This window comes from Caulobacter sp. CCUG 60055 (assembly GCF_022750545.1).
Taxonomy (GTDB): domain Bacteria; phylum Pseudomonadota; class Alphaproteobacteria; order Caulobacterales; family Caulobacteraceae; genus PUIC01.
Map to the genome: position 1 here is coordinate 1 of NZ_PUIC01000004.1, position 109949 is coordinate 109949.

Consider the following 109949-nt stretch of genomic DNA (forward strand, 5'->3'; position numbering starts at 1 on the left):
TTTTCCACGCCGATTCACACTCCTTTTCCTCGATGTTGCATGAAGCGCCGCCAACCGGCCGATCAGTCGAAGATGCGCGATCGCCGCTCGTTGCGCCGATAGTTGTCGTGACCATCGTCCCAAACGCGCCGACCTTCGAGACGAGCGGGCTCTCGGTTGGCGTGGCCGCTTCCGACGTCCGCTCCCGTTTGCGGGCCGGATCAGCGGCATCATCCTTCCGTGCGACCCCCAGCAGCTCTGCGAGCTGGCCGCGGTCGAGCCAGACGCCGCGGCACGGCATCAGAACTTGCCTTTCACGGCAGGGGCGGGATTGCGGGTCCGCCACAGCGAATAGACGATGCCGGCGGCGAGGATCGCGAAAGTGGCGCCGAGCGACCAGATGGCGGGAAATTTGTCGAGCCCGAGGAAATCGGCGACGAAGATCTTCGAGCCGATGAAGATCAGCAGCACGGCAAGCGCCTGCTTGAGGTAAGCGAAGCGGTGCAGAACGGCAGCAAGTGCAAAATAGAGCGCGCGAAGCCCCAGGATCGCGAAGATATTCGACGTGTACACAATGTAGGGATCGGTGGTGATCGCGAAGATCGCGGGCACTGAGTCCACCGCGAAAATCACGTCCGCGATCTCGATCAGGATCAGCGCGAGGAAGAGCGGCGTCATATAGCGCACCGGCCGCCCCGTCCTCGGGTCCGGCAGCTTCACCAGGAAGCGCTCACCGTGCAACTCCTCGGTCACGCGGAAGCGGCGGCGGATCAGCTTGAGGACCGGGTTCTTTGAGAGATCGGTCTCCTTGTCACCCAGCGCCAGCATCTTGATCCCGGTCAGGATAAGGAAGGCCGCAAAGACGTAGAGAACCCACGCAAACTCGGCGACCAGCGTGGCGCCGATGCCGATCATGATCGCGCGTAGAACGATGACGCCGAGAATGCCCCAGAACAGCACGCGATGCTGATACTGACGTGGTACCGCGAAGTAGCCGAAGATCAACGCGATCACAAAGACGTTGTCGAGCGCCAGGCTCTTTTCGACGACGAAGCCGGTGAGATACTGGATGCCCGCGGTTTCGCCCAGCTGCAACCAAACGAGGCCGGCGAAGGAGACTCCAAGCACGATGTAGCCTGCCGAGAGCACGAGGCTTTCGCGCACGCCAATCTCTTTCTGCTTGCGATGCAGGACACCGAGGTCCAGCGCGAGCAGCACACCGACGATCGACACAAAGCCCAGCCACATCCAAGCGGGGTTGCCGAGCCAATCGAGCAGTAGGAATTCCAAATGCCGCCTCCCTGTCATGGAGTGCGGCTCGATCGGGAGCGTAGGATCGGACCCGGGCATCGAGCGCACTCGATGCGGTCCGACATCACGACCATCATGGTCGCCAGAGGGGCCCGGCCCGCGACGGTCATATAGGAAGCGCCCAGACTAGCCACAAGGGAAGATGCTTCAAACGCAAAGATCAGATCGGCCTTACGGCCTGACCACGCTTGATCGGCAATCTCATCACTGGATCCGCGCGGTCATTCGGCTCATTTCTGCGCCGCGTTGCACGCTGTGCTGGAGTTGCTTGAAAAGCGGACCGTGGGCGACGATCGTCGACCACCCGACCGAACGAGCGCGGCCCGTCCGATTCTTATCCGTGGGTGTCCGCGGCCACTACCACCGCTTGTCCGCCCTTCCCGTCCGAAGGTGAAAGTCCCATTCGTAGCGGGCAACCGCATGCGCCAGCGTGCGGAAACCTGCCGGAACGTGTTCGCACCGCCTTGTGTGATCCTTGGCTAAAAGTGCGTCGGCGGGCGCCGCGAATGCGAGATGTGGAGCTAAGCATGGACCCTAGGAGATATCTCACTGCCGAAGAAGTCGCGGAGCGCTACCGTGGCAGCATCTCGATAGGCACTCTACGCAACTGGCGGGCTATGAGAATCGGGCCGACTTTCATCAAGATCGGCAAAGCCGTGCTGTATCCCGTTGACGAACTCGATGCCTGGGACGAGAAGAACCGCGTGACCTGCCGTGCATCAACGCGCCTCGGCATGAGGGGTCAGGATCAGGTGTGATGATCACCCAGGTGCACGATTTGCCGATCTCAGTTGCCGACCTCACCCAACTTACGCATCACCAATTTCTAGCGCAACTACAGCAGGTTAGTCGATCATAGCAGACTCCTCCATAACCATCCGTCCGGCGACCCGACGCCCTCGGCCGCCGACGTCGCCATGACCCGCCAGGTGGTCGAGGCCGGACGCAGCCTGAACATCACCGTGCACGACCATCTGGTCGTCGGCCGCGAAGGCGTGGCAAGCTTCAAGGCGCTGCGCCTGTTTTGAGTCCCGCCCACCGAACGAGACAAACCACTGCGGCTCGCAGCGGACGGGCTTTCGAAGTGGGGTGGATTGTGGCTGTCGAGGCTGGACAGGGATTTTTGATCATAATCCAATGAACTTGCGCCTCGCCCTTTTCGCCATCTGCTTCGCCGGTCAAGCTGCTGCGTCGCCACTAGCGAGCACCTCCTACCCTGCAGTCGCACTACCCGAGCGTGAATGCGTCGCGCGCGGCGGGCGTTGGGCCGGAAGTTGTTCGGGGCCGCTCAAGGGAGAGCCCTTGCCCCTAAGCCCAGAAATCGAAACCACGATAGTTCAAGCCCTGGCCAAGACGGACAGCCATCCCGTCAAGATTTTGGTCGCCACCAGGGAACGGCGCGAAGGCGAGGAAGTGGTGTGCGGTCTCTACTCAGATCGTGAGGCGGGCGCTCAAGACAGAGCGCGGCCCTTCAGTTGGAGCAACGGCAGACTGATCATGTCTCGGGGACCGGACTGGAATATCGGGACCGCTTGTCTAATCACAAACTACCATGCTCCCTTGCCGTAAGGACGCGACCGTGGTTGCCAAGTCCACCCGCACGCCTCAGGCAATAGCCTCCCTGATCAACGGCTTCCTGAATGGGACTGACGAATGGGCCTGGGATGACTTCGAGTCAGTCCCCCTCGCCGACCCGTCTCTAGAATCGATACGACAACGAGCGATCCCGATGGGGCCGCCCGATGCCGATGAAGCGGGAATCCGTGGCTTGCTCGCCGAGTTGACGGCGTGCTTCCCGGACATCGCTTGAGATAGACATTCGCCCGCCGCGCACGACCATCTGGTCGTCGGCCGCGAAGGCGTGGCAAGCTTCAAGGCCTTGCGGCTGTTCTGACGTCTGTTCGTTTTCGGGGGAACCATCATGCTTTTGCGCAACGCCGTCTCGGCCCTGGCCCTGGTCGCCGCCATCACCGCGCCCGCCCTGGCGGCCGCGCCGAAGCCCAAACCCCGACCCGCGGCCGCGTCCGAGCTGATCATGCTCGACACCCACCTCGACACGCCGGTCAATTTCGGCCGCGTCGACTGGGACATCATGGCCGACAACAGCGCCGATCCGTTCTCGCAGGTCGACTATCCGCGCATGGTCAGGGGCGGCCTGACCGGCGGCTTCTTCGCCATCTACATCGCCCAGGGCCCGCTGACGGCGGAAGGCTACGCCGCCGCCCGCGACGAGGCCCTGATGCGCGCCGTCTGGATCCGCGAGATGGTCGCCCGCCATTCCGACCGCTTCGCCCTGGCCTTCGCCGCCGACGACGCCGCGCGCATCGCCGCCCAGCACAAGCGCGTCGTCTTCCAGAGCATGGAGAACAGCTATCCCCTCGGCGAGGACCTGACGCTGCTGCGGACCTTCTACGACCTGGGCCTGCGGCTGGCCGGGCCGGTGCACTTCCGCAACAACCAGTTCGCCGACAGCGCCACCGACACGCCGCGCTGGCACGGCCTCAGCCCGCTGGGCAAGGCCTGGGTGGCCGAGGCCAACCGGCTGGGGATCATGATCGACGCCTCGCACGCCTCGGACGATGTCTTCGACCAGCTGCTGACCGTGTCGAAGACGCCCATCGTCCTGTCGCATTCCGGCTGCAAGGCGGTGTTCGACCACCCGCGCAACCTCGACGACGGGCGCCTGCGCAAGCTGGCGGCGGCCGGCGGCGTCATCCAGATCAACAGCGTCTATCTGAAGCCCAGGACCAAGCTCGATCCGGCCACCCGCGCCGACCAGGACCGCGTCGACGCGGATAAGGACCGCCTCTCGACCCTGAGCGCCGCCGAGATCGGCCGCCTCAAGGCCGAGCAGCGCCGGATCGACGCCAAGTATCCGCCGCCGGCCAGCTTCGACGACTTCATGGCCAACCTGCTGCACGCGCTCAAGGTCGCGGGCGTCGACCATGTCGGCGTCGGGGCCGACTGGGACGGCGGCGGCGGCGTCGTGGGCATGAAGGACGTCGCCGACCTGCCCAAGATCAACGCCCGCTTGCGGCAGGCCGGCTATTCCGAAGCCGATCTGCGCAAGATCTGGAGCGGCAACATCCTGCGGGTGATGCGTCAGGCCGAGGCCAACAAGGCGACGGCGGCCAAGGCCGCGACGCCGGCGGGCTAGGGCGCGCCGGCCCGGCCGGGGTTGTCGATCGCATAGAGGAGGTGCGGCCGCAAAGGATCGCCCGGCGGCACGGTGACGTCCTCGAAGGCGACGGTCGGGCGCATGCCGATCTTCTCCATCGCCCGCTGCGACGGCAGGTTGATCTTGGAGGTGTAGCCGATCACCCGGCCGAGCCTGAGAACGCTCCAGGCGAAATCCAGGCACGCCGCCGAGATTTCGGCGGCGTAGCCCTGCCGCCAGAAGGCCCGCCCCAGGATCCAGCCGAGCTCGATGCGGTCCTCGCCTGGGGCCTCGTCGCCGGCGACCGACAGGCCCGCGCCGCCGATCAGCACCCCGTCGGCCTTGCGGCGGACGGCCATGAAGCCGAAGCCGTCACGCGCGTGCTGGGCGATGGCCTCGTCGATCAAGGCGTCGGTCTCGGCCGCGTCGAGGACGCTGGGATAGTAATAGCGCCGCACCTCGGGGTCGGCGTTGATGGCGGCGAAGGGCGCGCGGTCGGCGTCGGTCCAGGCGCGCAGCAGCAGGCGCTCGGTCTCCAGCGCCATGGGGACGGCCGCGCCGGGTTTGCTCGACATGATCGTTCTCCGACCCCGTGGGCGGTCGACGCCCGGGCGCGCGATCCTGTAGCCGGGCTCCGACCGAATGCAACCTCGCGGGCTCCTGGCTGTTTCGCAAGGTGACGGCCGGAACGTCCGGCGACAGGAGCCCGAGCATGGTCCATCTGAAGCCCGGCCTTTTCACCCTTTGCGCCGCCGCCGTGGCGCTCGCCGCCGCCGGCGGCCCGAGCGAGGCCCGCTCGCCGCCGCGTCCCGAGCCGCAGCCCGACGCCCGGGACCTGCGCGCCTTCCCCGACGCCGCGCGCGGTCAGGTCCGGCGGGTGATCCGCCTGCCGCCGGCCCGGGACGAGGGCGCGCTCAAGGTGGAGCTGATCGTCGGCCGCACGGTCTTGGCCGACTGCAACCAGCGCGCCTTCGGCGGCAAGCTGGAACAGCGCACGGCCCAGGGCTGGGGCTACGACTACTATGTGCTGCGCGACCTGACGCCGGGCCCTTCGACCCTGATGGCCTGTCCGCGCGGCTCGGCCCAGCGCCGCTTCGTCGGCGTCGCCGACGAGACGCTGATCCGCTACAACAGCCGCCTGCCGCTGGTGGTCTACACGCCGCGAGACGTCGAACTCCGCTACCGGGTCTGGCAGGCGGGACCGGAACAGCAGGCGCCCTAGCCGCGCGCCGTCAGACGGCCGCTTCCCACGCCCTGAACTCGGGCGTCGCCAGCAGGGCCTCGCAATAAGCGCCGGCCGCGCCCGTGTCGCCGTGGTCGGACAGCTTCACGCCGTAGGTGCGGAAACGCGTCGCGACGGGCGTGTAGAAGGCGTCGGCGATCGACCAGCCGCCGAGCAGGAACGGCCCCTCGGCGCCGAACCGGGCGCGCAGGTCGCTCCACAGGGCGACGATGCGGCGGACGTCCTTGCGGGTCGCCTCCGACAGGTCGGCGTCGTGGCGGGCGTCGATCTCCATCGGGCACTCGCCGCGCAGCGAGGTGAAGCCCGAATGCATCTCGGCCGCCGCCGCGCGGCCCAGGGCGCGAGCCGCCGGGTCTTGCGGCCACAGCCGGGCGGCCGGGAACTTCTCGGCGAGGTATTCGCAGATCGCCAGGGAATCCCAGATCGTCAGGTCGCCGTCCTTGAGCACCGGCACCAGCCGTGACGGCGAGTGGGCCGAGATGGCGGTCTCGGAGGCCGTCGCCTGCCGCAGCTGAATCACCGTCTCGACGAAGGGCGCGCCGGTGCGCTTCAGCGCCAGCCACGGCCGCAGGGACCAGGACGACCAGTTCTTGGTGCCGATGACGATTTCCATGCCCGCTTCCTCCGCACGCCGCGCAAATGGCTGGCGCAGCCCTAGCTTGGGGTTAGAGTGGCGACAAGAATTAGAACAACTGTTTCACCGGGAAGGGAATGCGTACATGACCGACGCCGTCGCGCCGGCCGGCTTGACGTCTCGCGCCAAGCCGCTGTTTTCGGAAGGCTACAAGCGCTGGGTCCTCGGGTTGCTGCTCGTGGTCTACACCAGCAACTTCATCGACCGCACCATCATCGCTTATCTGGCTCCGGCCCTGCGCGCCGACCTCAAGCTGACGGCGACCCAGATCGGCCTGCTGCAGGGACCCGCCTTCGCCGTCCTCTACGCGCTGCTGGGCCTGCCCATCGCCCGGCTGGCCGAGCGCAAGAGCCGCGTCTCGATCATCGCCGTCTGCCTGGCGGCGTGGTCGGCCTTCACCGCCCTGTGCGGCGTGGCCCAAAACTTCCTGGTCCTGCTGCTGTTCCGCGTCGGCGTCGGCGTCGGCGAGGCCGGCTGCTCGCCCCCGGCCCATTCGCTGATCTCGGACTATTACGAACCGAAGAAGCGGGCGACGGCGCTGTCGATCTATTCGTTCGGCATTCCGCTCGGCACCATGATCGGTGCGGTGGCCGGCGGCTGGATCGCCCAGAACCTGAGCTGGCGCGCCGCCTTCCTGATCGTCGGCCTGCCGGGCCTCGTGCTGGCCCTGATCGTCAAGCTGGGGATCAAGGAGCCGCCGCGCGGCCATTCCGAAGCCGCCCCCGTCCCGGAGCTGCCCAGCGACGCCACGGTCGAGCCGCAGGCGGCGCCGCCCTCGCTGCTCCAGGTGTTCAAGGTGCTGTTCAGCCGCTGGTCGTGGATCCACCTGGCGCTGGGCGTGATGCTGGCCTCGTTCGCCGGCTACGGCGTCGGCGCGTTCGTGCCGCAATACTTCACCAGCACCTTCGGGTTGAACCTCGCCAAGGTCGGTCTGGTCTTCGGGCTGATCGGCGGCTTCTCGGCCGGGGCCGGCACGCTGCTCGGCGGCTTCCTGACCGACCGCCTCGGCCGCTCGGACGGCAAGTGGTACGCCCTGGTGCCGGCCATCGGCCTGCTGGTCGCCACGCCGGTCTACCTGCTGGCCTACAGCCGCGACGCCTGGACCACGGCGGCGCTGCTGCTGCTGATCCCAGGGATCTTCCACTACACCTATCTGGGCCCGACCTTCGCGGCCACGCACAACCTGGTCGAGCCGCGCATGCGGGCGACGGCGACGGCCATCCTGTTCCTGGTGCTGAACCTGATCGCCCTGGGGGCGGGGCCGGTGTTCACCGGCTGGCTGGCGGACCTGTTCAGCCAGCACGCCTTCGCCAGCCAGGGCCTGGGCGCCTTCCAGGCCGCCTGTCCCGGCGGCAAGGCCGTGGCCGGCGCCTCGGCCGAGGCGGCGGCGGCCTGCCGCGGCGCGGTCGGCCTGGGCGCGCGCCACGCCATCCTGGCCACGACGCTGATCTACGCCTGGGCCGGAGTGCACTACCTGCTGGCGGCGGTCAGCCTGGGCCGCGACCTCAAGGCCGCGGCGGCGAAGAGGGCCGCCTGAGCCGGCCTCCTCGCCGCCCCGACTCCCCAAGCCCCCGGGGAGCCCCGGGACCGGCCCGCCGCCGGACGGCGGGCCGGCCCAACTTCACTACGCGCCCGCCGGCAGCACCCCCAGCATGCGGGCGGTCTCGACGGTGAAGGCGCCTTCGGCCAGCCGCTGGGCGTGCTGGAAGCGGACGATGGCGGCGCGGGTCTGGCCGTTCAGCGTCCCGTCGGGCCGGCCGGCGTCGTAGCCCCAGGCGTTCAGCGTATTCTGGGCCCGGCGGATGACCTCGGGCGAGGCGTTGCGCTCGCACAGCACCTCGCGCCATTCCACCCCGGCGGGCCGTACGGCCCGCTCGCGCGTAGCCGGCTGGTAGACCGCCGGCACGACATAGCTCTCGGCGCGCTCGGGCCTGACCACCCGCTCGACCCGCTCGGTGCGGATCACCGGCGGCACGGTGCGTTCGACGGTGCGGGCCGGCTGGTCGACCACCTGCCGGGCGACCTGACGGGTGACGGCCGGGATCGGCGTCTCGACCACCCGCTCGGGCGAGCGCAGCACGGGGCGCTGCACCGTGCGATAAGAGGCCGGCACCTCGACCAGGCAATAGATCTCGCCCGTCGCCGCCGGGCCGCCCGGATAGGACGGCGTCCAGCCCGCCCGCGTATAGCCGTCGGAGCGGCGCCATTCGGTGTGGGCCGGCGCGGCCAGCTCCTGGACGGACACGGTGTCGTACTGGGCCGGTATGACGTCGCGCCGCACCGTGGCGGGGCTGACCACCACCGTCTCCATCACCGTGCGATAGGTCGCCGGCACGACGATCCGCTCGACGCGGCCGGGGACGGCCACCACCGGCTGGTCGACCCATTCGCGGACGGCGGGGATGGTGCGCGTCTCGCGCCGTTCCGGCGTCACCAGCACCTGTTCGGTGTAGGTCTCGATCAGCGGGGCGATGTTGACCTGGGCGAAGCACTGGCCGGGCCGGGCGATGCCGGCCACGCTGTCGGGCGGGCAGACCACCCCGTCGAAGCCCAGCGGCAGGCCCGACGCCGGTCCGGCCGCCGGCAGGTCGGGGCGCATCGGCGGCGCGTCGGCCCGGGGCCCCGGCCCCTGCGCCGGCGGTCCGCCGGCCAGCTCCACATCGGCCTTGGCGGCGGCCTGGGAGGCGGTCATCAGGACGGCGCCGGCCGCCGCGAGGATCCAGATCGTTTTGCGCATGAGCTCGGCAAGTCCAGCAAGGTCTTCGACGTTCAGAGAACATTAACCCCCAGTCGAGCCGCCAGGGACAGGCTTTCTCCCCTCAGGCGAGCCGGCGGCTTGACAGGCGCGTCCCCGCCGCCCACTGACCCCGGCGAAATCCCATCCGTCACCGCAGTCGGAGCGCCCGTCATGATCCCCCGCTACGCCCGCCCCGAAGCCGCCGACATCTGGTCGCCCCAGACCAAGTACAAGATCTGGTTCGAGATCGAGGCCCACGCCGCCGACGCCATGGCCGAGATCGGGACCATCCCGAAGCTGGCCGCGCAAACCATTTGGGAGAAAGGCCGCGACGCGCTGTGGGACTCGGACCGCATCGACGAGATCGAGCGCGTCACCAAGCACGACGTCATCGCCTTCCTGACCCACGTCTCCGAGATCGTCGGCCCCGAGGCCCGCTTCCTGCACCAGGGCATGACCTCGTCCGACGTGCTCGACACCTGCCTGGCGGTGCAGCTGTCGCGGGCCACCGACCTGCTGCTCGACGACGTCGACCTGGTGCTGGCTGCGCTGAAACGCCGCGCCTTCGAGCACAAACTGACCCCGACCGTCGGCCGCAGCCACGGCATCCACGCCGAGCCGACCACCTTCGGCCTCAAGCTCGCCGGCCACTACGCCGAGTTCCAGCGCGCCAAGGAGCGCCTGGCCATGGCCCGGTTCGAGATCGCCACCTGCGCCATCTCCGGCGCCGTCGGCACCTTCGCCAATGTCGACCCGCGCGTCGAAAAGCACGTGGCCGAGAAGATGGGCCTGGCCGTCGAGCCGGTATCGACCCAGGTGATCCCGCGCGACCGCCACGCCGCCTATTTCGCCGCCCTGGCCGTGGTCGCCTCGTCGGTCGAGCGTCTGGCCGTCGAGATCCGCCACCTGCAGCGCACCGAGGTGCTGGAGGCCGAGGAGCCGTTCGATCCGGGCCAGAAGGGCTCGTCGGCCATGCCGCACAAGCGCAACCCGATCCTGACCGAGAACCTGACGGGCCTGGCCCGGCTGGTGCGCTCGGCGGTGGTGCCGGCCCTGGAGGACGTCGCCCTGTGGCACGAGCGCGACATCAGCCACTCGGCGGTCGAGCGCGGCATCGCCCCCGACGCCACCATCCACCTCGACTTCGCCCTGCGCCGCCTGGCCGGCGTGGTCGAGCGGCTGAACATCTATCCCGAGAACATGGCCAGGAACCTCGACCGCCTCGGCGGCCTGGTGTTCTCGCAGCGCGTCATGCTGGCCCTGACCCAGAAGAACGTCAGCCGCGAGGACGCCTATGCGGCGGTCCAGGGCAATGCGATGAAGGTCTGGCGCGGCGAAGGCCGCTTCATCGACTTCCTGAAGGCCGACCCGGTGGTCTCCAAGGCCCTGCCCGACGCCGAGCTCGAAGCCCTGTTCGACCTCGGCTACCACTTCAAGAACGTCGATGTGATCTTCGACCGGGTGTTCGGGGAAGGCTGATGACGGGCGGCGAAACGCAACTGGTCCTGCGGCTCAACCCCGCCCTCGATCCGGCGCGTTTCGCCAAGGCCTACGCCCGCGACGGCGTGGTGCAGATCCCGGGCCTGTTCGAGCCGGACGTCGCCGAGTTCCTGGCCCGGATGCTGGAGGGCTCGATGAGCTGGGACCTGGCCCTGTCCGACGCCGAGGGCCGTCACGACGTGCTGGACCAGGCCACGATGGCCCGGCTCGGCCGCGAGACCCTGGCCGCGCGGATCGGCGCGGCGGTCGGCCGGGCCCGCGAGGGCTTCGCCTACGTCTATCTCTGCTATCCGATGATCGAGGCCTATCTGGCCGGGCGCGACCCCGGCCATCCGGCCCACGTGCTGACCGAGTTCCTCAACAGCCCCGAATTCCTCGACTTCGGCCGGACCGTGATCGGCGCGAAGGCGTCGCTGACCAAGGCCGACGCCCAGGCCACCTTCTACCGGCCCAACGACTTCCTGAGCCTGCACGACGACCAGGGCGTCGGCGAGCGGCGGGCGGCCTACACCCTCGGCTTCACCCGCCGCTGGCGGCCGGACTGGGGCGGCCAGCTGCTGTTCCATGACGGCCAGGGCGAGATTGAGCGCGGCTTCATGCCGGCCTTCAACATGCTGACCCTGTTCAAGACCCCGCGCTGGCATTCGGTGGCGCCGGTGGCCGCCTACGCCGGCTCGCCTCGCCTGTCGGTGGTCGGCTGGCTGCGCGACGACCCGCCGGCCGGCAAGGGCGCCGCCTGAGGGGCAGCCGATGAAGAACGCCGACTACGAGACCCTGGTCCAGGCCTGCCGCGACGGCGACACCGACGCCTGGCGCGTGCTGGGCCTGCGGCTGATGAAGGGCGATCGCGCCCCGCTGCGGCCCCAGGACGGCGCCGACCTGCTGGCCAACGCCGCCGAGACCGGCGATCCCGAGGCCCTGCGCCATGTCGCCGTGCTGTCCGCCAAGGGCCTGCACCGCGAGCAGAACTGGGCCCTGGCGCTGGACTGCCTGCAGACCGCCGCCGAGAACGGCTCGGCCTCGGCCCGCCGCCAGCTGGCCCTGCTGACCGGCGAGCAGAAACTGGCGGCCCAGGCGTTCGGGACCATTCCGCCGACGCCGGACGTCTGGCGCCGCCTGCGCCGCGCCGTCGACATCGAGGCCTGGCTGAACCCGCCGCCCAAGCGGATCGTGCTGCAATCGCCGCGCGTTCGCGCCGTCGAGGGCTTCCTGCCGCGCCCCCTGTGCGACTGGATCGTCGCCCGCGCCAAGGGTCGCCTGCGGCCGGCGCGGGTCTACGGCCGCGAGGACGGCGCGGCCATGCTGGAGGAAGGCCGCACCAACAGCGAGTTCGCCTTCGAGCTGGAGGACTTCGATCTGGTCCTGGCCGTGGCCCAGGCGCGCATTGCCGCCGCCATGAGCCTGCCGGTCGCCCAGTTCGAGCCGCCCAACGCCCTGCACTACAAGCCGGGGCAGGCCTTCAGCCGCCACTTCGACTTCCTCGACCCGGCGGCGCCCGCCCTGGCGCGCGACATCGCCGCCAACGGCCAGCGGATCGCGACCTTCCTTCTGTACCTGAACGACGACTACGAGGGCGGCGAGACGCAGTTCCCGATGGTCGACCTGCGCCACCGGGGCGCGGCGGGGGATGCGTTGTACTTCGCCAATATCGACGCGTCCGGCGCGCCGGACCGCCTGACCCTGCACGAGGGCCTGCCGCCGACGCGCGGCGAGAAATGGCTGCTGTCCCAGTTCGTACGGGGACCGGCGGGCTGAGCCCGCATGGAACACCCGGCCGGCGGCCGGGCTTCCCCGGCTAGGCGCCGGCCTTGATCTGCTCGCGGGCGACGGCCAGCAGCTCGTCCATCTTGGAGCGCACCTCGCCCTCGGACACCTTCACGCCGGCGCCGGAAAGGTCCTGGCTGACCTTGCGCAGCACGTCCTCGTCGCCGGGCTGCTCGAAGTCGGACTTGACCACCGCCTTGGCGTATTCCTCGACGCTCTCCAGGCCCATCAGGCCGGCGGCCCATTGGCCGAGCAGCCGGTTGCGGCGCGCGACGGCCCGGAACTCGATGTCCTGATCGTGTGCGAACTTGTTTTCGAAAGCCTGTTCGCGGTCGTCGAAGGTGGTCATGTTCGTTCCAGAAACCTCAGCTCGCGCGGTCCATTATAGCGCGCCGGGCCGCCCCGCAATGCACAACAGGTTTCCGGGCGACGATCGGCCGCGTGACCATGACCGAAAAGCCGCTGTTTTCACGCGGGATTTCCATGATCGACACGCCGGGAGAAACGGCCGCCGCTTCCACTGGGGCCCAAACCGCGCTAGGTTCCGCCCGCTTATATCATGAGCGAGAGGTCCCGGTGGAACGCGCGCGCTAATCGATAGCTGCGCGCGATTTCGTTTTCGGGGTCCGGCTCGCGCCGAGGAAGGCTGACATGACCCGCCGCAAGAAGATCTACGAAGGCAAGGCCAAGATTCTGTACGAAGGGCCTGAGCCCGGCACCCTGATCCAGTACTTCAAGGACGACGCCACCGCTTTCAACGCCACCAAGAAGGCCGTGCTCGAAGGCAAGGGCGTCATCAACAACCGCATCAGCGAATATGTGATGACGCGCCTGAACGGCATCGGCGTGCAGAATCACTTCATCCGCCGCCTGAACCTGCGCGAGCAGCTGATCAAGGAAGTCGAGATCATCCCGCTGGAGGTGGTCTGCCGCAACGTAGTCGCCGGCTCGCTCTCCACCCGCCTGGGCCTGCCCGAAGGCCAGGCCCTGCCGCGCTCGATCATCGAGTTCTACTTCAAGGACGACAAGCTGGGCGACCCGCTGGTCACCGAGGAGCACATCACCGCGTTCAACTGGGCCCAGACCCAGGAGATCGACGACATGATGGCCATGACCCTGCGCGTGAACGACTATCTGAGCGGCATGTTCGGCGCCGTCGGCATCACCCTGGTCGACTTCAAGGTCGAGTTCGGCCGGGTGTGGGAAGGCGACTTCGCCCGCATCATCCTGGCCGACGAGATCAGCCCCGATTCCTGCCGCCTGTGGGATTCGCAGACCAACGAGAAGCTGGACAAGGACCGCTTCCGCCGCGATCTGGGCAATGTCATCGAAAGCTATACGGAAGTCGCCCGCCGGCTCGGCATCATGAACGAGATGCCGACCGTCATTCAGGGCGGCAAGGGTTAAGAGCTAAGCGTCAGGGTGATCATGAAAGCCAAAGTCCACGTGTTCCTGAAGCCCGGCGTCCTCGACGTCCAGGGCAAGGCCATCGAAGGCGCCCTGCACGGCCTCGGCTGGGGCGGCGTCGAGCATGTCCGCGTCGGCAAGACCATCGAGTTCGACCTCAAGGCCGCCGGCGCCGACGAGGCCCAGGCCGAGGTCAAGACCATGTGCGAGAAGCTGCTCGCCAACACCGTCATCGAAAGCTACCGGGTCGAAATCGTCGCCTGATCGACCCGCGATCCCTGGAATTTGGGAATCCCCCTCTCCATCTGCGATCCGCTCGACCAAAGAGAACGGGCGTTAGGGAGACGGGGATGGTTCCTCATCAGGCGCATGGCCGGCATCATCTCGCCCAGGTCAATGTCGGCAAGCTGGTCGCGCCGCTGGACGATCCCCGCATCGACGACTTCCGCGACAACCTGGAGCGGATCAACCTGCTGGCCGAAGCCCAGCCGGGGTTCGTGTGGCGCGCGGTGGGAACCGGCTTCGACGCCACCGACCTGCGCCCCTTCGAGGACCAGGACCTGCTGGTCAACGCCTCGGTGTGGGAAAGCCTCGAGGCCCTGGCCGCCTTCGCCTACCGCACGGACCACAAGGAGTTCGTGCGCCGCCGTCACGAGTGGTTCCAGCCCTCGGACCAGCCGACCCTGGTGATGTGGTGGCTGCCGGCGGGCCAGACCCCCGCCCTGGAAGACTGCGTCGCGCGCCTCGACCACCTGCGGGCGCACGGGCCGACCGCCCACGCCTTCGACTTCAAGACCCGCTTCCCCGCTCCCGCGGTGGCGGCCGCCGTCGGCTGATCCCCGTTTCGCGGCGCCGGCCGAGGTCCTAGAATGCCTTCGACAGCGGGAGGCTTCCGGATGAGAGCTGTTCTTGTCGCCGCCGCCGCCCTATGCGCCGCGGCGGCGCCCGCCGCCCGCGACACGGGCCTGCGCCTCGCCAGCGCCGACCTGCGGCCCGGCGAAAGCGTCCGCTCGGCCCAGGTCAACAGCGGCTACGGCTGTCACGGCGAGAACCGCTCGCCAGCCCTGGCCTGGGACGGCGCGCCCCCGGGGACGAAGAGCTTCGCGGTCAGCGTCTTCGACCCGGACGCCCCCAGCGGCGGATGGTGGCATTGGATCGCCTTCAACCTGCCGTCGACCGCCCGGGGCCTGCCGGCCGACGCCGGCGCCGCCTCCGGCAAGGGACTCCCGCCGCCAGCGGCGCAGGGCCGCAACGACTTCGGCCCGGCCGGCTATGGCGGCCCCTGCCCGCCGCTGGGCCAGAGCCACCGCTACGTCTTCACCGTCTACGCCCTGAAGACCGACAGGCTGGCCCTGGACGCCCGGACCGACGGTCCGGCCTTCGCCGCGGCCATCGACGGGCAGGTGCTGGCCAAGGCCACGCTCACGGCGACCTACGGACGCTGATCGGCGGCGCGGCGCGCTGGCGTTTTCGGCGGCCCGCTGCTACATGGCGCAGCCATGAAATCCGCCGTCATCGTCTTCCCAGGGTCCAATTGCGATCGCGATTGCGCCGTGGCCGTCGAACGCTCCACCGGCTCGGCCGTCGAGATGGTCTGGCACCAGGAAACCAAGCTGCCCGACGGCCTGGACCTGATCGTCCTGCCGGGCGGCTTCTCCTACGGCGACTATCTGCGCTGCGGGGCCATGGCCTCGCTGAGCCCGGTGATGCGCGAGGTGATCCAGGCCGCGACCAACGGCACGGCCGTGGTCGGCATCTGCAACGGCTTCCAGATCCTGTGCGAGGCGGGCCTGCTGCCTGGCGCCCTGCTGCGCAACGAGGGCCTGAAGTACGTCTGCAGGCCGATCGACCTGGAAGTGGTCAACGCCCAGACCCGCTTCACCGCCGGCTATCAGGGCCGCCGCGAGGTGACCATGACCATCGGCAACGGCGAGGGCAACTTCTTCGCCGACGAGGCGACCCTCGACCGGCTGGAGGGCGAGGGCCAGGTGGTGTTCCGCTACAAGGACAATCCCAACGGCTCGTCGCGCGGCATCGCCGGCGTCGTCAACCGCCAGGGCAACGTGCTGGGCCTGATGCCCCACCCCGACCGGGCGTTCGAGACCGAGCTCGGCTCGGCCGACGGCGCCATCCTGTTCCAGAGCGTCCTGGCCAGCGCCTGAGGCGCGGCCTGTCCGCCGGCTGACGCGCCCCGCGCGCCCCAGACGTACATTATAACAGCAAGGTTGCCCTGGCCGGCGCTTTGCGACACCTTTCCGCCTTCGGCGCCGGGGCGCCGCAGGGTCGAGGGGTCTTCATGCCAGGTCTTTTCCGCGCGGGCGTCGCGCTTTCCGCCGTCCTGGCCCTGGCGCCAGGCGCCTGGGCCCAGCCCAAGACCACCCCGCCGCTCACCCCCGACATTCCCGCCAAGTTCATGGCTCCGACCGCCGGCTACGACTACGTCAAGCGCGAGGTGATGATCCCGATGCGCGACGGGGTGAAGCTGCACACCGTCATCGTCATCCCCAAGGGGGCCAGGAACGCCCCGATCATCCTGACGCGCACGCCCTACGACGCCTCCAAGCGCGCCGAGCGCAACGCCTCGCCGCACATGATCGCCGTCCTGCCCCAGATGGACGAGGTGTTCGCCGGGGCCGGCTACATCCGCGTGTTCCAGGACGTGCGCGGCAAGTACGGCTCCGAGGGCGAGTACGTGATGACCCGCCCGGTGCGCGGCCTCCTCAACGCCAGCGCCGTCGACCACGTCACCGACGCCTGGGACACCATCGACTGGCTGGCCAAGAACCTGCCCGAGACCAACGGCAAGGTCGGGATGATCGGCTCGTCCTACGAGGGCTTCACGGTGGCCATGGCCCTGCTCGACCCGCATCCGGCCCTCAAGGCCGCCGTGCCCGAGAGCCCGATGATCGACGGCTGGATGGGCGACGACTGGTTCCACTACGGCGCCTTCCGGCAGGTCAACCTCGACTACTTCACCGAGCAGACCAGCGTGAAGGGCCAGGGCGAGCCGGTGGCGCGCGGCGCCCTCGACGACTACGAGACCTTCCGCCGGGCCGGCTCGGCCGGCGCCTACGCCAAGGCGGCCGGCTTCGACCAGCTGCCCTACTGGCGCAAGGTGTCGGAGCATCCGGCCTATGACGCCTTCTGGCAGGCCCAGGCCCTGGACAAGCTGCTGGCCGAACGGCCCACGAAGGTGCCGACCATCTGGCTGCAAGGCCTCTGGGACCAGGAGGACATGTGGGGGGCGGGCCACACCTACGCCGCCCTGGCCCCGAAGGACCCGGACGGGCTGAACCACCTGGTCATGGGCCCGTGGCGGCACAGCCAGGTCAATTATGACGGCTCCAGCCTGGGGGCCCTGAAGTTCGACGGCGACACCGCCCTGCAATTCCGCCGCGACGTGCTGAAGCCGTTCTTCGACCAGTATCTGAAGGACGGCCCCAAGGCCGAAACCCCGCGCGTGCTGATCTACAACACCGGCGAGAACCGCTGGGAGCGGTTCAAGAGCTGGCCGCAATCATGCGACAGCGGCTGCCCGGCCAAGTCGCGGCCGCTATATCTGTCCGCCGGCTCGGCCCTGTCGTTCTCGCCCCCCGCCGCCGCCGACGCGCCCTATGACGAATACGTCTCCGACCCGGCCAAGCCCGTCCCCTACCAGCCCCGCCCGGTCACCTTCGCCGACGACCTCGCCTGGAAGCGCTGGCTGGTCGCGGACCAGCGCTTCGCCGCTGACCGCACCGACGTCCTCGTCTACGTCACCGAGCCGCTGACCCAGCCCCTGCGCATCGCCGGCGCGCCGGTCGTCAACCTCTTCGCCTCCACCTCCGGCTCCGACGCCGACTGGGTGGTCAAGCTGATCGACGTCTATCCCGACGAGGTTCCCTCCGATCTGAAAATGGGCGGCTACCAGCTCGCCGTCGCCATGGACATCTTCCGCGGCCGATACCGCGAGAGCTTCGCCAAGCCCGTCGCGATCACCCCCGACAAGGCCCTGCCCTACCGCTTCGCCCTGCCCGCCGCCAACCATGTCTTCCTGCCCGGCCACCGGGTCATGGTCCAGGTCCAGTCGTCCCTGTTCCCCCTCTACGACCGCAACCCCCAGACCTTCGTCGACAACATCTTCTTCGCCAAACCCGACGACTACAAAAAGGCCGTCCAGCGCGTCTTCCACGCCAAGGACGCGCAGAGCTACATCGACCTGCCCGTCGTTCCAGGGAACTGAGCCCTGAAACGACGAAGGGGCCGGCTTTCGCCGGCCCCAGGGTCTCGATCCGGACGGACCCTCAGCGGTCGCGGCGCGGCTCGTGCTCGCGCGGTTCGCCTGGCTTGCCGCCCTGCTGATGCTGCTGGCCGGGTTGCTGGCGTTGGGGGTTCGACTGCTGCTGCTGCGGCTTCTTGGTGTCTGCGCCCATGGCGGGATCTCCTTGTCGCCTTTTGAGGGGGATGCCGTGACCGGCCCAGGTCAACCGGGCGCGGCCCCGATTGTTCCCTAGTTTTTCGATCGCCCGCCCGGCCGCCGCGCCGCCGAAGGTTCCGCAGCCCGGGAAAGCGCGCTAGAAGGCGCACCCATGACGCTCGCCTCCGCCTCCCCCGCGAAACCCATGGCCGAACTCGCCCGCGAATACGGGCTGAAGCCGGAAGAATACGACCTGATCCTGAAGCGCCTGAACCGCGAACCCAATGAGGTCGAGCTCGGCGTATTCAGCGTGATGTGGAGCGAGCACTGCTCCTACAAGTCCTCGCGCAAGCACCTGTCGAAGTTCCCGACCAAGGGCCCGAAGGTGATCTGCGGTCCCGGCGAGAACGCCGGCGTGATCGACATCGGCGACGGCCAGGCCTGCATCTTCAAGATGGAGAGCCACAACCACCCGTCCTACATCGAGCCCTACCAGGGCGCGGCGACGGGCGTCGGCGGCATCATGCGCGACGTGTTCACCATGGGCGCGCGGCCGGTGGCCCTGCTGAACGCCCTGCGCTTCGGCGATCCCAGCCATCCCAAGACCAAGCGCCTGCTGGCCGGCGTCGTCGCCGGCATCGGCGGCTACGGCAACTGCGTCGGCGTGCCGACGGTGGCCGGCGAGACCGAGTTCCACCCCGGCTACAACGGCAACATCCTGGTCAACGCCATGTGCGTGGGCCTGGCCGACGCCGACAAGATCTTCTACTCGGCCGCGCCGGCCGCCGGCCTGCCGGTGGTCTATTTCGGCTCCAAGACCGGCCGCGACGGCATCCACGGCGCGACCATGGCCTCGGCCGAGTTCGACGAGGATTCGGAAGAAAAGCGCCCCACCGTCCAGGTCGGCGACCCCTTCGCCGAAAAGCTGCTGATCGAGGCGACGCTCGAGCTGATGGCCACCGGCGCCGTCGCCGCCATCCAGGACATGGGCGCGGCCGGCCTGACCTCGTCGTCGGTCGAGATGGCCGGCAAGGGCGGCGTCGGCATCGAGCTCGACCTCGACGCCGTGCCCCAGCGCGAAGAGGGCATGAGCGCCTACGAGATGATGCTGTCGGAAAGCCAGGAGCGCATGCTGGCGATCCTGAAGCCCGGCCGCGAGGCCGAAGGCCAGCGCATCTTCGAAAAGTGGGGCCTGGACGCGGCCACCATCGGCATGACCACCGACACCGGCCGCATCGTGCTCAAGCACAAGGGCCAGGTGGTCTGCGACCTGCCGCTCAGCCCGCTGTCGGACGACGCGCCGCTCTATGACCGCCCGCACGTGGCCACGCCCAAGGCCCCGCGCCTGACCGTGCACGAGGTCCCGCCCCCGGCCGACTACGGCGCGGCGGTGCTCAAGCTGATGAGCACGCCGAACATGGCCTCCAAGCGGTGGATCTGGGAGCAGTACGACCGCCACGTCATGGCCGACACCCTGGACGACAGCTCGACCGGCGCCGACGCCGGCGTCGTGCGCGTGCATGGGTCGAAAAAGGCCCTGGCCGTCACCTCCGACTGCACCCCGCGCTATGTGTTCGCCGACCCGTACGAGGGCGGCAAGCAGGTGGTGGCCGAGGCCTGGCGCAACCTGACCGCCGTCGGCGCAGACCCGATCGCCATCACCGACAACCTCAACTTCGGCAATCCCGAGCGGCCCGAGATCATGGGCCAGATCGTCGGCGCCATCGAAGGCATGGCCGAGGCCTGCCGCACGCTCGACTTCCCGGTCGTGAGCGGCAACGTCTCGCTCTACAACGAGACCAACGGCGTCGCCATTCCGCCGACCCCGACCGTCGGCGCCGTCGGCCTGATCCCCGACTACGCGGTCCGCGCCGGCTTCTCCGGCATGAAGGACGGCGACGTGCTGGTGCTGATCGGCCAGAGCCACGGCGAACTGGGCGCCAGCCTCTATCTGCGCGACGTCCTCGGCCGCGAGGAGGGCGCCCCGCCGCCGGTGGACCTGGCGCTGGAAAAGAAGACCGGCGACCTGGTGCGCGGCCTGATCCGCTCCGGCGCGGTCCAGGTGGCGCACGACCTGTCGGACGGCGGCCTGGCCTGCGCCGCGGCCGACATGGCCCTGGCCAGCAATGTCGGCGTCGACCTCGCCCCCACCAGCCAGCTGCACGCCCACCTGTTCCTGTTCGGCGAGGACCAGGCCCGCTATCTGGTCGCCGTCGGCGATCCCAAGGCGGTGCTGGACGCGGCCCAGGCGGCGGGGGTTCACGCCTCGGTCGTCGGCAAGGCCGGCGGCGAGGACTTCCGCTCGCACGACCTGTTCAACATCCCCCTGGCCAAGCTGCGCGAAGCCAACGAGGGCTGGCTGCCGGGCTATATGGGCGAGACGGCCTGAGGCCCCGATCGGGCGCGCGGGGCCGCCCCGCACGCCCGATCCCCCCTCCATGGATTGCCAGTCCGCCCGCTCTTGGCGAGTATCGGCGCCGTGTCGCCATGGGGGCTGAAATGTTTGGTCGACCTGACGCCGAGCAGCCCGTGTCGGGACTTTCGCTTCCGCCCGAAGTGATCGTCGCCTCGCCGGTGAAGACGTTGCTTCTTTTCATCGGCTGCTTCGCCTTTTCGACCGCCGCCCTATTGATCCGGGCCACCCCCGACAATCGGGCCTGGCTCTGGCTGGGCGGCGTCTTCTTCGGCCTGGGCTGCCTGATCGCCGTCTGGATGCTGATCCGCCCCATGAGCCTGGTCCTGGACGGCGAGGGCTTCACCCTCAAGGGCGGCATGGTGCGGCGCGAGAACAGGATTCCCTGGCGGGACATCGAGAGCTTCTTCGTCTATCGCGGTCCGCGCGGCGTCCAGATGATCGGCTTTCGCTATCGGCCAAACCGACGGCCCAACCCCAGGATCGCAGCCGTCGTGCAGGCGATCGTCGGCGGCGCCGACGGCGCTCTGCCCAAGGGCTGGCCCCTCAATCCGCAAGCCATGGTCGACAAGCTCAACGCCTATCGCGAGCGCGCCCTGGCCGCCGCGCCCGCGTCGCTGCGGGCGACCTGACCGCGTCCGCCGGGGCCCTCGACCGGTTGACCTGGGCCGCCGCCGCGCGCCGTATGCCCCTTCTTAAGGTTTCTCGGCCATTCAATCGGATCAGGACGGAGATTTTTCAGTGCCCATGCCCGCCGACCAGTTGGAAGCCGAACTGCGCGAGGCCTTTCCCGACGCCGAAATCGTCATTGACGACCTGGCCGGCGATGGCGACCACTATCGCGCGCGCATCGTCTCCACCGCGTTCGCCGGCCTGACCCGCGTCAGGCAGCATCAGCTCGTCTACGCGGCCCTCAAGGGCAAGGTCGGCGGGGAACTGCACGCGCTGGCGCTGGAAACCCAGGCGCCGTCGGGAGGCTGAGCCGATGCGCTTTCGTCCGTTCGCCGCTTCTGGGACCGTGGTTTCGGCCGTCTCATTGGCCTTGACGGACGCGGGCGGCCGCCGCCGGCCCGCCGACTGGACGGCGCTGGTCTATCGAGCCCTCGAGAACGGCGTCAACTGCTTCGAGGTCCAGGGCGTCGACCCGGCCATCGCCGAGGGACTGGCCGAGGCGCTGCGGGCCGTGGACCGCCGGCTGGTGTTCATCGCCTGGCGGCTGGGCCGCAAGCTCGGCCCCAACGGCGGCCCGGTTCGCGACTTCAGCGCCGAGGCCCTGGCCCTGGCCGCGCAATCGGCCCTGGCCCGCACCGGCCTCGACTATCTCGACCTCGTCATGCTGGACGATCCGCGCGGGGACGAGCTCTCCACCTCGGCCATGGCCACCTTGAAGGCCCTGCGCGCCTCGGGCGGGACCCGGATGCTGGGCGTCGCTGGCGAGGGCGAGGCGATGGACTTCTACATCTCCTCGCGGCACTTCGACGTGCTGGCCATCCCCTACAACCTGATCTCGGGCTGGCGCGACCGGCATCGCCTGAAGGCGGCGGTGGAGCGGGACATGCCGGTGATCGGCTACGGCTACTATCCGCGCGCGTTCCACCAGCAGCAGCAACAGCAGGCCGCCCAGCCGGCGCCCCGGTCCGGCTTCTGGGGCGGACGGGCGCGGGTCGACCCGCTGGCCGGGGCCGGCACCTACGCCTTCCTCGACCGCACCGAAGGCTGGACGGCCGAGCGCATCTGCCTCGCCTACGCCCTCACCGAACCGGCGATCGCCACCGTGCAGATCGTCGCCGACCAGCTCGACGCCATCGACGCCCTGGCCATGACCGCCGACCGCGATCTGCCGCCCGGCGTCGCCGCCCAGATCGAGATGGCGCGGTTCGGCGGCAAGGCCGAGGACCAGGATCCGCGCCGCAGAGCTTGACCCGGGGCCTCGCGGTCCCTAGCTGAGGCTCGACATATCTCCTCAGGCCCAAGGCGGCTCCCGTGACCGAAGCGATCACCACCGACAACCCCGTCCACGACTTCATCGCCAACGCCGTGGCGGAACATCCCGTCGTGCTGTTCATGAAGGGCGTGCCGGACCAGCCGCAGTGCGGCTTCTCGGCCGTGGTGGTGCAGATTCTCGACCACCTCGGCGTCGAGTTCGTCGGCGTCGACATCCTGCAGAACGACGAGCTGCGCCAAGGCATCAAGACGTTCTCCGACTGGCCGACCATCCCGCAGCTCTATGTGAAGGGCGAGTTCGTCGGCGGCTCGGACATCGTCCGCGAGATGTTCCAGAAGGGCGAGCTCAAGACCTTCCTGACCGAACAGGGCGTGCTGGCGGCCTGACGGCCCGATGACGCCGTTCGAGCCGCCCGCCGGGCGGCAGGTCTTCTCGCTGGCCATCGCGCCGCGTCCCGACGACATCGACGTCAACGACCACGTCAACAACGTGGTCTATCTGCGCTGGGCCCAGGACATCGCCACGGCCCACTGGGAAAGCCGCCTCGACGAGGGCGAGCTGGCCGAGTGGGGCTGGGTCGCGCTGCGCCACGAGATCGACTATCGCCGCGCGCTGACGCTGGACGAGACCGCCATGGCCCGCACCTGGGTGGGCGAGCATCGCGGCCCGCGCTTCGTACGGCTGGTGCGGATCGACGGCCCGGACGGCGAGATGTGCGCCCAGGTCCGCTCCGAATGGTGCCTGCTGGACGCGCGCACGCGCCGGCCGGCCCGCGTTCCCCCCTGGATAGCCCAGCGTTTCGACTGAGCCGCCCCGTCAGCGGCCGTGGTCGGCCTCGGCCGCCGCCGGGCAGGTGTCGGCGATGCGGCGGGCGGTGGTGTCGGCCTTGCCGGAGATCGCCAGCCCGTAGAAGCTGGTCTGGATCTGGGCGTCGAGGTGGAAGCTGGTGGGCGTATAGTCGCCCTGTCCCTCGACGGCGATCTGCTGGCCGCCCTTGCTGACGCACTGCCCCTTGAGCTCGATGCGGCCGCCGCTGATCCGCCGGGTCGGATAGGTGCAGGTATAGTGCCGGTTGCTCGGCCCTTCCATGAACTTGGCCACGTCGGCCGGCAGGATGCAGCGGCGCTCGGTCGTGGTGCGGGCCACCGGCGCGGTGACGCGGTCGGTGCTCTCCCAGTAACCGGGCAGGATAGTGTCGGCGGCGATGGCCGGGCCGGCGGCGGCGACCGTGGCCGCCAGGACGAGGAACGCGGTTCGAGGCATGAGGTGATCCGAGGTTTCGCGTGTCAGTTTAGCGGCCAATCAGGCCAAAGCGGGGCGCGCCCGCTTCATTTGGGCGAAGCCTGCACCGGGTTCAACACGAACAGGGGCCGGTTCGGCTCGACGCCCAGCTCGGCGTAGGTGAAGGTCATCTCCGCCTGGGCCGGGGCGAAGCTGCGGCAGATGTCGACCCGGCGGCGGCCGAAGGCGATCGTGGTCTGGCCGAGCCTGCGCTCGACGTAGAAGGCGAAGTCCTCCTTGTGCGTGCAGCCGTTGGAGGCGACGCGAAGGGTCAGGCCCACGGGGTCCGCCGACACGGCGTAGAGCGGCTCCAGCTCCTGAGGCCCCGGCCCTGGTCCAGGCCCTGGTTTCGGCTCCGGCGCCGGCGCCTGGGCTGGGGAAGCCGGGCCGGCGGCCTGGGTCGCGCAGCCCGCCAGCAGCGAAAGTCCGGCGATCAGGAGCAGGCGTCGGTTCATCGGCGCACTCGGCCACAGATCGCCGCGAAAAGCAAAAGGGCCCCGGTCTCCCGGGGCCCTTCGCTGAACTTGGAATTCGGCTTCGCTTACGAAGCGTAGAATTCGACGACCAGGTTCGGCTCCATCTTCACCGGGTACGGCACTTCGGACAGTTCCGGGGCGCGGACGAAGGTGGCCGACAGGTGCTTGGCGTCGACGGTCAGATAGTCCGGGGTTTCACGCTCGGACGAAGCCACGGCTTCCAGCACCAGGGCCATGTTGCGCGAACGCTCGCGGACGCTGACCACGTCGCCGGCCTTCACGCGGTAGGAGGCGATGTTGACGCGCTTGCCGTTCACCAGCACGTGGCCGTGGTTGACGAACTGGCGGGCGGCGAACACGGTCGGCACGAACTTGGCGCGGTAGACCACCGCGTCCAGGCGCGATTCCAGCAGCGCGATCAGGTTTTCCGAGGTGTTGCCCTTGCGGCGGGCGGCCTCGTCATAGGTGCGCGCGAACTGCTTTTCGGTCAGGTTGCCGTAGTAGCCCTTCAGCTTCTGCTTGGCGCGGAGCTGCAGGCCGAAGTCGGAAACCTTGGACTTGCGGCGTTGGCCGTGCTGGCCGGGGCCGTAGGAGCGCTGGTTGACCGGCGACTTCGGCCGGCCCCAGATGTTTTCGCCCATACGGCGGTCGATCTTGTACTTGGCGCTGTGGCGCTTCGACATGCTCTAGCTCTTCATACTCGACACGGGCCGGCGGCTCCCCGAATGGAGCCGCGATCTCAACGGCGGCGCACGTATCACCCGTCATATGCTCTCCGCGCCGCAGGCATGGCCGGCGGCGGGAAAGCGGGGTGTATGACGGTGAAGAGCCTAAGAGTCAATGACTCGGCGGATCGGGCCTTCAGCCGATCGACCAGTCGGCCGGCAAGGTCAACACACGCTCATAGCCGGCGTCGCGGAGCTTGCGGATGGCGGCGAAGACATCCGCATAGCGCGCCTCCCGATCAGCCGTCACATAGACAGGCGTGTTGGCTGTCACGGCGCCGTGCGTCAATGCTCCGACCAGCTGCTCGACGGACTGGAGCGTGCGACGGTCAACGCGCGTATGGCCGTCGGCCTGGACATAGACAAAAAGAGGCTCGCCGGGAGGACCGCAATACAGACTCGTGGCCGGCGACATGCCGACCTTTACAGGCGCTTGCGTGGGGACCGAGACGGCGACGACGACGAATAGGGCGAGCAGAACCGGGACGAACGGCGTCAGATTGATTCCCGCCATCGGTCGCAGAACCGGCCGGTCCCAAGAGGTTCGCATTGGCGAGCTCCCACCCCGTCAGAGCGACACTGACACGAAAAGCCGATGTGGCAAGACTTCGCCGCCAAGCGATCAACAGAGCCGCTCGGCGTGGAAGGCCAGATGGTCGCCGATGAAGGTCGAGATGAAGAAGTAGGAGTGGTCGTAGCCCGGCCGCATCCTCAGACCGACCTTCTGGCCGGCCTTCTCGCAGGCCGCCGCGAACAGGTGCGGCTTCAACTGGCCTTCCAGGAAGCTGTCGGCCTCGCCCTGGTCGATCAGGATGTCGTCGAACCGGTTAAGGCCGACCCCGTCCTCGATCAGCGCCGTGGCGTCGTAGGCGCGCCAGGCGGCGCGGTCGGGACCGAGATAGGCGCTCAGCGCCTTGTGGCCCCAGGGACAGTTCAGCGGCGAGACGATCGGCGCGAAGGCCGAGACCGATTTGAACAGGTCCGGGTTCTTCAGCGCGATGGTCAAGGCGCCGTGGCCGCCCATCGAATGGCCGAATATCCCCCGCCGCGCGCCGTCCAGCGGGAAGGCGCGCTCGGCCGCCGCCAGCAGGTCGCCGACGACGTAGGAATACATGCGGAAATGCGGCGTCCACGGCGCTTGCGTCGCGTCGACATAGAAGCTCGCCCCCTGGCCAAGGTCGTAGGCCGCGTCGTCGGCGACGGCGCTTCCCTGCAGGTCGGGCCCGCGCGGGCTGGTGTCGGGCGCCACCACCGCCAGGCCCAGCTCGGCCGCCCTGGCGTAGGCGCCGGCCTTCACCGTGAAATTGTCCTCGGTGCAGGTCAAGCCCGACAGCCACACCACATAGGGATGCGGCCCCTCGCCCGGCGGCAGGAACGCCGTGAAGCGCATGGCGGTCCCGGTGGCGGCGCTGGCGTGGCGGCAATAGCGCAGCTCGCCGCCATGGACGCGGTGCTGGGCGAGGACTTCGACGGACGACATGCCGGCTCCTTGGACGCGGCCGCAGCGCGCGGCCGACCAAGGCCTATCAGCTGGCGGCGCCGCTGAGGAGACGGCCGGCGATGGCTTTCACCGCCGCCTTGCTTTCCGCCGTCGCGGTCATGTTGGTGAAGACGCCGACGCCGCGCCGCTTGGACGGGTCGAGATAGACGGCGGTGAAGACTCCGTCGTCCCCGCCCCAATGGTTCGGCCGGGTCGCGCCGTCGAGCGGCGAGGCCATCCAGCCCAGCCCCTGGCCGGTCAGCCAGGCCGGCAGGCCGGTTGGCGCCCGCATGTCCAGCATCTGCGCCATGCCGCTCTCGCTGAGGATGCGACGCCCCCTCGCCGCGCCGCCGTTCGCCGAGGCCGCCACGAACGGCATGAAGGCGGCGATCGACGACCGGATCATGCCCGCCGGCCAATCGGGAAAGCTCAAGGGTTCGACCGGCGCGGGGCCGGCGTCCGTCATGTCGTAGTTCTTCGTGCGCAGGGCCGCCGGCGCGGCGTTCGTCGTCCAGGAAATCGGCCCCGCCCCAAGCCTTGCGAAAATCTCCCGGTCGATGCGCCGGCGCAGGTCCACGCCCGCGATCCGCCCGCCCACATAGCCCAGCAGGCTGTAGCCGACGTTGCTGTAGTCGTAGGCCTCGCCGGGCGCCGCCTTGGAGAAGCAGGTCGCGTCGCGAAGCCGGCCGTTCGGCGCCAGATAGCCGCGCACGAGATCGTCCAGGGAAAGGGCCGCATCGCGCCCGCGTTCGCGAAAATCGATCCTGTAGAACGTCTCGTCCGAAATGCTGGAGACATGCGTCAGAAGATGCCGGAACGTGATCGCGGTCGCGGGATGCTCTGGATTGGCCAGGGGGAAATCGAGATAGGGCTGCACCGGCTCGTCCAGGCGCAGCCGTCCCTGATCGGCCAGCTGCATGATCGCCGTGGCGGTCACCGTCTTGGTCACCGACGCGATCGGGAACACGGTCTGGGTCGTGACCGGGCGGCGCCTATCAAGATCGGCGAAGCCGTAGCCCCGCGCCCAGCGCGTTTCGCCGCCCTCGGCCAGCCCGAGGGCCAGGCCGGGAATTCGCGCGCGCCGCATTTGATCGACGACGAACTCGTCGATCTTCGGCCCGCCGCCGCGCGGCGCCGCGCTGGCCGCCCCGCCGAACGCCAAGGCGGCTGCGCCAGTCAGGATGGTGCGCCGCGCCAGCGCCGCGTTTGAAACCGTCGTCTCCGTCATGGCCCTCGCCTCATGCGGCGCCGAGCCGCCAGAAGCGATATATGTAGGCACCTACTAATATGTCAATGAAGCGCCGCGCCGATCCGGTCGCTCCGGATCGCGGCGCGGCCGCTGGCTCAGAACACCACCACCGAGCGGATGCTTGTCCCGGCGTGCATCAGGTCGAAGGCCTCGTTGATGCGGTCCAGCGGCAGGACGTGGGTGATCATCGGGTCGATCTCGATCTTGCCGTCCATGTACCAGTCGACGATCTTCGGCACGTCGGTGCGGCCGCGCGCGCCGCCGAAGGCCGAGCCCTTCCACACCCGGCCGGTGACCAGCTGGAACGGCCGCGTCGAGATTTCCTTGCCGGCCTCGGCCACGCCGATGACGATGCTCTCGCCCCAGCCGCGATGGCAGGCCTCCAGCGCCGTGCGCATGACATTGGTGTTGCCGGTGCAGTCGAAGGTGTAGTCGGCGCCGCCGTCGGTCAGGGCCACCAGATGCGCGACCAGATCGCCCTCGACCTTGGTCGGGTTGACGAAGTGGGTCATGCCGAAGCGGCGGCCCCACTCCTCCTTGCCGTCGTTGATGTCGACGCCGACGATCCTGTCGGCCCCGACCATCTTCAGGCCCTGGATCACGTTGAGGCCGATGCCGCCCAGGCCGAAGACGATGCAGTTGGCGCCGGGCTCGACCTGGGCGGTGTTGACCACCGCGCCGACGCCGGTGGTGACGCCGCAGCCGATGTAGCAGGCCTTGTCGAACGGCGCGTCGGGCCGGATCTTGGCCACAGCGATCTCGGGCAGGACCGTATGGTTGGCGAAGGTCGAACAGCCCATGTAGTGGTGGATCGCCTGGCCCTTGTAGCTGAACCGGCTGGTGCCGTCGGGCATGACGCCCTTGCCCTGGGTGCCGCGGATCGAAGTGCAGAGGTTGGTCTTGCGCGACAGGCAGCTTTTGCACTGGCGGCATTCGGGCGTGTAGAGCGGGATCACGTGGTCGCCCGGCTTGACGCTGGTGACGCCCGGCCCGACCTCCAGCACCACGCCCGCGCCCTCATGCCCCAGGATCGAGGGGAACAGGCCCTCGGAATCCAGCCCGTCCAGGGTGTAGGCGTCGGTGTGGCAGACGCCGGTGGCCTTGATCTCGACCAGCACCTCGCCGGCCTTGGGGCCTTCCAGGTCGACCTCGACGATCTCCAGCGGCTTCTTGGCTTCGAAGGCGACGGCGGCGCGGGTCTTCATGTGAGGCTTCTCCAGAGCGAAACGGCGGGCGCACATTGCCGCCGCTTCGCCCGCCGGGACAAGCCGTCAAAAGCCCCGCCGCCCGGCCTCAGGCCTTGACCACCGCCGGGGCGCGCCAGCGGCCGTCGAGCAATTCGGGACGCGGCAGGTAACAGCGCAGGAACAGGCCGAACGGCCCGCCCTTGGGGGCCGGCAGCCAGTTGGCCGTCCGCTCGCCGCCCGGATCGCCCCGCCCGATCCACAGGTCGACCGAGCCGTCGGCGTTTCGCTTCAGCCCCTGGGTGCGGTCGCCGATGGCGTAGCGGTGCAGGGGGTTGTCGGTGAAGAAGAACTGGCCGTCGGCGGTGCGCTCGTACATCGACAGCGACCAGAACGCGTCCAGCGGCATGCGCGCCGGCAGCGACAGGCGATAGAGGCCGTCGCCGTTGAAGACGCCGGTGTCGTCGTCGCCGGCGGCGCGCAGGTACATCGCCTCGGCGCGCGGCAGGGCGCCCAGCCCGGCCAGGGCCACCGCCGCCCGGTAGATGTAGTCCTGGCCATAGTCGCCGAGATCGGCGCGCGGATAGCTCCAGCCCTGGATGAAGCCGGTCCGCGAGGTCAGCATGTCGAGCAGCGCCTTGGCGTCGGCGACGCCGGCGACGGCCTCGGCCGGCGGCGCGCCGGCGCCGGCGCCGAGCAGCGCGGCCGTGCGGCGCAGGACGGCCGCGTCGGTCGCCGGAGGCGGGTCGGCGGCGAGCAGCCGCCGCGCGCTGTCGAAATAGTCGGCCGGCGCGGCGTTGCGCTCGGCGAAGGCGGCGGGCGGCGTCCCGGCCGGCCCCTTCAGGACGAAGCCGTCCTGCAGGCGATGCACGGCGTCCAGGTCCTGCGGCCCGTCGACGACGATGCGGACCAGCAGCCAGGCGTGCGCCGTCGCCGCCCGCACCACCCCGGGGCCGCCGCCGGCCTGCCCCGGCCCGACGATGGTGAACCGCCCGCCCTGGCCGCCGATGGTGCGGCCGCCCAGCACGGCGTTGTTGTTGGTGTACATGTCCATCAGCGCCGCCGAGTAGTAGCGCTCGCCCATCGGCGGGATGGCCAGGGTCACGGGGCCGGCGGTCAGGTCCAGCCAGGCTATGGAATAGAGGGTGTCGTTGTTTGGCGTGGTCACGCCGACGCCATGATGGTCGATCAGGGCGCGGGCGTGGTTGAAGCGGTTCTGACCCTGGCCGCCGGACAGGTGGCGCTTGCGGGTGGTGGCCATCTCGATCAGCGGCAGGCTGTAGAGCCAGGCGTCGCGGGCCGCCGTGCGGGCGTCGGGCGCGGCTTGCACGCTCGCGGCGACGGCCGAGGCGAGCGGGGCGAGGCCCGACGCGGCCGCGACGCCGGCGCCGATCATGAGGCTTCTCCGGTTCATGTTCCCCTCCAGTAACATTCTGAAGGGAGCATGACCCGGCCCCGGCCTGGGATCAAGCCGGATCGTCGCCCTTGCGCTTGGCGGCCAGCTTTTCCAGCACCTTGCCCCGGCCGCGCGACAGGGCGGTGATCACCCCGCGGAAGGTGCGCGCCTCCTGGTCGGTGAAGCGGGCGCGGCTGAGGGCCACGCGCAGGTTGCGCACCATCGAGGCTTTCTTCTCCGGCGGATGGAAGAAGCCCGCCGCCTCCAGCTCGCCCTCCAGATGCTCGTAGAGGCCGATCATCATCGCCTGGTCGGCCGGCGGATCGCCCTCGCGGAACTTGGGCGGCGGGGCGTTGGTCACGGTCGTCCGCCACTCGTAGGCGGTCAGGGCCACCGCCTGGGCCAGGTTCAGCGAATGGAAGCGCGGATCGATGGGGATGGTGACGATGCCCTGGCTGAGGGCGATGTCATTGGTCTCCAGCCCGGCCCGCTCGCCGCCGTAAAGCAGGCCCGTGGCCAGGCCCTGGGCGGCGGCGGCGTTCAGTTCGGCCGCCGCCTCGCGCGGGGTCAGCACCGGCAGCTGGGTCTCGCGCGGCCGCGCCGTGGTCGCATAGAGCAGGCGCAGGTCGGCGACGGCGTCCTCCAGCCGCTCGAACACCTTGGCCCCGTCCAGCGGCCAGTTGGCGCCCGAGGCGCTGGCCCAGGCGCGGTCCTGCGGCCAACCGTCGCGCGGCCGCACCAGCCGCAGGTCGGCGAGGCCGAAATTGGCCATCACGCGGGCCACCGAGCCGATGTTCTCGGCCAGCTGCGGCTCGTTGAGGATGACGACGGGGGGCGCAAGTTCGGTCATTGCGGCGGTATAGGCCGTCCGCGCCACGGCGACAAAGGCTCAGCGACGGCCGGTCGAGCGGGCGCCCCTGCGGCCCGCGTCCGGCCGGCCGCGGATTTCACGGTTGACACAAGTTTGCAACTTCTTATGAGAAGCATTCTCAATTTGCCGAGAAAGACCATCCATGTCGCCGCGTTCGCTTCGCCGTCTCCTGTTCGCCGCCGCCGGCCTGATGGCGCTGGCGCCGGCCGCCGAAGCGCTCGCCGAGGAGTCCGGGCTGGTGTCCGAGCTGACGGTGACGGCCCGCCGCGACGGCTACGCGGCCGTCAACACCAGCGCCGCCAAGATCGACGCCCCCCTGCGCGACATCCCCCAGACCATCGACGTGGTCGGCGAGGCCCTGATCCGCGACCAGCGGGCGCTGTCGATCCAGGACGTCCTGAAGAACGTGCCCGGCGTCGGCTTCTCCACCGGCGACGGCCAGCGCGACCAGGTGTCGATCCGCGGCTTCTCGGCCATCGCCGACCAGTTCGTCGACGGCGTCCGCGACGACGCCCTCTATTTCCGCGACCTGTCCAACGTCGAGCGGATCGAAGTAATTAAGGGCCCGGCCTCGGTGCTGTTCGGGCGCGGCTCGTCCGGCGGCCTGATCAACCGCGTGACCAAGAAGCCGGGGCCGGACCTGACCGCCTTCGCCGTCAGCTATGGCGGCTGGTCGGACGGCCGCTTCGAGATGGACCTCGGCCGCGCCTTCGAGGCGCAGCACGCCGCCCTGCGGCTGACCGGAGCGATCGAGCGTTCGGACAGCTATCGCGACCAACAGTTCCTGCGGCGCGAGGCCCTGGCCCCCTCGGCCTCGTTCAGCCTGGGCGAGAACACCACCCTGCTGGTTCAGGCCGATTATCTGCGCGACAGGCGCGTCACCGACTTCGGCGTGCCCGCCTATCAGGGCCGGCCGGTCAAGGTCCCGGCCAGCGCCTATTACGGCGCCGCCAACGGCCGCTATGTCGACACCAGCGAAAGCCGGGTCTACTCGACCACCGCCACCCTGACGCACCGCTTCAGCGACACGCTCAGCTTCCGCAACGCCTTCCGCTACTACGACTACACCCTGGCGCGGTACAACACCCTGCCCGGGACGGTGAACGAGGCCGCCCTGACCGTCAGCCTCAACCGCTCCAACGTCGCGCGGGCCGAGCACGGCTGGTTCGACCAGGCCGAACTGACCCAGGAGCTGACCCTGGCCGGGGTCCGCAACACCATCCTCTACGGCGTCGAGGTCGGCCGCCAGTCCAAGGGCCTGATCAGCTATTCGCGCAACAACGTCGCCACCGTGGCCCTGTTCAATCCGGTGCTTCCGTTCCTGGACCGCGAGGTCGGCGGCCCGCGCAGCGCCGACAGCGTCAGCACCTTCGACACCGTGGGCGTCTACGCGCAGGACATGATCTCGCTGGGCGAGCACTGGAAGGCGCTGGTCGGCGTACGCTACGACCGCTTCGAACAGGACACCGACCAGCGCCTGCCCGGCCAGCCCAGCCTGTCGCGCACCGACCGCAACTGGAGCCCGCGCGTCGGCGGCGTCTGGCAGCCGACCGAGGGGCAGTCCTACTATGTCTCGTGGAGCCGCTCGTTCCAGCCGTCGGGCGAAGCCTTCGCCCTGGCCGCCAGCAACGCCGACATCGCCCCGGAAGAGACCACCAACACCGAGGCCGGCGGCAAGTTCAGCTTCCTCGGCGGCCGGGCCGGCGCGACCGTGTCGGTGTTCCGGCTGGAACGCACCGGCATGAAGATCACCGACCCGATCAGCCTGCGCGTCCTGCCCATCGGCACGCAACGCACCGACGGCGTCGAGCTGACCGGGAACCTCAACCTCGGGAACGGCTGGAACGCGGTGGCCGGCTACGCCTATCTCGACGCCACGGTGACCAAGTCCGTGGCCAAGGACGCCGGCCAGTTCGTGCAGGGCAAGCGCGCCACCATCACCCCCGAGCACAGCGCCAACGTCTGGCTGACCAAGGATTTCAGCGGCGACTTCGGCTTCGGCCTGGGCGCCAACTATGTCGGCGACCGCTTCGCCAACCCCGGGAACACCGTGACCCTGCCGGCCTATGCGACGGTCGACGCCATGGCCTGGCGCCGGTTCGGGCCGGTGGTGGCGCAGCTCAACCTCACCAACCTGTTCGACCGCGGCTATATCGTCTCCGGCCACGGTTCGAGCCCGAACCTCAACCTGCCCGGCGCGCCGCGCGCGGCGATGGTCACGCTGCGCTACGCCATGCCGTGACGCGGCGGGGAGCGGGGCGTTCGCCCGCCCCACCTTCCCCGTTCGCCCGCAACCGTCTATAGCCCTGCCGTCCGCGCGCCCGACGGCCCTGTGCGCCGCCGCGGCCTGCGCCCCTCAACGGGAGCCCCGTACAGCCTATGGCCAAGATCAAAGTCGCCAACCCCGTCGTCGACATGGACGGCGACGAAATGACCCGCATCATCTGGAAGCTCATCAAGGATAAGCTGATCTTCCCGTACCTCGACCTCGAGCTGGACTACTACGACCTCAGCATCGAGAACCGCGACGCCACCGACGACCAGGTGACCATCGACGCGGCCGAGGCGACCAAGAAGCACGGCGTCGCCGTCAAGTGCGCGACCATCACCCCCGACGAAGCGCGGGTGAAGGAATTCAGCCTGAAGAAGATGTGGAAGTCGCCGAACGGCACCATCCGCAACATCCTGGGCGGCGTCATCTTCCGCGAGCCGATCATCTGCCAGAACGTGCCGCGCCTGGTGCCGGGCTGGACCCAGCCGATCATCGTCGGCCGCCACGCCTTCGGCGACCAGTACCGCGCCACCGACTTCCTGTTCCCCGGCAAGGGAAAGCTGAGCATCAAGTTCGTCGGCGAGGACGGCCAGGTCATCGAGCACGAGGTCTACGACGCGCCGGGCTCGGGCGTGGCCATGGCCATGTACAACCTCGACGACTCGATCCGCGACTTCGCCCACGCCAGCTTCGCCTACGGCCTGGCCCGCAAGTACCCGGTGTACCTGTCGACCAAGAACACCATCCTCAAGGCCTATGACGGGCGCTTCAAGGACATCTTCCAGGAAATCTACGACGCCGAGTACAAGGCCAAGTTCGAGGAGCTGGGCCTGCACTACGAGCACCGCCTGATCGACGACATGGTCGCCTCGGCGCTGAAGTGGTCGGGCGGCTACGTCTGGGCCTGCAAGAACTACGACGGCGACGTGCAGTCGGACATCGTCGCCCAGGGCTTCGGCTCGCTGGGCCTGATGACCTCGGTGCTGATGACCCCGGACGGCAAGACCGTCGAGGCCGAGGCCGCCCACGGCACCGTCACCCGCCACTACCGCCAGCACCAGAAGGGCGAGAGCACCTCGACCAACTCGATCGCCTCGATCTTCGCCTGGACCCGTGGCCTCGCCCACCGCGCCAAGCTGGACGACAACGCCGAACTGGCCCAGTTCGCCGCCACCCTGGAGAAGGTCTGCATCGACACCGTCGAGGCCGGCTTCATGACCAAGGACCTGGCGCTGCTGGTCGGCGACAAGCAGGGCTGGCTGACCACCGAGGGCTTCCTCGACAAGGTCGACGAGAACCTGAAGAAGGCCATGGCTGCGGCCTGAGCCGCCGTCCGACCCGATTTCGCCGCAAGGACGTGATCGACAAATCCCCGCCGGGCGACCCCGGCGGGGATTTTTGCGTTTAGGACCTATGAAAACTTCGATCCGGCCCGGGCGGCCTGTCCTGCTCGCCGTCCTCGCCCTGGCCACCCCGGCCCTGACCGCCCTTCCCTTGGCCGCCCTTCCCTTGGCCGCCGGCTTCGACGCGCGCGCCGCCGAGCCGTCCGCCCAACCCGCCCAGGCGGCGTCGCCGGTCGAGATCCGTGACGGCCTGGTGTTCGTGCAAGCCTCGATCGGCGACGCCGGCCCCGCCCTCTTCCTGTTCGACACCGGCGCGGGCGCCAGCGTCGTCGACCCGGCCTACGCCCGTCGGGCCGGACTGGCGGCGGCCGGCTCCATCGGCGTCAACACCGGCGGCCGCCGCGAGGACCGCGCCGACCAGGCCGCCCCCGCCGACCTGACGCTGGGCGGCGTTAGGGCCAGGGTCGAGCCGGTGATCCTCAGCCTGGACGCCATCGGCCGCCAGCTCGGCCGGCCCCTGGCCGGGGTGGTCGGCGCCGACTTCATGCAGGGCTTCACCGTCACCATCGACTATCCGCGCGGACGCCTGACCCTGACGCGCGGCGGCCGGCTGTCGCCGCGCGACCCCGGCGTGGTTCCGGTGCGCATCGCCCCCTATCCCTTCGTCGAGGCCGAGGCGCGGCTGGGCGAGCGGCGGCTGTTCGGCGAGTTCCAGATCGACACCGGCTCGGACACCGCCGTCGAGATCCATCGCCCCCGCGCCGACGAGGCCTTCGGCCGCGCCGCCGGCCGGCCGAGCCTGGGCATGACCGTGGCCGGGGTGCATCCCCAGCGCCTGGGCCGGCTCGACGACCTCACGGTCGGCGCCGTCCGCCTCGGGACGCTGTCGGCCAACTTCGCCGCCGAGACCCGGCCCAACGGCGCGGGGGCCGGCTACGCCGGCCTCATCGGCGGCCCGGCCTTTAGGGGCCAGGTCCTGACCATCGACTTCCCCGACGGCCTGATGCGCCTGCGCCCGGCCGCGGTCGCGACCGCGACCGACTGACGCCCGCCACGCCGGTCGCCCGCGCGATAAAACTCGCGTGAATGGTCTAAAATTCCCGCTTAACGCGAATTTTAATGCTACATGCTGGCCGGGCGGCGACAGCCGCTCTCAACCATGGAGGGAACAATGTCCACTACGGTTACGTTGAACGTGTTCTCTGGTCGCCCCAACCCGACATTCCAACTGGACGACAAGCAATCGGACGAACTCGCGGAGCGCCTCAAGGGCCTTCAGAGCTTCACCGAGCAGCGGCCGTCCGGCGCGTTCGGCGGTTTGGGCTATCGGGGCTTTTCAGTGTCCCGTTCCCATACGCACCCCGAAGGCGCGCTGGACCTCAGGGTGCATGAGGGCATCGTCGAGCAGGGCCTCCACGCGGCCAACCTGACCGACGAGGCCGAGCTCGAGCACTGGCTGGCGCAGTTGGCCCAGCCGCATCTGACGCCCGAGGTCGCCGAGCATCTGAGCCAGGTCCTGCAGCCCGCCAACCGGCTGCGCTTCCCATTTCCGCCGCTGAAGCTGGCCTGCCCGGCCAACCACGCCCACGACGCCCCGGCCTACAATCCGGGCCTGTGGAACGTGCCGTCCGTCCAGCCGCACAACAACTGCTACAACTACGCGAACAACCAGATCACCAACACCTTCGCCCAGCCGGGCCGCGCCACCGGCCACCAGGCCACGGTGATGGCCTGCCCCAACGTCCAGGCCGGCGCCACGTCGGACGGCCTGCACGCCACGCCCAACTTCTCGGCGCCCCTGGCCGCCGGCCAGGGCTGGTACGTCGCCCTGGTGATCTGGCCGAACACCGACTACCACTGGTATCGCCAGGACAACGTCGGCTGCTGGTCGCACAAGCCGGGCCAGACGGCGGCGCGCAACGTCGACAACGCCGGCCACGCGATCTCGGACCCCAGGACCTGCAACCGCGGTCCCTACACCGTGTTCTGCACCTATATGGTCACCAAGAAGGGCGTCCACATCCGCTGACGCCCGCGGGAGGCGCCCATGACGCCGACGGTCGAGATCCATGTCGAGCTGGACCTGTTCTCCGGCCGTCCAAACCCGACCTGGGCGTTGCAAGGGCCGCCGGCGATCGAGTTGCTCCGGCGGCTCGACGCGGTCGGCGGTCCGTCCCCCGCCCCCGCCGAGGCCCCCGACCGGCTGGGCTATCGCGGCTTCGTCCTCAGCATCGAGGACAAGGGCGTCAAGCGCACGTGGCGGGTGGGCGACGGCGTGGTGCGGACCAGCGGCAAGGCCTACGCCGACCCGGGCGGTCGGATCGAGCAGGGCCTGATCGCCGCCACGCCGGCCGAGTTCCGCAAACTGATCCCTTGAGCGCCGTCCGTCCCCCGGTCGGGCGGCTCTTCTTTCCCTTTTCCGGCGGCCGGTCTAGCACAGGCGCATGGACGTCCTCAGCCGCATCGCGCCGTTCTTCCTGCTCATCGCCTGCGGCGTCGTCGCGGCCCGGGCCCGGGTGGTCGACGCCGGCGCGGCCAGGGCCCTGTCGACCTATGTGTTCTGGATCGCCTTTCCCGCCCTGCTGATCCACGGCCTGGAAAGCGCGCCCATCCCCGACGCGGCGACGGCCAAGGGGTTGGCCGCCTACGGCCTCGGCCAGTGCGCCGCCCTCGCCACGCCCCTGGTCGTCGGCCGCCTCCTCGGCTGGCCGAGGGCCGCCAGGGCCGGCGCGGCCATGGCGGCCGGGGTCGGCAACACCGCCTTTCTGGGCGCGCCCCTGGCCGTCTCGCTGCTCGGGCCGGCGGCGGGCGCGCCGGCGGCGGCGATGGTGGCCATCGACTTCACCGTCATCCTGGCCCTGGCCACCGCCGGCCTGCATGGGGCGGCCCACGACGCCGCCCATGACGCGACCCTGCCGCGGCGGATTCTGCGCACCCTGGCCAACCCGTTGGTCGGCGCGGCGGCGGTCGGCGTGGGGTTGAGCGCGCTGCGCCTCGCCCCGCCCGAGCCGATCGACCGCGCCCTGGGCCTGCTCGCCGCCACCGCCAGTCCGGTCGGGCTCGTCGCCCTGGGCGTGGTGGTCGGCGCCGAGTTCGGTCGTCCCCGAGGCGTCGAGGCGACGGCGGAAGGCCCGGCCGTGGCCCTGGTCATGGCCGTCCGCCTCGTCGCCGCGCCGGCGCTGATCTGGCTGCTCACCGGCCTGGCGGGCGCCGATCCCGGCTTCCGCGCCGTCGCCGTCCTGCTCGCCGCCTGCCCCACCGCCGTCAGCGTCTTCATCCAGACCCGCACGCTCGGGGTGTTCGCCCATGGCGGGGCCCTGGCGGTGATCGCCACCTCCATGGCCTCGGCGCTCACCCTGACCGGCCTCGCCTTCCTGCTCGCCCATCGCTGATAACGGCGTGATGATCGGCTTCCGCGCCCCGTCGCAGGCCGAGGTCCAGGCCGCCCACGCCGCGGCCCTGGCCAACGGCGGCTCGGACGAGGGCGCGCCCGGATTCCGGCCGGCGGACTCGACCGACTTCTACGGCGCCTATATGCGCGACCCGACCGGCAACAAGATCGCCGTCTATTGCCGCAACGGCGGCTGATCCGAGGATCAGCCCGCCAGCCCGGCCCGGACGGCGGCGACGCCGTCCTCGGCCTTGGCGGCGTCCGGAGCGCCGCCCTGGGCGAAGTCGGCGCGGCCGCCGGCGCCCTGGCCGCCCATGGCCTGCACGGCCGCGCGCGCCAGGGCGGCGGCGTCGAAGCGTCCGGTTAGGTCGGGCGTCACCGCCACCGTCACCGCCGCCTTGCCGTCGGCGACCCCGACCAGGGCCACCACGCCGGAACTGATCTGCTTCTTGAAGTCCTCGGCGATGGGGCGCAGCTCCTTGCCGCCGACGCCGTCGAGCACCCGGCCGATGAACTTGACGCCGCCGATCTCCTCGGGCGCCGCCGCGCCGCCGGAGCCGCCGCCCAGGGCCAGCTGTTTCTTGGCGTCGGCCAGGTCCTTCTCCAGCTTGCGGCGTTCGGCGATCAACGCGTCGACGCGCCCCTGGACCTCGGCGACCGGCGTCTTGAACTGGTCGGCCAGCGCCTTGGCCACGCCCGCCTGCTCCAGCAGGAAGCGCCGCGCCGGCTCGCCGGTCAGGGCCTCGACCCGACGCACGCCGGCCGCGACGCCTTGTTCCGAGACGATCTTGAACAGGGCGATGTCGCCGGTGCGGGCGACGTGGGTGCCGCCGCACAGCTCGACCGAATAGGCGCCGTCGCCTTGCAGCGCGCGGCCCAGGGTCAGGACGCGGACGCTATCGCCATACTTTTCGCCGAACAGCGCCACCGCGCCGGCTTCGATGGCCGCTTCCGGGGCCATCTCCTCGGTGCGCGCCGGGATGTTCTGACGGATCACCGCGTTGACCTCGGCCTCGATGCGGTCGAGCTCGTCGGCGGTCAGCGGGCCGGAATGGGCGAAGTCGAAACGCATGCGCTCGCCGTCGACCATCTGGCCCTTCTGCGCCACATGGGCGCCGAGGACGTTGCGCAGCGCCGCGTGCACCAGGTGGGCGGCCGAATGGTTGGCGCGGGTGCGGACACGACGCTCGGCGTCGACCGTCAGCCGCGCGCCGTCGCCAAGGCGCAACGCGCCGGCGACGATCTTCACGGTATGGACGTGCAGGTCGCCGGCCTGCTTCTGGGTGTCGAGCACCTCGCCCTCGCCGCCGTCCCAGGCCACCTGGCCCAGGTCCCCGGCCTGGCCGCCGCTTTCGGCGTAGAACGGGGTGCGGTCGAACACCGCCTGCACGGTCTGGCCGGCCTCGGCCGCATCGACCTCGGCGCCGTCGCGCACGATGGCCAACGCCTCGCCGGTCGCCTCGACGCCGTCGTAACCGGTGAAGACCGTCGGCCCGAGGCGGTCGCGGATGGCGAACCATTCGGCGGCCTGGGCCTGCTGGCCCGAGCCCGCCCAGTTTTCGCGGGCCATCTGGCGCTGGCGGTCCATGGCGGCGTCGAAGCCGTCGGTGTCGACGGTCAGGCCCTTGGCGCGCACCGCGTCCTGGGTCAGGTCGAGCGGGAAGCCGTAGGTGTCGTAGAGCTTGAACGCCGTCTCGCCGGGCAGCACGCCGCCCGAGGACAGGCCGGCGACGGCCTCGTCCAGCAGGGTCATGCCCCGGCCCAGGGTGCGACGGAAGCGCTCTTCCTCCTGACGCAGGGTCTCGACGATCAGCGCCTCGGCGCGGCGCAGTTCGGGATAGGCGCCGCCCATCTCGGCGACCAGGGTCGGCGCCAGGCGGTGCATCAAGGGCTCCTGCGCGCCCAGCAGATGGGCGTGGCGCATGGCGCGGCGCATGATCCGGCGCAGCACGTAGCCGCGCCCCTCGTTCGACGGGCCGACGCCGTCGGCGATCAGGAAGCAGCTCGAGCGCAGGTGGTCGGCGATCACCCGGTGCGAGGGCGTGCGCTCGCCCTCGGCCTTGACCCCGGTCAGCTCGACGCTGGCGGCGATCAGCGTCTTGAACAGGTCGATGTCGTAGTTGTCGTGCACGCCCTGCATCACGGCTGCGATGCGCTCCAGGCCCATGCCGGTGTCGATCGACGGCTTGGGCAGCGCCAGACGCGAGCCGTCCGGCTGCTGGTCGAACTGCATGAAGACCAGGTTCCAGATCTCGATGAACCGGTCGCCGTCCTCGTCCGGGCTGCCGGGCGGCCCGCCGGGAATGCCCTCGCCGTGGTCGTAGAAGATTTCCGAGCACGGGCCGCACGGGCCGGTGTCGCCCATCGACCAGAAATTGTCCGAGGTGCCGATGCGGATGATGCGGTCGTCGGCGAGGCCGGCGATCTTCCTCCACAGGCCATGGGCCTCGTCGTCGCTGGCATAGACCGTGACCAGCAGCTTGTCCTTCGGCAGGGCGAAGTCCTTGGTCAGCAGCGTCCAGGCCAGCTCGATCGCGCGCTCCTTGAAGTAGTCGCCGAACGAGAAGTTGCCGAGCATCTCGAAGAACGTGTGATGGCGGGCGGTGTAGCCGACGTTGTCGAGATCGTTGTGCTTGCCGCCGGCCCGCACGCACTTCTGCGACGAGGTCGCCCGTGGCCCCGGCGGCGTCTCGGCCCCGGTGAACACGTTCTTGAACGGCACCATGCCGGCGTTGACGAACAGCAGCGTCGGGTCGCTCTGCGGAACCAGGGGCGCGGACTGGACGACGGCGTGCTGGTTGTCGCCGAAATAGCCCAGGAAGGCGCTGCGGATTTCGTTCAGGCTGGGCATCGAGGCTCCGGCGGGGCGTGGGGAAACTTGGCGCTCATATAGAAAAGCCAAGCAGGTTTAGCCAAGCGACGTTTATCCGCGCCCGGGCCCCGCGCGAAGCCATAACGAAAAAGGACGCCCGAAGCCGATCGCTTCGGGCGTCCTTCCGTCACAACGGCCGTCAGGGCGGCGTGGGCGCGGTTCGGCGGGGTTGCGCCCGCGCCGACGGCCGTCGCTTCAGCTTATCCGGCCTATTCGTCGGCCTCCGAGCCGCCGACCAGCAGCTCCTCGACGATCATGCCGGCGTTCTTGCGCACGGCGGTCTCGATCTCGCGGGCGAGGTCCGGATTGTTCTTGAGGAACTCGCGGACGTTGTCGCGGCCCTGGCCGATGCGCTGGCTGTTGTAGGAGAACCACGAGCCCGACTTCTCGACCACGCCGGCCTTGACGCCCAGGTCGATGATCTCGCCCAGCTTGGAGATGCCCTCGCCGTACATGATGTCGAACTCGACCTCGCGGAACGGCGGGGCGACCTTGTTCTTGACCACCTTGACCCGGACGTTGTTGCCGACGATCTCGTCGCGCTGCTTGACCGAGCCGGTGCGGCGGATGTCCAGGCGCACCGAGGCGTAGAACTTCAGCGCGTTGCCGCCGGTGGTGGTCTCGGGGCTGCCGTACATCACCCCGATCTTCATGCGGATCTGGTTGATGAAGATGACGATGGTCTTGGCCTTGGAGATCGAGGCGGTCAGCTTGCGCAGCGCCTGGCTCATCAGCCGGGCCTGCAGGCCCGGCAGGCTGTCGCCCATCTCGCCCTCGATTTCGGCGCGCGGCGTCAGGGCCGCCACCGAGTCGATGACGATGACGTCCACCGCGCCCGAACGGACCAGGGTGTCGGTGATCTCCAGCGCCTGCTCGCCGGTGTCGGGCTGCGACACCAGCAGCTCGTCCAGATTGACGTGCAGCTTGTGGGCGTAGGACGGGTCGAGCGCGTGCTCGGCGTCGACGAAGGCGGCGGTGCCGCCGGCCTTCTGGACCTCGGCCACCACGTGCAGCGCCAGCGTCGTCTTGCCCGAGCTTTCCGGACCGTAGATCTCGATGATCCGCCCGCGCGGCAAGCCGCCGATGCCCAGGGCGAGGTCAAGGCCGAGCGAGCCGGTCGACACCGACTCGATCTCCACCGCCTTGCCCTTGTCGCCAAGCTTCATGACCGAGCCCTTGCCGAACGCCCGGTCGATCTGGGCCAGCGCGGCCTCGAGCGCGCGCTGCTTATCCCCTTCTTCTTTTCCCACGAGTCTCAACACCGATTGGCTCATCCGAAGGCGTCCTTATCCCACGATTCTGAAAACCGCGATCCGACGTCGCCCCGCCTTGGACGCCCCGCCGATCAACAGGACCGTACCTGCTTTGTTCCATGTTCGCAAGATGTTCTCGTCGCCATGACGGGTATCGCGACGCGACGCCCGCACAGCGTGTCCGATCGCGGCTTTTCAAGCCGGCGGGAGAAACGGCAGCTTAAACCTTCGCTCCGCAGAGTGGGCCGACCTTGGGGGATGTAAGCCTTGCCGCTCGACCCGCACCGCCTGCTGGGACTGGCCTTCGCCAGCGCCGACGCCCTGTTCGAGATCGACGCGGAGGGACGATTGTCCTTCGCCGTCGGCGCGACCGCCGCCCTGGCCCCGGGCGGCGAGACCGCCCTGATCGGCCGCCCCTGGCGCGACCTGATCGCCGAGGCCGACCGGCCGATGGCCGAGGCCCTGTTCGCCGGGCTGGGGGACGGCGGGCGGCGCGGCCCGGTCACGGTCGCCCTGGCCGGCCAGGGCGCGGCCCAGCTGTCGGCGTTCCGCCTGCCCCAGAACGGCGGGCGCACCTCCTGCGCCCTGACCTTCGCGCCGCACGCCGCGGCGGGACCGCCCGCGTCCCTGCCCGACCGCCGCGGCTTCGAGGATCTGGTCAAGACGGCGTTGGAGGCCGGGCAGGCCTCGCGACAGGATTTCGAGGTGGCCTTGGTCGAGATGGCCGGCCTCAGCCAGGCGGTTGGATCGCTGCCGGCCGAGGTCGGCGCGGCCCTGAGCCGGCGGCTGACCGGCGCGCTGCGCGCCGAGTCTCACGGCGGAGCCGGCGCCACCAAGCTGGGCGAGGACCGTTTCGCCCTGCTGCGGCCCAAGGGCGCCGAAGCCCCCGAAGGTCTGGCGGCGCGGCTCAGCCAGATGCTGTCGGCCGACGGCCGGCCGCTCGACGTCAAGGCCACCGCCCGGCTGGTGCCGCTGGAGGGCGAGGCCTCGCCGACGCGCGTGGTGCGGGCCATCCGCATGGTGCTGGACGACTTCATTCGCGACGGCGCCCAGCTCGGCGCGCCGCAGAGCCTGTCGGAGGTGCTGAACCAGTCGATCCGCCGCACCCTGGACAAGGCCGGCGCCCTGGGCGCGGCGGTGGCCCAGCGCCGGTTCCGCCTGGTCTATCAGCCGGTGGTCGAGCTGAAGTCGGGGGCGGTCCACCACTACGAGGCCCTGGTCCGTTTCACCGGCGACGAAAGCCCCTTCCCCCTGATCCGCATGGCCGAGGAGCTGGACCTGATCGAGGAGCTCGACCGGGCCGTGATCGAGCAGGCGGCCCGGCGGCTGGCCCAGGAGGCCGGCGGCGACCTGAAGATCGCCGTCAACGTGTCGGGCCGCACCATCACCAGCCCCGCCTTCATCGACGGCGTGCTCAAGCTGCTGGACCAGCCCGCCCCGACCGCCGGCCAGCTGATGATCGAGCTCACCGAAAGCTACGCCATCGACGACCTGCCTCAGGCCGACCGCCACCTGCGCGCCCTGCGCGACAAGGGCGTGCAGATCTGCCTCGACGACTTCGGGGCCGGGGCGGCCTCGCTGGACAGCCTGCGCCGCCTGGCCATCGACGTGGTCAAGATCGACGGCCGCTACGTGCGCGAGCTCCAGCACGGGGCCCGGGAATCCACCTTCGTCCGCCACCTCGCCCACATGTGCAACGAGCTGAAGGTCAAGAGCCTGGCCGAGATGGTCGAGACGCCGGAGGTCGAGGACGCCGTCCGCCGCGCCGGGATCGACTTCGCCCAGGGCTGGCTCTATGGCCAGCCTTCGGAACAGCCCACCCCGCCGGCTCCGCGCGGCGGCGCGCGTCCCGCCGCGCGACGGCAGGGCGCGGTGGAGACCTGGGGCTAGGCCTTTGCCGTTTCGCCAGGGAGGCTAGAAGTTCAGGTCGACGCCGGTGTAGTTCCGGATCACCGCCTTGACCACGCCGAACACCGCGTCGAGCACCTTCTGGCCGACGATGTAGGGCACGATCTTCGCCTCGAGCAGCACCGCGTTCAGATTGAGCTGGAGCAGGCTGATCGTATGGTCGGCTTCCTTCTCCGAGATGTCGTTCGCCGCCAGCTTCGCCTGGGTGGAGAGCGTCTGCTGCGCGATCAGCGTCAGGTGGGCGGTCACGTCGGCTTCCAGGGCGTTCCACGCCGCGCCCGCCGCGGCGATCGCCACGCTGGAGAGCCCCTTGAGCAACGCCTTCGCATCGGCCGGCTTGTAGTGCGCCAGGTCCGTGACGTCGTTGGTGTTCGCCGCGCCCGTCGGCATGACCGCCCCTACCTTTTCATCATGGCTTCGACGTTCCGCGCGACGGAACAGGTGTCCTTGACGGTCTTGATGTTGTCCGCCTCGTTCGAGGACTGACCGTTCGCCGCGTAGTAGGCCCGGTCCGTCTCGATCGCCGATTGGCAGAGCTCGATCATCTGGTTCAGCTCCTGCGTGGCGTTCTGGCTGCGCCTGCCCTTGGCGTAGAGCGCGGCGGCCTCGGTGATCTCCCGCGACTGCTGGATGTCGGCGAGCGCCGCGACGAAGTAGGGCTCGACCTTCGCGTAGTCGACCTTCCGGCCAGGGCTCGTCGACAGCTGCGCCTGCACCTTCGTCAGCTGCGAAGCGACGTCGGAGAGCTTGCCGTAAAGGTCCTCGCTGTAGTCCGGCGTGAACGACACGCACCCGGCGGCCAGGCCGCAGGACAACATCAGACACCAACGCCCGGGAAATCCCATCCGCCCCCCAAAGCCTGAGATGCAGCCGATCCCTCGGCATGCCGGCGACAACGCTAAGCCGCGTAACAACACTGCGATCTGGACTGGCGATCTGAACGCCGCTCGCGCCGGCCCGGCCGGACGGCGCCTTGGCGCTTAAAAGGCGTCGGATCGCATCGCCGCTCCCGACGACACAACCTGACGTGAACCTCGAGCATTTCTGCAATCCGGCCATTTCCTTGTCAATCCGGCGCCGGCGATCGGCCGTTGACGGCCGCCCGTCCCGCGTCCGAGGCTGGCGGCCGGCCGCCTTACCGGGTTTAAGTGGGGGTTCGGCCGGTCTTGGGTGGAGACCGCACAGGGGGCATGGCCATGCGCAAATCCTACAACCTGTTCGCAGGCGGCAGCCTGGAGCGGATCGCCGCCCTCAGCGACGGCCTGTTCGCCATCGCCATGACCCTGATCGTCCTGGAGATCCGGGTGCCGGCCCACACGCCGATCCATGGCGAGGCCCAGCTCTGGGGCGCGCTGGTCGGGCTCGCCCCCCGCTTCGTCACCTACCTGCTGAGCTTCCTGACCCTGGGCATATTCTGGGTCGGCCAGGGCCTGCATGCGCTCGCCGACGGTTCCCTGCGTCAGGCCCTGGGCCTTGAGCAGCGCGTCCATCCGCGACTCGATGGCCCGGTTCTGCTCCAGGCCCATCTTGTGGATGTCGTCGGCGTTCAGCGCGGTGGTGGTGCCGACCTTGAGCAGCCAGGCGTAATAGGCCTCGCCGTCCGGCAGCTTCCAGACGCCGGCGTCGTGCCTGGCCTTGGCCTGGGCGGCCTTGACCTCGGCGATCTGCCGGTCGAGGGCCGGGAAGACCTTGTCGGAAACCAGCGCCGCCGCCTGGCCCGCCCAGTCGCCGGCGATCCCCTTGGCCTTGGCGCGCTCGGCCAGGGACTTGACCAGGCCGGTCTCGGCGGCCTTCTGGCCGCGATACTCCGTCATCTGATCAAGCGTCGTCTTCAGGATGAAGTCCGGGGCCACGACCCCCGCGCCGGCGTCGCGCCGGACCCGGTCCGTCTCCTGGTCCAGCGCCTTGGCGAAGGCCTCGACCCGCGCCAGATAGGCGTCGCAGTCGGCGCGGGTCGCGATCTTGTGCTGCGAGTTCAGGAACTCGGGCAGGCTGGTGAACACGCCGGTCTGCTGGCTGACCACGTAGGGGGTCGTCCCCTCCGCCACCACCGTGTCGAAGGCGTTGTCGCCGAAGGCGAAGCGCGCGCCCTCGAGGCCCATCTGCAGGGCGTAGAGCATGGAGTCGTAATAGACGAGATCCTGGCCGCCGAGCCGCGACCGTTCCAGCGCCTTGAGCCGGCCCAGGCGGTCGGCGCAGGCCTGGGCGCCCTTCTCGACCGCCGCCCAGGACCGGTCGCTCAACCGGCTCTTCAGCGCCGCGCGGCGGCCATTGTCGAGGCCGAGGCTGGTGGCCGCTTCGGGGGCTTCGTCGAGGATTTCGTCGGCGAAGGCGTCCAGCAGGCGATGCAACGCCGGATCGCCCTTGGGGCCGGCCTTGGGACCAGCCTTCGTCCTGGCGGCGAGAGCCGGACCGGCGGCCAGGGCCGCGCCCGTGGCGGCGGCGCCCATGAGGAAATGTCTACGGTCGGCGCCCATCTGCCCTTCGCCCCTTTTATCGTTTCTCCCGGAACGAAGGGGTAGGACCGCACGGGCCGTCTAGCAAGCCGCTCTCCCCGACGACTGATTAAATCGCGGTAACATGCCCGCCGATCGCGTCTCGGCGGGCATTTCCTCTCGCGGTCAGGCGGCGCGCAGCTCCTGCTTGACCCGCTCGGCCAGGGTCTTGATGTCGATCGGCTTGGGCAGGAACGACACGCCGGTCTCCCCCTCCAGCAGGTCGGAGAACTCGGCCTCGGCGTAGCCGGAGATGAACATCACCGGCGCAGAACCCAGATAGCCGCGCGCCTTCTTGAGCAGGGTCGGCCCGTCGATGCCGGGCATGATCACGTCCGAGATCAGGAGGTCGATCTGGCCGGCGTGCTCCTCGGCCAGCAGCAGGGCCTCCTCGCCGTCGCAGGCCTCGATCACCTCGTAGCCGCGGGCGCGCAGCAGGCGGGCGGCGACGCCGCGCACGGCGTCCTCGTCCTCGACGAACAGGATGCGGCCGGCGCCGGACAGGTCGCGGGCGACGGGCCTGGCCTTGACCGGCTCGACCGCGGCCGGAGCGGCGGAGGCCGGCGGCGCGTAGACCGGCAGGAAGATGCGGAAGGCCGCGCCCTGGCCGGGCCGCGAGGAGACATGAATCCAGCCGTCGGCCTGCTTGACGATGCCGTAAACGGTGGCCAGCCCCAGGCCCGTGCCCTCGCCCACCGGCTTGGTGGTGAAGAACGGGTCGAAGATCTTGGTCATCACCTCGGGCGGGATGCCGGGACCGTTGTCGGCGACCTCGATCAGGGCGACGTCGCCCTTGGCCGCCTTTTCGTCGGCGTAGCCCAGGGCCGCGGCCTCGGCGTGGGTCAGCCGGCCGGTCCGGATCTTGACCACGCCGCCGCCTTCCGGCTGGCGCTCGGCCATGCGCACGGCGTCGCGGGCGTTGACGGCCAGGTTCATCACCGCCGTCTCGAGCTGGCTCTTGTCGGCCCGCACCAGCGGCAGGTTGCGGCCGTAGTCGGTCTCCAGCCGCACGTCCTCGCGCAGCAGACGGCGCAGCAGCACCTCGAATTCGCTGATCAGCTCGCCCAGCTCCAGCGTCTCGCGCTGGACGGTCTGCTTGCGCGAGAAGGCCAGAAGCTTGCGCACTAGGTCGGCGGCGCGGGTGGCGGTCTGGCGGATCTCGTTCAACCCCTCATAGGAGGGATCGCCGACCGGGTGGCGGTGCAGCAGTTCGTCCAGGCGCAGCTGGATGGCGGTGAGCAGGTTGTTGAAGTCGTGGGCGACGCCGCCGGCCAGCTGGCCGATGGCCTGCATCTTCTGCGACTGGGCCAGCTGCAGCTCGATCTGCTTCTGTTCGGAGACGTCGACCAGATAGGCGATGAAGCGGCCGTCGGCGCGGGTCAGGTAGAGGTGGGCGATGCGCGAGGGATCGGTCGCCAGCCGCACCTCGACGGGGCCCGCCCGGCCGGCGGCCAGCCGGTTGGCCGCCTCGATGCGCGAGGCCGGCTCGATCAGGTCGCCGAAGACCGCGCCTTCCTGCGCCGCCGGACCGGCGATGGCGGCGACGGCCGGATTGACCTGCACGATCGTGGCGGCGAACGGGTCGCCGCCTTCGAGCAGGGCCGCGCCGAAGGGCGCGGCGGCGGCGAAGGCGTCCAGGGTCAGGGGCTCGGCGGGCGTCGTTGCGGCCACGACGGGCGCGGGCGCCCCGACGCGCTCGGGTATGGTCAGCTCGGCGTCGAGGGCCGAGGTCAGCTGCAGCGGCGGCGCGGCGGTCGGCGTCAGGCGCACCAGATAGCGGCGACCGCCCAGCGGCGACACCGAAGCGGGCCGGTCGTGCTCGCCCGCCCGCAACACGGCGTCGGCGATCTGGCCCTTGCGGGCCGCGCCCAGGGCCGAGAACAGGCTGGCGGCGGACGGGCCGGACTTGGGCAGGCGGCCGCCCGCGCCGACCGCGTCGCGCCAGGCCGGATTGGCCCCCAGGATGCGGCCGTCGGCGGCGGCGATCGCCGCCGGCTCCGACAGGGCCTCGATCAGGGCGTCGCCGGCCGCCTCCGGCCCGGTCTCGGCGTCGCGCCCCTGGCCGAAGGCGTAGAGGCCCAGGAAGGCCACCGCCGCCAGCCCGGCCAGCAGCATCAGCCCGCCGGCCGTCGCCGCGCCGGCGCGCAGGGCGGGCCAGGCGGCGAAGGCGGTCGCCAGCACGAAAAAGCCGGCCGCCGCGATCATCAGCGGCTCGAACCGGCGCGTCCGGCCGGCCTGGATCTTGGGTTCAGTCATGGCGGCAGCTTTCCTTCGCCCGCGTCGGCGGGAGGCCATGCGAATCAGCCATTAAGAATACCTTTGCGCGCAAAATTCACGGAATCCGCCTGTCCGGGCCTATAGCGGACGGGCGGACGGCTTCGGCTTGGCCGCGTTGAGGATGAAGCCGATGATCTTGGCCACCGCCTGGAAGTGCTCGGCGGGGATGGTCTCGTCGATCTCGACGGCGGCGTAGAGCGCCCGCGCCAGGGGCGGGTCCTCGACCACCGTCACCCCGGCCTCCTCGGCCACGGCGCGGATCTTCAGGGCCAGGCTGTCCAGGCCCTTGGCGACGCAGACCGGCGCCGCCGTCTCGCCGGCTTCGTAACGCAGGGCGACGGCGTAGTGGGTCGGGTTCATCACCACCACCGTGGCCTTGGGCACGTTCTGCATCATCCGCCGGCGCGAGCGTTCGACGCGGAGCTGGCGCAACTTGGCCTTGATGTGCGGGTCGCCTTCCGACTGCTTGTGGTCTTCCTTCAGCTCTTCCTTGGTCATGCGCATGCGCTGCATGAAGCGCTGGCGCTGCCAGATCCAGTCGAGCAGCGCCCCGGCCCCGAGCAGGGCGAGAACGCCGAAGAACAGCGCCCGCACCACGTCGCCGGCGTAGGGCAGCATGGCCAGCGGGTCCATGGCGGCCAGACCGGCCAGCTCGCCGGCGTGCGGCTTCATCACCATCCAGGCCACCGCCGAGACCAGCACGATCTTGAGCAGCGACTTGATGAACTGGACGACGCCGTCCAGGCCGAACAGGCGCTTGAACCCTTCGAGCGGGTTGAGCTTCTTCAGCTCCGGCTTCATCCGGTCGGGCGACCACAGGAAACCGTGCTGGACGACGTTGCCGGCCGCGCCCGCCACGGCGGTGGCGGCCAGCACCGCGGCCATGACCGGCAGGGCGGCGTTCAGCGCCCGCTTCATCACCGCCACCCCGCCCGTCCCGCTGAGGTCGAAGGTCTCGGGATGGGCGACGAACGGCACGAGCTGGGCGACGAGGTCGCGGATCAGCCAGCCGCCGGCCACGGCGATCACGCCCCAGCTCGCCGCCAGCGCCGCCCAGGAGGGCAGGTCCTGGGACTTGGCGACCTCGCCCCGCCTTCGGGCTTCCTCAAGCTTTCGCGGTGTCGGCTCTTCTGTCTTGGAGGAGGCGTCGTTGTCGTCGGCCACGGCGCTCCCCTAGACGAACAGCTGCAGCAGGGCCTTGTAGCGATCGACCCAGACCATGCCGATCACCCCCAGGCTCAATGCGAAGATCGACAGGCCGAACAGCAGGCTGAGCGGCGTGGCGACGAAGAACACCTGGAACTGCGGCATGACCCGGCCGATCAGGCCGGTGGCGATGTTGAACACCAGGGCGAAGACGATCACCGGCGCGGCGAGCTGCACGCCGAGCGCGAACGACTTGCCCATGGTCTGCACCGCCAGGGCCCCGGCGTCGGCGATCGGCAGGGCCTTGCCCGGCGCGAACAGCGTGTACGAATGGGCGATGGCGGCGATGAACTCGCGATGCAGGCCGGTGGCGAACACCAGCGTCACGCCCAACAGCGACAGGAAGCTGGCGATGGTGGTGCCCGGCTGGGCCTGCAGGGGGTTGGCGGTCTGGGCGAAGGACAGCTGGGTCTGCAACGACACCAGCTCGCCCGCCACCGCCAGCGAGCCCAGGAACATGCGCAGGACCGTGCCGATGATCAGGCCGATCAGCGCCTCCTTGATGATCAGCCCGACCATTCCGCCGAGCCCCTCCGGAATGGCCGGCAAGGTCGGCGCGGCGATCGGCCCCAGGCACAGGGCCAGCAGCAGGGCGAAGGACAGCCGCACGCGCGCCGGCACCGAGGCCTCGCCCAGCCCGGGGATGACCATGACCAGCGCCCCGACGCGGGCGAACACCAGTCCGGCCGCGAAGACCTGCTGGGCGGTGGCGTAGCTCTCCATCGCTACATGCCGGCGATGCGGGCGGCGATCTGGCGCATGAAGCCGCCCATCAGGGCGCCCATCAGCGGCAGGAAGACCAGCAGGGCCAGGAAGATGGCCAGGATCTTGGGCGCATAGACCAGGGTCTGCTCCTGGATCTGGGTCAGGGCCTGGAACAGGCCGACGCCGACGCCGACCACCAGCCCCACCACCAGGATCGGCGTGCAGAGCTGCAGGGTCAGCCAGATGGCGTCCCGCCCCACGTCCAGAACCTCGGCGCCGCTCATGATGGCCCCTCACCCATACGCTTGAACCGCCTGCTCGGCAGGGCGGCAGAATCTGCCGGCTATGGTTAACGAACCGCTACGAAGGTTAACGCGCGCCTGTGGAAACCGCGCCGCGGACGGCGAAACCCCGCCGCATTTCCGCCGCAATCCGTGTGGTAGCGAACGACCATGAAATACCTCTTCCTCGCCATAGCCATCGTCGCCGAGGTCGCGGCGACCTCGTCGATGAAGCTGTCGGAAGGCTTCACCAGGCCGGGCTGGAGCATCGCCACCGCGGTCGGTTACGGCGTCGCCTTCTACTGCCTGTCGCTGACGCTCAAGACCGTGCCGACCGGCGTCGCCTACGCCATCTGGTCGGGCGTCGGCATCGTGCTCATCTCGCTGATCGCCTGGCTGTTCCAGGGACAGAAGCTGGACGCGCCGGCGATCCTCGGCATGGCGCTGATCGTCGCCGGCGTCGCCGTGATGAACCTCTTCTCCAAGGCCGGCGCGCACTAGGGCGCGACGCGTCCGGGGCGCGCCCTACCGGCCGCCCAGCCCGGCCTCCAGCGCCGCCGCCGCCTGGGCCGGCGCGACCTTGCCCTTGTCGCGGTCGACGCTGTAGTTGGCCCGTCGCATCGCCTCGACCGACACCCGGCCGACCAGCGGCCCGAGCGCGTCGATCAGCCGGCGGTCGCCCGCCCGCTGCGGCGAGATCAGGATCACCGCGTCGTAGGGCGGGATGGCCCCGCGCGGATCGGCCAGCACCACGAGGTCGTCGGCGGCGATGCGCCCGTCGCTGGAGAAGGCGGTGATCACGTCGACGTCGCCGCCGGCCAGGGCGCGGTACATGAAGGTCGGCTGGAACTGCCGCTGGGTCTTGAAACGCAGGCCGTAGGCGGCCTTCAGCGTCCGCCACTCCGGCCGCGACAGGAACTCGAGGTCGGCCCCCAGGGTCAGGGACGGGGCCTTGCGGGCGAGGTCGTCGAGGCTGGCGATCCCCAGCGCCCGCGCGCGGTCGCGGCGCATGGCCAGGGCGTAGGCGTTCTCGAAGCCGAGCGGCCCCAGCAGCCGCACGCCGTCCCGCTCGGCCAGGATCTCGCCCAGATGCTGGAGCAGCACCGCACGGGGCGGATGGTCGTCGCGGTTGAGCACGGTGGTCCACAGCGTGCCCGAATAGTCGACATAGGCGTCGATCTCGCCGCCGGCCAGGGCGCGATAGGCGATCACCGAGCCGAGGTCCTCCTTGCGCGCGACGCGGGCGCCGCCCCGTTCCAGCCGTCGGCTCATCAGTTCGGCCAGGATGTACTGCTCGGAGAAGTTCTTGGCCCCGACCACGTAGGGCCTGGGCTCGAGCGCCCGGACGGCCAGCGGGGCGACGGCGGCCGCCAGCGCCAGCGCCAGCCCGCCGGCCCCGGCCGCGATCCGTCGCCAGTCGCGTCGCGCCAGCCCCGCCTCCGCCAGCCCGAGCAGCTGATCGACGACCAGGGCCAGGGCGGCCGAGGCGGCGCAGCCGAACAGCACCGCCACCCAGTTCTCGGTCTGCAGCCCGGAGAAGATGTAGTTGCCGAGCGAGGTCTGGCCGACCGGCGTCGACAGGGTGGCCGCGCCGATGGTCCACACCGCCGCCGTGCGCACCCCGGCCATGATCACCGGCGCGGCCGTCGGCAGCTCCACCTCGAACAGCATCTGGCGGTCGGTCATGCCGACGCCGCGCGCCGCCTCGGTCAGGGCCGGGGCCACGCCGGCCAGGCCCGCCGAGGTGTTGCGCAGCATCGGCAGCATCGAATAGAGCGCCAGCGCCAGCAGCGACGGCAGGAAGCCCAGGGCCGAGAAGCCGACGCCGAACAGCGCCTTGGCCAGGTTCGACAGGGCCAGCAGCAACGGGAAGAACAGGGCCAGCAGCGCCAGGCTGGGCACGGTCTGGATCAGGCCGGCGCCGGCCAGCACGGGCCAGCGCAGCCGGGGATGGCGGCTGGCGGCGACGGCCAGCGGCAGGCTGACCAGGGCCCCGAGCGCCAGGGCGCTGGCGCTGAGCAGCACGTGCCAGCCGAGGAAGTCGGGCAGCTGCCGCCAGGCGGCGGCCAGACGCTCATCCATGCCCGGCCTCCGCCAACAGGGCCGACAGCCGCTCGGCCTGGCGTCGCGGGGCGTCCATCAGGGCCCGGACGGACGGCGTGCGGTCGGCCAGCATGGCCGCCGGCGGCCCGTCGGCGACCACGCGGCCTGCGCCCAGCACCACGATGCGGTCGGCCAGCAGCAGGGCTTCGGTCACGTCGTGGGTGACCATCACCGTGGTCAGACCGAGGCCGTCGTGCAGGCGGCGATAGTCGGCGCCCAGCGCGTCGCGGATCACCGGGTCCAGCGCCCCGAACGGCTCGTCCATCAGCATCAGCCGCGGCCGCGCGGCCAGGGCCCGCGCCACGCCCACCCTTTGCCTCTGGCCGCCGCTGAGCGCCGAGGGCGGGCGCGACGCGTGGTCCGCCGGCAGGGCGACCAGCGCCAGAAGCTCCTCGACGCGCGCGGCGATCTCCTCCCGGGTCCAGCCGAGCAGGCGCGGCGTGACGCCGATGTTCTCGGCCACCGTCATGTGCGGGAACAGGCCGACGTCCTGGAACACGTAGCCGATGCTGCGGCGCAGCTCGTGCCCCGGCGCGCCGGCCACCGGCCGGCCGTCGACCCGCGCCGCGCCGCGGTCGGGGACGATCAGGCCGTTGATGGTCTTGAGCAGGGTAGTCTTGCCGGCGCCCGAACCGCCGATCAGGGCGACGAACTGTCCGGACGCGACACGCAGGTCGACGCCGTCGAGGACCGCGCCCCCGCCGAAGTCCTTGCCGATCCCCTCCAGCTCGATCATCGCCTCGCCCATGCCGAGACCCTAGCCCGCCGTTCAGCGCCGATGGAACACCGGATCGCGCCGCTCGGCGAAAGCCGCGAGCGCCTCGGCGTGGTCGGCCGTCCGGACCAGGGCCTCGATCTCGCGCTCGGCCGCCGCGCGGGCCGCGTCCGCGTCGAGGTCGAGCGCCCGCCCGGCGACCCGCTTGGTCGCCTCCACCGACAGCGGCGCGCGGCCGGCGATGCGGACGGCGAGGTCCAGCGCGGCCTGGGCCAGGGCCTCGCCCGCATGGGTCGAGGCGGTCAGGCCGGCGCGCTCGGCCGCCGCCGCGTCGCAGGGCGATCCGGTCAACAGCATCGCCTTGGCCCGGGCGACGCCGATCAGGCGCGGCAGCCGCCAGGCCGAGGCCATCAGCCCGACATTGACCCCGGCGCAGGTGAAGCTGGCCTCCCGCGCGGCCAGCCTGACGTCGCAGCAAAGGGCCAGCTCCAGCCCGCCGCCGACGCAGTGGCCGTTGACCGCCGCCACGGTCGGGGCGCGGAACGCCTCCAGCCGGTCATGCAGGCGGGCGAAGTGGGCGACGCCCTCGGCCGCGCCCTCGCCGCGCCCGCGCGCCTCCTTGAGGTCGTCGCCGGCGCAGAACGCCCGGCCGCGCCCGGTGACGATCAGCGCCCGGACGTCGAGATCGGCCTCCAGCGCGTCGAGCGTCTCGAGGAACCGCTCGCGCAGGCCGCGCCCCAAGGCGTTCATCGGCGGCGCGTCGATCTCGATGCGCGCGACATGGGCCGCCGGCCGGCTGAGATGCAGGGTGTGGTCCGACACGCGTCCGCCGATCCGTCAGATCGGCATGCGCATGATTTCCTGGTAGGCCGAGATCACCTGGTCGCGGACGGCCATCACCGTCTCCAGGCTGGTCTCGGCTGAGGACACCGCCGTGACCACGTCGACCAGATCGGCCTTGCCCTGCACCTGGGCGGCCATCTGCTTTTCGGCGTTGCGCGAGGCGCCGACCGTGTCGGTCATCACCGACTTCAGGACGTCGGCGAAGCCGGACGTCGCCCCCTGGGCGCCGACCGGACCGGCCGCGCCGCCCATCGGCTGGCTGGCGGCCTGGACCGCCGCGTAGGCCTTGGCGGCGAGCATGGGAGCGACCATCGCCTAGCGCCTCACTTCTTCAAGATGTCGAGGGTGCGGCTTTCCATGCTGCGCGCCGTCTCGATCACGTTCAGGTTGGCCTCGTAGGCGCGCTGGGCCTCGCGCATGTCGAGCGCCTCGACCAGGGGGTCGACATTGGGCGTCTTCACATAGCCCTTGGCGTCGGCGGCCGGATGGCCGGGCTCGTACTCCAGGCGGAAGTCGCTGCGGTCCGGCTCGGCCCGGATCATCGCCACCCCGGCCCCGCCGTCGGCGACCCGCTGCTCGCGGAAGATCGGCACCTGCCGGCGGTAGGGATCGCCGCCGGGCGCGCGGGCGGTCGAATTGGCGTTGGCGATGTTCTCGGCGATCACCCGCATGCGCAGCTGCTGCGCGCGCAGGGCCGAAGAGGCGATGCCCATCGTCGCCTGGGACGGCGGTTTGACGTCGGCCACGGCTTAAGCCTCCCTCGCCTACTTGCCCGGCGCGCGCACGGCGGTGCGCAGCAGGCCGAGCGATTTCTGGTAGAAGCTGACCGCCGCGTCGTAGTTCATCCGCGCCTCGGTCATCTTGATCATCTGGTCCTCGAGGACGACCTTGTTGCCGTCCAGGGTCACCTCGGAATCGGGGCCGCCGGCGCCCTTCCACCCGCTCCTGGCCGGATGCGAGCCCGGCAGGTGCATCGGGTTGGTCTGCACCGGCTGCACCCCGGCGCCGGCGCCCTGGGCGGCCTTGAGCTGGGCGTCGAAGGTGAAGGGCTTGAGGTCCTTGGGCGTGAAGCCCGGCGTGTCGGAATTGGCGACGTTTTCCGCGATCAGCCGCTGGCGCTGGTTCAGATAGCCCAGCCGCCCCTTGATCATCGAAAGCAGAGGAATGTCGTCGATCGCCATCGCCGTCGAAAGGTGAACGAACAGGGTTAACCAGGCATTAAGACCACGGGTCCAAACGGTTAAGACGCCCCCGCCGGGGTGATTCCCGAACCGTCGAGCCCGCGCCCCCGATGCCTCTCGCCGAACTCGTCCGCACCATCGCGGCGTTGGCCGTCACGCTGGGCCTGATCGGCTTGGCCGCCGTCGCCGCGCGCCGGTTCGGCCCCGAGACCCTCAAGCGGCTCCAGGCGGCGCGGGGCCGCACCCGGCGCCTGGCGGTGGTCGAGAGCCTGATGCTCGACCCCCAGCGCCGGCTGGTCCTCGTCCGCGTCGACGACCGGGAACAACTGCTGCTGCTCGGCGAAGGCAGCCTGCTGACGCCGTCCACCGCCCCCGCCCGCGCCCCAACCCCAGCACCGGAGCCCGCCGCGTGATCCGCGCTGTCCTCAAGGCCCTTCGCGCCCCGCATCCCGACGACGCCCGGCGCGCGGCGCTGATCGCCCTGCTGACCACCCTGGCCAGCCTGGCCTTCCCGGCGCTGGCGGCGGCCCAGGCGGTCAACATCAACCTCGGCACCGGGGCGGGCCTGACCGAGCGCGTGGTCCAGCTGGTCGGGCTGATGACGGTGCTGTCGCTGGCGCCGTCGATCGTGATCATGACCACCTCGTTCATCCGCATCGTGGTGGTGCTCGGCCTTCTGCGCACCGCGCTCGGCCTGCAGCAGAGCCCGCCCAACGCGGTGATCATCAGCCTGTCGCTGTTCCTGTCGGCCATCGTCATGGCCCCGACCTTCCAGGCCTCCTACGACGCCGGGATCAAGCCGCTGCTCGACAAGAAGATGGAGCTGCCCCAGGCCTTCGACGCCTCGGCCGCGCCGGTGAAGAAGTTCATGCTCAGCCAGGTCAACCAGGACGACCTCGCCCTGTTCGTGCGCCTGTCCAGGATCGAAAAGCCCAAGCAGGCCCTGGACACGCCGCTGCGGGTGGTGACGCCGGCCTTCATGATCTCGGAGCTGAAGCGGGCCTTCGAGATCGGCTTCCTGCTGTTCGTGCCGTTCCTGGTCATCGACCTGGTGGTCGCCAGCGTGCTGATGAGCATGGGCATGATGATGCTGCCGCCGGTGGTGGTCAGCCTGCCGTTCAAGCTGATCTTCTTCGTGCTGGTCGACGGCTGGCGGCTGGTGGCCGGCTCGCTGGTCGAGAGCTTCCACCAGGTCCCGAAATAGCGGCCCCGGCCTAGGCCGCGACCGGTCCGTCGCCATAGAGGGCCCGCAGCGCCTCCTCGGCGAACTGGTCGAGCCGCTTCTGGGTCAGGTCGGTGTTGTTCAGCACCGTCAGCGTCCGCCGGCTGTCGAGGTCGCAGGCCAGCACCGCCTTGTAGCCGCCGGAATTGCCGGCCTCCCAGGCGAAGCGGCGCTCGCGCCCGTTCAGGGTCAGGGTCTTGACCCGGCCGCCGAGCGCATAGTGCTCGTCCGGGACCTCCACCGTGGTCAGCGCCTTGAGCGAGGCCGCCGTCAGCAGGCCGGGGCGGAACACCGCCTCGGCGGCGCGGGCGAGATCCGCCGCCGTGCTGTAGTAGCCGCCGCCGGCGACGGCGAAGGCCGGGGCGACCGACGGCTTGCGCACGGGCGGGGCGATGGTCCGGTAGGGGGCGGCCAGGCTGGGGCCGGCGGCGGCCAGGGGCGCGCCGGTGTCGGCCAGCCCCAGCGGCTTCAGCACCAGCCGCTCCATCGCCGTCTCGAACGGCTCGCCGGCGGCGCGCTCCACCGCCGCGCGGACCAGGATCCAGTTGGTCATCGAATAGTCGAAGCGCGCGCCCGGCTCGAAGGCGAGGTCGCCGGAGGCGTAGAGCCGCACGGCCTCGGCCGTGGTCGCGGCCTTGGACATCAGGCTCGCGTCGGCCCGCGCGGCGGTCAGGAAGCCGTTCGGCACGCCGCTGGTGTTGGACAGAAGGCGCCGCAGCGTGACCCGCCTGCCGGTGTCGGCGCGATAGTCGGCGAGGACGTCGGTGAGCGGCGCGTCGAGGGACAGCCGCCCCTGGTCGACCAGCCGCAGCACCAGGATCGACGAGAACCACTTGGAGACCGAAGCCACGCAGAACCGCGTGTCGACCTGCATCGGCGCGCCGGCCTCGATGTCGCGAAGGCCGAAGGCCCGGCTGCTCTCGATCCGCCCGGCCCGCCCGAACTGCACCACCCCGTAGAACGGCTCGGCCCGGGCGAAGGCGTCGACCACCCGTCCGGCGGCGGCCAGGTCGTAGGCCGGCTCGGCGGCGACGGCGCGTCCGGAAGCGGCCAGGGCGCCGCAGGCGGCCAGGCCGATGAAGCGTCGGCGATCGGGTCGTCGCATGGTTCCCCCTTCGAACATCGTCGCGCGACACAGAGCGCGAGACAGGGAACCAGGCCAAGTTAAGGTTCGGTCATCCGCGCAGGCGGACGGATCACAGCGCGCGTTCGTAGGTGCGGAAGCCGGTGTCGCGGGTCCAGCCGGCGGATTCGTACAACGCCTGGGCGGCGGCGTTGGTCTCGGCGGTCGACAGGGTCAGGCGGGCGGCGCCGGCGCTTCGCCCGAACGCCTCGGCCGCCGCCAGCAGCAGCCGGCCCGTCCCCAGGCCGCGGCCGTCTTCCGAGACGAACAGGTCGTTCAGCACATAGATGCGGGCCATGCGCACCGAGGAGAAGCTGGGATAGAGCTGGGTGAAGCCGAGGCCCCGCCCCGCCGCGTCGACGGCGATCAGGATGACGGAATCGCCGGTCGACAGCCGCTCGGCGACGAAGGCGCGGGCCCCGGCCAGATCGGCCGCCTGGCCGTAGAAGCGGCGATAGCCGTCGAACAGCGTGGTCAGGTCGTCCAGATCGGCCAGGACGGCGGCGCGCGCCTCGACGCTCATGCGGGTTCCTTGAGTTTGCGGGTTCAGCCCTGGGCGGGCGCGGCCGCCTGGGCGGTCTTCGACGGCGACGCGCCCTTGGGCGGCGGCGCGGCCTGTCCCTTGGCGCCTGGCGGCGTGGCCGGCCCCACCGGGGCGGGGCGGTCGCGGAAACGCTGCTTCATCTTGATCACCCAGCCGGCGAAGGCGTCGTTGGCGGTGGTGACCTTGGTGAAATCGCCCGGGGCGAGCTGGCTGCCGTCGGCGCCGGCCAGGGCCACGCGCAGGGCGTCGGGACTGCGCGCGCCGGCCACGAACCCCTGGTAGCGGTCGCGCATCCGGGTCAGGCCGGCGTCGTCGCCGGCCATGCTGTAGGCGACGCCGACCCGCAGCAGCTTGCTTTCGTCGTCGGGGGTCAGGGGGGCCGGACTGCGCCAGCGCTCGCCCAGGCTCTTCTCGAAGGTGGTCCCGGCCAGGGCCCAGTTGCGCATCTTCCACGCCACCTCGGCGCGGACGTCCAGGGCGTCCTGCGACTTGTCGCCGTCGATCAGCTCCAGGGCGGCGTCGTAGCGGCCGAGCTCCATCAGGGCGCGGGCGCTGATCAGGCGGCGCTCCAGGTTCAGGGGGCCCGGCAGGATGGTGGTGCGCGAGCCGTTGATGGCCCCCAGGGCGTCCTCGGGCTTGCGGTCCATCAGGTAGATCAGCGCCAGGTCGGTGGACACCTGGGCCTTGGGCACCCCGTCGAGGCGGTTGTCGGCCTGGTACTTCAGCAGCTCGGCCGCCTGGGTCAGCAGATCGACGTCGACCAGCCGCCGCGCCAGGCGACGGACCATCAGGTCGCCGTCGGCGCCGATGGGGGTCAGCTCCTTGAAGTCGTAGAACAGCGCCAGGGCCTGGATCGGCTCCAAGCCGTCGGCCTGGCCGTCGAGGAACAGGGTGCGGAAGGCGGCGTTGAGGTCGGCCTGGAGCTGCACCGCCTGGGGCAGGTCGGGCAGGCGCTGCCCGGCCGAACGCAGGGCCTCCAGCGCCTCGCGGTAGCGGCCGAGATTGAGATAGAGCTGGCCCAGGGCCCGGATGGTCTCCAGCTCGGTCGCGTCGCCGCGCCAGCGATAGCGCAGGCCGTCATAGAGCCCGGCCGCCTGCAACGGCGTCAGGTCGCCGCGGTCCAGCCGGATCTGAGTGGCCCTGAGCACCGCCGGCGACGACAGCGCCCCCAGCGGCGCGCGGGAGACGGCGTCGTAGACCCGCAGCGCCCGGTCCTTGTCGCCCTGGGCTTCGAACAGCCGCGCCTGGGTCAGGCGCACCGCCAGCTCCTCCAGCGGCTCGACCTTGGCGGCCAAGGCCGTGTCGATGGCGGTCCTGGCGCCGGCGAGGTCGCCGCCCTGCAACGCCGCTTCGGCCTCGGCCCGGGCGAACCGCGCCCGCCACTTGGGCGCGAACAGGCCGAGGGCGCGGGCGCCGTTGGCGAACTCGCCGCGGGCGTCGGCGTAGCGGCCGAGCTGGACGGCGATATAGCCGCGCCACAGCGCCGCCGACGGATCGCCGGTCAGCACCGGGCTGGCGAAATCCAGCTCCGCGTCGTTGTAGCGCCCGGCCATCGTCTTGGCCGCGCCGCGCAGGCCGCGGAACTCCGCATCGCCCATCATCTGCTGGTTGACCCGGCCGACGAGGTTCAGCGCGCCGATCGCCTCGTAGGACAGCTCCGAGCCGATCAGGAAACGGGCCAGGGCCATGCGCGCCGTCACCGGCGCGGCCTTGCCGCCCGCCGGCTTGGGCTGGGCCGTCTCGGTCGCGGCGGCGTCCTGCAAGGCGTCGTAGCGGGCCATGAAGCCGCCGGAACCGGTCTTGGACCAGCCGTCGAAATCGACCAGGGCCGGCATCGAGGTCGGCTGCGGCGCGCCGATGGCGGCGGACTCCTTCTTGGCCGCCGCCCAGGCCGGCGACAGGGCCAGTCCCTGCGGCCGCCCGATGCGCACCAGATCGCCGTCCGAGGCCACCGCCACGTCGGCGGCGTAGGGCTCGATGGCCAGCCCCTGCGCCGAGGACAACAGGGCCATCTCGACGAACTCGCGGCGCGACGGCAGCCCCTTGGACGGCGCCAGCGCGGTGACGGCGGCGATGCGGTCGCCGACCACCGGATCGTCCAGCCACACCACCTTGGTCGCGCCGGCCATGGCCGCCGACAGCGCCGCCGCCGTCTGCTCCTCGTCGCGCGAGATCTTCACCAGGTCGGGCGACGGCTGCGGCCCGGGGCCGAGCGCGATGGTCCAGGTCGCGCCCTCGCCGACAGCCTTGACCGCCGTCGACGCCGGGGCGGCGATGCGCAGGGCGGTGAAGTCCGCGCCCTCGACCGCGCGCATGCCGGTGAACTGGCGCATGCCGTGCGGCGCCTTGCTAATGTCCAGCTTCGCGCGGGCGTCGAACACCACCCAGATCGCCTCGCCCCGGCGGAAGACCGCCGCCCCCGGCGGGTTCTTCCAGGTGAAGCGCAGCAGCACCTGCTGGTCGGACAGCTCCGGCTCCATCCGCACCACGCCGCCGGCCGGCGTGGGATCGGGCCGCGCGGTGCGCGCCAGGGTGAGCGAGGGGGCGGGATCGGGCGGCGCTTCGGCCTTGGCGGCCTGCGGACGGGCGGGGTCGGCGCGTTTCTGGAACAGGTTGACGAAGGCCGCGCCGTCGGCCTGGCCGGCCTTGTAGTCCGCGTCGTCGGCCAGGGTCAGCACCACCTCGGCGCCGGCGGGCGTGCGGCGCAGCTCGGCCGACTTCAGCCATTTGGGCGGGAACACCCGCAACTGCGAAATGTCCGGCCCTGGACCGGCGAAGCGCAGCGTCAGGGTCTGGCCGTCGCGGCGGACGACCGGGGCGGCCCCGTGGAACTCCAGGCGCGAGAAGTCGGCGGCCTGGGCGATGCGGACCTGCGGCCCCGCCGCCTTGCGCGGCGCGGGTTCGCCCCCGGGGGCGCTCCACGCGGGCGCGGCCAGCCCGGCGATGCAGGCCGCGGCGACGCCCGACCGGAAGGCGGAGCGCAGGCCCATGGGCGCCTTAGCGCGCCTTGGCCTTGGCGGCGGCCGGCGAGGCGGCGGCCGGAGCCTGGGCCTGGGCCTGCGGCGAAGCCGCGGCGGGCGCAGCGGCGGCGACCGGCGCCAGGGCGGCCTTGGCCTGCAGCACCGACTGGGCCTTGCTGAGCCGGTGCGCCAGCTTCTCCGTCAGGTCGCGGGCGTCCTGCGGCGCCATCTGGGCCAGCACCCCCGAGAGGACCCGCTCCTTCATCTTGGCGGCGATCGGCAGGCGGACGCTGTCGTCCAGCAGCGACATGCGGGCGGCCGCGTCCTTGGGCTTCATCGCCGAATAGACGGTGACCAGCCGGTCGGCCTCGGCGTCGGCCTTGGCGTCGGCCTGGCCGAGCAGCCCCTGGATCTCGCCCTTGAGGCCGTTCATGGTCTTGATCTTGGCGTCCAGCTTGGCCTCGGCCGCGGCCAGCAGCTGCATCTGCAGGTCGATGTCCTTCTCGCGGCCGTCCAGCTCGTTGCGGCGGGCGCCGAGGCTTTGCAGCACGCGCAGCTCGGCCGGCGACAGGCCCGCCTCCTTGGCCAGCTCGGCGGCGGTCGGCGCGCAGACCGGGGCCGGCGGCTTGGCCGGCGCGACGGCAGCGACGGGCTTGGCGGCGTCGGCGGCCGAGGCCGCCTGCGGCTTGTCCTCCGGCTTGGCGGCGGGCTTCTGGGCGCCGACCGCGCCCTCGGCCCATGCCCGCGCGCCCGAGACCATGCCGGGCAGGGTCTTGGCGCCGCCCAGGGCGTTGATGGCCAGGACGCCGCCGGCGGCGACGCCGATCAGGGGCAGGATGCGGGGAATGCGGGTCATCGGCGACCTCCGCGGAGGGGGGTGAGGCGCAGCGCCGGCTCGGCCGGGCCGTCGAACAGGTCTTCGTCGACGGTCGCCGCCGGCGTCCGCGCGACGGGCGCGGCCGCCCGAGGCGCAGGCGGCGCGGGCGGCGCGGCGGCGGGGCGCGGGGCGATGTCGTCGCGCGTCAGGCGAAGCACCAGGGATTCGGCCAGGGCCTCGGCGTCGGCCTCGGGGCGATGCGGCGCAGCCTGGGGCGTTGCGGGCGGCGGGGCGGCGCGCGCCGACCCGGACGCCGGCGCCGCGGCGGGCTCGACCTTGACCCCGCTCCGCTCGGCCCGCGCGATCAGCTTTTCCAGCTTGTCGGTCAGGTCCCGGGCCACGGCCAGACGGCCGCCGAGGATGTCGGCCGCCTCGTCGGCCGTCCGCCGCAGTTCGGCGAGGCCGGTGGAGGCGCGCGCCGCCGCCGCGTCGAGGTCGGCCACCGCCTTGGCGAAGCCGGCGTGCCCCTCGCGCAGGGCCTTGAGCTTGCGGTCGAGCCGCCAGCCGAACGCCAGGGCCGCGATCAGCAGCCCGGCCAGGAGCAGGTTCATGCCGAGGGAGACGATGCTCATCGGAACCTCTGCAACGCCGCCTTGGCCGAGGGCGACAGCGGCGCCTCGACGCGGACGGCGATATGATGGTTGCGGCGGCCCATGCGCCCGCGGGTCAGCGGCACCGCCCCGGCGCGCAGCTCGACCAGGCTGTCGGGCGTGGCGTTGAGCATCAGGGTGTCGCCCACCTTCAGCTCCAGCACGCGCTGCAGGCTGATCTGCTGTTCGTCGAGCACGGCCCGCACCTCGGTCTGGGCGCCCCACAGCTCGGTGGCCAGGTGGCTTTCCCAGATGTTGTCGCGGCCGAACTTCTCGCCCATGAACTGCTGCAGCAGCATCTTGCGGATCGGCTCCAGCGTCGCATAGGGCAGCAGCAGCTCGATGCGCCCGCCGCGGTCCTCCATGTCGATGCGCAGCTTGACCAGGATGGCGGCGTTGGCCGGCCGGGCGATGGCGGCGAAGCGCGGATTGGTCTCCAGGCGGTCCAGGCGGAAGCTGACCGGGGTCAGCGGCTCGAACGCCTGCTTGGCGTCGGCCAGCACCACCTCGACCATCCGCTGCACCAGCACCCGCTCGATGGTGGTGTAGGGGCGGCCCTCGATGCGCATGGCCGCCGTGCCGCGACGCCCGCCCAGCAGCACGTCGACGATCGAATAGATCAGGTTGGAATCGACCGTCAGCAGGCCGTAGTTGTCCAGCTCCTCGGCGCGGAACACCGACAGGATGGCCGGCAGCGGGATCGAGTTGAGATAGTCGCCGAAGCGGATCGACGAGATGTTGTCGAGGCTGACCTCGACGTTGTCGCTGGTGAAGTTGCGCAGGCTCGTCGTCATCAACCGCACCAGGCGGTCGAAGACGATCTCCAGCATCGGCAGGCGCTCGTAGGAGACCAGGGCCGAATTGATGATCGCCCGCACGCCGGTGCGCTCGGCGGCGTCCTCCTCGGACAGGTCGAAGCCGAGCAGGCTGTCGATCTCGTCCTGATTGAGGATGCGCTCCGATCCGGGCGCGCCGGCGGGCGACGCGCCCGGATCGGCGTTCTCGGAGGCCCACTGGGCCATGGCCTGGTCGAAGTCTTCCGCCATGGGGTCATGCTCAACGACGGGCCGGGGCCCTAGTTGATCAGCATCTCCTCGATCAGGACCGTGTTCACCTTGGCCGGAGCGATCACCAGATCGACCCGGCGCTTGAGCTCCATGCGCAGCTGGTAGCTGCCCTGGCTGCCTTGCAGATCCTCGGGGCGCAGTTCGCGCAGGAAGGTCTGGAACATGTCCTGCAGCCGGGGCGCGTTGGGCTCCAGCACCTCCACCACCGAGGCGTCCGGCAGCTCGAAGGTCAGCTTCAGCTTGAGGAAGGTCGGCTTGCCGTCGGCAGTCTGCATGTTCACGACGATGTCCGGCAAGGTGTAGAACACCACGCCGTCGGGGCCCTCGCGGACCTGGCCGACGGTCTTGGCGTCGCCGCCCTTCTCGTCCTTCTTCTTCGGCTTGGGCTTGGCCTTCTCGGCGTGGGCCGCGTCGGGCTTGTGGCCCAGCAGCAGGAAGGCCGCCGCCCCGCCGCCGCCCAGCACGACGAGCGCGGCGACGCCGGCGATGATCAGCAGCTTGAGCGGGAGCTTCTTCTTGCCCTCGCCGCCTTCGCCGCCCTCAGCGCCGTCGCCCGCCTGGGCGTCCGCTTCGGCCTCGGTCTGCTTCGCCTTGCTCTTCGCCATCTCGCCCGCCGCGGGACCGCGCGCCAGCGCGCGGCGCCCCAGTTCGCCCACCTTCGTTCAATCGCTTCGAAATGGTTAAGGACCGGTTTTTAACACTCCTTAACCGCTGCAATTTTTGCCGGGCCGAGATCGCCCATCGGCAGGCCGTTAACCCTAGTATTCGTTGTTTTTGAAAAGAATTTCGGCTGGCCCGCCTTTTGCAGCCCCGCATGGGACGACGTTAACCATAGGACTGCGGCATCATGGACAATACGATGTACGTCGGCCTCTCGCGGCAGATGATCCTGCGCCGCGAGCTGGATGTCGTCGCCAACAACATCGCCAACGCCGACACCGTGGGCTTCAAGGTCGAGTCGCTGATGAGCCGGGTCGAGCCGCGCCGCCTGGTCGGCGACAGCCCGGTGGCCCAGCCGGTGAAGTTCGCGCTGGATTCCGGCGTCGCCCGCGATTTCGGCCAGGGAACCCTGCAGCAGACCAGCGCGCCGCTGGACGTCGCCATCGAGGGCCAGGGCTTCTTCAAGGTCCGGACGCCGGCCGGCGAGCGCTACACCCGCGACGGGCGCTTCTCGACCGATTCCACCGGACGCCTGGTGACCAAGGCCGGCCAGCCGGTCCTCGACGACAGCGGCTCGGAGATCGTGCTCGATCCCGAGAAGGGCGAGCCGACCATCAGCCGCGACGGCGTCATCAGCCAGGGAATCCTGCGGGTCGGCAAGCTGGGCGCCTATCGCTTCGACAGCCTGTCGGCGCTGGAGAAGACCGGCGACGGCCTCTTCCGCAACACCTCCAACCAGCAGCCTCAGGCCGCCACGGCCGCCCTCCTGCACCAGGGCATGACCGAGGCCTCGAACGTCCAGCCGATCCAGGAGATCACGCGGATGATCGAGGTGACGCGCGCCTATGAGAGCGTGAGCAACATGATGGACCAGACCGCGCAGCTCGACCGCAAGTCGATCCAGCGTCTGGGCCAGGTGAACTAGGAATCTAGCCGATGAGAGCTCTGCGCACCGCAACCACGGGCATGGCGGCCCAGCAGCTGAACGTCGAGGTCATCTCGAACAACATCGCCAACATGAACACGGTCGGCTTCAAGAAGCAGCGGGCCGAGTTCGAGGACCTGCTCTACCAGAACGTCGAGCGCATGGGCGCGGCCTCTTCGGATTCCGGCACGGTGGTGCCGACCGGCGTCCAGGTCGGCTCGGGCGTCAAGGCCGGCTCGGTCTACCGCATCACCGCCCAGGGCTCGCCCACCCAGACCCAGAACAAGTTCGACGTGGCCATCCAGGGGCGCGGCTACCTGCAGGTGCTGCTGCCCTCGGGCGAGACGGCCTACACCCGCGCCGGCAACCTCACGACCAACGACCAGGGCCAGCTGGTCACCAACGACGGCTATCTGGTGCAGCCGGGGATCACCGTCCCGCAAGACGCCACCGACGTGATGATCTCGCCGACGGGCCTGATGCAGGTGCTGCAGCCCAGCTCGCCGACGCCGCAGACCGTCGGCCAGCTGCAGCTGGCGACCTTCTTCAACGAGGCCGGCCTCGACGCGGTCGGCGAGAACCTGTTCCTGGAAAGCGGCGCGTCCGGCCAGGCCAGCGTCGCCAATCCCGGCGCGCCCGGCTACGGCAAGCTGCTGCAGGGCTATGTCGAGGCCTCGAACGTCGACCCGGTCAGCGAGATCACCGCCCTGATCGTGGCGCAGCGCGCCTACGAGATGAACTCCAAGGTGATCAACTCCGCCGACCAGATGCTCCAGACCACCTCGCAGCTGAAGTCGTAAGTCCATGACCCACGCCCTCGCCCGCGCGATCGCCCCCCTGGCCCTGGCCGCCGCCGCATGGCTGTCGGCCGGCGCGGCCCTGGCCGGCCAGCCGGTGTCGCTGAAGGTCGACGTCGAGGCCGGCGGCCCCGTCACCCTCGGCGACCTGTTCGACGACGCCGGCCGCGCGGCGGGGGTCGTCATCGGCCCCGCCCCGCAGCCGGGCGCCAACGCCGTGCTGGACGCGGCGGCGGTGCAGCGCGCCGCCCACCTGGCCGGCCTCGACTGGGACAACCCCTCGCGCCTGCGCCGCATCGTCGTCCGCCAGGGCGCCGCCCAGCCCGAGCCCGCCGCCGCCGTGGCGGCCACGCGGGCTGGCAAGCCGGGCGCGACGGTCGAGGCCCTGACCTACACCCGCAGCCTCGCCGCCGGCGAGGTCGTGGGCCCTCAGGACGTCGCCTGGACCAAGGTCGCCGCCTTCTCCGCCCCCAAGGACGCCCCCGGCGACGCCGAGCGGGTGATCGGCATGGCCGCCCGCAGGCCTCTGCGCGCCGGCGCCGCGGTGACCGGCCGCGACCTCGCCGCCGCCCAGGTGATCAAGCGCGACGACCTCGTCACCGTGACCTTCAGCGCCGACGGGGTCCGCCTGTCGCTGCAGGGCAAGGCCATGGCCGCCGCCGCCGCCGGAGACACGGTGGCGGTGATGAACGTCGCCTCCAAGAAGGTGTTCGAGGCCGTCGCCGCCGGCCCCGGCCAGGCGGTCGTCGGCCCCGAGGCCGACCGCCTGAAGGCCGCCGCCTTCCCCGCCGCCCAGTTCGCTTCGCTTCGCTAGGAGCCCGCCGCCATGCGCCGTCTTTCCGCCCTCGCCCTGGTCGCCGCCTCCGGCGCGACGCTGTGCGCCTGCTCGTCGGTGAACGAGGCCGTCAACGGCCCCAAGCTGACGCCGATGAACTATCCCGCCGCCCTGGCCCAGCCCATGCCGGCCTCGACGCCCGTGATCGGGGCCGCGCGCCAGCCGATCCCGCAGTCGGCCTCGGCCAATTCGCTGTGGCGGACGGGCGCGCGCGCCTTCTTCATCGACCAGCGGGCCAGCCGCGTCGGCGACATCCTGACTGTGCTGATCACCATCGACGACAGCGCCAAGACCACCAACGCCACCTCCAGCTCGCGCACCTCGTCGATGAAGGCCGGCATGCCGCACCTCCTGGGCCTGGAGCAAACGCTCGGCAGGATGCTGCCGGGCGCCTACGACCCGACCAACGCCCTGGCCACCAGCGGCGCCACCTCGAACCAGGGCGCCGGCGCGGTGAACCGCCAGGAAAAGATCAACCTGACCGTCGCCGCCGTGGTCACCCAGGTGCTGCCCAACGGCAACCTGATGATCCAGGGCTCGCAGGAGGTGCGCACCAACACCGAGATGCGCCAGCTCACCGTCCAGGGCGTGGTGCGTCCCGAGGACATCACCGCGACCAACACCATCAACCACAGCCAGATCGCCGAGGCGCGCATCAGCTATGGCGGACGCGGCGACATCAGCCGGGTCCAGAAGACCCCGGCCGGCCAGTCGCTGGTGGAGAAGTTCTCGCCGTTCTGAGCCCGGCGGCGCGCCTCAGGCCCGGCGGTTCGCCGCCGGCGCCCCGGCCACGCCCAGGGCGCGCAGCGCCGCCGCCACGATGCCGTCGGCGTCCAGCCCCGCCTCGGCGTACATCGCCTCGGGCTTGTCCTGGTCCTGGAAGACGTCGGGCAGGACCAGGGTGCGGACCCGAAGGCCGCGATCCAGGGCCCCGTGCTCGGCCAGGGCCTGGAGCACGAAGGCGCCGAAGCCGCCCATGGCCCCCTCCTCGACGGTGATCAGCGCCTCGTGCCCGCGGGCGAGGCGCAGGATCAGGTCGATGTCCAGCGGCTTGGCGAAACGGGCGTCGGCCACGGTGGCCGAAAGCCCCCGCGCGGCCAGGGCGTCGGCGGCCTTGAGGCTTTCCTGCAGGCGGGTGCCGAACGACAGGATGGCCACGGCCGAGCCTTCGCGGACGATGCGGCCCTTGCCAATCTCCAGCGGCTCGGCGAGGTCGGGGATGTCGACGCCGACGCCTTCGCCGCGCGGATAGCGGAAGGCGCTGGGCCGATCGTCGATCGCCACCGCCGTGGCGATCATCCGGGCCAGCTCGGCCTCGTCGGAGGCGGCCATCAGCACCATGCCGGGCAGCGCGCCCATGTAGCCGATGTCGAAGCTGCCGGCGTGGGTGGCCCCGTCGGCGCCCACCAGCCCGGCGCGGTCCATGGCGAAGCGCACCGGCAGGCTCTGGATGGCCACGTCGTGCACCACCTGGTCGTAGCCGCGCTGGAGGAAGGTCGAATAGAGGGCGCAGAACGGCTTCATGCCGTCGGCGGCCAGGCCGGCGGCGAAGGTCACCGCGTGCTGTTCGGCGATGCCGACGTCGAAGGTGCGGCTGGGGAAGGCCTGGCCGAACAGGTCGAGGCCGGTGCCCGAGGGCATGGCGGCGGTGATGGCGATGATCTTGTCGTCGCGCTCGGCCTGCTTGATCAGCTGCTGGGCGAACACCTTGGTGTAGCTGGGGGCGTTGGACGGCGACTTCGCCTGCTTGCCGGTGACGACGTCGAACTTGGCCACCGCGTGCAGCTTGTCGTCGGCGCCCTCGGCCGGGGCGTAGCCCTTGCCCTTCTGGGTGACGACGTGGACCAGCACCGGCTTGTCGGCGTGGTCGCGGATGTTCTTCAGCACCGGGACCAGGGCGTCGAGGTCGTGCCCGTCGATGGGCCCGACATAGTAGAAGCCCAGCTCCTCGAACAGCGTCCCGCCGGTGACCATGCCGCGGGCGTATTCCTCGGCCTTGCGCGCGGCCTGCTGCAAGGGCCGCGGCAGGGCGCCGGCCACCTGCTTGCCCAGCTTGCGCAGCGACTGGTAGCCGCCGCCCGAGACCAGGCGGGCCATGTAGGCGCTCATGCCGCCGACCGGCGGGGCGATCGACATGTCGTTGTCGTTGAGGATGACGATCAGCTGCTTGGTGGTCTCGACGGCGTTGTTCATCGCCTCGTAGGCCATGCCCGCGCTCATCGAGCCGTCGCCGATCACGGCGATGACCTTGTTATCGTCGCCGCGCTGGTCGCGGGCGGCCGCGAAGCCCAGCGCCGCCGAGATCGAGGTGGCCGCGTGCGCGGCGCCGAACGGGTCGTATTCGCTTTCCGAACGCTTGGTGAAGCCCGACAGGCCGCCGCCCTGGCGCAGGGTGCGGATGCGCTCGCGCCGGCCGGTGAGTATCTTGTGCGGATAGGCTTGGTGGCCGACGTCCCAGATGACGATGTCGCGCGGCGTGTCGAACACGTGGTGCAGCGCCACGGTCAGTTCGACCACGCCCAGGCCCGCGCCCAGGTGGCCGCCGGTGGTCGACACCACGTCGATGGTCTCGGCCCGCAGCTCGTCGGCGAGCTGGCGCAGCTGCGGAGAGGTGAATTCGCGCGTGTCGGTCGGCGAACGGACGGTGTCGAGCAGGGGGGTGACAGGCGGCATGCAGTGTTCCGGATCGCGGTCCGCGGACGGGCATGCCCGTCCGGCGATCGACTTAATTACGTCGATCTAGCACGAAGTCGACGCTATCGCGCAGGAATCTGGCGCGTTCGCCGAAGAGGTCGAGGCGCCCCTTGGCCTGGCCGGACAGATGGGCCACCCGTTCGCGCGCCTGATCGACGCCCAGCAGGGTGACGTAGTTGGCCTTGCCCTTGGCGGCGTCCTTGCCGCCGGCGGCCTTGCCCAGCAGGTCCTCGTCGCCCTCGACGTCGAGCAGGTCGTCGACGATCTGATAGGCCAGCCCCAGGTCCTGGGCGAAGGCGGTCAGGGCCTGGCGCTCGGCCTCGCCGGCGCGGGCCAGCACCAGCGGAATGTCGAAGGCGTAGACGATCAAGGCCCCGGTCTTCAGCCGCTGCATGCGGGCCACGGCGCCGAGGTCGTCGCGCACCCCCAGCAGGTCGATCATCTGGCCGCCGGCCATGCCCTTGGCGCCCGAAGCGACGGCCAGGCGGCGCACCAGCTCGGCCCGCACCTCGGCGTCCTCGTGGGTGTCGGGATGGGCCATGATCTCGAACGCGGCGGTCTGCAGCGCGTCGCCGGCCAGCACGGCCGTCGCCTCGTCATAGGCCTTGTGGACGGTCGGGCGGCCGCGGCGCATGTCGTCGTCGTCCATGCACGGCAGGTCGTCGTGCACGAGGCTGTAGGCGTGGATGCATTCCAGGGCGCAGGCGGCGCGCAGCACCGGCCGCTCCTCGACGTCGAACATCTTGGCCGTCTCGAGCGCGAAGAACGGCCGCAGCCGCTTGCCCGGCCCCAGGGCGGCGTAGCGCATCGCCTCGGTGAGGCGGCTTTCGGGCCCCTCGCCGCGCGGCAGGAGGGCGTCGAGCGCCACGGTGACCAGGTCGGCGGCCTCGGCCACCCTTTGGGCGAAGGCGGCGCGGTTCAAAACAGTCTCCCGCCGTCGGGCACGGCGCGATCGACGCCGACCAGCACCACGTGGCCGTCGGCGTCGGGGAAGCCCAGGCACAACACCTCGGACATGAACGGCCCGATCTGGCGCGGCGGAAAATTGACCACCGCCGCCACCTTGCGCCCGACCAGTTCGTCCAGGCCGTAGTGGTGGGTGATCTGGGCCGAGGACCGGCGCACGCCGATCTCCGGTCCGAAATCGACCGTCAGCTTGTAGGCCGGCTTGCGCGCCTCGGGGAACGGCTCGGCCTTCAGCACCGTGCCGACGCGGACGTCGACCTTGAGAAAGTCGTCGAAAGCGATGGTCTCGCGCACGGTGGAGCCGTCGGCCATACGCGCGCTCAGGAGAATTCGGCCGGCTCGGCGCCGGGGCCGCCCGGGGACATGACGATCTTCTCGACGCGCAGGCGGGCGGCTTCGAGCTTCTTCTCGCAGTGGGCCTTGAGGGCCGCGCCGCGCTCATAGACCTCGATCGAGCGTTCCAGCGGCGCCTGGCCCGATTCGAGTTCGGCCACGATCTTCTCCAGCTCGGCCAGGGCCTGCTCGAAGGACAGGGCTGAAATGTCGGGCGCGTCGGTCAAGGTCGTCTCCGGAGGAATTCCGCGGCAACTTAGGCGAGGCGCGTCCCGATGGGCAACGCCGCAGCCCCGGATTATTTTCGGCGGGCGTCCGCGTGACGTCGCCGGCGAACGCCCGGGCGCGAACTTTCGCGGACCGGCCTTGCGCGACCGCCCCGCCCGCCCATCTGAGGAAGACCACGGCTTCGGGGACTTCGCCATGTTCGACCACCTGTCCATCGGCGTGCGCGACCTGGCCGAGGCCCGGCGCTTCTACGACGCGCTGCTGGCCCCGCTGGGCCACGCCGCCTCGTCGGCCACCGACGCCGAACTGGCCTACGGCCCCGGCGGCATGAACGGGGCCTTCTTTCTCTATCCGGTCGAGGCCGGGCGGGTGGCGGGCCTTGGGACCCACATCGCCTTCGCCGCCGACGGCCGCGACGCGGTCGACGCCGCCTATGCGGCGGCCCTGACCGCCGGCGCGCGCAGCGTCCGCGCGGCGGGCGCGCACCCGGACATCGCCCCCGACTACTATGGCGCGGTGCTGTTCGATCCGGACGGCAACAAGCTGGAGATCGTCGCCGGAACCATGAACTAGGCGGCGCCGGGCGTCAGGCTAGACGCGCTCGAAGCTGCGCGCCGACCAGTACTTGAAGCCCTGGTCCTTCACGCAGCGCCAGCCCAGCTCCTTCAGTTCGATGCCGATCATGGTGTTGAAGAAGCCATGGGCGAGCACCAGCACGTCCTGGCCGTTCTCGGCCAGCCCGTCGAGAAGGCGGGCGGCCTCCTCGGCGCGGACCTGGGCCTCGGCGCGGCTTTCCTGGCCTTCGTTATGGTCGAAGAACCACCACCACAACCTGGCGATGACCCCCCAGGCGCGCGGCGAGAACTTGAACGCCGACGGCCACGAGGGCGGCGGCAGCGGGGCCTCGATGAACAGCGGGTCCTGGGAGAAGGCCCGGCCGCAGGCCACCGCCTGGGCGGTCTCGATCGAGCGCCGGCGGGTGGAGGCGACGATCACCCCCGCCGCCTCGGCCGTGGCCTGGAGATGGCGCGGAGGGATCTGGCCCTGCAGCAGTCCGCCTTCCTCGTAGAGCGCCCACCAGCGCCGATAGCCCGCGGCGTCCAGCTTGATCCGGCGCGACAACGCCGGCTCGCCGTGCCGCGCCAGGGTGATGACGCCGCGACGTCCGCCGTCGACGGCGGCCCTGGTCCCGGCGGGTGGGTCCTGAATCTTCAACGCTTCGCTCGCCATGCCATCCGGGCGCCGGTCGCCTTGCGGCGATATCCAAACTCCCTCACCCCTCCTGCAAGGCCCGCACATGCGCCGCCGCCGAACGGCCGAGCGCCTCTAGGTCGTAGCCGCCCTCGAGCGAGGACACAACCCGCCCTCGGCATCGCGCCTCGGCGACGGTGACGATGGCGCGGGTCGCCCAGGCGAAATCCTCGGCCTCCAGGGCCTGCGCCGCCAAGGGATCGCGGGCGTGGGCGTCGAACCCCGCCGACACCAGGATCAGGTCGGGCGCGAAGGCGTCGACCCGGTCCATCAGCCCGTCGAAGCCGGCTCGCCACGACTCGCGCGGAGCGTGCGGCGGCACCACGGCGTTGACCACGTTGCCGACGCCCCTTTCCGAAGGATCGCCGGTGCCCGGATAGAGCGGCCACTGATGGATCGAGGCGAAGAACAGGCTGGGGTCGTGTTCGAACGCCGCCTGGGTGCCGTTGCCGTGATGGACGTCGAAGTCGACCACGGCCACCCGCCGCAGGCCGGCGGCCTGGGCCGCGCGGGCCGCCACCGCGACGTTGGAGAACAGGCAGAACCCCATGGCCTCGCCCGGCTCGGCGTGATGGCCTGGCGGACGCACGGCGCAGAACGCCCGCGTGAAGTCGCCGGCCGCCACGCCCTCCACCGCCGCCGTCACGGCGCCGGCGGCGCGCAGGGCGGCGACCAGGCTGCCGCTCGACATGGCGGTGTCGTCGTCGATCCGCGCGCGGCCGGAGGCGGCCTGCGCCGCGGCGGCGAAGACGCGGTCGACATGGGCCTGCGGATGCACGGCAAGCAGGCTCTCGGGCCTGGCGCGGGGAGCCTCGCGCCGCTCCAGGTCGAGCCCCGACGCGTCGTCCAGGGCGTCGAGCACGGCCGTCAGCCGCTCGGGCCGCTCCGGATGATCCTCGCCCGGCCGGTGGTCCAGCATGTCGGGGTGGGTGAAGAGAGCGATCGCCATGGCGCCAGCCTATCGCGTCCGGCGGCCAAGACCATATAGTGGACCGATGATTTCGATCCGCCGCGCCACGCCCGCCGACGCCGACGCCCTGCACCGCATCGGCCGCGAGACCTTCGCCGAGACCTTCGGCCGCCTTTACCCCCAGGACGACCTCGACGCCTTCCTCGACGAGGCCTATGCGATCGACAAGTGCGCGGACGAACTGGCCGGGGCGGACGAGGCGGTCTGGCTGGCAGAGCGCGACGGCCAGGTCGTCGGCTACGCCCAGGCCGGGCGCTGCAAGCTGCCGCACGCCGAGGTCACGCCCGCTTGCGGCGAATTGAAGCGGCTCTATGTCCGGGCCGGCGAACAGGGCTCGGGCCTCGGCCGCCGCCTGCTCGCCGAGGCCCTGGCCTGGCTGGAGCGCCCCGGCCGCCGCCTGTGGATCGGGGTCTGGGCCGAGAACCACGGCGCCCAGCGCCTCTACGCCCGCCACGGCTTCGCCAAGGCCGGCGAGTACCAGTTCCCCGTCGGCCGCGTGCGCGACCGCGAGTTCATCCTGCTCCGGGAAGCGGAAGAGCCCGTCTCGGCCGCGTAATCCTCCGAAACGCTGCGCGGGAACCTTACGGACGGGCCGGCGCGCCGATCTCAAGCCGACACGCTCGGCGCGACATCGTCACGCGGCGGCGGAATCGGCGCGGGCGCTAAAATCGTTGGACTAAATTCCGCCCACCGCCCAATCTCACGGCAAACAGTCGTTCGATTTCACGAACCGCGTCCGCTCTAGAGAACCACGATGTTCATGCGCTTCTTCTCCGAGCTGCGTCAGGCCCGCGTGCCGGTGACGCTCAAGGAGTACCTGATGCTGATGGAGGCGCTGGACCGTGACGTCATCGACCGGTCGGTGGACGATTTCTACTATCTGTCGCGCGCGTCGCTGGTGAAGGACGAGAAGAACCTCGACAAGTTCGACCGGGTGTTCGGCCATGTGTTCAAGGGCCTGGAGCGGGTCGACGACGGCCTGACCGCCGAGATCCCGGCCGAATGGCTGAAGGCCCTGACCGAGAAGTTCCTCACCGACGAGGAGAAGGCGCAGATCGAGGCCCTCGGCGGCTTCGAGAAGCTGATGGAGACCCTGCAGGAGCGCCTGAAGGAGCAGAAGGAGCGCCACGAGGGCGGCTCCAAGTGGATCGGCACCGGCGGCACCTCTCCGTTCGGGGCCAACGGCTACAATCCCGAGGGCGTGCGCATCGGCCAGGACAAGGGCCGCCACGGCCGCGCCGTGAAGGTGTGGGACAAGCGCGAGTACAAGAACCTCGACGACTCGGTCGAGCTGGGCACGCGCAACATCAAGGTGGCGCTGCGCCGCCTGCGCAGGTTCGCCCGCCAGGGCCAGCCCGAGGAGCTGGACGTCGACGGCTCGATCAAGGAGACCGCCAACAAGGGCTATCTCGACCTGGTCCTGCGGCCGGAGCGGCGCAATACGATCAAGGTGCTGCTGTTCTTCGACATCGGCGGCTCGATGGACAGCCACATCAAGCTCTGCGAGGAGCTGTTCAGCGCGGCCAAGACCGAATTCAAGAACATGGAGTTCTTCTACTTCCACAACTGCCTCTATGAGGGGGTGTGGAAGGACAACCGCCGCCGGCACGCCGAGAAGATCAACACGTGGGATGTGCTTCACAAATTTCCCCACGACTATAAGGTGATCTTCGTCGGTGACGCGACCATGAGCCCGTATGAGATCACCTATCCGGGCGGCTCGGTCGAGCACTGGAACGAAGAGGCCGGCGCGGTGTGGATCGACCGCGTGACGCAGATCTACGACAGCGTGGTCTGGTTGAACCCGACGCCTGAGCGGCACTGGGATTATACCCAGTCGATCGGCGTGATGAGACAGTTGATGAACGACCGGATGTACCCCTTGACCCTTGAAGGCCTCGACAAGGCCATGCGCGAGCTCGTGCGCGGATGACCGGACAACAACGCGCGCGCGGCCTGAGCGGCGCGGTCGCCCCCGACAACGACCTGGAGACGGCGCCCGAGGCGCTGACGCCCGAACAGGAAGCCGCGACCAAGAACCAGGTGTTCCTGGCCGCCGAGCGGCTGTTCGCAGTGCACGGGTTCCAGAAGGTCTCGGTGCGCGACATCACCGCCGAGGCCAATGTCAACCTAGCCTCGGTGAACTACCATTTCGGCTCCAAGGACGCGCTGCTGTTCGACATCTTCCGCCGGCGGACCGCCGAGCTGAACCGGATGCGCGCGCGCCTGCTGCACGAGGCCAACGACGCCCACGGCGGGCGACCGCCCGTGCGCGCCATCCTGGAGGCCCTGATCGGCCCGCCCGTGCGCTGGCTCGACCCCAACGGCGACCGGCTGATCTCGGTGCAGTTCCTGATCCGCGCCCGCAGCGAGGGCACCGAGGCGATGCGCGACGTGCTGCGGACCGACGTCTCGCACCTGCGCCGCTTCGCCGACGCCCTGAGGGCGGCCCGGCCGGACCTGCCCGAGGTCGAGGTCTACTGGCGGCTGCACTTCGTGCTGGGCATGGTGCACAACAACCGCTTCGCCGAGTTCGACCGCCTGAACACCCTGTCGGAGGGGCTGACCCGCGAGGACGAGATCGAGCCGCTGATCCGGCGGATGGTCGATTTCGCCGAGGCCGGCTTCAGCCGCTAAGGCCGCATCCGGCCATGACCGCGCCGTCATCCCAGACCCCTCGCAGGGGCCCGGGTGGCGGCGGTCTCCCCTCCCCGATCACGCAGGGTTGAGGCGATCCCGCGGCCCGCCGGCCGCAAGATGGAACCGGCGAAGGCCCAACGGGGTTGCTGGATGCGCCCCGGAACGCGCCGAAGCTTAGCGTGCGGCCAGACAGGGAGGTCCGCGCATGACCACCGGTTTCCAGCAGCAGCAAGCCCCGGACTACGGCGTGCGCAAGACCTGCCCGCTGCCGCATCAGGTCGGCCGCAAGGCCGACGTCTCCGACGCCGAACCCGCCATCGACCCCGACCGGCCGGCCGAGGCCCGGTCGTTCCAGGTCGAGCGGCCGCCCAAGGAAGGCTGACTTCGGCCGCGGCGGGGAAACCGCCGGCCGAGGGCCTTCGCAGGGGGTGACACGACGCGCCGAGGGGCGCATATCCACGGCCGTGCCGTCGTCCGCCGACATCGTCGAGTCCGAGGCCGCCGAGACCGCGACGGCCGAGGCGCCGCCGTCGGCCTGGGCCTCGCGCCTCACCTCCATCGCCGTGGCCAGCGCCCTGTTCATGGAGTTCGTCGACTCCACGGCCCTGTCCACCGCCCTGCCCACCCTGGCGCGGGCGTTCGGCACGGACCCCATCCACCTGAAGCTGGCCCTGACCTCGTACATCGTCGCCCTGGCGGTGTTCGCCCCGGCCAGCGGCTGGATCGCCGACCGGTTCGGGGCCAAGCGCGTGTTCATGATCGCCATGACCATCTTCATGGCCGGGTCGATCCTGTGCGGCTTCGCCCACTCGCTGGGCGAGCTGGTCGCCTATCGCGTCATCCAGGGCATGGGCGGGGCGATGATGACGCCGGTCGGCCGCCTGATCATCGTCGGATCGGCCCCGCGCGAGCGGCTGGTGGCGGCGATGAGCTGGTTCACCATGCCCGCCCTGGTCGGCCCCCTGGTCGGCCCGCCCATCGCCGGGCTGATCCTCAGCGTCGCCGACTGGCCGTGGATCTTCTTCGTCAACGCGCCGGTCTGCCTGCTCGGCATGGCGGCGGTGGCCGCCCTGGTGCCCAAGCTGCGCCAGCCGCATCCCGGCCGGTTCGATTTCGCCGGCTTCGTCATGAGCGCCGTGGCCATTTCGGCCCTGGTCGGGGCGACCGAGACCATCGGTCTGAAGATCGTGCCGCCGGCCGTGCAGGTCGCCGCCGCGCTCCTGGCCGTCGGCGTCGGCGCGCTCTACGTCCGCCACGCCCTGCGCATCGAGCGCCCGGTGCTCGACCTTCGGCTGCTGCGCTACGCCACCTTCCGCGCCAGCCTGACCGGCGGAACCTTCGTGCGGCTGGGCATCGGGGCCGGACCGTTCTTGATGCCGCTGCTGCTTCAGGTCGGCCTGGGCTGGAGCCCGTTCCGCGCCGGCATGATCACCATCGGCCAGGGCCTCGGCGCGATGAGCGCCAAGTTCTTCGCCCCCGGCCTGCTGCGCCGCTTCGGTTTCCGCACCATCCTGACCGCCACGGTGATCGGCGCGGCGGTGATGACCGCCATTCCCGGCTTCTTCCGCGACTGGACGCCGGTATGGCTGATCATGGCGCTGCTGGTGGTCGCCGGCTTCATCCGCTCCAACCAGTTCACCGCCGCCAACACCGTCGCCTACGCCGACGTGCCGCAGGACAAGGTCAGCGCCGCCTCGACCCTGGCCACCGTCGCCCAACAGGTCGGCCTCAGCCTGGGCATCAGCTTCGGCGGCCTGATGCTGCACCTGGCCAAGGGGTCGGAGCCGGAGCGCCTGCTGACGCCCGACCGCTTCACCGCGCCGTTCATCGCCGTCGGGGTCGTCACCCTGCTGGCCCTGCCGGTCTATCTGCGCCTGCCGCGCAGCGCCGGCTCGGGCATCGGCGGCCGAAGCGCCTCGGCCTGAGCCGGGCCGGGCCGCCTCACCAGCCCTCGGCCTGACGCCGGGCCTCGTTGAGGGCGACGAAATCCTGAAGCTCGCGCCCGCGCTCGAACGGGAAGACCGGCCCCTGCTCCAGGATCGACATCCGGTCGATGCGGAAGGTGCGGAAATCCGCGCGCGCCTCGCACCAGGCGGCCACGGTCCACACCCCGCCCCAGAAATGCATGCCCAGGGGGCGGGCGGTGCGCCGCCCCTCCGCGCCGTCGGCGCGGCGGTAATCGAAACTCAGGCGCCGGCGCTCGCGCACGGCCTCGCGCACCCGGTCCAGCGCCGCCTTGACCTCGGGCGCGAGCTTGTGGTCGGGGGCGAACACCCGCACCGCCTCGGCCCGGCCCTTGAGCCCGCGCGGCAGCACGGCGTCGATCTTGAACAGGGCCTCCTCGGCCGAGCGGGCCAGTTCGGCGCCGCCCCAGGCCTGGGCCAGGCGGGCCCCGACGACCAGGGCCTCGATCTCGCCCAGGCTGAACATCAGCGGCGGCACCTGATAGCCGTCGCGCAGCACGTAGCCGACGCCGGCCGCCCCCTCGATCGGCACGCCCGAGGCCTGCAGGTCGACGATGTCGCGATAGACGGTGCGGATCGACACCTCCAGCCCCTCGGCCAGGGCGGCGGCCGTGACCAGACGACCGCCGCGCAGGCGCTGGATGATCTCGAACAGCCGATCGGCGCGACGCATCGCAAGGAACCTCCGCCACGGTCGAAGGCCCGTTCCTTCATCGTCGGCAGGAGCGGTCTAAACTAGTCCTGCCGACAGCATGCTGTCAGTAGCGATCAGCCTTGGGCGGCGGCGATGCGGGCCTTGGCGATCTCGGTGGCCACCTCGTGGGTGGGACGCTTCTCGACGGCGGCGTGTTCGAGCACCTCGTCCAGCGTCTGGGCCAGGCGGTCCAGCTTGGCCTCGACCCACTTGGGATCGAACGCCTCGCCGGCTTCGAGCGCGCGGATCTCGCCGGCGACATTGATGATGCCGCCGCCATTGATCACGTAGTCGGGCGCATAGAGCACGCCCTTCTCGAACAGCACCCGATCGACCTCGGCCGAGGCGAGCTGGTTGTTGGCCCCGCCGGCGACGACCTTGGCCTTGAGGCGCGGCAGGGTGTCCTCGTTGATGGCGCCGCCGAGGGCGCAGGGGGCGAACACGTCGCAGTCGACGTCGAAGATGGCGCCGGGGGCGACGATCTGGGCGCCGGTCCTGGCGGCGACCGCCTCCAGGGCCTGTTCGTTGACGTCGGTGATCACCAGCTTGGCGCCGGCGGCGTGCAACTTCTCGGCCAGATAGGCGCCGACATGGCCGACCCCCTGGATGGCGACGACCACGCCGTCGAGTTCGCGGCCGTAGCGGCGGCGCACGCACAGGCGCACGCCCCGGAACACGCCCTCGGCGGTGACCGGGCTGGGATCGCCCGAGGCCGCCGCGTGGCCTTCCAGGCCGGCGACGAAGCGGGTCTGCGTGCGGGCGCTGGCCAGGTCGGCCGGCGAGACGCCGACGTCCTCGGCGGTCCAGTAGCGGCCGCCCAGGGTCTCGACGGCGCGGCCGAAGGCCTCGAACAGGGCCGGCGACTTCTGGCTGCGGCTGTCGCCGATGATCACCGACTTGCCGCCGCCGAGGTCGAGGTCGGCCATGGCGTTCTTGTAGGACATCGCCCGCGACAGCTTCAGCGCGTCGTCCAGCGCCGCCTCGGCCGAGCCGTAGGGCCACATGCGGCAGCCGCCGGCGGCGGGGCCGCGGGCGGTGGAATGGACGGCGATAATCGATTTCAGGCCGGTCTTTTCATCGAAGAACGCATGCACGCCCTCGTGAGCCTCGAAAGCGGGAGAATCGAACAGGGTCATTGCGCCGAGCCGGTCTGTTGAGGGAATTATCGTGCGGGCAGCCCATACGCTGGACGCGGGCGGCTCACAAGCCCGAAGACGCGGCCGCCACGGTCCGCCCCCGGGCGTTGGAAGGGGTCGGCGCGTCGGGGATGGTGGCCACCTGCGAAACCAGCGGCGCGGCCGGGTCGCGGATGAAGCCCTCGACGTCCTTCCACACCCGCTCGGCCTGCTTGTCGACCAGCAGCAGGTGCCAGCCGTCGCGGTAGTAGCCCGACCGGTCGTCGGGCTTCAGCCGGCGGGCGGCCTCGAAGGTGGCGGTCTTGGGGATGACCTCGTCGTTGTAGCCGTAGAGATAGAGGGTCGGCGCCCGCACCTTGCCGATCGAACTCCAGGCTCGCTCCATCAGGCCGACAAGGCCGTAAAGGGTGTCCGACCGCGCGCCCCAGATCAGTTGCGGGTCGCGGCTCATGCGGATCAGCTCCTCGCGGTTGTCGGTGGCCTTGACCTTGGCGGTCACCCAGCTCGGCGGCTTGATGACGCTGCTGGGCGCCAGCCGGGCGGCGAACCAGAGGGCGGTCTTGTTCGGCAGCGGCTGGCTCGACCAGCCCCAGACGGCGGGCGCCAGCAGCACCAGCCGGTCGGCGGCCGGCGGCTGGTCCGAAGCGAAGGCCTCGATGGCCACCGCCCCGCCCATGCTCTCGCCGACCACGGCGAGGATCGCCTTGGGATAGCGGGCGCGCAGCAGCGCCGTCAGGGTGCGCAGGTCCTGGGTCATCAGGGCGTCGCCGCCCCAGATGCCCCGCTGGGGCGAGCGACCGAAGCCGCGCTGGTCGAAGGCGTAGGTGGCGACGCCGTCCTTGGCCCAGTACGGCCCCGCCAGGTGGAAGGCGCCGCCATAGTCGTTCATGCCGTGCAGGCCGACGATCACCGCCCACGGCTCGCCGGTCTCGACCTCCCAGCGGCTGAGGCCGAGCCGCGCGCCGTCGAAGCTGACGAAGGCGTCCTTCTCCAGGTGCGGGCCGACGAAGGCCGCGCCCGGCTTGTCGGGGCTCTGCACCGCGGGGGCGCAGGCGGCCAGTCCCAGGGCGGCGGCCATCAGAACGGCGAGCAGACGCGTCATGCCGCCAGGATAGCCGCCACCTTTTGGCGAAGGTAGGGCGCGACCTCGGCCTCGAACCAGGGATTGCGCCGCAACCACGCCGTGTTGCGCCAGGACGGGTGCGGCATGGGCAGGAGGCCGTCCGGCAGGTACTCGCGCCAAGCCGCCACCGTGGCGGTCATCGACGGCTTGGCCCGCTCGCGCAGCGCCCATTTCTGGGCGTAGCCGCCGACCAGCAGCGTCAATTCGACATCCTTCAGCTCGGCCAGCAGACGCGGCCGCCACAGCGCCGCGCAGCGCGGCGGCGGCGGATAGTCGCCGCCGCCGGGAGCGGTGCCCGGGTAGCAGAAGGCCATCGCCGCCACGCCGATGCGAGGGTCTGCGTAGAACCGCGCATAGTCGACCCCGAGCCAGTCGCGCAGGCGGTCGCCCGAAGGGTCGGTGAACGGCATGCCGCTCTCGTGCACCCGCCGGCCGGGGGCCTGGCCGCAGATCAGCAGGCGGGTCTGCGGCGCGACCTGGACGACCGGGCGCGGCGCGTGCGGCAGCTCGCCCGCGCAGGCCCGGCAGGCGCGGATCTCCGCCAGCAGCCGCTCCAGCGCCAAGGCCGTCAGGCGGCCATCATCGCCCGCTCCCTGACCAGCAGGGGCGCGAAGGACGGACGGGCCAGGATCGAGTCGGTCCAGGCCTTGGTCCTGGGCCAGCGCGACAGGTCGAACTTGAGATATTCGAGGTTGGCGAACGGGCTGGCGACGGACAGGTCGGCCAGGGTCAGCCGATCGCCGACCAGGAAGCCGCCGGCCTCGGGAACGATGGTCTCCAGATAGTCGAGCACGCGGGGCGTGTCCTCGGCCTCGCACTTGGCGGCGGCGGCTTCGTCGCCCGGCAGCCCCATGAAGCGCGGCTTGACGATGCGGTTGAGGAACATCGGCGTGGCGGCGGCGACCAGGATGGTGTCGGCGAACTCCTCGTACCACACCACCCGGGCCCGGTCCTTGGCCTCGGCCGGGATCATCGCCGGCTCGGGCTTGATCGCCTCGAAATAGGCGATGATGGCGCTGGAGTCGCAGATGCTGAAATCGCCGTCGACCATGGCCGGGATCTTGCGGAACGGGCTGGCCGCCAGGAAGGCCGGCTCGGGCTCGCGGCTGGCGCGGCTCTCGACCTCGATGCCCTTTTCGGCGGCCACGGCCAGGGTCTTGCGCACATAGGGCGACAGGGAAGAACCATAGACGATCATCGGCGTATCCTCCTTTGGTCGGTGTCAGTCCTGTCCGGCGAGGGGCAGGCGCAGGCGATAAACCCCCTTGATCGGGGCGGTCGGGTCGACGGGCTTGTTGTGGCGCAGCACGTCCAGCTTGCCGATGCGGGCCAGGCCCACGGCGGTGGCCTTCACCTGCGGCAGCAGCCGCCGCCAGCCCTCGGGGTCGAGCGACTTGGCGACGTTGGACGGGTCGATGCTCTTGCCGGCGGGAATCTCGGCCAGCATGGCGAAAATGGCGTCTTCGATCGGGGAGCTCATCATCCGCCCCGCTTAAGGGTTTCCCGCGCGATGATCACCTGCTGAATCTGGCTGGTGCCCTCGTAGATGCGGAAAATCCGCACGTCGCGGTACAGCCGCTCGACGCCGTAGTCGGCGACGTAGCCGGCGCCGCCGAAGATCTGCACCGCCCGGTCGGCGACGCGGCCGACCATCTCGGAGGCGTAGTACTTGGTCGCGGCGGCCTCCAGGGTGACGGTCTCGCCGGCGTCGCGCTTGCGGGCGGTCTCCAGCATCAGGGCGCGGGCGGCCAGGGCCTCGGTCTTGCTGTCGGCGATCATGCCCTGGATCAGCTGAAACTCGGCGATCGGCTTGCCGAACTGCTTGCGCTCGTTGGCGTAGGCCACGCAGTCGGCGATCAGGCGCTCGGCGACGCCGACGCAGACCGACGAGATGTGCAGGCGGCCGCGATCCAGCACCTGCATCGCCACCTTGAAGCCCTCGCCCTCGCCGCCCAGGCGGTTCTCGACCGGCACGCGGACGTTCTCGAAAATGACGTCGTGGATGTGGGCGCCCTGCTGGCCCATCTTCTTTTCCGACTTGCCCACCGTCAGCCCCGGCAGGTCGCGCGGCACCAGGAAGGCCGAGACGCCGGAGCCGCCCTTCACATCGGGATTGGTGCGGGCCATCACCGTGAACAGGTGCGCCTTGCCGGCGTTGGTGATGAAGCGCTTGGAACCGTTCAGCACATAGGCGTCGCCGTCGAGGACGGCGCGGGTCTGCACCGCCGCGCTGTCGGAGCCGGCCTCCGGCTCGGTCAGGGCGAAGGAGGTGATGATCTCGCCGGAGGCGACGCCGGGCAGCCACCTGGCCTTCTGCTCGTCCGTGCCGAACATCACCAGGCCCTGGCTGCCGATGCCGACATTGGTGCCGATCACCGAGCGGAAGGCCGGCGAGGTGCAGCCGAGCTCGACGCCGACCAGGCACTCCTCCTCCATGGAAAGGCCGAGGCCGCCGAATTCTTCCGGGATCGACAGGCCGAACAGGCCGAGGTCGCGCATCTCGGCGACGATCTCGTCGGGCACCAGATTGTCGTCGGCCGTCTGGGCCTCCATCGGGCGCAGCCGTTCGGCCACGAACCGGCGGATGGTCTCGATCAACTGGTTGCGGGTTTCGAGATCGAGCGCCATGACGTTTCCCTGAACAGTGTTTATGTGTGCGCCGCGACCTTAGGGCGTCGGATTGAGGGGAGCAACGAATGGACGGCGGCAACGAAGTCGAGGGCGGCCCGCGTCTTTGCCAGGAGGGCGAATTCGCCGGCTGGCGCACCTGGGACGGGGTCGACCCGTTCGAGGATCAGTCGGGCCCGTTCTATTTCCGCGAGGACGAGGCCGGCCGCGTCACCGCCGCCTTCCGCGCCGAGAAGAAGCACATGAACGGCGGCGGCTTCATGCACGGCGGCTGCATGATGACCTTCGCCGACTACTGCCTGTTCGCCATCGCCAACAAGGAGCTGAAGGACAGCCGCGCCGTCACCGTGTCGCTGAACGGCGAGTTCGTCGGCCCCGCCGCCGTCGGCGATCTGGTCGAGGCGACCGGCGAGGTGGTCAAGGCCGGCGGCTCGCTGCTGTTCGTCCGGGGCCTGATCTCGACCGGCGGACGGCCGATGCTGAACTTCTCCGGCGTGGTGAAGAAAATCCGCCCGCGCTAGGGCCCGCCCCCAGCCGCGCGATGCAGCTCGCCGCCATGATCGCCGCGGCCGCCGGGCCGCCCCGTCACACCCCGGCCTTGGCCGCGGGCCGGTCCATCATCTCGCCGTACCAGCGCCCGACATGGACCATCTCCTCAGGCGGCCGGAACCTGACCATGCGGGCGAAGTCGATGGCCGTGGCCGCCAGGATGTCGGCGATGGTGATCCGCTCGGCGCCGATGAACGGGCTGTCGGCCAGGCGGCGGTCGAACAGCTTGAGCGCGCTGACGGCGGTCTTGAGGTTGCTCTCGGCGATCACCGGCTGCTGGGTCTCGATCGCCGCCAGGGCCGGATGGCTGTGGCGCACGGCCAGCATCAGCGGCGTGGCCAGCATCATCTCCACGCGCCGGGTCCACATCTCGATCTCGGCGGCCTCGCGCGGGTCGCGGCCGAACAGGTTCGGCTCGGGGTGCAGGTGTTCGAGATAGCGGCAGATGGCCAGGGATTCGGTGATGGCCGAGCCGTCGTCGAACTCCAGCGCCGGCACCTGCGGCGTTCCGGCCCGGGCGCGGTATTCCGGCGTGCGATGCTCGCCCTTGAAGATGTCCACGTCGACGACCTCGATGTCGTCGATCGCCTTCTCGGCCATCACCCAGCGCACGCGGCGCGGATTGGGCGCGCGGCGGCTGTCGTAGAGCTTCATCGCCGTTCCTCCCGATCACTTGGCGGATCGTCGGGCGGAAGGTTAGGCGGCCGGTCGGGCGGACGCCACCGTGACCTCGCGTCAGGCGGCGCGATTTCCTACTTGGCGAACAGGGCGGCCGGCATGGCCCCGACCAGCGAGGCGGTCATGCAGGTGGCCAGGAAGCCGGCGATCATCGCCTTCCACACCAGGCCCAGCACCTCGGTCCGCCGCTGCGGCACTAGGACGCTGTAGCCGGCGACGTTCATGCCGACCGAGGCGACGTTGGCGAAGCCGCACAGGGCGTAGGTCATCAGCATGCGGCTGCGCTCGGACAGCTCGCCAGCCGGCAGCTTGCTGAGGTCGATGAAGGCCGAGAACTCGGTCAGCACCAGCTTGATGCCGAGGAGCGATCCCGCCGTGCGGGCCTCCGCCCACGGCACGCCGATGGCCCAGGCCAGCGGCGAGAACAAGAGGCCCAGGCCGCGTTCGATGCTCAGCGGCTGGCCGCCGACGGCGGGCAGCATCTTGAGGATCAGGTCGGCCATGGCCGCCAGGGCCACGAACACGATCAGCGCCGCCCCGACGTTCAGGGCGATGGTCAGGCCGTCGGAGGTGCCCTTGATCACCGCGTCGACCGAGCTGTCGTAGGATTTCTCGGCGCCCAGGTCGAGGTCGCCGCCGGTCTCGGCCGCGTCGGGCGGCACGATCACCCGCGCCAGCAGCACGCCGGCCGGCGCCGAGATGATCGAGGCGGTCAGCACGTGCGCGGCGGCGTTGGGCAGGACGTCCTTGAGGATGGTCGCATAGGCCACCATGGTCGAGCCGGACACGCAGGCCATGCCCACCGAGACCAGCATGAACAGCTCCGAGCGGGTCAGCTTGTCCAGATAGGCGCGGATGAAGATCGGCCCCTCGACCTGGCCCATGAAGATGGTGGCGGCGGTGGCCAGGGCCGGCGGGCCGCGCAAGCCCAGCGTCTTCTGGAACACGAAGCCGAAGGCCTTGGTCGCCCATTTGAGGACGCGCCAGTGCCAAAGCAGCGCCGACAGGGCGCAGACCACCAGGATCACCGGCAGCACCCGGAAGGCGAAGATGAACAGGGCCCCGGACTGGGTCAGCGGATAGGGCTGGGCCCCGCCCGCGAGGAAGCCGAACACGAACTGGGTGCCCGCCTGGGTCGACAGGCCCAGGCCCTCGACCGCGCCGTTGACGCCCTTCAGCATGTTCTGCGCCGCCGGCACGCCGAACAGCAGCACCACCAGGCCGATCTGGACGGCGATGGCGCCGATGGCCAGCTTCCAGGGAAAGCGCGTCCGTCCTTCGGACAGCAGCCAACAGACGAGAAGGGTTAGCGCAAGCCCAACCAGGCTCTGCGCGTTCTGCGCGCCGAACATCTATCCAAAGACCCCACGAGGCGGCCCCCCGGCCGCAAAGAGGCACTTTGACTATGAACAGGGGATCGGACGCAAGTGCGGCGCGTCGTCCGGGCGCGGGAGAGGGCCTCGGCGCCCCAGGGAGGATCTTCCCGAACCGTCGCCCAGGATCGGCGGCGGAGACGGGCCGGAGTTTCGTCGTCCGGCCCGCCGACGCGTCACGCCGCCTGGTTGACCGCGACGCCCGTCGCGGCCGCGCCCTGAAGCTGGGTCAGCAGCTTGGTCATCAGGTCGCTGGTGGTCGGATCCGTGAGGCCGGTCCCCGCATTTTGCTGGGCGCTCTGCAACACCTTGGCCAGTTCGTCGGCGCTGACCTTGCCGTCCCCGTTCAGGTCGGCGGGATCGGAGACGGACGCCTGTCCGGCCCCGCCCGAGCCGCCATGGTGGTGGTGGTGGTGATGGCCGTGGGCCGACCGCATGGCCGACTTGAACTCGTCGAGCGACAGCGAGCCGTCGCCGTTCTTGTCCGCCGCCGCCAGCATGGTGTTGGCGACCGCCGCAGCCTTGGTCGGGTCGGCGGTGGGCGACCCCTGCGGGCTGTTCTTCTCGATCGCCGCCGTCAGTTCGTCGGCGGTCAGCTTGCCGTCCCCGTCGGTGTCGGCCGACTGGAACATCTGGGCCAGGCGCGTGCCGTGCGCCGGCGTCCCGCCCGACTGGACGCCGCCTTGCGACTGGTCCTGCAGCGACAACAGGGCCGACAATGTGTCGCTGGCGAAACTCTGGGCCAGGGACAGCGCGGCCATGGCCATGCCGCCGGACGGGTCGGTTCCCGGCGAAGCCCCCGCCGACGCGGAGGAATTGCCGCCGCCCTGCAGATTTTGCCCGATGGATTCGAATTCGGCGACGGACAGTTGCCCGTCGCCGTTCGTGTCCGCTTGAGTAAACATCCTCTGCTGCAACTGTTGCAGCCAGGATGAATTGGATAGGCTGGCTATCGTCATTGCATCCTCCAAGATCAAGGCTCCGCCCGATCCGGACGAGAACCTGGACCGGCGAAGGCCGGCCCGGAGAAGGCGACGCGAAATCCATTCCCTATTTCAAAGTGTGACCAGCATTTCTTTCTGGAAACATTTCGACCGGCGACGCCCGAGCGCCGCCGGTCGAAGCCGCTAGCGGGCGGCGGTCAGTTCGCGGACCAGGGCGGCCCGGCCGTAGACCTTGGTCAGCGCCTCGGTGACGGCGGCGCTGGACACCACCACGGTCCGATTGAGCGCCCCGTCATAGCCGAAGGCCCCGCCCAGCGAGTGGATGTTGCCGTCGAAGGCGGCGCCGATCACCTCGCCCCTGGCGTTGATCAGCGGCGAGCCGGAATTGCCGCCGATGATGTCGTTGGTGGTGACGAGGTCGAACACCCCCGCCGGGTCGAGCTTGTCCTTGGCCGCCAGCCAGCGCGGGGCCAGCTGGAAGGGCTCGGCGCCGGTGGCCCGCTCGTAGAGGCCGGCGAAGCGGGTGAAGGCCGGGACCGTCACGCCGCGATGGGTCCAGCCGGCGACCTTGCCGTAGGACAGCCGCAGGGTGAAGGTCGCGTCGGGATAGACGGTGTCGCCATAGGCCGCGAAACGGGCGGCGGCCACCTGCTCGGCCGCCTTCTCGGTCGGCGCCTGCACCCGCGCGGTCCAGACCTTGCGGATGTCGCGGGCCGCCGGATCGGTGCGCAGCACGAACTGGATCATCGGGTCGTCCGAGGCGGCGATCGCCGCCGCGCCGCCGTCCCACAACGCCTTGCGCACGGCCGGATCGGCCAGGCGCGAGCCTTCGACCAGGCGCCGCGACAGGGCCTCGGGGCTTTCGCGGCCCAGCAGCAGGCGCGTCTCCGGCGCGTCGGCGGTCAGGTACTCCCGCGTCTTGGCCAGCCAAAACTCCAGATAGAGCTGCTCCAGCCCGGCCTCGACGGGCTTGCGGTCCAGCAGGGTCTTCTCGGCCAGGGCCAGCCGGGCGTCGCCGAACTCGGGCAGGCGCTCGGCCGAGGGCTTGGCCCGCTCGGCGGCCCCGCGCACCAGGGTGCGGGCGTAGCGATAGAGCTGCGACTGCGAGCCGGCCGACATCTCAAGCTGGTAATAGCGCACGAACAGCTCGGCGTAGGCCGCCTGGGTCTTGGCGAGGTCGCTCCAGGGATCGCCGATCTCGGCCGCCCGCTTGGGATCGGCGGCGATCTTGGCCCGCAGGTCGGCCTCGGCCGCCCGCTTGGCGTCCATGAACGCAGCGTCGTTGAGCACGAACTGCCGGCCGAAAAAGACCTTGAAGCTGTTCTCCAGGCCGAACAGGGGATCGGTGACGGCGCGCTTCTGCTCGGCCCCCTCCTCGGACATCCGCGTCAGCCGGCCGCGCAGCTCGGAACGCTGCAGCTGCGAGACGGGAATGACGAGGTCGCGCTGGGTCTCCAGCTGTGCGACGGTGAGCAGCCGCTCGGTCGAACCGGGATTGCCGGCCACGAACACCGGCTCGCCTTCCTTGGGCGGCGCGGGGTTCCATTTCAGGTGGTCGGGCGTCCTGGCCGGCTTGCCGTCGACGTAGAGGCGCAGGAAGGCCGCGTCGAGATTGAAGCGAGGGAAGTTGAAGTTGTCCGGATCGCCGCCGAAGAAGCCGGTGGCGAACTCGGGCGCGAACACCAACCGCACGTCGGCGTACTTGCGGTACTTATAGAGCTTGTACTCGCCGCCCCGGTAGAGGGTGACGACCTGGCAGCGCAGATCGGCCTGGCCGGCGCAGCCCTCTTTTTCGATGGCCGCGACGGCGGCGTCGCGGGCGGCGGCGAACACCGCCCCGTCCCCGCCTCGGCCGGCCGCCTGCACCTTGGCGGTGACGTCGACGATCTCGGCCAGGATCTCGGCCTGCATGCCGGGGCACTGCTTCTCCTCGGCGCGGGCGTCGGTGAGGAAGCCGTCCTTCATATAGTCGGTCCCGCCCGCCGACAGGTTCTGGGCGCAGTCGGCGACGCAATGCCAGTTGGTCAGCACCAGCCCCTCTGGCGAGACCGTCGAAGCCGAGCAGCCGGTGGTCAGGCGCACGGCGGCGGCGCGCACGCGGTCGAGCCACGGCTTGTCGATGGTCACGCCGTAGGCGGCCTTGACCTTGGCCGAGGGGAAGTTGTCGAAGGTCCACATGCCTTCGTCGGCATGGGCCAGGCTGAGCGGCGCGGCCAGGAGCGCGGCCGCCAGGTACGCGGATTTGATCATCGATGGTCCCAGGTCGCGAAGGCGGTTCCTCCGCTCACGGCGGTTTATCGCCCCTGTCCTCCAAGGGCCAGTCCGCGTCGGAGTCCTCGTCCCGTGCGCATCGCCTTACCCCGATTTAACTTGGCTCATGGCATGGGTTGGGGCCTTGTGCCGGGCGTCGGCGGGCTCGCCCGACCGACGCGTTCAATCGGGGGAAGCAGGTGTCGCTCGCGCTCGCCACGTTGATTTATGAGTGGCGCCGCTATCTGGCGGCGGTGATCGCCCTGGCGTTCTCGGGCCTGCTGGTGCTCGCCCAGGTCGGCATGTTCATGGGCATCGGCAAGGCGTTCAGCGCCCAGATCGACCGCTCGCCGGCCGACATCATCGTGCTCGGCCCCAAGGCCGAGAGCCTGTTCAGCGGCGGCGGCGGCATGCCCGCCCGCATCAAGCCGATGATCTACATGAACCAGGACGTCGCCGCGATCGGCGAGATGGCCGGCAACGGCGCGATGTTCCAGAACGACCCCGGCCCCGGCAAGAAGCGCCAGCGCGATTTCGTGCAGATCTTCGCCCTCGATCCCTATCCGGGCTCGCCCACCCTGCCGACCGACTACACCGAGCAGATGCGCGTGGCCCTGCTGGAGCCCTATTCGATCGCCATCGACCGCACCGCCCTGGGCAAGCTGGGGGTCAAGCTGGGCGACAAGGCGTCGCTGAACGGCAAGACGGTCAAGATCGGCCTGGTGCTGACCAACTATCCGAACATGGCCCAGGCCACGGTCTACATGTCGCGCGACACCCTGCGCCTGCTCGGCCTCAACGGCCGGTCCGACCGCATCGGCCCGCTGATGGTCGGGCTCAAGAACCCCGCCCGCGCCGAGATCGTGCGCGACCAGCTCAACGCCCACGCCGACGGCGCCTATCGCGCCTGGACGCGCAGCGAGCTGGCCAACGCCAACCAGGGCTCGATGATGAAGGAGAACATCATCGGCCTGATGCTCGGCTTCTCGGTGTTCCTGGGCCTGCTGATCGGGGTCGGCATCACCTCCCAGACCCTGCGCGGGGCCATCCTGGCCAACATCAAGGAGTTCGCCAGCCTGCGCGCCCTGGGCGTGTCGATGGGCTCGCTGCGGGCCATCGTCATGGAGCTGAGCTTCTGGGTCGGCGTCGCCGGCCTGATGGCCACCGGCCTGCTGACCGCCGGCATCGCGGCCCTGGCCGCCAAGGGCGGCGTGCCCATGGCCTTCCCGTTGATCCTGGTGCTGCTGACCGGCGCGTTCCTGCTGATCATCGCCCTGCTGTCGGGCATGCTGGCCCTCGGCATCCTCAAGAAGAGCCAGCCGGCGGACCTGTTGCGATGAGCGTTCCCCCCCGCAAGACCGGCGCGGCGATCGAGGCCAAGGGCCTGGCCAAGCGCTTCAAGACCGGCCGCACCTATATCGAAGTGCTCAAGGGCGTCGATTTCGACGCCCAGCACGGCGACGTCACCATGGTGATGGGGCCGTCCGGCTCGGGCAAGTCGACCCTGGTGGCGGCGCTGTCTGGCCTGCTGCGCCCCGACGAGGGCCGGGTCGCGGCCCTGGGCCAGGACCTGTGGGGCATGAGCTCGGGCAAGATCGACAAGTTCCGCCTCGACAACTGCGGCTTCATCTTCCAGGGCTTCAACCTGTTCGCCGCCCTCACCGCCCTGCAGCAGGTGACCACGGTGCTGAAATACCAGGGCCTCGACCACGACAAAGCCCGCGCCGTGGCGATCCAGGCCCTGGACGAGGTCGGCCTCAAGCCGCGCATGAACCAGCGTCCGTCCGAGCTGTCCGGCGGCGAGAAGCAGCGCGTCGCCATCGCCCGCGCCATCGCCAAGCAGCCGCGCCTGCTGTTCGCCGACGAGCCCACCTCGGCGCTCGACGGCGAGAACGGCCAGATCGTCATCCGCCTGCTGCAACGGGCGGCCAAGGAGCACGGCGCGGCCGTGATCTGCGTCACCCACGATCCCCGGCTGGAAGCCTGGGCCGATCGTGTCATCCACATCGAGGACGGCCGCATCCTGGACGATGCGCGCCGCACGCCGGCCGCGGACCATGATCCCGCCGCCGCGCCCCGCAGCCAAATGGTTGGAGCCTGACCCATGTTCCGCTTTGTTCGTCGCCCCTGGTTCTGGGTGATCGTCGTGGTCGTGCTCGCGGGCGGGATCAGCGTTTCGATGATGGGTCAGGCCAAGGCCAAGAAGGCCAAGGAAGCGGCCGCCGCCGCCAAGGCGCCCGAGACCCCCTACGCCGCCATCGCCCAGGGCAAGGCCGACGTCGAGGGCGGGGTGATCCCCGTCGCCGCCCGCCGCCCCGGCATCGTGCGCGAGGTCAACGTCGCCGAGGGCGACGTGGTGCATAAGGGCCAGGTCCTGGCCCGGCAGGAGGACGACGACGCCCGCCTGGCCGCCGAGACCGCCGCCGCCAGCCTGTCGCAGGCCAAGGCCCAGATGGCCCTGCTCGAGGTCCAGAAGCGCACGGCCCAGCGCGAGTATGAGCGCCTGAAGGCGCTGTCGGCCTCGAACTTCGTCGCCGGCCAGAAGCTGGACCAGGCGCGCGACTCCATCGCCCAGGCCGACGCCCAGCTCCAGGCCCAGCGAGCGGCGATCGGCACCGCCCTGGCCAGCCTGCATCAGGCTCAGTACACCCAGGAGCTGACGGTGATCCGCGCCCCGACCGACGGCCGCATCACCCGCCGCTACGCCAATCCCGGCTTCGGGGCCTCGACCCTGAACGTCACGGCGATGTTCGACCTGGAGCCCAACGCCCAGCGCATCGTCCGCGCCGAGATCCCCGAGGGCGCCCTGCCGTCGGTGTTCATCGGCCAGGACGTCGAGGTGACGCCCGAGGCCGATCCCAGCAAGGTGAACATCGGCCACGTCATCCGCCGCGCGCCGGTGTTCGGCGCCCGCAAGCTGCAATCGGACGATCCGTCCGAGCGCACCGACGAGCGCGTGGTCGAGGTGGTGGTCAAGGTCGACGACAGCCCCTTCCTGGTCGGCCAGCGGGTGCTGGTGAAGTTCATGAAGCCGGGCCGCGTCGCCGGCGCGCCGCAGCCCAAGCCGGCGGCCCAGGGCTCCGCCGGCGCGGCCGCCAAGGGGAAATAGGCGCCCGCCAGCCGCCGCCAGGGTTCCCGCTCCGCTACAGCTTGACCGTCCTCAGCCGCAGCGCGTTGGCCACCACGCTGACCGAGCTGGCCGCCATCGCCGCCGCCGCCACGGCCGGCGACAGCAGCAGGCCGAACGCCGGATAGAGCACGCCGGCGGCCAGCGGCACGCCGGCCGCGTTGTAGGCGAAGGCGAACAGCAGGTTCTGGCGGATGTTGCGCATCGTCGCCCGCGACAGCCGCCGCGCCGTGACGATGCCGGTCAGGTCGCCGCGAAGCAGGGTGATCCCGGCGCTTTCGATGGCCACGTCGGAACCGCCGCCCATGGCGATCCCCACGTCGGCCGTGGCCAGGGCGGGCGCGTCGTTGACGCCGTCGCCGGCCATGGCCACCACCCGTCCACGGTCGCGCAGACGCTTGACCGCCTCGGCCTTGCGCTCGGGCGGGGTCTCGGCCTCGACCTCGTCTATGCCCAGCCGCGCGGCCACGGCCAGGGCGGTGGTGCGGCTGTCGCCGGTCAGCATGATCACCCGCAGGCCATCGGCGCGCAGGGCCGCGACCGCCTCGGCCGTGGTCGCCTTGATCGGGTCGGCGACCGCCAATACCCCGGCCGGTCGGCCGTCGACGGCGACGAACACCGCGCTCGCCCCGTCGACGCGCAGACGTTCGGCCTCGGCGTCCAGCCCCGAGGTCGCGATCCCCAGCTCGGCCAGATAGCGCGCCGCGCCGACCACGAGCCGGCGGCCCTCGACCACGCCGGTGACGCCCTTGCCGACCGGCGCGTCGAATTCGCCGGCGTCCGCCAGGGCCAGCCCCTTGTCCTTGGCCGCCTCGACGACGGCGTGCGCCAGGGGATGCTCGCTCGCCCGCTCCAGGCTGGCGGCCAGGCGCAGCACCGCGTCGGCCTCGAAGCCGCCGGCCGGGGTCACGGCGACCAGTCGGGGCCGCCCCTCGGTCAGGGTGCCGGTCTTGTCGACGACCAGGGTGTCGACCTTCTCCATGCGCTCCAGCGCCTCGGCGTTCTTGATCAGCACCCCGGCGCGGGCGCCGCGTCCGATCCCGACCATGATCGACATCGGCGTGGCAAGCCCCAAGGCGCACGGGCAGGCGATGATCAACACGCTGACGGCGGCCAGCAGGGCGCCGGTCAGGCGCGGCTCCGGCCCGACCAAGGCCCAGACCGCGAAGGCGGCCGCGGCGGCGGCGATCACCGCCGGGGTGAACCAGCCGGAGACGATGTCGGCCAGCCGCTGGATCGGCGCGCGCGAGCGCTGGGCCTGGGCCGTCATCTGCACGATGCGGGCCAGCAGGGTGTCGCGGCCGACCTTCTCGGCGGTCATCACCAGGGCGCCGGTGCGGTTGATCGTGCCGCCGACCACACGGTCGCCGACCGCCTTGGCCGCCGGGATCGGCTCGCCGGTGACCATGGACTCGTCGACATGGCTTTCGCCCTCGACCACCAGCCCGTCCACCGGCGTCTTTTCGCCGGGGCGCACGCGCAGGCGGTCGCCGACCCGCACCTGGTCGAGGCCGACATCCTCGTCGACGCCGTCGTCGCGGATGCGGCGGGCGGTCTTGGGCGCGAGATCCAGCAGGGCCTTGATGGCCCCGCCGGTCGCCTCCCGCGCCCTAAGCTCCAAGAGCTGGCCGACCAGGACCAGCACGACGATCACCGCCGCCGGCTCGAAATAGGTCGGCGGCGCGCCGTGCATGCCGCCGCCGGCCGCCTCGGGCAGGACGCCGGGCGCGACGGTGGCGACCACCGAGTAGAGCCAGGCGACCCCGGTTCCCAAGGCGATCAGGGTGAACATGTTCAGCTTGCCCGTGACCACCGAGCGCCAGCCGCGCTCGAAGAACGGCCAGCCGGCCCACAGCACCACCGGCGTGGCTAGGACCAGCAGCAGCCAGTTGGTCGCCTGCGCGCCCCAGGGCAGGCGCAGGCCGAACAGGTGCCCGCCCATGTCGATGGCGAACACCGGCAGGGTCAGGGCGAGGCCGATCCGGAACCGCCGGGTGAAATCGACCAGTTCGGGATTGGGTCCGGCGTCGGGGGTGAACAGCTCCGGCTCCAGCGCCATGCCGCAGATCGGGCATGATCCCGGCCCGACCTGACGGACCTCCGGATGCATGGGGCAGGTGTAGATCGTTCCTTCCGGAACCGGCTCGGCCGCGTCTTCGGCCGGGTTCAGATAGCGGTCCGGGTCGGCGGCGAACTTGGTCCGGCAGCCGGCCGAGCAGAAGAAGAAGTCCTGGCCGACGTGCTCGGCCCGATGCTTGGCGGTCGCCGGGTCGACGCTCATGCCGCAGACCGGGTCCTTCACCGCGCCGTCGGACGGCCCCGGGCCTTGGCCATGCGAGCAGCAGCCGTCATGATGGTGACGATGACCTGACGCGGCGTGGTCGTGGGCGTGCTCCGCCATGCGGCTTCTCCTGATCCGACTTTCCTCCTATATATACCCCCACAGGGTATCTTCAACATGCAAGCCGAAACCAAAATCTCCTGCACCAAACGCCTGAGCCGCATCGAGGGCCAGGTTCGCGGCCTGGCCAAGATGGTCGAGGACGACCGCTACTGCATCGACATCGTCACCCAGATCGCCGCGGTGCGCGCGGCGCTGCGCAAGGTCGAGGAAGAGGTGTTGCGCGACCACGTCGCCCACTGCGTCGAGCACGCCATCCAGAGCGGCGACGCCGAGGAGCAGCGGACCAAGATCGCCGAGCTGATGGCCGTGTTCGGCCGCGCCAGCGGCTAGAGCGGTTCGGGTCCTCCCCATACGGCCGCCATGGAGAGGATCGGCGCGCGGCTGACGCAGCGTCCCGCTTGACGCCTCCCCGTCTCGCGCCGCACAACGTCGCCAACCATTTAAACAGACGTAAGAGGACGCACATGGCCGACATCCGCTTCGATGGACAGGTGGCGATCGTAACCGGCGCCGGCGGCGGCCTGGGCCGTCAGCACGCCCTGGAGCTGGCGCGCCGGGGCGCCAAGGTGGTGGTCAACGACCTCGGCGGCTCGGTCGACGGCTCGGGCGGCTCGTCCGAGGCGGCGCAGAAGGTGGTCGAGGAGATCAAGGCCGCCGGCGGCGAAGCCATCGCCAACGGCTCGTCGGTCACCGACGACGCCGGCGTCGCCCTGATGGTCAAGCAGGCCATGGACGCCTGGGGCCGCGTCGACATCCTGATCGCCAACGCCGGCGTGCTGCGCGACAAGTCGTTCTCCAAGATGGAGATCGCCGACTTCGAGTTCGTGCTCAACGTCCACCTGATGGGCACGGTCAAGTGCGTCAAGGCGGTGTGGGAGATCATGAAGGCCCAGAACTACGGCCGCATCGTCGTCACCACCTCGTCGTCGGGCCTCTACGGCAACTTCGGCCAGGCCAACTACGGCGCCGCCAAGCTGGGCATCGTCGGCTTCATGAACACCATCAAGCTCGAAGGCCAGAAGAACAACGTCCACATCAACGCCATCAGCCCGGTCGCCGCCACCCGCATGACCGAGAACCTGATGCCTGAGGCCGTGCTGGAGAAGCTGAAGCCGGAATACGTCACCCCCGGCGTCGTCTATCTGGCCTCGGAAGAAGCCCCCACCGGCGCGACGCTCGCCGCCGGCGCCGGCGCCTTCGCCCTGTCGCGCATCTACGAGACCGAGGGCGTCTATCTCGGCGAGGGCGGCCTGTCGGCCGAAGAGGTCCGCGACAGCTGGTCCAAGATCGAGGACCCGGCCGGCCAGCAGGCCTATTTCGCCGGCGGCGAGCAGAGCCAGAAGTTCTTCCGCAAGCTGTCGGGCGGCTGAGCCTTCCCCCAGCCGGAAAACACCGTCTAATAGGCGCGGGCCGGAGCCGTTCCGGCCCGCGCTTTCGTTTGGGGGACCCGATGAACAAACTGGCCTTCGCCGGCGCCGCCATGGCGTTGCTCGCCGCCGCGCCGGGCCTGGCGTCCGCCGCCGACGCCCCGCCCCCGGCCGTCCAGTCGCTGCTCGACTGCCGCAAGCTGGGCGGCGAGGCCGAACAGCTGGCCTGCTTCAAGGCGCGCGCCGCCGATTTCGACGCCGCCCTGGCCCATGGCGAGCTGATCGTCGTCGAGAAAAAGAAGGTCGAGCAGTCCAAGCGCGAGACCTTCGGCTTCAGCCTGCCGTCGCTGTCATTCCTGGGCTCCAGCGATGCGGCCAAGCCGATCAGCACCCTGGTCGAGACGGCGACGGCCGTCTCGACCCTGCACGACGGCCGCTATGTCGTCCGCCTCGAAAGCGGCGCGACCTGGGAGCAGAACGACCAGACCCGCATCTCCCGCGCCCCGCGGGTCGGCTCCAAGATCGAAATCCGCAAGGGCGCCCTGTCCAACTACTTCATGAGCGTCGACGGCCAGGTCGGCGTGCCGGCGGTCCGGCGGAAATAGGCTCCGGCCGCCCGTGGAAAGCGCCCGTCGCGACGCTTTCCTTTTGCGTCGATAATTTCTAATTACAAATCTTGAAATTTGTAACGATCGCGCTCAAATGAGCCTCTCAGATCAGGGAGACCTCTCATGAGAACGCTAAGCTTGGGAAAGAACGGGCCGCCGGTGTCGCGCGTCGGGCTGGGGTGCATGGGCATGTCGGGCATGTACGGGCCCGCCGACCGCGCCGAGGGCGTGGCGACCATCCACGCGGCCATGGAGGCCGGCGTCGTCATGCTCGACACCGGCGACTTCTACGGCATGGGCCACAACGAGATGCTGATCGGCGAAGCCCTGCGGGACGGGCGTCGCGACAAGGCGTTCATCGCCGTCAAGTTCGGCGCCCAGCGCGATCCCGGCGGCGCCTGGCTGGGCTACGACGCCCGCCCAGCGGCGGTGAAGACGGCCCTGGCCTATACGCTGCAACGCCTGGGCGTCGACCACGTCGACCTCTACCAGCCCGCCCGCGTCGACCCGAACGTGCCCATCGAGGAGACGGTCGGCGCCATCGCCGACTGCGTGAAGGCCGGCTGGGTGCGCCATATCGGCCTGTCGGAGGTTTCGGCCGCCACCTTGCGCAAGGCCCATGCCGAACATCCGATCCGCGCGGTGCAGATCGAATACTCGCTGGCCAGCCGCGGGATCGAACAGAGCCTGCTGCCGACCACGCGGGAGCTGGGCGTGTCGATCACCGCCTATGGCGTGCTGTCGCGCGGCCTGCTCAGCAACCCGACCAAGACCGGCGGAGCGGGCGACTTCCGCGCTCACCTGCCCCGCTTCAGCGGCGAGAACCTGGCCGCCAACCTGCCGCTGGTCGAGGCCTTCGCCGCCCTGGCGACGGAGAAGGGTCTGACGCCGGCGCAACTGGCCTTCGCCTGGGTGCTGGCCCAGGGCGAGGACGTCATCCCGCTGATCGGCGCCCGCCGGCGCGGGCAGCTGGCCGAATCCCTGGCCGCCCTGGACGTCGTCCTCGACGCCGGCGACCTCGCCCGCATCGAGGCGGTGCTGCCGGCCGGCGCCATCCGAGGCGACCGCTACCCGGCCGCGCAGATGGCGCGGCTGGAGGCCTGAGGTCCGAAATGACAAGCACGCGCTGTCGCCATCAACACCGGCGTCGGAACGAACTACTCCAACCATTTACAAAGACTGGAAGCTCGGCCGCAGATTCCTGGTTAAATCGAAGCGAAACTGACCAGACCAATCTGCAGCACAGCGATAACGAGTGAAGTCAGAGGCTTCTTCCTGATCAGCCACAGCGCCAATGGACCAGCTGCGATCACAAACCAAATTGCCGCCCTGACATGGAACGGCGCGTATCGCGTGCCGCCCCAAAAATGGAGCTTCACGTAGAGTACGAGAAGAGACACCAGAAGACTCAGGAACGCCGCAGCGAAGGCCGGCCGACGTATCCCGTTCAATTTTCCAGCCGCCCCCATTCGCTTACTATAAATATGCGGGTTGATGCCGGCTAGAGATGGCGAAGGCCTTGTCCGAAGGTTCAAACCCGCCGCATATCCGCCGAATGCCCACCGACGCCGACCAGACCTCCGAGGACGTCCGCAGCCGGATCCTCGACGCCGCCGAGGCCCTGCTGCGCCGCCACGGGCCGGACAAGCTGGCGGTCACCGACGTCGCCCGCGCCCTGAGCATGAGCCACGCCAACGTCTACCGCTACTTCGGCTCCAAGACCGACCTGTTCCAGCAGCTGGTGCGCCGCTGGCTCGGCCGGCTGGAGGCGCCGCTGGCCGCGATCGCCGCCGAGGACGGCCCGGCCGCCGACCGGCTGACGCGCTGGGCCCTGACCCTGCATCGGCAGAAGCGCGAAAAGGTCTCGGCCGACCCGGAGATGTTCGCCGCCTTCGACAAGGCCGCCGACCGCGCCGGCGGCGGCCCGGTCGAGGCCCATCTCGACGCCCTGCGCGACCAGCTGCGCATCATCCTCGAGGACGGCGCCGCCGAGGGGCGCTGGCCCGGCGTCGGCCCGACCTCGGCCCAGGACGTGTTCACCGCCCTGTCGCCGTTCAGCCACCCGGCGGTGGTGCTGGCCGACGGCGCCGCCGACCGCTCGGAACAGCTGCGCCGGGTGGTGCGTCTGCTCGACGCCGGACTGGCGGCCGGCTGAATGCGGGTTGCGCGGCGATCGCTCGCCGTTGTCTCATCACACCACGCCGCCACCGAGGCGCGGCCCCGGAGACGCCGATGACTGAGGCCGCGCGCACGCGCATTCCCGCCCGCACCGTGGCCGCCTTCTCGATGTCGGCGGTGGTGGCCGGGGCGTTGACCACCCCGCTGACCGTCTACCTGCCCAACTTCTACGCCAGCCACCTGGGGCTGAAGCTTTCGGCGGTCGGGGCGGTGTTCCTGGCGGTCAAGCTGCTCGACATCGTCTTCGACCCGCTGGCGGGCGGGGTGATGGACCGCACGCGCACGCGCGTGGGCCGCTACCGGTTCTGGCTGCTGGCCGCCGCGCCGGTGCTGATGCTGGGCGGCTGGCGGGTGTTCTTTCCCGACAAGAGCGCCGGCGCCGCCTATCTGGGGGCCTGGCTGTTCGTGCTCTATGTCGGCTATTCGCTGCTGATCCTGTCGCAGTCGGCCTGGGGGGCGGTGCTGGCGCGCGACTATGACGACCGCTCGCGGGTCTACGCCTGGGCCCATGTGGTCGGGGTGACGGGCGCCCTGGCCGTGCTGGTGCTGCCCTCGCTGATCACCACGGTGGGCGGCAAGGACCAGGCCGCCGGCGTCGCGGCCATGGGCTGGTTCATCGTCCTGGCCGCGCCGGCCACCATCCTGATCGCCGCCCTGGGCACGCCCGAGCGGCTGACGCCCAAGCCCCGCGCCCCGGCCAACTGGCGCGAGGTCGTCGGCCTGTTCCGCCGCCCCTCGATGCTGCGGCTGATCGCCTGCGACTTCGCCCTGTCGTTCGGGCCGGGCTTCACCGCCCCGCTCTATCTGTTCTTCTTCCACCAGGCGCGCGGCTATACGGCCGGCCAGTCCAACGTGCTGCTGATGATCTACATCGTCGCCGGCGTCGTCGGCGCTCCGGCCTGGGCCGCCATCGCCTTTCGCGTGGGCAAGCATCGCGCCCTGATGGCCGCCACGGGGCTCTACGCCGTCGCCCAGGTGGCGGCGGTGCTGCTGCCCAAGGCCTCGTTCCTGCTGATGGCGCCGGCGATGTTCTTCGCCGGCTTCGTGGCCAACGCCTTCGTCTTCCTGGTGCGGGCCATGGTCGCCGACGTCGGCGACGAGGTGCGCCTGGAGACCGGCCGCGACCGCACCGGCCTGCTCTACGCCTTCGTCGCCAGCACCATGAAGATCGGCTCGGCCCTGGCGGTCGGCGTCACCTACACCATCCTGTCCCGCATCGGCTTCGATCCCAGGCCCGGCGCGGCCAACACCCCGGAGGCCATCGCCGGGCTGGAGGCCTGCTACGTCGGGGTTCCGGTGGTGCTGGTGCTGGCGGGCGGAGCGGCCCTGTTCGGCTACCAGCTCGACGCGCGGCGGCACGCCGAAATCCGCGCGCAGCTCGACGCCCGCGACGCCGCCGAGGCGGCCGCCGACGCGGGCCGCGGGCTCAGTCCTCGATGACGATCCGCGGCGGCGGCTTCAGGCCGGCGCCGCGGTCCAGCGCCTCGCCGACCGTCTCGGCCATGGCCAGGAAGGCCCGCCCCGCCTCGCTGTCGGGGGCCTGGGCGACCAGGGGCCGGCCGTCGTCGCAGGCCTGGCGCAAGGCGATGTCGATCGGGATCTCGCCGAGGAAGGGCGCGCCCAGGGCCTCGGCCGTCGCCCGCGCCCCGCCCCGGCCGAAGATGGCGATGGGCTCGCCGCCGGCCGGGTTCGGGAAATAGGCCATGTTCTCGACAATCCCGAGAATGGGGACGTGGGTCTTCTCGAACATCGACACGCCCCGGCGCACGTCGATCAGCGCCACCTCCTGCGGGGTGGAGACGACCACCGCCCCCGACAGCGCCACGCGCTGGGCCAGGGTCAGCTGGATGTCGCCGGTGCCCGGCGGCATGTCGACGACCAGCACGTCGAGCGGTTCGGCCTCGTCGCCCCAGGCCACGTCGTTGAGCATCTGGTTGAGGGCGGACGAAGCCATCGGCCCGCGCCAGATCATCGGCGCGGCCTCGTCGACCAGCAGGCCGATGGACATGATCTTCAGGCCCCAGGCCTCCAGGGGGATCAGCTTCTTGTCGGCGTTCATCGTCGGCTCGTCGCCGGCGCCGGTCATGCGCGGGGCCGAAGGGCCGTAGACGTCGGCGTCGAGCAGGCCGACGCACCGCCCGGTCATGGCCAGGGCCACGGCCAGGTTGACCGCCACGGTCGACTTGCCGACCCCGCCCTTGCCGCTGGCCACCGCCAGCACGTGGGCGACATGGGCCGGCTTCTGCGCGCCGGGCGGGCGGCCCGCGGGCTGCATCTGGGCCTGGGCCTCGCTGGACAGCCGTGCCCCGCGGCGCACGCGCACCGTCCCGGGGGCCGGACGCGGCTCGGCCGAGGCCGTCAGCACCACCGAGGCCCGCTCGATCCCCGGCGCGGCCCGCAGCGCCGCCTCGGCCGCGTCGCGCACCGGGGCGTAGAGATCGGCGTCGGCCGGCTCGACCTCCAGCATGAAGCCGGCCCGGCCCGGCCCCAATGTCAGCGCCTGCACCAGACCCGCCGAGGCCAGGCCCAGCCCCGATTTCGGGTCGCTCACCCGGTCGAGGACGGCGAGGATCGCGGCGCGGTCGGGGGACGGCAGGTCGGCCATGAAGGGATCTTTCGGGCGGGTTTGGCTTGCGCGGGTCGAGGCGGGGTCTCATATCCGGTTCGCCGCGCCGGTTTACAAGACTTGGCCGTCCTTTACGTCTGGGCGAGCCTGCGCAACCACAAAAGAGAGACGACGCGACCCGACATGCCCTGGAACGACAACTCCAATCCCGGCCCCTGGGGCGCCCCGCCTCCGGGCGGCGGCGACCGCGACAATGGCCCCAAGCGGCCGTCCGGGGATGGACCGAGGCGGCCGGGCGGACCGGGCGGACCGGGAGGCCCCGGCGGCCCCCGCCGTCCGAACGGCCCGCCGCAGCCCGATCTGAACGAGCTGTCGCGCCGTCTGAACGAGCGGCTCCAGGCCTTCTTCGGCGGCCCCGACGGGGTGCGGCCGGGGGCGATCGCCGCCGTGGTCGGCGTGGCCGTCGCCGCCTGGGCGCTGACCGGCGCCTATGTCGTCCAGCCCAACGAGCAGGCGATCGTCACCACGTTCGGCGCCTATTCGCGCTCGGCCGGCCCCGGCCTGCGCTACCACCTGCCCGCGCCGTTCGAGGACGTCGAGAAGGTGCAGGTCACCTCGCTGCGCCGCATCGACGTCGGCGGCGTCGCCGGCGCCGAGATGCCCCAGGAAAGCCTGATGCTGACCGGCGACGAGAACATCGTCGACCTGAACTTCAGCGTGCAGTGGCGCGTCGCCGACGCCGCCAAGTACCTGTTCAATCTCAAGGACCCCGACGAGGCGGTCAAGGCGGTCGCCGAGAGCGCCATGCGCGAGGTGGTCGGCCGCACCGAGCTGACGCCGATCCTGACCAACGGCCGCGGCCAGGTGCAGATCCAGACCGCCGAGCTGATGCAGAAGATGCTCGACGCCTACGGCGCCGGCGTCAACGTCGTCGAGGTGCAGATCCGCTCGGCCAACCCGCCCAAGGACGTGGTGCCGGCCTACCAGGACCTGGCCCGCGCCGGCCAGGACGCCCAGTCGGCCATCAACGACGCCAACACCTACCGCAACCGGGTGGTCAACGAGGCCAAAGGCGACGCCTCGCGCATCGTCCAGTCGTCCCAGGGCTATCGCGAGCAGAGCGTGCTGACCGCCAAGGGCGACGCCAGCCGCTTCGCCCAGGTCTATGGCGAGTACAAGCGCGCGCCCGCCGTCACCCGCGAACGGCTCTATCTGGAGACCATGGAGAAGGTGCTGGGCCGCTCGAACAAGGTGATCGTCGACGGCAAGGGGACCACCGCGCCGGTGATCCTGCCGCCCGACGTGTTCCGCCCGCGCGGCGACGCCGCCCAGCCGGCCCCGCCGCCGGCGCAGCCCGCGCCGCCGGCCGTCCAGCAAGCGCCCGCCGCGGCCCCGGGAGCCTGACCATGAACCGCAACCGTCTGATCGCCTGGGGCGCAGCCGCCTTCTTCGGCTTCGTCGTCGCCGCCAACACCTTCTTCGTCGTCGACCAGCGCAAGCAGGCCATCGTCGTCCGCTTCGGCGAGCCCGTGCGCCTGATCAACGCCCTCAACGAGAACGATCCCGGCCTGAAGCTGAAGACGCCGTTCCTGGAGAACGTCATCCTGCTCGACAAGCGCAGCCAGGCGCTGGAGGCCGACCAGGAGGAGATCATCGCCGCCGACCAGGAGCGGCTGGTGGTCGACGCCTTCATCCGTTACCGCATCAACGACCCGCTGCTGTTCTACCGCACCCTGCGCGACGACCGCACCGCCGCCGACCGCATCGAGCGGCTGGTCAATTCGTCGCTGCGGCAGGTGCTGGGCTCGGCCGACGCCAACCAGATCGTCTCCGGCTCGCGCGCCGCGCTGATGGAGAAGACCCTGGCCGACGTGCGCGCGCGCGCCCAGACCTCGAAGCTCGGCATCCAGGTCATCGACGTGCGCATCAAGCGCGCCGACCTGCCGGCCGCCAACCAGCAGGCGGTGTTCCGCCGCATGCAGACCGCCCTGCAGCAGCAGGCCACCCAGACCCGCGCCATCGGCGAACAGCAGAAGCGCGAGATCATGGCCGGCGCCGACAAGGAAGTGGCCGTCACCCTGGCCTCGGCCACCGAGGAGGCCGAGCGCACCCGGGGCGAGGGCGACGCCAAGCGGGCCGAGATCTTCGCCCAGAGCTTCGGCCGCGACCCCGGCTTCGCCGCCTTCTACCGGTCGATGAAGGCCTATGAGAGCGCGCTGGGCCAGGGCGACACCACCATGATCCTGTCGCCCGACAGCGCCTTCTTCCGCTATTTCCAGAAAGGTCCGGGGGCGAAGTGACGCCCCCGGGGAGCGGGGAGCGGCCGCCCGGCGGCCGTCCCCCGGTTCCCGCCTAGCCCGCCTTGCGCGCGCGCGGGCTCGCTCCCGTCCACCGCTTGAAGGCGCGCGAGAACGAACTGGGGTCGGAAAAGCCGACCAGATAGGCGGTCTCGTTCACCGACACCTTGCGTCCTTCCAGGTAACGCAGCGCCATGCGACGACGCAGGTCGTCGACCAGGGCCTCGTAGCCGATCCCCTCGTCCTTCAGCCGGCGGTAAAGCGACTGGCGGCTGAGCCCGAGCTGGCGCGCCGCCTCGCCCATGCCCAGGTCGCCCTTGTGCAGCACCGGCAGCAGCAGGTTCTCGACCCGGCCGCGCATGGAGCCGGCGCTCTCCAGGTCCCGCAGCAGCGTCTCCGCGTGGCGGACCAGCACCCCGAAGGCGTAGCGGCTGGGATTGTGCAGTTCGATGTCCAGCCAGGACGGATCGATCAGGATGGCGTTGCGGTCGCTGGCGAACACCACCGGGACCTGCATCACCCGCTCGTACTCGGCGGCGTAGGCCGGGGCGGCGTGGGTGACGTGCACCGCCCTGGCGAAGGGCGCCTCGGGGAAATGGCGGCGGGTCTCGGCGATGAAGCGCGTCCAGGTCGCCTCGGTCAGTTCGGGGAAGCTGTCCGGGTCGGCGCGCATGTCCTGCAGCCACAGGCCGTCGCCCCCGGCGGGGACGATCTGGAACCGCCCGCCCGCCGTCGGCAGGTCGACCTCGGCCACCAGCCGCCCGAAACGGTTCAGCTCGGCCAGGGCCTCGCCCATGGTCGGCGCGGCGTAGCAGATCAGGCCGACCACCGAGAACTCGCGAAGGTCCTGCGCCGCCCCCAGGTGCAGGGCCAGGGCCGGTTCGGCGCACAGCGTCTTGGCCGCATGCATCAGGTCCATGTACCGCGCCCACGGGATGCGGTCGTCCGGATCGGCCAGATCGGCCGGCCCCAGGCCCGACCGCTCGGCCAGGGCCGCCGGATCGGCGCCCCGCGACACCGCGAACTGCATCAGGTTGCGGGCGTAGCCCGCCGAAACCGTAGAGGCCGCCATGCCGTCGTCCTTCTGGAGCCCAAAGCCCGAATTCTGATCTGCGCCGTCATGGGACGCGGGTCACCGCGGAAATAGCATCGCGGCTCAAGGCTTGTGGAGACCGCAAACATCGTGACCGCTCTGGCTGAACGTCCGGCGACCCGTTTCACCGCGGACGACGCGCTGAAGGCGTCGGCGTCATTCTGGTACGCGACCGCCCTGATCGGGCAGGTCGCCTTCGCCCTCTATGTCGTCGCCTTCTACGGCCAGGCGGCCGCGCACGGGCGGTTCGAGAACTGGAACCATGTGCTGGTCGGCGGCTATGTGCGCGGCGGCGCGATCGGTAACGGGGCCCTGGCCGCGCACCTGCTGCTGGCGGTGCTGGTCACGCTGGGCGGGCTGCTGCAGTTGCCGTCGCGACTGCGCGCCCGGCTGCCGGCCCTGCACCGATGGAACGGGCGGCTCTATCTGTCGCTGGCGGCGATCGCCACCCTGACCGGCCTCTTCGCGGTGTGGACGCGCGGCACGGCCGGCGGGCCGCTCATGCGCGTGGGCATCAGCCTCAACGGCGTCCTGCTGATCGGCGCGGCCTGGCTGGCGTGGCGGTTCGCGGCGGCGCGGCGCTTCGACCTCCATCGCCGCTGGGCGCTGCGGGCCTTCGTCCTGGTCAGCGGCGTGTGGTTCTTCCGCGTCGGCCTGATGGCCTGGATGCTGATCAACCAAGGACCGGCGGGGGTGGGCGACGATTTCGACGGCCCGTTCGTCCGCTTCTGGGCGTTCGGCTGCTACCTCGTCCCGCTGGCCGTGCTCGAACTCTACCTGCGGGCCGGCGAGCGCACGGCGCCGAAACCGGCCAAGGCCGCCATGGCCGTCGCCCTGACGGCCTCGACCCTGGTCATGGGCGCGGGCGTCGCCGGGGCGGCCTTCGGCATGTGGCTGCCTCACCTGGGCGGCCGCTGACCGCGCGGCGGCTAGGCGCGCAGCAGGCGCAGCACCTCGTGCAGGCTCTCGGCGATGTGCACGCACTTGGCGTGCATCTCCTCGGTGGGATCGAGCAGGTCGGGCACCATCACCGTCATCATGCCGGCGGCGTGGGCGGCGCGCACGCCGTTGTGCGAATCCTCCAGCGCCAGGCAGCGGACGGGATCGACGCCCAGGGCGGCGGCGGCCTTGAGGAAGGGCTCCGGGTCCGGCTTGCCGCGAACGACGTCGTCGCCGGTGATCAAAAGGTCGAACCGCTCCAGCACCTCGGCCTGGCCCAGGTGGGCCACCGCCGACCGGCGGCCGCTGGAGGTCGCCACGGCGCGCGGCAGGCCCAGGCCGTCGAGATGGTCGAGAACCTCGACGACCCCCGCCTTCAGCGTCATCTCCTCGGCGATCAGGGCGTCGGCGTCGGCGCGCACCACGTCGAGAAAGGCGGGGACCGGAAAGTCGGCCCCGAAGTTCGCGGCCAGGGCGGCGCGGATGGCGGTTCCGGGCAGGCCGGTCAGGCCGCGCACGAAGGCGTCGTCGATCTCGACCGCGAAGGCCGGCCCGGCGCGCATCAAGGCGATGCGATAGAGGCCCTCGGTGTCGAGCAGCAGGCCGTCCATGTCGAAGACCACGGCGGCGATCGGCCGGGGAAACGCCATCAGGCCGCGAACTCCGAAGCGGCGTAGCCCTGGAAGTAGAGCAGGGCTGTCAGGTCGGCGTGGTCGACCTTGGCGTCAGCCTCGGCGGCCACCACCGGCTTGGCGCGGTAGGCGACCCCCAGGCCGGCGGCGCCGATCATCGCCAGGTCGTTGGCGCCGTCGCCCACGGCCAGGGTCTCCTCCAGGCCGATCCCGGCCTCGGCGGCCGCCTCGGCCAGGGCGGCCAGCTTGGCCTCGCGGCCGAGGATCGGGTCGGCGACCTCGCCGGTCAGCGCGCCGCCGGCCTCGATCAGGGTGTTGGCGCGAAAGACCTGGAAGCCGGCCGCCTCGGCCACGCGGCCGGCGAAGAAGGTGAAGCCGCCCGAGACCAGCCAGCACCGCGCCCCGTGCGCGGCCATGGTCCGCGCCAGGGTCCGCGCCCCCGGATTGAGGCGCACACGCTGGTCGTAGCAGAGCTGGAGATCGGCGGTCGGCAGCCCCTTGAGCATCGCCACCCGCTCGCGCAGGGCGCTTTCAAAGTCGATCTCGCCGCGCATGGCCCGCTCGGTGATGGCCGAGATTTCGGCCTTCTTGCCGGCGAAGTCGGCCAGTTCGTCGATGCACTCGACGCTGATGATGGTCGAATCCATGTCGGCGATCAGCAGGCGCTTGCGACGGCCCTCCCAGGCCTGGACGCAGACATCGACCGGCCGGCCCTGGAGGGCCGCCTCGGCGGCGGCGCGCACCGGCTCGACCGCCTCGGCCTCGGCCACCAGATCGACGGCCCCGGCGCCGAGCGGCTTCGGCTCGCCCACGCGGACGCCGATACGGCCGAGGGCCGGAGCGACGGCGGCCACCGCGCCGGCGGCGGCGCTAGGATCGGGACTGACGAGGGTGACGGCGAGAAGCATGGCGCGGGGTTAGCCCGCAATGACGCGTGCGATCAACTGCTCATCCCCGCGCCGGCCGACAGACCGGCTTTATTCCTGCACGGCGCCGCGAGGTTGGCTAAAACCGTCCGGCGCCGCCAACCCGCCGGCCCATGGACCCGACACCCTTGAACGCACCCACCGTCCTTCTCATCGCCGGCCCCACCGCCAGCGGCAAGTCCGCCCTGGCGCTGCGGGCGGCCGAGGCCGTGGACGGCGAGATCGTCGGGGCCGACGCCTTGCAGATCTATCGCGACCTGCCGCTGCTGTCGGCCCAGCCCTCGGCCGGGGAGCTGGCCCGCGTCCCGCACCATCTGGTCGGGACTGTCGACGGCGCCGACGGCTGGTCGGTCGGCCGCTGGCTGACGGCGGCGACCGCCGCCCTGGCCGACATCGCCGCCCGCGGCCGCCCGGCCGTGGTGGTCGGCGGCACCGGGCTCTATTTCCGCGCCCTCACCCAGGGGCTGGCCGAGATCCCGGCCGTGCCGCCCGAGGCGCGCGAAGAGGCGGCCCGCACCTTCGACCTGCTGGGCGAAGACGCCTTTCGCGCCGCCCTCGCCGACCGCGACCCGGCGGCGGCGGCCCGCATCGCGCCCGGAGACCGCCAGAGGCTGTCGCGCGCCTTCGAGGTGGCCCTGGCCACCGGCCGGGCCCTCAGCGACTGGCAGGCCGACGCCGCCCCGCCGCCCCTTCCCGCCGGCGCCTGGCGGGCCGTGGCGCTCGATCCGCCCCGTCAGGCGCTCTACGCCCGCTGCGACGCCCGGCTGGAGGCGATGCTGGCCCAAGGCGTGTTGGACGAGGTGCGCGCCCTGGTCGCGCGCGGGCTCGACCCCGCCCTCCCGGTGATGAAGGCGGTCGGCGTGCGCGAGTTCGCCGCCCATCTCGCCGGCGCGCTCGCCCTCGACGAGGCCCTGTCCCTCGCCCAGCAGGAAACCCGCCGCTACGCCAAGCGGCAGGCCACCTGGCTGCGCAACCAGACCCCGGACTGGCCCCGCGTCGCCGGCCTCGATCCCGAGGCGCAATGGAGGCAGTTTTTTGCGCTGAACCCCGGCTTGACCCGCCATGCCTAGCGTGGCATGAACTTCAGCGTGGATTTGGAGCAAAACTCGTGCGCACATTCCTGATCGTACTTAGGAAGCGGCCGTCAGCGGCGTGACACCCGTCACGACGTCGCCGGTCGCGCGCGCCAAGGCCCCTCGAGGGCCTTTTTTCTTGCCCTGAACATCCCCGCCAGCCCCCAAAGCCGATAGTCCCATGACCGCTCACCAGACCATCCAAGCCGACGCCGCCAGCAAGACCCGCATCATGACCGGCGCCGAGATCGTGGTGCAGGCGCTCGTCGACCAGGGCGTCGACACGCTGTTCGGCTATCCGGGCGGGGCGGTGCTGCCGATCTACGACGCCCTGTTCCACCAGCCCAAGCTGAACCACGTGCTGGTCCGCCACGAGCAGGGCGCGACCCACGCCGCCGAGGGCTACGCCCGTTCGACCGGCAAGCCCGGCGTGGTCCTGGTCACCTCGGGCCCCGGCGCGACCAACGCCGTCACCGGCATCGTCGACGCGCTGATGGACTCGATCCCGATGGTGGTCATCACCGGCCAGGTGCCGACGCACCTGATCGGCTCGGACGCCTTCCAGGAAGCCGACACCGTCGGCATCACCCGCCCCTGCACCAAGCACAACTACCTGGTGAAGCGGGCCGAGGACCTGCCGCGGATCATCCACGAGGCCTTCCACATCGCCACCTCCGGCCGCCCCGGCCCGGTGGTCATCGACATCCCCAAGGACGTCCAGTTCG

At 70.6% G+C, this 109949-nt stretch carries 115 protein-coding genes and 2 pseudogenes (1 of these 117 running past the window's edge); 57 read left to right on the top strand and 60 right to left on the bottom strand.

Annotated elements, in window-relative coordinates; genetic code table 11:
- Both C5708_RS07910 and C5708_RS07915 read right to left on the bottom strand, forming a co-directional pair.
- Positions 1 to 280, bottom strand: a pseudogene (locus C5708_RS07910) (hypothetical protein); the annotation flags it as partial.
- The gene (locus C5708_RS07915) at positions 280 to 1269 is read right to left on the bottom strand and encodes a TerC family protein (protein ID WP_242919682.1); all 990 of its coding nucleotides are present in this window, start codon (positions 1267 to 1269) and stop codon (positions 280 to 282) included. The gene C5708_RS07915 and the pseudogene C5708_RS07910, both read right to left, overlap by 1 nt.
- 548 nt (positions 1270 to 1817) lie before the next feature.
- Between C5708_RS07915 and C5708_RS07920 the strand changes: the two genes are divergently transcribed.
- The 4 genes and pseudogenes from C5708_RS07920 to C5708_RS07935 all read left to right on the top strand — a co-directional run bounded on the left by C5708_RS07920 (position 1818) and on the right by C5708_RS07935 (position 4447).
- Positions 1818 to 2048, top strand: a complete 231-nt coding sequence (locus tag C5708_RS07920; protein ID WP_137900589.1) for a helix-turn-helix domain-containing protein — start codon at positions 1818 to 1820, stop codon at positions 2046 to 2048.
- Between the two features lie 105 nt (positions 2049 to 2153).
- Positions 2154 to 2318: pseudogene (locus C5708_RS07925) on the top strand (JAB domain-containing protein); the annotation flags it as partial.
- 551 nt (positions 2319 to 2869) lie between these two features.
- Complete coding sequence (locus C5708_RS07930; RefSeq protein ID WP_242919684.1) at positions 2870 to 3100, top strand: hypothetical protein; 231 nt, start codon at positions 2870 to 2872, stop codon at positions 3098 to 3100.
- A 111-nt stretch (positions 3101 to 3211) separates the two neighbouring features.
- Entirely contained in the window at positions 3212 to 4447 is a 1236-nt protein-coding gene (locus tag C5708_RS07935) for a dipeptidase (RefSeq protein ID WP_242919686.1), read from the top strand.
- Here C5708_RS07935 and C5708_RS07940 read toward each other — a convergent pair.
- On the bottom strand, positions 4444 to 5022 hold the full coding sequence (locus C5708_RS07940) for a GNAT family N-acetyltransferase (protein WP_242919688.1): 579 nt from the start codon (positions 5020 to 5022) through the stop codon (positions 4444 to 4446). The genes C5708_RS07935 and C5708_RS07940 overlap by 4 nt on opposite strands.
- Positions 5023 to 5159: 137 nt before the next feature.
- On the opposite strand from C5708_RS07940, the gene eco reads away from it, so the two are divergent.
- Complete coding sequence (gene eco / locus C5708_RS07945; RefSeq protein WP_242919690.1) at positions 5160 to 5669, top strand: serine protease inhibitor ecotin; 510 nt, start codon at positions 5160 to 5162, stop codon at positions 5667 to 5669.
- Positions 5670 to 5679: 10 nt separating this feature from the next.
- Here eco and C5708_RS07950 read toward each other — a convergent pair whose 3' ends face one another.
- A complete protein-coding gene (locus C5708_RS07950; RefSeq protein WP_242919691.1) occupies positions 5680 to 6303 on the bottom strand; it encodes a glutathione S-transferase family protein in 624 nt (207 codons plus the stop codon).
- A 106-nt stretch (positions 6304 to 6409) separates the two neighbouring features.
- Here C5708_RS07950 and C5708_RS07955 point away from each other — a divergent pair, with 106 nt between their 5' ends.
- Positions 6410 to 7861 carry an MFS transporter gene (locus C5708_RS07955; RefSeq protein WP_242919693.1) on the top strand — a complete coding sequence of 484 codons (1452 nt, stop codon included), beginning with the start codon at positions 6410 to 6412 and terminating at the stop codon, positions 7859 to 7861.
- A gap of 87 nt (positions 7862 to 7948) precedes the next feature.
- On the opposite strand, the gene C5708_RS07960 is transcribed toward C5708_RS07955, so the two are convergent.
- Positions 7949 to 9061: a peptidoglycan-binding domain-containing protein gene (locus tag C5708_RS07960; protein WP_242919695.1), complete on the bottom strand. Its 1113-nt coding sequence runs from the start codon at positions 9059 to 9061 to the stop codon at positions 7949 to 7951.
- A 171-nt stretch (positions 9062 to 9232) separates the two neighbouring features.
- Here C5708_RS07960 and purB point away from each other — a divergent pair, with 171 nt between their 5' ends.
- From purB to C5708_RS07975, 3 genes are read left to right on the top strand one after another with little or no spacing between them, the layout of a single operon-like run.
- Positions 9233 to 10540: an adenylosuccinate lyase gene (gene purB, locus C5708_RS07965; RefSeq protein WP_242919698.1), complete on the top strand. Its 1308-nt coding sequence runs from the start codon at positions 9233 to 9235 to the stop codon at positions 10538 to 10540.
- A complete protein-coding gene (locus C5708_RS07970; protein ID WP_242919699.1) occupies positions 10540 to 11301 on the top strand; it encodes a 2OG-Fe(II) oxygenase family protein in 762 nt (253 codons plus the stop codon). The genes purB and C5708_RS07970 overlap by 1 nt, the downstream gene beginning before the upstream one ends.
- Positions 11302 to 11311: 10 nt before the next feature.
- On the top strand, positions 11312 to 12316 hold the full coding sequence (locus tag C5708_RS07975; RefSeq protein WP_242919701.1) for a 2OG-Fe(II) oxygenase: 1005 nt from the start codon (positions 11312 to 11314) through the stop codon (positions 12314 to 12316).
- Positions 12317 to 12356: 40 nt separating this feature from the next.
- Here C5708_RS07975 and C5708_RS07980 read toward each other — a convergent pair whose 3' ends face one another.
- Entirely contained in the window at positions 12357 to 12674 is a 318-nt protein-coding gene (locus C5708_RS07980) for a DUF1476 domain-containing protein (protein WP_121449843.1), read from the bottom strand.
- Between the two features lie 302 nt (positions 12675 to 12976).
- Between C5708_RS07980 and purC the strand changes: the two genes are divergently transcribed.
- The 6 genes from purC to C5708_RS08010 all read left to right on the top strand — a co-directional run bounded on the left by purC (position 12977) and on the right by C5708_RS08010 (position 17954).
- Positions 12977 to 13732: a phosphoribosylaminoimidazolesuccinocarboxamide synthase gene (gene purC / locus C5708_RS07985; protein WP_242919703.1), complete on the top strand. Its 756-nt coding sequence runs from the start codon at positions 12977 to 12979 to the stop codon at positions 13730 to 13732.
- A gap of 21 nt (positions 13733 to 13753) precedes the next feature.
- Positions 13754 to 13996 (top strand): phosphoribosylformylglycinamidine synthase subunit PurS, encoded by a 243-nt coding sequence (gene purS, locus C5708_RS07990; protein WP_242919705.1) that lies wholly within the window; start codon positions 13754 to 13756, stop codon positions 13994 to 13996.
- Positions 13997 to 14082: 86 nt separating this feature from the next.
- Positions 14083 to 14568: a DUF3291 domain-containing protein gene (locus C5708_RS07995; protein WP_242919707.1), complete on the top strand. Its 486-nt coding sequence runs from the start codon at positions 14083 to 14085 to the stop codon at positions 14566 to 14568.
- A gap of 60 nt (positions 14569 to 14628) precedes the next feature.
- Positions 14629 to 15177 carry a YbhB/YbcL family Raf kinase inhibitor-like protein gene (locus C5708_RS08000; protein ID WP_242919709.1) on the top strand — a complete coding sequence of 183 codons (549 nt, stop codon included), beginning with the start codon at positions 14629 to 14631 and terminating at the stop codon, positions 15175 to 15177.
- 54 nt (positions 15178 to 15231) lie between these two features.
- Positions 15232 to 15894 carry a phosphoribosylformylglycinamidine synthase subunit PurQ gene (gene purQ / locus C5708_RS08005; protein ID WP_242919711.1) on the top strand — a complete coding sequence of 221 codons (663 nt, stop codon included), beginning with the start codon at positions 15232 to 15234 and terminating at the stop codon, positions 15892 to 15894.
- A 134-nt stretch (positions 15895 to 16028) separates the two neighbouring features.
- Positions 16029 to 17954 (top strand): CocE/NonD family hydrolase, encoded by a 1926-nt coding sequence (locus C5708_RS08010; RefSeq protein WP_242919713.1) that lies wholly within the window; start codon positions 16029 to 16031, stop codon positions 17952 to 17954.
- 61 nt (positions 17955 to 18015) lie between these two features.
- On the opposite strand, the gene C5708_RS19435 is transcribed toward C5708_RS08010, so the two are convergent.
- The gene (locus tag C5708_RS19435) at positions 18016 to 18144 is read right to left on the bottom strand and encodes a hypothetical protein (protein ID WP_278253850.1); all 129 of its coding nucleotides are present in this window, start codon (positions 18142 to 18144) and stop codon (positions 18016 to 18018) included.
- A 156-nt stretch (positions 18145 to 18300) separates the two neighbouring features.
- Between C5708_RS19435 and purL the strand changes: the two genes are divergently transcribed.
- From purL to C5708_RS08040, 6 genes are all read left to right on the top strand, one after another.
- On the top strand, positions 18301 to 20517 hold the full coding sequence (gene purL, locus C5708_RS08015; protein ID WP_242919721.1) for a phosphoribosylformylglycinamidine synthase subunit PurL: 2217 nt from the start codon (positions 18301 to 18303) through the stop codon (positions 20515 to 20517).
- 140 nt (positions 20518 to 20657) lie between these two features.
- Positions 20658 to 21173: a hypothetical protein gene (locus C5708_RS08020; RefSeq protein ID WP_242919723.1), complete on the top strand. Its 516-nt coding sequence runs from the start codon at positions 20658 to 20660 to the stop codon at positions 21171 to 21173.
- Positions 21174 to 21288: 115 nt separating this feature from the next.
- Positions 21289 to 21522, top strand: a complete 234-nt coding sequence (locus tag C5708_RS08025; RefSeq protein ID WP_242919725.1) for a BolA family transcriptional regulator — start codon at positions 21289 to 21291, stop codon at positions 21520 to 21522.
- Between the two features lie 55 nt (positions 21523 to 21577).
- A complete protein-coding gene (locus C5708_RS08030; RefSeq protein ID WP_242919727.1) occupies positions 21578 to 22462 on the top strand; it encodes an aldo/keto reductase in 885 nt (294 codons plus the stop codon).
- Between the two features lie 62 nt (positions 22463 to 22524).
- Complete coding sequence (grxD, locus tag C5708_RS08035) at positions 22525 to 22872, top strand: Grx4 family monothiol glutaredoxin (protein ID WP_242919729.1); 348 nt, start codon at positions 22525 to 22527, stop codon at positions 22870 to 22872.
- A 7-nt stretch (positions 22873 to 22879) separates the two neighbouring features.
- The gene (locus C5708_RS08040; RefSeq protein WP_242919731.1) at positions 22880 to 23293 is read left to right on the top strand and encodes a thioesterase family protein; all 414 of its coding nucleotides are present in this window, start codon (positions 22880 to 22882) and stop codon (positions 23291 to 23293) included.
- Between the two features lie 9 nt (positions 23294 to 23302).
- On the opposite strand, the gene C5708_RS08045 is transcribed toward C5708_RS08040, so the two are convergent.
- The 9 genes from C5708_RS08045 to C5708_RS08085 form a co-directional block, all read right to left on the bottom strand.
- Positions 23303 to 23749: a DUF3617 family protein gene (locus C5708_RS08045; protein WP_242919733.1), complete on the bottom strand. Its 447-nt coding sequence runs from the start codon at positions 23747 to 23749 to the stop codon at positions 23303 to 23305.
- Between the two features lie 65 nt (positions 23750 to 23814).
- On the bottom strand, positions 23815 to 24222 hold the full coding sequence (locus tag C5708_RS08050) for a hypothetical protein (protein WP_242919735.1): 408 nt from the start codon (positions 24220 to 24222) through the stop codon (positions 23815 to 23817).
- An 86-nt stretch (positions 24223 to 24308) separates the two neighbouring features.
- A complete protein-coding gene (gene rpsD / locus C5708_RS08055; RefSeq protein WP_242919744.1) occupies positions 24309 to 24926 on the bottom strand; it encodes a 30S ribosomal protein S4 in 618 nt (205 codons plus the stop codon).
- A 178-nt stretch (positions 24927 to 25104) separates the two neighbouring features.
- Positions 25105 to 25518 (bottom strand): biopolymer transporter ExbD, encoded by a 414-nt coding sequence (locus C5708_RS08060; protein ID WP_242919746.1) that lies wholly within the window; start codon positions 25516 to 25518, stop codon positions 25105 to 25107.
- Between the two features lie 72 nt (positions 25519 to 25590).
- On the bottom strand, positions 25591 to 26448 hold the full coding sequence (fghA, locus tag C5708_RS08065; RefSeq protein WP_242919748.1) for an S-formylglutathione hydrolase: 858 nt from the start codon (positions 26446 to 26448) through the stop codon (positions 25591 to 25593).
- A gap of 46 nt (positions 26449 to 26494) precedes the next feature.
- Positions 26495 to 27676, bottom strand: a complete 1182-nt coding sequence (locus C5708_RS08070) for a serine hydrolase domain-containing protein (protein WP_242919750.1) — start codon at positions 27674 to 27676, stop codon at positions 26495 to 26497.
- Positions 27677 to 27792: 116 nt separating this feature from the next.
- Entirely contained in the window at positions 27793 to 28902 is a 1110-nt protein-coding gene (locus tag C5708_RS08075) for an S-(hydroxymethyl)glutathione dehydrogenase/class III alcohol dehydrogenase (protein ID WP_242919752.1), read from the bottom strand.
- An 88-nt stretch (positions 28903 to 28990) separates the two neighbouring features.
- Complete coding sequence (locus C5708_RS08080) at positions 28991 to 30295, bottom strand: DUF1254 domain-containing protein (protein WP_242919754.1); 1305 nt, start codon at positions 30293 to 30295, stop codon at positions 28991 to 28993.
- A gap of 52 nt (positions 30296 to 30347) precedes the next feature.
- Complete coding sequence (locus C5708_RS08085; RefSeq protein WP_242919756.1) at positions 30348 to 31127, bottom strand: RNA methyltransferase; 780 nt, start codon at positions 31125 to 31127, stop codon at positions 30348 to 30350.
- Between the two features lie 163 nt (positions 31128 to 31290).
- Between C5708_RS08085 and C5708_RS08090 the strand changes: the two genes are divergently transcribed.
- From C5708_RS08090 to C5708_RS08120, 7 genes are all read left to right on the top strand, one after another.
- Positions 31291 to 33390 carry a TonB-dependent siderophore receptor gene (locus tag C5708_RS08090; RefSeq protein ID WP_242919758.1) on the top strand — a complete coding sequence of 700 codons (2100 nt, stop codon included), beginning with the start codon at positions 31291 to 31293 and terminating at the stop codon, positions 33388 to 33390.
- A gap of 137 nt (positions 33391 to 33527) precedes the next feature.
- Positions 33528 to 34745: an NADP-dependent isocitrate dehydrogenase gene (locus C5708_RS08095; protein WP_242919760.1), complete on the top strand. Its 1218-nt coding sequence runs from the start codon at positions 33528 to 33530 to the stop codon at positions 34743 to 34745.
- A gap of 88 nt (positions 34746 to 34833) precedes the next feature.
- The gene (locus tag C5708_RS08100; RefSeq protein WP_242919762.1) at positions 34834 to 35808 is read left to right on the top strand and encodes an aspartyl protease family protein; all 975 of its coding nucleotides are present in this window, start codon (positions 34834 to 34836) and stop codon (positions 35806 to 35808) included.
- Between the two features lie 126 nt (positions 35809 to 35934).
- Positions 35935 to 36792, top strand: a complete 858-nt coding sequence (locus tag C5708_RS08105) for a hypothetical protein (protein ID WP_242919764.1) — start codon at positions 35935 to 35937, stop codon at positions 36790 to 36792.
- Between the two features lie 18 nt (positions 36793 to 36810).
- The gene (locus C5708_RS08110) at positions 36811 to 37140 is read left to right on the top strand and encodes a hypothetical protein (protein WP_242919765.1); all 330 of its coding nucleotides are present in this window, start codon (positions 36811 to 36813) and stop codon (positions 37138 to 37140) included.
- Between the two features lie 67 nt (positions 37141 to 37207).
- Positions 37208 to 38155, top strand: a complete 948-nt coding sequence (locus tag C5708_RS08115) for an AEC family transporter (protein WP_242919767.1) — start codon at positions 37208 to 37210, stop codon at positions 38153 to 38155.
- 10 nt (positions 38156 to 38165) lie between these two features.
- Complete coding sequence (locus C5708_RS08120) at positions 38166 to 38351, top strand: hypothetical protein (RefSeq protein WP_242919769.1); 186 nt, start codon at positions 38166 to 38168, stop codon at positions 38349 to 38351.
- An 8-nt stretch (positions 38352 to 38359) separates the two neighbouring features.
- Here the strand turns inward: C5708_RS08120 and alaS are convergent, their stop codons facing one another.
- Positions 38360 to 41005 (bottom strand): alanine--tRNA ligase, encoded by a 2646-nt coding sequence (gene alaS / locus C5708_RS08125; RefSeq protein WP_242919771.1) that lies wholly within the window; start codon positions 41003 to 41005, stop codon positions 38360 to 38362.
- Positions 41006 to 41235: 230 nt separating this feature from the next.
- Positions 41236 to 42300 (bottom strand): recombinase RecA, encoded by a 1065-nt coding sequence (recA, locus tag C5708_RS08130; RefSeq protein WP_242919773.1) that lies wholly within the window; start codon positions 42298 to 42300, stop codon positions 41236 to 41238.
- A 246-nt stretch (positions 42301 to 42546) separates the two neighbouring features.
- On the opposite strand from recA, the gene C5708_RS08135 reads away from it, so the two are divergent.
- The gene (locus tag C5708_RS08135; RefSeq protein ID WP_242919775.1) at positions 42547 to 44169 is read left to right on the top strand and encodes an EAL domain-containing protein; all 1623 of its coding nucleotides are present in this window, start codon (positions 42547 to 42549) and stop codon (positions 44167 to 44169) included.
- 24 nt (positions 44170 to 44193) lie between these two features.
- Here C5708_RS08135 and C5708_RS08140 read toward each other — a convergent pair whose 3' ends face one another.
- The 7 genes from C5708_RS08140 to fliQ all read right to left on the bottom strand — a co-directional run bounded on the left by C5708_RS08140 (position 44194) and on the right by fliQ (position 51157).
- The gene (locus tag C5708_RS08140; protein ID WP_242919777.1) at positions 44194 to 44577 is read right to left on the bottom strand and encodes a hypothetical protein; all 384 of its coding nucleotides are present in this window, start codon (positions 44575 to 44577) and stop codon (positions 44194 to 44196) included.
- Between the two features lie 8 nt (positions 44578 to 44585).
- Entirely contained in the window at positions 44586 to 45005 is a 420-nt protein-coding gene (locus C5708_RS08145; protein WP_242919779.1) for a hypothetical protein, read from the bottom strand.
- Positions 45006 to 45167: 162 nt separating this feature from the next.
- A complete protein-coding gene (locus C5708_RS08150; protein WP_242919781.1) occupies positions 45168 to 46664 on the bottom strand; it encodes a DUF885 family protein in 1497 nt (498 codons plus the stop codon).
- A 144-nt stretch (positions 46665 to 46808) separates the two neighbouring features.
- The gene (locus C5708_RS08155; protein ID WP_242919783.1) at positions 46809 to 48938 is read right to left on the bottom strand and encodes an ATP-binding protein; all 2130 of its coding nucleotides are present in this window, start codon (positions 48936 to 48938) and stop codon (positions 46809 to 46811) included.
- Positions 48939 to 49037: 99 nt separating this feature from the next.
- Positions 49038 to 50123 carry a flagellar biosynthesis protein FlhB gene (gene flhB, locus C5708_RS08160; protein ID WP_242919785.1) on the bottom strand — a complete coding sequence of 362 codons (1086 nt, stop codon included), beginning with the start codon at positions 50121 to 50123 and terminating at the stop codon, positions 49038 to 49040.
- A 9-nt stretch (positions 50124 to 50132) separates the two neighbouring features.
- Positions 50133 to 50888, bottom strand: coding sequence for a flagellar biosynthetic protein FliR (gene fliR / locus C5708_RS08165; RefSeq protein ID WP_242919787.1), 756 nt, complete (start codon positions 50886 to 50888; stop codon positions 50133 to 50135).
- 2 nt (positions 50889 to 50890) lie between these two features.
- Positions 50891 to 51157 (bottom strand): flagellar biosynthesis protein FliQ, encoded by a 267-nt coding sequence (fliQ, locus tag C5708_RS08170; protein ID WP_242920128.1) that lies wholly within the window; start codon positions 51155 to 51157, stop codon positions 50891 to 50893.
- Positions 51158 to 51322: 165 nt separating this feature from the next.
- On the opposite strand from fliQ, the gene C5708_RS08175 reads away from it, so the two are divergent.
- The gene (locus tag C5708_RS08175; protein WP_242919789.1) at positions 51323 to 51652 is read left to right on the top strand and encodes an SMR family transporter; all 330 of its coding nucleotides are present in this window, start codon (positions 51323 to 51325) and stop codon (positions 51650 to 51652) included.
- A gap of 24 nt (positions 51653 to 51676) precedes the next feature.
- Here C5708_RS08175 and C5708_RS08180 read toward each other — a convergent pair whose 3' ends face one another.
- From C5708_RS08180 to flgB, 6 genes are read right to left on the bottom strand one after another with little or no spacing between them, the layout of a single operon-like run.
- Positions 51677 to 53233 (bottom strand): ABC transporter permease/substrate-binding protein, encoded by a 1557-nt coding sequence (locus C5708_RS08180; protein ID WP_242919791.1) that lies wholly within the window; start codon positions 53231 to 53233, stop codon positions 51677 to 51679.
- Entirely contained in the window at positions 53226 to 54002 is a 777-nt protein-coding gene (locus C5708_RS08185) for an ABC transporter ATP-binding protein (protein WP_242919793.1), read from the bottom strand. The genes C5708_RS08180 and C5708_RS08185 overlap by 8 nt, the downstream gene beginning before the upstream one ends.
- 21 nt (positions 54003 to 54023) lie before the next feature.
- Positions 54024 to 54791: an enoyl-CoA hydratase/isomerase family protein gene (locus tag C5708_RS08190; RefSeq protein WP_242919795.1), complete on the bottom strand. Its 768-nt coding sequence runs from the start codon at positions 54789 to 54791 to the stop codon at positions 54024 to 54026.
- 15 nt (positions 54792 to 54806) lie between these two features.
- Positions 54807 to 55124, bottom strand: coding sequence for a flagellar hook-basal body complex protein FliE (gene fliE / locus C5708_RS08195; RefSeq protein ID WP_242919797.1), 318 nt, complete (start codon positions 55122 to 55124; stop codon positions 54807 to 54809).
- Between the two features lie 11 nt (positions 55125 to 55135).
- Positions 55136 to 55558 carry a flagellar basal body rod protein FlgC gene (gene flgC / locus C5708_RS08200; protein ID WP_242919799.1) on the bottom strand — a complete coding sequence of 141 codons (423 nt, stop codon included), beginning with the start codon at positions 55556 to 55558 and terminating at the stop codon, positions 55136 to 55138.
- Between the two features lie 18 nt (positions 55559 to 55576).
- Entirely contained in the window at positions 55577 to 55993 is a 417-nt protein-coding gene (gene flgB / locus C5708_RS08205; RefSeq protein WP_242919800.1) for a flagellar basal body rod protein FlgB, read from the bottom strand.
- 110 nt (positions 55994 to 56103) lie between these two features.
- Here flgB and C5708_RS08210 point away from each other — a divergent pair, with 110 nt between their 5' ends.
- Positions 56104 to 56406, top strand: a complete 303-nt coding sequence (locus C5708_RS08210; protein WP_242919802.1) for a flagellar biosynthetic protein FliO — start codon at positions 56104 to 56106, stop codon at positions 56404 to 56406.
- Positions 56403 to 57197, top strand: a complete 795-nt coding sequence (gene fliP, locus C5708_RS08215) for a flagellar type III secretion system pore protein FliP (protein WP_242919804.1) — start codon at positions 56403 to 56405, stop codon at positions 57195 to 57197. Before C5708_RS08210 ends, fliP begins: the two co-directional genes overlap by 4 nt.
- A 10-nt stretch (positions 57198 to 57207) precedes the next feature.
- Here the strand turns inward: fliP and C5708_RS08220 are convergent, their stop codons facing one another.
- From C5708_RS08220 to C5708_RS08250, 7 genes are all read right to left on the bottom strand, one after another.
- Positions 57208 to 58320: a serine hydrolase domain-containing protein gene (locus C5708_RS08220; RefSeq protein WP_242919806.1), complete on the bottom strand. Its 1113-nt coding sequence runs from the start codon at positions 58318 to 58320 to the stop codon at positions 57208 to 57210.
- A gap of 91 nt (positions 58321 to 58411) precedes the next feature.
- Positions 58412 to 58861 (bottom strand): GNAT family N-acetyltransferase, encoded by a 450-nt coding sequence (locus C5708_RS08225; RefSeq protein WP_242919808.1) that lies wholly within the window; start codon positions 58859 to 58861, stop codon positions 58412 to 58414.
- A gap of 23 nt (positions 58862 to 58884) precedes the next feature.
- Positions 58885 to 61872, bottom strand: coding sequence for a tetratricopeptide repeat protein (locus tag C5708_RS08230; protein ID WP_242919810.1), 2988 nt, complete (start codon positions 61870 to 61872; stop codon positions 58885 to 58887).
- A gap of 7 nt (positions 61873 to 61879) precedes the next feature.
- Complete coding sequence (locus tag C5708_RS08235) at positions 61880 to 62698, bottom strand: MotE family protein (RefSeq protein WP_242919812.1); 819 nt, start codon at positions 62696 to 62698, stop codon at positions 61880 to 61882.
- On the bottom strand, positions 62695 to 63291 hold the full coding sequence (locus tag C5708_RS08240; RefSeq protein ID WP_242919814.1) for a DUF6468 domain-containing protein: 597 nt from the start codon (positions 63289 to 63291) through the stop codon (positions 62695 to 62697). Before C5708_RS08240 ends, C5708_RS08235 begins: the two co-directional genes overlap by 4 nt.
- Positions 63288 to 64355 (bottom strand): flagellar motor switch protein FliM, encoded by a 1068-nt coding sequence (gene fliM, locus C5708_RS08245; RefSeq protein ID WP_242919816.1) that lies wholly within the window; start codon positions 64353 to 64355, stop codon positions 63288 to 63290. The genes C5708_RS08240 and fliM overlap by 4 nt, the downstream gene beginning before the upstream one ends.
- 29 nt (positions 64356 to 64384) lie before the next feature.
- Positions 64385 to 64981, bottom strand: coding sequence for a flagellar basal body-associated FliL family protein (locus C5708_RS08250; protein ID WP_242919818.1), 597 nt, complete (start codon positions 64979 to 64981; stop codon positions 64385 to 64387).
- Between the two features lie 242 nt (positions 64982 to 65223).
- Between C5708_RS08250 and flgF the strand changes: the two genes are divergently transcribed.
- Genes flgF through flgH form a run of 4 tightly spaced genes read left to right on the top strand, consistent with a single transcriptional unit; the run spans position 65224 to position 68334 of the window.
- On the top strand, positions 65224 to 65961 hold the full coding sequence (gene flgF, locus C5708_RS08255) for a flagellar basal-body rod protein FlgF (RefSeq protein WP_242919820.1): 738 nt from the start codon (positions 65224 to 65226) through the stop codon (positions 65959 to 65961).
- A gap of 11 nt (positions 65962 to 65972) precedes the next feature.
- Positions 65973 to 66761: a flagellar basal-body rod protein FlgG gene (flgG, locus tag C5708_RS08260; RefSeq protein WP_242919828.1), complete on the top strand. Its 789-nt coding sequence runs from the start codon at positions 65973 to 65975 to the stop codon at positions 66759 to 66761.
- 4 nt (positions 66762 to 66765) lie between these two features.
- Complete coding sequence (flgA, locus tag C5708_RS08265) at positions 66766 to 67572, top strand: flagellar basal body P-ring formation chaperone FlgA (RefSeq protein ID WP_242919830.1); 807 nt, start codon at positions 66766 to 66768, stop codon at positions 67570 to 67572.
- Between the two features lie 12 nt (positions 67573 to 67584).
- On the top strand, positions 67585 to 68334 hold the full coding sequence (flgH, locus tag C5708_RS08270) for a flagellar basal body L-ring protein FlgH (RefSeq protein ID WP_242919832.1): 750 nt from the start codon (positions 67585 to 67587) through the stop codon (positions 68332 to 68334).
- A 15-nt stretch (positions 68335 to 68349) separates the two neighbouring features.
- Here the strand turns inward: flgH and dxs are convergent, their stop codons facing one another.
- From dxs to C5708_RS08290, 4 genes are read right to left on the bottom strand one after another with little or no spacing between them, the layout of a single operon-like run.
- On the bottom strand, positions 68350 to 70266 hold the full coding sequence (dxs, locus tag C5708_RS08275; protein ID WP_242919840.1) for a 1-deoxy-D-xylulose-5-phosphate synthase: 1917 nt from the start codon (positions 70264 to 70266) through the stop codon (positions 68350 to 68352).
- Between the two features lie 52 nt (positions 70267 to 70318).
- Positions 70319 to 71209: a polyprenyl synthetase family protein gene (locus tag C5708_RS08280; RefSeq protein ID WP_242919842.1), complete on the bottom strand. Its 891-nt coding sequence runs from the start codon at positions 71207 to 71209 to the stop codon at positions 70319 to 70321.
- The gene (locus C5708_RS08285) at positions 71206 to 71565 is read right to left on the bottom strand and encodes a tRNA-binding protein (protein ID WP_242919844.1); all 360 of its coding nucleotides are present in this window, start codon (positions 71563 to 71565) and stop codon (positions 71206 to 71208) included. The genes C5708_RS08280 and C5708_RS08285 overlap by 4 nt, the downstream gene beginning before the upstream one ends.
- Before the next feature lie 8 nt (positions 71566 to 71573).
- On the bottom strand, positions 71574 to 71813 hold the full coding sequence (locus C5708_RS08290) for an exodeoxyribonuclease VII small subunit (RefSeq protein WP_242919846.1): 240 nt from the start codon (positions 71811 to 71813) through the stop codon (positions 71574 to 71576).
- Between the two features lie 139 nt (positions 71814 to 71952).
- Here C5708_RS08290 and C5708_RS08295 point away from each other — a divergent pair, with 139 nt between their 5' ends.
- Positions 71953 to 72387 (top strand): VOC family protein, encoded by a 435-nt coding sequence (locus tag C5708_RS08295; protein ID WP_242919849.1) that lies wholly within the window; start codon positions 71953 to 71955, stop codon positions 72385 to 72387.
- 18 nt (positions 72388 to 72405) lie between these two features.
- Here the strand turns inward: C5708_RS08295 and C5708_RS08300 are convergent, their stop codons facing one another.
- A complete protein-coding gene (locus C5708_RS08300) occupies positions 72406 to 73044 on the bottom strand; it encodes a histidine phosphatase family protein (protein ID WP_242919851.1) in 639 nt (212 codons plus the stop codon).
- Between the two features lie 43 nt (positions 73045 to 73087).
- Complete coding sequence (locus C5708_RS08305) at positions 73088 to 74014, bottom strand: histone deacetylase family protein (protein ID WP_242919853.1); 927 nt, start codon at positions 74012 to 74014, stop codon at positions 73088 to 73090.
- Between the two features lie 46 nt (positions 74015 to 74060).
- On the opposite strand from C5708_RS08305, the gene C5708_RS08310 reads away from it, so the two are divergent.
- The 5 genes from C5708_RS08310 (at position 74061) to C5708_RS08330 (ending at position 78600) form a co-directional block, all read left to right on the top strand.
- Positions 74061 to 74591 carry a GNAT family N-acetyltransferase gene (locus C5708_RS08310; protein WP_242919855.1) on the top strand — a complete coding sequence of 177 codons (531 nt, stop codon included), beginning with the start codon at positions 74061 to 74063 and terminating at the stop codon, positions 74589 to 74591.
- A 198-nt stretch (positions 74592 to 74789) separates the two neighbouring features.
- Positions 74790 to 75968: a VWA domain-containing protein gene (locus C5708_RS08315; protein WP_242919857.1), complete on the top strand. Its 1179-nt coding sequence runs from the start codon at positions 74790 to 74792 to the stop codon at positions 75966 to 75968.
- The gene (locus C5708_RS08320; protein ID WP_242919859.1) at positions 75965 to 76672 is read left to right on the top strand and encodes a TetR family transcriptional regulator; all 708 of its coding nucleotides are present in this window, start codon (positions 75965 to 75967) and stop codon (positions 76670 to 76672) included. The genes C5708_RS08315 and C5708_RS08320 overlap by 4 nt, the downstream gene beginning before the upstream one ends.
- A gap of 208 nt (positions 76673 to 76880) precedes the next feature.
- Positions 76881 to 77057, top strand: a complete 177-nt coding sequence (locus C5708_RS08325; RefSeq protein ID WP_242919861.1) for a hypothetical protein — start codon at positions 76881 to 76883, stop codon at positions 77055 to 77057.
- A gap of 46 nt (positions 77058 to 77103) precedes the next feature.
- Positions 77104 to 78600 (top strand): MFS transporter, encoded by a 1497-nt coding sequence (locus C5708_RS08330; RefSeq protein ID WP_242919863.1) that lies wholly within the window; start codon positions 77104 to 77106, stop codon positions 78598 to 78600.
- A gap of 16 nt (positions 78601 to 78616) precedes the next feature.
- Here C5708_RS08330 and C5708_RS08335 read toward each other — a convergent pair whose 3' ends face one another.
- The 7 genes from C5708_RS08335 to C5708_RS08365 form a co-directional block, all read right to left on the bottom strand.
- Entirely contained in the window at positions 78617 to 79312 is a 696-nt protein-coding gene (locus tag C5708_RS08335) for a YafY family protein (RefSeq protein WP_242919865.1), read from the bottom strand.
- A 95-nt stretch (positions 79313 to 79407) separates the two neighbouring features.
- Positions 79408 to 80469 carry a Glu/Leu/Phe/Val dehydrogenase gene (locus tag C5708_RS08340; protein WP_242919867.1) on the bottom strand — a complete coding sequence of 354 codons (1062 nt, stop codon included), beginning with the start codon at positions 80467 to 80469 and terminating at the stop codon, positions 79408 to 79410.
- Positions 80470 to 80533: 64 nt separating this feature from the next.
- Complete coding sequence (locus tag C5708_RS08345) at positions 80534 to 81571, bottom strand: alpha/beta fold hydrolase (protein ID WP_242919868.1); 1038 nt, start codon at positions 81569 to 81571, stop codon at positions 80534 to 80536.
- Positions 81568 to 82155, bottom strand: coding sequence for a uracil-DNA glycosylase family protein (locus C5708_RS08350; protein ID WP_242919870.1), 588 nt, complete (start codon positions 82153 to 82155; stop codon positions 81568 to 81570). The genes C5708_RS08345 and C5708_RS08350 overlap by 4 nt, the downstream gene beginning before the upstream one ends.
- A 5-nt stretch (positions 82156 to 82160) precedes the next feature.
- Positions 82161 to 82790: a glutathione S-transferase family protein gene (locus tag C5708_RS08355; protein ID WP_242919872.1), complete on the bottom strand. Its 630-nt coding sequence runs from the start codon at positions 82788 to 82790 to the stop codon at positions 82161 to 82163.
- A 24-nt stretch (positions 82791 to 82814) separates the two neighbouring features.
- Entirely contained in the window at positions 82815 to 83075 is a 261-nt protein-coding gene (locus C5708_RS08360) for a DUF3253 domain-containing protein (RefSeq protein ID WP_347567005.1), read from the bottom strand.
- Positions 83072 to 84220, bottom strand: a complete 1149-nt coding sequence (locus C5708_RS08365) for an acyl-CoA dehydrogenase family protein (protein WP_242919874.1) — start codon at positions 84218 to 84220, stop codon at positions 83072 to 83074. Before C5708_RS08365 ends, C5708_RS08360 begins: the two co-directional genes overlap by 4 nt.
- Positions 84221 to 84288: 68 nt before the next feature.
- Between C5708_RS08365 and C5708_RS08370 the strand changes: the two genes are divergently transcribed.
- On the top strand, positions 84289 to 84741 hold the full coding sequence (locus C5708_RS08370) for a PaaI family thioesterase (RefSeq protein WP_242919876.1): 453 nt from the start codon (positions 84289 to 84291) through the stop codon (positions 84739 to 84741).
- 64 nt (positions 84742 to 84805) lie between these two features.
- On the opposite strand, the gene C5708_RS08375 is transcribed toward C5708_RS08370, so the two are convergent.
- The 4 genes from C5708_RS08375 to C5708_RS08390 form a co-directional block, all read right to left on the bottom strand.
- Complete coding sequence (locus C5708_RS08375; protein ID WP_242919878.1) at positions 84806 to 85423, bottom strand: glutathione S-transferase; 618 nt, start codon at positions 85421 to 85423, stop codon at positions 84806 to 84808.
- Positions 85424 to 85521: 98 nt separating this feature from the next.
- On the bottom strand, positions 85522 to 86799 hold the full coding sequence (locus C5708_RS08380) for a nucleoside transporter C-terminal domain-containing protein (RefSeq protein WP_242919880.1): 1278 nt from the start codon (positions 86797 to 86799) through the stop codon (positions 85522 to 85524).
- Positions 86800 to 86996: 197 nt separating this feature from the next.
- Positions 86997 to 87779, bottom strand: coding sequence for an EF-hand domain-containing protein (locus tag C5708_RS08385; RefSeq protein ID WP_278253852.1), 783 nt, complete (start codon positions 87777 to 87779; stop codon positions 86997 to 86999).
- Positions 87780 to 87947: 168 nt separating this feature from the next.
- Complete coding sequence (locus C5708_RS08390) at positions 87948 to 90014, bottom strand: S46 family peptidase (protein WP_242919884.1); 2067 nt, start codon at positions 90012 to 90014, stop codon at positions 87948 to 87950.
- Between the two features lie 200 nt (positions 90015 to 90214).
- Here C5708_RS08390 and C5708_RS08395 point away from each other — a divergent pair, with 200 nt between their 5' ends.
- From C5708_RS08395 to C5708_RS08405, 3 genes are read left to right on the top strand one after another with little or no spacing between them, the layout of a single operon-like run.
- Positions 90215 to 91354, top strand: coding sequence for an ABC transporter permease (locus tag C5708_RS08395; RefSeq protein ID WP_242919886.1), 1140 nt, complete (start codon positions 90215 to 90217; stop codon positions 91352 to 91354).
- On the top strand, positions 91351 to 92115 hold the full coding sequence (locus tag C5708_RS08400) for an ABC transporter ATP-binding protein (RefSeq protein WP_242919888.1): 765 nt from the start codon (positions 91351 to 91353) through the stop codon (positions 92113 to 92115). Before C5708_RS08395 ends, C5708_RS08400 begins: the two co-directional genes overlap by 4 nt.
- 3 nt (positions 92116 to 92118) lie before the next feature.
- Positions 92119 to 93123 carry an efflux RND transporter periplasmic adaptor subunit gene (locus C5708_RS08405; protein WP_242919890.1) on the top strand — a complete coding sequence of 335 codons (1005 nt, stop codon included), beginning with the start codon at positions 92119 to 92121 and terminating at the stop codon, positions 93121 to 93123.
- Positions 93124 to 93157: 34 nt separating this feature from the next.
- Here C5708_RS08405 and C5708_RS08410 read toward each other — a convergent pair whose 3' ends face one another.
- Positions 93158 to 95542 carry a heavy metal translocating P-type ATPase gene (locus C5708_RS08410; RefSeq protein ID WP_278253853.1) on the bottom strand — a complete coding sequence of 795 codons (2385 nt, stop codon included), beginning with the start codon at positions 95540 to 95542 and terminating at the stop codon, positions 93158 to 93160.
- A gap of 57 nt (positions 95543 to 95599) precedes the next feature.
- Here C5708_RS08410 and C5708_RS08415 point away from each other — a divergent pair, with 57 nt between their 5' ends.
- From C5708_RS08415 to C5708_RS08440, 6 genes are all read left to right on the top strand, one after another.
- Complete coding sequence (locus C5708_RS08415; RefSeq protein WP_242919892.1) at positions 95600 to 95875, top strand: metal-sensitive transcriptional regulator; 276 nt, start codon at positions 95600 to 95602, stop codon at positions 95873 to 95875.
- A 134-nt stretch (positions 95876 to 96009) separates the two neighbouring features.
- The gene (locus C5708_RS08420) at positions 96010 to 96915 is read left to right on the top strand and encodes an SDR family NAD(P)-dependent oxidoreductase (protein WP_242919901.1); all 906 of its coding nucleotides are present in this window, start codon (positions 96010 to 96012) and stop codon (positions 96913 to 96915) included.
- Between the two features lie 80 nt (positions 96916 to 96995).
- Positions 96996 to 97517 (top strand): hypothetical protein, encoded by a 522-nt coding sequence (locus C5708_RS08425; protein WP_242919903.1) that lies wholly within the window; start codon positions 96996 to 96998, stop codon positions 97515 to 97517.
- Positions 97518 to 97643: 126 nt separating this feature from the next.
- Positions 97644 to 98624 carry an aldo/keto reductase gene (locus C5708_RS08430; RefSeq protein WP_242919905.1) on the top strand — a complete coding sequence of 327 codons (981 nt, stop codon included), beginning with the start codon at positions 97644 to 97646 and terminating at the stop codon, positions 98622 to 98624.
- Positions 98625 to 99075: 451 nt separating this feature from the next.
- Entirely contained in the window at positions 99076 to 99675 is a 600-nt protein-coding gene (locus C5708_RS08435; protein ID WP_119440497.1) for a TetR/AcrR family transcriptional regulator, read from the top strand.
- Between the two features lie 77 nt (positions 99676 to 99752).
- Entirely contained in the window at positions 99753 to 101138 is a 1386-nt protein-coding gene (locus tag C5708_RS08440; protein ID WP_242919907.1) for an MFS transporter, read from the top strand.
- On the opposite strand, the gene C5708_RS08445 is transcribed toward C5708_RS08440, so the two are convergent.
- The gene (locus C5708_RS08445; protein WP_242919909.1) at positions 101125 to 102303 is read right to left on the bottom strand and encodes an Mrp/NBP35 family ATP-binding protein; all 1179 of its coding nucleotides are present in this window, start codon (positions 102301 to 102303) and stop codon (positions 101125 to 101127) included. The genes C5708_RS08440 and C5708_RS08445 overlap by 14 nt on opposite strands.
- A 144-nt stretch (positions 102304 to 102447) precedes the next feature.
- Here C5708_RS08445 and hflK point away from each other — a divergent pair, with 144 nt between their 5' ends.
- Positions 102448 to 103668: an FtsH protease activity modulator HflK gene (gene hflK / locus C5708_RS08450; RefSeq protein WP_242919911.1), complete on the top strand. Its 1221-nt coding sequence runs from the start codon at positions 102448 to 102450 to the stop codon at positions 103666 to 103668.
- A 2-nt stretch (positions 103669 to 103670) separates the two neighbouring features.
- Complete coding sequence (locus C5708_RS08455) at positions 103671 to 104564, top strand: protease modulator HflC (RefSeq protein ID WP_242919912.1); 894 nt, start codon at positions 103671 to 103673, stop codon at positions 104562 to 104564.
- Positions 104565 to 104616: 52 nt separating this feature from the next.
- On the opposite strand, the gene C5708_RS08460 is transcribed toward C5708_RS08455, so the two are convergent.
- The gene (locus tag C5708_RS08460; protein WP_242919914.1) at positions 104617 to 105633 is read right to left on the bottom strand and encodes an AraC family transcriptional regulator; all 1017 of its coding nucleotides are present in this window, start codon (positions 105631 to 105633) and stop codon (positions 104617 to 104619) included.
- Positions 105634 to 105744: 111 nt separating this feature from the next.
- On the opposite strand from C5708_RS08460, the gene C5708_RS08465 reads away from it, so the two are divergent.
- Positions 105745 to 106572 (top strand): DUF2306 domain-containing protein, encoded by an 828-nt coding sequence (locus C5708_RS08465; protein ID WP_242919916.1) that lies wholly within the window; start codon positions 105745 to 105747, stop codon positions 106570 to 106572.
- An 11-nt stretch (positions 106573 to 106583) separates the two neighbouring features.
- Here the strand turns inward: C5708_RS08465 and C5708_RS08470 are convergent, their stop codons facing one another.
- The gene (locus C5708_RS08470) at positions 106584 to 107243 is read right to left on the bottom strand and encodes an HAD family phosphatase (protein ID WP_242919923.1); all 660 of its coding nucleotides are present in this window, start codon (positions 107241 to 107243) and stop codon (positions 106584 to 106586) included.
- Entirely contained in the window at positions 107243 to 108133 is an 891-nt protein-coding gene (gene serB / locus C5708_RS08475; protein WP_242919925.1) for a phosphoserine phosphatase SerB, read from the bottom strand. The genes C5708_RS08470 and serB overlap by 1 nt, the downstream gene beginning before the upstream one ends.
- A 131-nt stretch (positions 108134 to 108264) precedes the next feature.
- Between serB and miaA the strand changes: the two genes are divergently transcribed.
- Positions 108265 to 109221 (top strand): tRNA (adenosine(37)-N6)-dimethylallyltransferase MiaA, encoded by a 957-nt coding sequence (gene miaA, locus C5708_RS08480; protein WP_242919927.1) that lies wholly within the window; start codon positions 108265 to 108267, stop codon positions 109219 to 109221.
- 184 nt (positions 109222 to 109405) lie between these two features.
- On the top strand, positions 109406 to 109949 hold the 5' end (the start) of the coding sequence (locus C5708_RS08485; RefSeq protein ID WP_242919930.1) for an acetolactate synthase 3 large subunit. It continues 1259 nt past the right edge of the window; the window shows 544 of its 1803 coding nt (coding positions 1-544); its start codon is at positions 109406 to 109408; the stop codon falls past the right edge of the window.

Bases quoted from the DNA above. Each gene is read 5' to 3' on its own strand.
- C5708_RS07920 (WP_137900589.1), top strand. From the start codon at position 1,818: ATGGACCCTAGGAGATATCTCACTGCCGAAGAAGTCGCGGAGCGCTAC.
- C5708_RS07935 (WP_242919686.1), top strand. From the start codon at position 3,212: ATGCTTTTGCGCAACGCCGTCTCGGCCCTGGCCCTGGTCGCCGCCATC.
- C5708_RS07940 (WP_242919688.1), bottom strand. From the start codon at position 5,022: ATGTCGAGCAAACCCGGCGCGGCCGTCCCCATGGCGCTGGAGACCGAG.
- eco (WP_242919690.1), top strand. From the start codon at position 5,160: ATGGTCCATCTGAAGCCCGGCCTTTTCACCCTTTGCGCCGCCGCCGTG.
- C5708_RS07950 (WP_242919691.1), bottom strand. From the start codon at position 6,303: ATGGAAATCGTCATCGGCACCAAGAACTGGTCGTCCTGGTCCCTGCGG.
- C5708_RS07955 (WP_242919693.1), top strand. From the start codon at position 6,410: ATGACCGACGCCGTCGCGCCGGCCGGCTTGACGTCTCGCGCCAAGCCG.
- C5708_RS07960 (WP_242919695.1), bottom strand. From the start codon at position 9,061: ATGCGCAAAACGATCTGGATCCTCGCGGCGGCCGGCGCCGTCCTGATG.
- purB (WP_242919698.1), top strand. From the start codon at position 9,233: ATGATCCCCCGCTACGCCCGCCCCGAAGCCGCCGACATCTGGTCGCCC.
- C5708_RS07970 (WP_242919699.1), top strand. From the start codon at position 10,540: ATGACGGGCGGCGAAACGCAACTGGTCCTGCGGCTCAACCCCGCCCTC.
- C5708_RS07975 (WP_242919701.1), top strand. From the start codon at position 11,312: ATGAAGAACGCCGACTACGAGACCCTGGTCCAGGCCTGCCGCGACGGC.
- C5708_RS07980 (WP_121449843.1), bottom strand. From the start codon at position 12,674: ATGACCACCTTCGACGACCGCGAACAGGCTTTCGAAAACAAGTTCGCA.
- purC (WP_242919703.1), top strand. From the start codon at position 12,977: ATGACCCGCCGCAAGAAGATCTACGAAGGCAAGGCCAAGATTCTGTAC.
- purS (WP_242919705.1), top strand. From the start codon at position 13,754: ATGAAAGCCAAAGTCCACGTGTTCCTGAAGCCCGGCGTCCTCGACGTC.
- C5708_RS07995 (WP_242919707.1), top strand. From the start codon at position 14,083: ATGGTTCCTCATCAGGCGCATGGCCGGCATCATCTCGCCCAGGTCAAT.
- C5708_RS08000 (WP_242919709.1), top strand. From the start codon at position 14,629: ATGAGAGCTGTTCTTGTCGCCGCCGCCGCCCTATGCGCCGCGGCGGCG.
- purQ (WP_242919711.1), top strand. From the start codon at position 15,232: ATGAAATCCGCCGTCATCGTCTTCCCAGGGTCCAATTGCGATCGCGAT.
- C5708_RS08010 (WP_242919713.1), top strand. From the start codon at position 16,029: ATGCCAGGTCTTTTCCGCGCGGGCGTCGCGCTTTCCGCCGTCCTGGCC.
- C5708_RS19435 (WP_278253850.1), bottom strand. From the start codon at position 18,144: ATGGGCGCAGACACCAAGAAGCCGCAGCAGCAGCAGTCGAACCCCCAA.
- purL (WP_242919721.1), top strand. From the start codon at position 18,301: ATGACGCTCGCCTCCGCCTCCCCCGCGAAACCCATGGCCGAACTCGCC.
- C5708_RS08025 (WP_242919725.1), top strand. From the start codon at position 21,289: ATGCCCGCCGACCAGTTGGAAGCCGAACTGCGCGAGGCCTTTCCCGAC.
- C5708_RS08040 (WP_242919731.1), top strand. From the start codon at position 22,880: ATGACGCCGTTCGAGCCGCCCGCCGGGCGGCAGGTCTTCTCGCTGGCC.
- C5708_RS08045 (WP_242919733.1), bottom strand. From the start codon at position 23,749: ATGCCTCGAACCGCGTTCCTCGTCCTGGCGGCCACGGTCGCCGCCGCC.
- C5708_RS08050 (WP_242919735.1), bottom strand. From the start codon at position 24,222: ATGAACCGACGCCTGCTCCTGATCGCCGGACTTTCGCTGCTGGCGGGC.
- rpsD (WP_242919744.1), bottom strand. From the start codon at position 24,926: ATGTCGAAGCGCCACAGCGCCAAGTACAAGATCGACCGCCGTATGGGC.
- C5708_RS08060 (WP_242919746.1), bottom strand. From the start codon at position 25,518: ATGCGAACCTCTTGGGACCGGCCGGTTCTGCGACCGATGGCGGGAATC.
- fghA (WP_242919748.1), bottom strand. From the start codon at position 26,448: ATGTCGTCCGTCGAAGTCCTCGCCCAGCACCGCGTCCATGGCGGCGAG.
- C5708_RS08070 (WP_242919750.1), bottom strand. From the start codon at position 27,676: ATGACGGAGACGACGGTTTCAAACGCGGCGCTGGCGCGGCGCACCATC.
- C5708_RS08075 (WP_242919752.1), bottom strand. From the start codon at position 28,902: ATGAAGACCCGCGCCGCCGTCGCCTTCGAAGCCAAGAAGCCGCTGGAG.
- C5708_RS08080 (WP_242919754.1), bottom strand. From the start codon at position 30,295: ATGAACCGGAGAAGCCTCATGATCGGCGCCGGCGTCGCGGCCGCGTCG.
- C5708_RS08085 (WP_242919756.1), bottom strand. From the start codon at position 31,127: ATGACCGAACTTGCGCCCCCCGTCGTCATCCTCAACGAGCCGCAGCTG.
- C5708_RS08090 (WP_242919758.1), top strand. From the start codon at position 31,291: ATGTCGCCGCGTTCGCTTCGCCGTCTCCTGTTCGCCGCCGCCGGCCTG.
- C5708_RS08095 (WP_242919760.1), top strand. From the start codon at position 33,528: ATGGCCAAGATCAAAGTCGCCAACCCCGTCGTCGACATGGACGGCGAC.
- C5708_RS08100 (WP_242919762.1), top strand. From the start codon at position 34,834: ATGAAAACTTCGATCCGGCCCGGGCGGCCTGTCCTGCTCGCCGTCCTC.
- C5708_RS08105 (WP_242919764.1), top strand. From the start codon at position 35,935: ATGTCCACTACGGTTACGTTGAACGTGTTCTCTGGTCGCCCCAACCCG.
- C5708_RS08110 (WP_242919765.1), top strand. From the start codon at position 36,811: ATGACGCCGACGGTCGAGATCCATGTCGAGCTGGACCTGTTCTCCGGC.
- C5708_RS08115 (WP_242919767.1), top strand. From the start codon at position 37,208: ATGGACGTCCTCAGCCGCATCGCGCCGTTCTTCCTGCTCATCGCCTGC.
- C5708_RS08120 (WP_242919769.1), top strand. From the start codon at position 38,166: ATGATCGGCTTCCGCGCCCCGTCGCAGGCCGAGGTCCAGGCCGCCCAC.
- alaS (WP_242919771.1), bottom strand. From the start codon at position 41,005: ATGCCCAGCCTGAACGAAATCCGCAGCGCCTTCCTGGGCTATTTCGGC.
- recA (WP_242919773.1), bottom strand. From the start codon at position 42,300: ATGAGCCAATCGGTGTTGAGACTCGTGGGAAAAGAAGAAGGGGATAAG.
- C5708_RS08140 (WP_242919777.1), bottom strand. From the start codon at position 44,577: ATGCCGACGGGCGCGGCGAACACCAACGACGTCACGGACCTGGCGCAC.
- C5708_RS08145 (WP_242919779.1), bottom strand. From the start codon at position 45,005: ATGTTGTCCTGCGGCCTGGCCGCCGGGTGCGTGTCGTTCACGCCGGAC.
- C5708_RS08150 (WP_242919781.1), bottom strand. From the start codon at position 46,664: ATGGGCGCCGACCGTAGACATTTCCTCATGGGCGCCGCCGCCACGGGC.
- C5708_RS08155 (WP_242919783.1), bottom strand. From the start codon at position 48,938: ATGACTGAACCCAAGATCCAGGCCGGCCGGACGCGCCGGTTCGAGCCG.
- fliR (WP_242919787.1), bottom strand. From the start codon at position 50,888: ATGGAGAGCTACGCCACCGCCCAGCAGGTCTTCGCGGCCGGACTGGTG.
- C5708_RS08175 (WP_242919789.1), top strand. From the start codon at position 51,323: ATGAAATACCTCTTCCTCGCCATAGCCATCGTCGCCGAGGTCGCGGCG.
- C5708_RS08180 (WP_242919791.1), bottom strand. From the start codon at position 53,233: ATGGATGAGCGTCTGGCCGCCGCCTGGCGGCAGCTGCCCGACTTCCTC.
- C5708_RS08185 (WP_242919793.1), bottom strand. From the start codon at position 54,002: ATGGGCGAGGCGATGATCGAGCTGGAGGGGATCGGCAAGGACTTCGGC.
- fliE (WP_242919797.1), bottom strand. From the start codon at position 55,124: ATGGTCGCTCCCATGCTCGCCGCCAAGGCCTACGCGGCGGTCCAGGCC.
- flgB (WP_242919800.1), bottom strand. From the start codon at position 55,993: ATGGCGATCGACGACATTCCTCTGCTTTCGATGATCAAGGGGCGGCTG.
- C5708_RS08210 (WP_242919802.1), top strand. From the start codon at position 56,104: ATGCCTCTCGCCGAACTCGTCCGCACCATCGCGGCGTTGGCCGTCACG.
- C5708_RS08220 (WP_242919806.1), bottom strand. From the start codon at position 58,320: ATGCGACGACCCGATCGCCGACGCTTCATCGGCCTGGCCGCCTGCGGC.
- C5708_RS08225 (WP_242919808.1), bottom strand. From the start codon at position 58,861: ATGAGCGTCGAGGCGCGCGCCGCCGTCCTGGCCGATCTGGACGACCTG.
- C5708_RS08230 (WP_242919810.1), bottom strand. From the start codon at position 61,872: ATGGGCCTGCGCTCCGCCTTCCGGTCGGGCGTCGCCGCGGCCTGCATC.
- C5708_RS08235 (WP_242919812.1), bottom strand. From the start codon at position 62,698: ATGACCCGCATTCCCCGCATCCTGCCCCTGATCGGCGTCGCCGCCGGC.
- C5708_RS08240 (WP_242919814.1), bottom strand. From the start codon at position 63,291: ATGAGCATCGTCTCCCTCGGCATGAACCTGCTCCTGGCCGGGCTGCTG.
- fliM (WP_242919816.1), bottom strand. From the start codon at position 64,355: ATGGCGGAAGACTTCGACCAGGCCATGGCCCAGTGGGCCTCCGAGAAC.
- C5708_RS08250 (WP_242919818.1), bottom strand. From the start codon at position 64,981: ATGGCGAAGAGCAAGGCGAAGCAGACCGAGGCCGAAGCGGACGCCCAG.
- flgF (WP_242919820.1), top strand. From the start codon at position 65,224: ATGGACAATACGATGTACGTCGGCCTCTCGCGGCAGATGATCCTGCGC.
- flgG (WP_242919828.1), top strand. From the start codon at position 65,973: ATGAGAGCTCTGCGCACCGCAACCACGGGCATGGCGGCCCAGCAGCTG.
- flgA (WP_242919830.1), top strand. From the start codon at position 66,766: ATGACCCACGCCCTCGCCCGCGCGATCGCCCCCCTGGCCCTGGCCGCC.
- flgH (WP_242919832.1), top strand. From the start codon at position 67,585: ATGCGCCGTCTTTCCGCCCTCGCCCTGGTCGCCGCCTCCGGCGCGACG.
- dxs (WP_242919840.1), bottom strand. From the start codon at position 70,266: ATGCCGCCTGTCACCCCCCTGCTCGACACCGTCCGTTCGCCGACCGAC.
- C5708_RS08285 (WP_242919844.1), bottom strand. From the start codon at position 71,565: ATGGCCGACGGCTCCACCGTGCGCGAGACCATCGCTTTCGACGACTTT.
- C5708_RS08300 (WP_242919851.1), bottom strand. From the start codon at position 73,044: ATGGCGAGCGAAGCGTTGAAGATTCAGGACCCACCCGCCGGGACCAGG.
- C5708_RS08305 (WP_242919853.1), bottom strand. From the start codon at position 74,014: ATGGCGATCGCTCTCTTCACCCACCCCGACATGCTGGACCACCGGCCG.
- C5708_RS08310 (WP_242919855.1), top strand. From the start codon at position 74,061: ATGATTTCGATCCGCCGCGCCACGCCCGCCGACGCCGACGCCCTGCAC.
- C5708_RS08315 (WP_242919857.1), top strand. From the start codon at position 74,790: ATGTTCATGCGCTTCTTCTCCGAGCTGCGTCAGGCCCGCGTGCCGGTG.
- C5708_RS08320 (WP_242919859.1), top strand. From the start codon at position 75,965: ATGACCGGACAACAACGCGCGCGCGGCCTGAGCGGCGCGGTCGCCCCC.
- C5708_RS08325 (WP_242919861.1), top strand. From the start codon at position 76,881: ATGACCACCGGTTTCCAGCAGCAGCAAGCCCCGGACTACGGCGTGCGC.
- C5708_RS08335 (WP_242919865.1), bottom strand. From the start codon at position 79,312: ATGCGTCGCGCCGATCGGCTGTTCGAGATCATCCAGCGCCTGCGCGGC.
- C5708_RS08340 (WP_242919867.1), bottom strand. From the start codon at position 80,469: ATGACCCTGTTCGATTCTCCCGCTTTCGAGGCTCACGAGGGCGTGCAT.
- C5708_RS08345 (WP_242919868.1), bottom strand. From the start codon at position 81,571: ATGACGCGTCTGCTCGCCGTTCTGATGGCCGCCGCCCTGGGACTGGCC.
- C5708_RS08355 (WP_242919872.1), bottom strand. From the start codon at position 82,790: ATGATCGTCTATGGTTCTTCCCTGTCGCCCTATGTGCGCAAGACCCTG.
- C5708_RS08360 (WP_347567005.1), bottom strand. From the start codon at position 83,075: ATGATGAGCTCCCCGATCGAAGACGCCATTTTCGCCATGCTGGCCGAG.
- C5708_RS08365 (WP_242919874.1), bottom strand. From the start codon at position 84,220: ATGGCGCTCGATCTCGAAACCCGCAACCAGTTGATCGAGACCATCCGC.
- C5708_RS08370 (WP_242919876.1), top strand. From the start codon at position 84,289: ATGGACGGCGGCAACGAAGTCGAGGGCGGCCCGCGTCTTTGCCAGGAG.
- C5708_RS08375 (WP_242919878.1), bottom strand. From the start codon at position 85,423: ATGAAGCTCTACGACAGCCGCCGCGCGCCCAATCCGCGCCGCGTGCGC.
- C5708_RS08380 (WP_242919880.1), bottom strand. From the start codon at position 86,799: ATGTTCGGCGCGCAGAACGCGCAGAGCCTGGTTGGGCTTGCGCTAACC.
- C5708_RS08385 (WP_278253852.1), bottom strand. From the start codon at position 87,779: ATGACGATAGCCAGCCTATCCAATTCATCCTGGCTGCAACAGTTGCAG.
- C5708_RS08390 (WP_242919884.1), bottom strand. From the start codon at position 90,014: ATGATCAAATCCGCGTACCTGGCGGCCGCGCTCCTGGCCGCGCCGCTC.
- C5708_RS08400 (WP_242919888.1), top strand. From the start codon at position 91,351: ATGAGCGTTCCCCCCCGCAAGACCGGCGCGGCGATCGAGGCCAAGGGC.
- C5708_RS08405 (WP_242919890.1), top strand. From the start codon at position 92,119: ATGTTCCGCTTTGTTCGTCGCCCCTGGTTCTGGGTGATCGTCGTGGTC.
- C5708_RS08410 (WP_278253853.1), bottom strand. From the start codon at position 95,542: ATGGCGGAGCACGCCCACGACCACGCCGCGTCAGGTCATCGTCACCAT.
- C5708_RS08415 (WP_242919892.1), top strand. From the start codon at position 95,600: ATGCAAGCCGAAACCAAAATCTCCTGCACCAAACGCCTGAGCCGCATC.
- C5708_RS08420 (WP_242919901.1), top strand. From the start codon at position 96,010: ATGGCCGACATCCGCTTCGATGGACAGGTGGCGATCGTAACCGGCGCC.
- C5708_RS08425 (WP_242919903.1), top strand. From the start codon at position 96,996: ATGAACAAACTGGCCTTCGCCGGCGCCGCCATGGCGTTGCTCGCCGCC.
- C5708_RS08430 (WP_242919905.1), top strand. From the start codon at position 97,644: ATGAGAACGCTAAGCTTGGGAAAGAACGGGCCGCCGGTGTCGCGCGTC.
- C5708_RS08435 (WP_119440497.1), top strand. From the start codon at position 99,076: ATGCCCACCGACGCCGACCAGACCTCCGAGGACGTCCGCAGCCGGATC.
- C5708_RS08440 (WP_242919907.1), top strand. From the start codon at position 99,753: ATGACTGAGGCCGCGCGCACGCGCATTCCCGCCCGCACCGTGGCCGCC.
- C5708_RS08445 (WP_242919909.1), bottom strand. From the start codon at position 102,303: ATGGCCGACCTGCCGTCCCCCGACCGCGCCGCGATCCTCGCCGTCCTC.
- hflK (WP_242919911.1), top strand. From the start codon at position 102,448: ATGCCCTGGAACGACAACTCCAATCCCGGCCCCTGGGGCGCCCCGCCT.
- C5708_RS08455 (WP_242919912.1), top strand. From the start codon at position 103,671: ATGAACCGCAACCGTCTGATCGCCTGGGGCGCAGCCGCCTTCTTCGGC.
- C5708_RS08460 (WP_242919914.1), bottom strand. From the start codon at position 105,633: ATGGCGGCCTCTACGGTTTCGGCGGGCTACGCCCGCAACCTGATGCAG.
- C5708_RS08470 (WP_242919923.1), bottom strand. From the start codon at position 107,243: ATGGCGTTTCCCCGGCCGATCGCCGCCGTGGTCTTCGACATGGACGGC.
- serB (WP_242919925.1), bottom strand. From the start codon at position 108,133: ATGCTTCTCGCCGTCACCCTCGTCAGTCCCGATCCTAGCGCCGCCGCC.
- miaA (WP_242919927.1), top strand. From the start codon at position 108,265: ATGGACCCGACACCCTTGAACGCACCCACCGTCCTTCTCATCGCCGGC.